At 72.9% G+C, this 115,343-nt stretch carries 94 protein-coding genes and 5 pseudogenes (2 of these 99 running past the window's edge); 65 read left to right on the top strand and 34 right to left on the bottom strand.

The window, feature by feature from the left end:
• From CXR04_RS07005 to CXR04_RS06995, 3 genes are all read left to right on the top strand, one after another.
• Positions 1–267: the 3' portion of a helix-turn-helix transcriptional regulator gene (locus tag CXR04_RS07005; RefSeq protein ID WP_442802358.1), read on the top strand. Its footprint begins 642 nt before the window's first position; the window shows 267 of its 909 coding nt (coding positions 643–909); its start codon lies beyond the left edge, outside the window; the stop codon is at positions 265–267.
• A gap of 343 nt (positions 268–610) precedes the next feature.
• Positions 611–1,450 (top strand): SDR family NAD(P)-dependent oxidoreductase, encoded by an 840-nt coding sequence (locus CXR04_RS07000; RefSeq protein ID WP_101421011.1) that lies wholly within the window; start codon positions 611–613, stop codon positions 1,448–1,450.
• A gap of 148 nt (positions 1,451–1,598) precedes the next feature.
• Entirely contained in the window at positions 1,599–2,381 is a 783-nt protein-coding gene (locus tag CXR04_RS06995; RefSeq protein ID WP_199850408.1) for an SDR family oxidoreductase, read from the top strand.
• Positions 2,382–3,277: 896 nt separating this feature from the next.
• Here CXR04_RS06995 and CXR04_RS06990 read toward each other — a convergent pair.
• The 4 genes from CXR04_RS06990 to CXR04_RS36385 all read right to left on the bottom strand — a co-directional run bounded on the left by CXR04_RS06990 (position 3,278) and on the right by CXR04_RS36385 (position 7,757).
• Positions 3,278–4,873: a Na+/H+ antiporter gene (locus CXR04_RS06990; protein WP_101421009.1), complete on the bottom strand. Its 1,596-nt coding sequence runs from the start codon at positions 4,871–4,873 to the stop codon at positions 3,278–3,280.
• 240 nt (positions 4,874–5,113) lie between these two features.
• Positions 5,114–6,505 carry an amidohydrolase family protein gene (locus CXR04_RS06985; RefSeq protein WP_101421008.1) on the bottom strand — a complete coding sequence of 464 codons (1,392 nt, stop codon included), beginning with the start codon at positions 6,503–6,505 and terminating at the stop codon, positions 5,114–5,116.
• Between the two features lie 126 nt (positions 6,506–6,631).
• A complete protein-coding gene (locus CXR04_RS06980) occupies positions 6,632–7,387 on the bottom strand; it encodes an Atu4866 domain-containing protein (RefSeq protein ID WP_101421007.1) in 756 nt (251 codons plus the stop codon).
• A gap of 244 nt (positions 7,388–7,631) precedes the next feature.
• Complete coding sequence (locus CXR04_RS36385; protein ID WP_267898222.1) at positions 7,632–7,757, bottom strand: hypothetical protein; 126 nt, start codon at positions 7,755–7,757, stop codon at positions 7,632–7,634.
• Between the two features lie 615 nt (positions 7,758–8,372).
• Between CXR04_RS36385 and CXR04_RS06975 the strand changes: the two genes are divergently transcribed.
• Both CXR04_RS06975 and CXR04_RS06970 read left to right on the top strand, forming a co-directional pair.
• Positions 8,373–8,666 carry a hypothetical protein gene (locus CXR04_RS06975; protein ID WP_199850407.1) on the top strand — a complete coding sequence of 98 codons (294 nt, stop codon included), beginning with the start codon at positions 8,373–8,375 and terminating at the stop codon, positions 8,664–8,666.
• 12 nt (positions 8,667–8,678) lie between these two features.
• On the top strand, positions 8,679–9,299 hold the full coding sequence (locus CXR04_RS06970) for a hypothetical protein (protein ID WP_101421006.1): 621 nt from the start codon (positions 8,679–8,681) through the stop codon (positions 9,297–9,299).
• Here CXR04_RS06970 and CXR04_RS06965 read toward each other — a convergent pair.
• Positions 9,260–10,066 carry a hypothetical protein gene (locus CXR04_RS06965; RefSeq protein WP_234380098.1) on the bottom strand — a complete coding sequence of 269 codons (807 nt, stop codon included), beginning with the start codon at positions 10,064–10,066 and terminating at the stop codon, positions 9,260–9,262. The genes CXR04_RS06970 and CXR04_RS06965 overlap by 40 nt on opposite strands.
• A gap of 5 nt (positions 10,067–10,071) precedes the next feature.
• The gene (locus CXR04_RS06960; protein WP_101421005.1) at positions 10,072–11,481 is read right to left on the bottom strand and encodes a putative T7SS-secreted protein; all 1,410 of its coding nucleotides are present in this window, start codon (positions 11,479–11,481) and stop codon (positions 10,072–10,074) included.
• Positions 11,482–11,909: 428 nt separating this feature from the next.
• On the opposite strand from CXR04_RS06960, the pseudogene CXR04_RS35645 reads away from it, so the two are divergent.
• Positions 11,910–12,300, top strand: a pseudogene (locus CXR04_RS35645) (ABC transporter ATP-binding protein); the annotation flags it as partial.
• Between the two features lie 36 nt (positions 12,301–12,336).
• On the opposite strand, the gene CXR04_RS06950 reads toward CXR04_RS35645, so the two are convergent.
• Positions 12,337–13,152, bottom strand: coding sequence for an endonuclease I family protein (locus CXR04_RS06950; protein WP_101421004.1), 816 nt, complete (start codon positions 13,150–13,152; stop codon positions 12,337–12,339).
• Positions 13,153–13,195: 43 nt separating this feature from the next.
• Between CXR04_RS06950 and CXR04_RS36380 the strand changes: the two genes are divergently transcribed.
• The 3 genes and pseudogenes from CXR04_RS36380 to CXR04_RS36625 all read left to right on the top strand — a co-directional run.
• Complete coding sequence (locus CXR04_RS36380) at positions 13,196–13,651, top strand: tetratricopeptide repeat protein (RefSeq protein WP_267898180.1); 456 nt, start codon at positions 13,196–13,198, stop codon at positions 13,649–13,651.
• Between the two features lie 480 nt (positions 13,652–14,131).
• Positions 14,132–15,820 carry a carbohydrate-binding module family 20 domain-containing protein gene (locus CXR04_RS06945; RefSeq protein ID WP_101421003.1) on the top strand — a complete coding sequence of 563 codons (1,689 nt, stop codon included), beginning with the start codon at positions 14,132–14,134 and terminating at the stop codon, positions 15,818–15,820.
• A gap of 184 nt (positions 15,821–16,004) precedes the next feature.
• Positions 16,005–16,599, top strand: a pseudogene (locus tag CXR04_RS36625) (amidohydrolase family protein); the annotation flags it as partial.
• Here the strand turns inward: CXR04_RS36625 and CXR04_RS06935 are convergent.
• Both CXR04_RS06935 and uppS read right to left on the bottom strand, forming a co-directional pair.
• Positions 16,544–18,007, bottom strand: a complete 1,464-nt coding sequence (locus tag CXR04_RS06935; RefSeq protein ID WP_101421002.1) for an oxygenase MpaB family protein — start codon at positions 18,005–18,007, stop codon at positions 16,544–16,546. The pseudogene CXR04_RS36625 and the gene CXR04_RS06935 overlap by 56 nt on opposite strands.
• Positions 18,004–18,690 carry a polyprenyl diphosphate synthase gene (gene uppS, locus CXR04_RS06930; protein ID WP_234380711.1) on the bottom strand — a complete coding sequence of 229 codons (687 nt, stop codon included), beginning with the start codon at positions 18,688–18,690 and terminating at the stop codon, positions 18,004–18,006. Before uppS ends, CXR04_RS06935 begins: the two co-directional genes overlap by 4 nt.
• Before the next feature lie 519 nt (positions 18,691–19,209).
• Here uppS and CXR04_RS06925 point away from each other — a divergent pair.
• The 6 genes and pseudogenes from CXR04_RS06925 to fxsT all read left to right on the top strand — a co-directional run bounded on the left by CXR04_RS06925 (position 19,210) and on the right by fxsT (position 28,377).
• Positions 19,210–19,647: a cupin domain-containing protein gene (locus CXR04_RS06925; RefSeq protein WP_101421000.1), complete on the top strand. Its 438-nt coding sequence runs from the start codon at positions 19,210–19,212 to the stop codon at positions 19,645–19,647.
• Between the two features lie 456 nt (positions 19,648–20,103).
• Positions 20,104–20,502 (top strand): annotated as a pseudogene (locus CXR04_RS36850) (trypsin-like peptidase domain-containing protein); the annotation flags it as partial.
• A gap of 14 nt (positions 20,503–20,516) precedes the next feature.
• Positions 20,517–21,095 (top strand): effector-associated domain 2-containing protein, encoded by a 579-nt coding sequence (locus CXR04_RS35635; protein WP_234380097.1) that lies wholly within the window; start codon positions 20,517–20,519, stop codon positions 21,093–21,095.
• A 63-nt stretch (positions 21,096–21,158) separates the two neighbouring features.
• Positions 21,159–22,637 (top strand): VMAP-C domain-containing protein, encoded by a 1,479-nt coding sequence (locus CXR04_RS06905; protein WP_267898179.1) that lies wholly within the window; start codon positions 21,159–21,161, stop codon positions 22,635–22,637.
• Positions 22,634–23,764, top strand: coding sequence for an AAA family ATPase (locus CXR04_RS06900; protein WP_101420995.1), 1,131 nt, complete (start codon positions 22,634–22,636; stop codon positions 23,762–23,764). Before CXR04_RS06905 ends, CXR04_RS06900 begins: the two co-directional genes overlap by 4 nt.
• Complete coding sequence (gene fxsT / locus CXR04_RS06895; protein ID WP_159072272.1) at positions 23,761–28,377, top strand: FxSxx-COOH system tetratricopeptide repeat protein; 4,617 nt, start codon at positions 23,761–23,763, stop codon at positions 28,375–28,377. The genes CXR04_RS06900 and fxsT overlap by 4 nt, the downstream gene beginning before the upstream one ends.
• A 98-nt stretch (positions 28,378–28,475) precedes the next feature.
• Here fxsT and CXR04_RS06890 read toward each other — a convergent pair whose 3' ends face one another.
• From CXR04_RS06890 to CXR04_RS06860, 8 genes are all read right to left on the bottom strand, one after another.
• The gene (locus tag CXR04_RS06890) at positions 28,476–30,305 is read right to left on the bottom strand and encodes an HEXXH motif domain-containing protein (protein ID WP_159072271.1); all 1,830 of its coding nucleotides are present in this window, start codon (positions 30,303–30,305) and stop codon (positions 28,476–28,478) included.
• A gap of 122 nt (positions 30,306–30,427) precedes the next feature.
• Entirely contained in the window at positions 30,428–30,601 is a 174-nt protein-coding gene (locus CXR04_RS34755) for a hypothetical protein (protein WP_159072270.1), read from the bottom strand.
• A 141-nt stretch (positions 30,602–30,742) separates the two neighbouring features.
• Positions 30,743–31,105: a CU044_2847 family protein gene (locus tag CXR04_RS06885; protein WP_234380096.1), complete on the bottom strand. Its 363-nt coding sequence runs from the start codon at positions 31,103–31,105 to the stop codon at positions 30,743–30,745.
• 666 nt (positions 31,106–31,771) lie between these two features.
• Complete coding sequence (locus CXR04_RS06880) at positions 31,772–32,737, bottom strand: SGNH/GDSL hydrolase family protein (RefSeq protein ID WP_101420992.1); 966 nt, start codon at positions 32,735–32,737, stop codon at positions 31,772–31,774.
• Between the two features lie 426 nt (positions 32,738–33,163).
• Complete coding sequence (locus CXR04_RS06875) at positions 33,164–34,396, bottom strand: ABC transporter permease (RefSeq protein WP_101420991.1); 1,233 nt, start codon at positions 34,394–34,396, stop codon at positions 33,164–33,166.
• On the bottom strand, positions 34,393–35,094 hold the full coding sequence (locus CXR04_RS06870; RefSeq protein ID WP_101420990.1) for an ABC transporter ATP-binding protein: 702 nt from the start codon (positions 35,092–35,094) through the stop codon (positions 34,393–34,395). The genes CXR04_RS06875 and CXR04_RS06870 overlap by 4 nt, the downstream gene beginning before the upstream one ends.
• A complete protein-coding gene (locus tag CXR04_RS06865) occupies positions 35,091–36,254 on the bottom strand; it encodes a peptidoglycan-binding protein (protein ID WP_101420989.1) in 1,164 nt (387 codons plus the stop codon). The genes CXR04_RS06870 and CXR04_RS06865 overlap by 4 nt, the downstream gene beginning before the upstream one ends.
• The gene (locus tag CXR04_RS06860; RefSeq protein ID WP_159072269.1) at positions 36,254–36,721 is read right to left on the bottom strand and encodes a hypothetical protein; all 468 of its coding nucleotides are present in this window, start codon (positions 36,719–36,721) and stop codon (positions 36,254–36,256) included. The genes CXR04_RS06865 and CXR04_RS06860 overlap by 1 nt, the downstream gene beginning before the upstream one ends.
• 330 nt (positions 36,722–37,051) lie before the next feature.
• On the opposite strand from CXR04_RS06860, the gene CXR04_RS06855 reads away from it, so the two are divergent.
• Both CXR04_RS06855 and CXR04_RS06850 read left to right on the top strand, forming a co-directional pair.
• A complete protein-coding gene (locus tag CXR04_RS06855; RefSeq protein ID WP_101420987.1) occupies positions 37,052–37,771 on the top strand; it encodes a response regulator transcription factor in 720 nt (239 codons plus the stop codon).
• Positions 37,772–38,151: 380 nt separating this feature from the next.
• Positions 38,152–39,327 carry a HAMP domain-containing sensor histidine kinase gene (locus CXR04_RS06850; RefSeq protein WP_442802446.1) on the top strand — a complete coding sequence of 392 codons (1,176 nt, stop codon included), beginning with the start codon at positions 38,152–38,154 and terminating at the stop codon, positions 39,325–39,327.
• A 67-nt stretch (positions 39,328–39,394) separates the two neighbouring features.
• Here the strand turns inward: CXR04_RS06850 and CXR04_RS34625 are convergent.
• Positions 39,395–39,769, bottom strand: a pseudogene (locus tag CXR04_RS34625) (CHAT domain-containing protein); the annotation flags it as partial.
• Between the two features lie 158 nt (positions 39,770–39,927).
• Between CXR04_RS34625 and CXR04_RS06845 the strand changes: the two are divergent.
• The 3 genes from CXR04_RS06845 (at position 39,928) to CXR04_RS06835 (ending at position 41,735) form a co-directional block, all read left to right on the top strand.
• Entirely contained in the window at positions 39,928–40,866 is a 939-nt protein-coding gene (locus tag CXR04_RS06845) for a trypsin-like peptidase domain-containing protein (RefSeq protein ID WP_159072268.1), read from the top strand.
• Positions 40,867–40,929: 63 nt separating this feature from the next.
• A complete protein-coding gene (locus CXR04_RS06840) occupies positions 40,930–41,382 on the top strand; it encodes a hypothetical protein (RefSeq protein WP_101420984.1) in 453 nt (150 codons plus the stop codon).
• Positions 41,383–41,390: 8 nt separating this feature from the next.
• A complete protein-coding gene (locus CXR04_RS06835; RefSeq protein ID WP_101420983.1) occupies positions 41,391–41,735 on the top strand; it encodes a CU044_2847 family protein in 345 nt (114 codons plus the stop codon).
• Positions 41,736–41,764: 29 nt separating this feature from the next.
• Here CXR04_RS06835 and CXR04_RS06830 read toward each other — a convergent pair whose 3' ends face one another.
• Entirely contained in the window at positions 41,765–43,018 is a 1,254-nt protein-coding gene (locus CXR04_RS06830) for an MFS transporter (protein ID WP_101420982.1), read from the bottom strand.
• Positions 43,015–43,677, bottom strand: a complete 663-nt coding sequence (locus tag CXR04_RS06825; RefSeq protein ID WP_159072267.1) for an HAD family hydrolase — start codon at positions 43,675–43,677, stop codon at positions 43,015–43,017. The genes CXR04_RS06830 and CXR04_RS06825 overlap by 4 nt, the downstream gene beginning before the upstream one ends.
• A gap of 245 nt (positions 43,678–43,922) precedes the next feature.
• Here CXR04_RS06825 and CXR04_RS06820 point away from each other — a divergent pair, with 245 nt between their 5' ends.
• The gene (locus tag CXR04_RS06820; protein ID WP_101420980.1) at positions 43,923–45,284 is read left to right on the top strand and encodes a helix-turn-helix domain-containing protein; all 1,362 of its coding nucleotides are present in this window, start codon (positions 43,923–43,925) and stop codon (positions 45,282–45,284) included.
• A 547-nt stretch (positions 45,285–45,831) separates the two neighbouring features.
• A complete protein-coding gene (locus tag CXR04_RS06815; RefSeq protein ID WP_107497102.1) occupies positions 45,832–46,986 on the top strand; it encodes a polyprenyl synthetase family protein in 1,155 nt (384 codons plus the stop codon).
• 120 nt (positions 46,987–47,106) lie between these two features.
• Here the strand turns inward: CXR04_RS06815 and CXR04_RS06810 are convergent, their stop codons facing one another.
• Positions 47,107–49,083: a hypothetical protein gene (locus CXR04_RS06810; protein WP_101420979.1), complete on the bottom strand. Its 1,977-nt coding sequence runs from the start codon at positions 49,081–49,083 to the stop codon at positions 47,107–47,109.
• A gap of 215 nt (positions 49,084–49,298) precedes the next feature.
• Between CXR04_RS06810 and CXR04_RS06805 the strand changes: the two genes are divergently transcribed.
• From CXR04_RS06805 to CXR04_RS06760, 10 genes are all read left to right on the top strand, one after another.
• A complete protein-coding gene (locus CXR04_RS06805) occupies positions 49,299–50,651 on the top strand; it encodes an ABC transporter substrate-binding protein (RefSeq protein ID WP_101420978.1) in 1,353 nt (450 codons plus the stop codon).
• A complete protein-coding gene (locus CXR04_RS06800; protein WP_101420977.1) occupies positions 50,648–51,580 on the top strand; it encodes a carbohydrate ABC transporter permease in 933 nt (310 codons plus the stop codon). The genes CXR04_RS06805 and CXR04_RS06800 overlap by 4 nt, the downstream gene beginning before the upstream one ends.
• A complete protein-coding gene (locus tag CXR04_RS06795) occupies positions 51,577–52,419 on the top strand; it encodes a carbohydrate ABC transporter permease (protein ID WP_101420976.1) in 843 nt (280 codons plus the stop codon). Before CXR04_RS06800 ends, CXR04_RS06795 begins: the two co-directional genes overlap by 4 nt.
• Before the next feature lie 2 nt (positions 52,420–52,421).
• The gene (locus CXR04_RS06790; RefSeq protein ID WP_234380095.1) at positions 52,422–54,188 is read left to right on the top strand and encodes a glycoside hydrolase family 36 protein; all 1,767 of its coding nucleotides are present in this window, start codon (positions 52,422–52,424) and stop codon (positions 54,186–54,188) included.
• A gap of 39 nt (positions 54,189–54,227) precedes the next feature.
• On the top strand, positions 54,228–55,229 hold the full coding sequence (locus tag CXR04_RS06785) for a LacI family DNA-binding transcriptional regulator (RefSeq protein ID WP_101420975.1): 1,002 nt from the start codon (positions 54,228–54,230) through the stop codon (positions 55,227–55,229).
• A 245-nt stretch (positions 55,230–55,474) separates the two neighbouring features.
• A complete protein-coding gene (locus tag CXR04_RS06780) occupies positions 55,475–58,438 on the top strand; it encodes an alpha-L-fucosidase (protein ID WP_101420974.1) in 2,964 nt (987 codons plus the stop codon).
• Positions 58,439–58,620: 182 nt separating this feature from the next.
• Positions 58,621–58,980: a UBP-type zinc finger domain-containing protein gene (locus CXR04_RS06775; protein ID WP_101420973.1), complete on the top strand. Its 360-nt coding sequence runs from the start codon at positions 58,621–58,623 to the stop codon at positions 58,978–58,980.
• An 18-nt stretch (positions 58,981–58,998) separates the two neighbouring features.
• The gene (locus CXR04_RS06770; RefSeq protein WP_101420972.1) at positions 58,999–59,931 is read left to right on the top strand and encodes a DUF5996 family protein; all 933 of its coding nucleotides are present in this window, start codon (positions 58,999–59,001) and stop codon (positions 59,929–59,931) included.
• A gap of 12 nt (positions 59,932–59,943) precedes the next feature.
• Entirely contained in the window at positions 59,944–60,423 is a 480-nt protein-coding gene (locus CXR04_RS06765) for a VOC family protein (protein ID WP_101420971.1), read from the top strand.
• A gap of 148 nt (positions 60,424–60,571) precedes the next feature.
• A complete protein-coding gene (locus tag CXR04_RS06760) occupies positions 60,572–61,927 on the top strand; it encodes a glutamine synthetase family protein (RefSeq protein ID WP_101420970.1) in 1,356 nt (451 codons plus the stop codon).
• 19 nt (positions 61,928–61,946) lie between these two features.
• Here the strand turns inward: CXR04_RS06760 and CXR04_RS06755 are convergent, their stop codons facing one another.
• Genes CXR04_RS06755 through CXR04_RS06735 form a run of 5 tightly spaced genes read right to left on the bottom strand, consistent with a single transcriptional unit; the run spans position 61,947 to position 67,037 of the window.
• Positions 61,947–62,819 (bottom strand): GntR family transcriptional regulator, encoded by an 873-nt coding sequence (locus tag CXR04_RS06755; RefSeq protein ID WP_101420969.1) that lies wholly within the window; start codon positions 62,817–62,819, stop codon positions 61,947–61,949.
• A gap of 12 nt (positions 62,820–62,831) precedes the next feature.
• A complete protein-coding gene (gene pdxA / locus CXR04_RS06750; protein ID WP_101420968.1) occupies positions 62,832–63,929 on the bottom strand; it encodes a 4-hydroxythreonine-4-phosphate dehydrogenase PdxA in 1,098 nt (365 codons plus the stop codon).
• Complete coding sequence (locus CXR04_RS06745) at positions 63,926–65,194, bottom strand: four-carbon acid sugar kinase family protein (RefSeq protein WP_101420967.1); 1,269 nt, start codon at positions 65,192–65,194, stop codon at positions 63,926–63,928. The genes pdxA and CXR04_RS06745 overlap by 4 nt, the downstream gene beginning before the upstream one ends.
• Positions 65,191–66,294 carry a 2-keto-3-deoxygluconate permease gene (locus tag CXR04_RS06740; RefSeq protein ID WP_234380094.1) on the bottom strand — a complete coding sequence of 368 codons (1,104 nt, stop codon included), beginning with the start codon at positions 66,292–66,294 and terminating at the stop codon, positions 65,191–65,193. Before CXR04_RS06740 ends, CXR04_RS06745 begins: the two co-directional genes overlap by 4 nt.
• Positions 66,291–67,037, bottom strand: coding sequence for a dihydrofolate reductase family protein (locus tag CXR04_RS06735; RefSeq protein ID WP_159072266.1), 747 nt, complete (start codon positions 67,035–67,037; stop codon positions 66,291–66,293). The genes CXR04_RS06740 and CXR04_RS06735 overlap by 4 nt, the downstream gene beginning before the upstream one ends.
• Before the next feature lie 132 nt (positions 67,038–67,169).
• Here CXR04_RS06735 and CXR04_RS36845 point away from each other — a divergent pair, with 132 nt between their 5' ends.
• The 4 genes from CXR04_RS36845 to CXR04_RS06715 all read left to right on the top strand — a co-directional run bounded on the left by CXR04_RS36845 (position 67,170) and on the right by CXR04_RS06715 (position 71,477).
• Positions 67,170–67,523, top strand: a complete 354-nt coding sequence (locus tag CXR04_RS36845; protein WP_442802357.1) for a GntR family transcriptional regulator — start codon at positions 67,170–67,172, stop codon at positions 67,521–67,523.
• Positions 67,524–67,801: 278 nt separating this feature from the next.
• Positions 67,802–69,280 carry a glycosyltransferase family 39 protein gene (locus CXR04_RS06725; RefSeq protein WP_101420965.1) on the top strand — a complete coding sequence of 493 codons (1,479 nt, stop codon included), beginning with the start codon at positions 67,802–67,804 and terminating at the stop codon, positions 69,278–69,280.
• Between the two features lie 68 nt (positions 69,281–69,348).
• Positions 69,349–70,818 (top strand): sensor histidine kinase, encoded by a 1,470-nt coding sequence (locus CXR04_RS06720; protein ID WP_101420964.1) that lies wholly within the window; start codon positions 69,349–69,351, stop codon positions 70,816–70,818.
• On the top strand, positions 70,815–71,477 hold the full coding sequence (locus CXR04_RS06715; protein WP_101420963.1) for a response regulator: 663 nt from the start codon (positions 70,815–70,817) through the stop codon (positions 71,475–71,477). The genes CXR04_RS06720 and CXR04_RS06715 overlap by 4 nt, the downstream gene beginning before the upstream one ends.
• 60 nt (positions 71,478–71,537) lie before the next feature.
• On the opposite strand, the pseudogene CXR04_RS06710 reads toward CXR04_RS06715, so the two are convergent.
• Positions 71,538–72,119, bottom strand: a pseudogene (locus CXR04_RS06710) (GTP-binding protein); the annotation flags it as partial.
• Positions 72,120–72,139: 20 nt separating this feature from the next.
• Between CXR04_RS06710 and CXR04_RS35095 the strand changes: the two are divergent.
• The 3 genes from CXR04_RS35095 to CXR04_RS06700 are packed head-to-tail and all read left to right on the top strand — an operon-like array spanning position 72,140 to position 73,410.
• Positions 72,140–72,637 carry a hypothetical protein gene (locus tag CXR04_RS35095; RefSeq protein ID WP_199850694.1) on the top strand — a complete coding sequence of 166 codons (498 nt, stop codon included), beginning with the start codon at positions 72,140–72,142 and terminating at the stop codon, positions 72,635–72,637.
• A 9-nt stretch (positions 72,638–72,646) separates the two neighbouring features.
• A complete protein-coding gene (locus CXR04_RS06705) occupies positions 72,647–73,162 on the top strand; it encodes a GNAT family N-acetyltransferase (protein WP_101420962.1) in 516 nt (171 codons plus the stop codon).
• 56 nt (positions 73,163–73,218) lie between these two features.
• The gene (locus CXR04_RS06700) at positions 73,219–73,410 is read left to right on the top strand and encodes a hypothetical protein (protein WP_101420961.1); all 192 of its coding nucleotides are present in this window, start codon (positions 73,219–73,221) and stop codon (positions 73,408–73,410) included.
• Positions 73,411–73,468: 58 nt separating this feature from the next.
• Here the strand turns inward: CXR04_RS06700 and CXR04_RS06695 are convergent, their stop codons facing one another.
• A complete protein-coding gene (locus CXR04_RS06695) occupies positions 73,469–74,131 on the bottom strand; it encodes an HNH endonuclease family protein (RefSeq protein ID WP_101426231.1) in 663 nt (220 codons plus the stop codon).
• 282 nt (positions 74,132–74,413) lie between these two features.
• On the opposite strand from CXR04_RS06695, the gene CXR04_RS34750 reads away from it, so the two are divergent.
• The 5 genes from CXR04_RS34750 to CXR04_RS06670 all read left to right on the top strand — a co-directional run bounded on the left by CXR04_RS34750 (position 74,414) and on the right by CXR04_RS06670 (position 81,690).
• The gene (locus CXR04_RS34750) at positions 74,414–74,851 is read left to right on the top strand and encodes a hypothetical protein (protein ID WP_159072265.1); all 438 of its coding nucleotides are present in this window, start codon (positions 74,414–74,416) and stop codon (positions 74,849–74,851) included.
• 78 nt (positions 74,852–74,929) lie between these two features.
• Positions 74,930–77,197, top strand: a complete 2,268-nt coding sequence (gene secD / locus CXR04_RS06685) for a protein translocase subunit SecD (RefSeq protein WP_101420959.1) — start codon at positions 74,930–74,932, stop codon at positions 77,195–77,197.
• Positions 77,198–77,320: 123 nt separating this feature from the next.
• Entirely contained in the window at positions 77,321–79,702 is a 2,382-nt protein-coding gene (locus CXR04_RS06680) for a M9 family metallopeptidase (protein ID WP_101420958.1), read from the top strand.
• Between the two features lie 280 nt (positions 79,703–79,982).
• Positions 79,983–80,846 (top strand): dihydrodipicolinate synthase family protein, encoded by an 864-nt coding sequence (locus CXR04_RS06675; RefSeq protein ID WP_101420957.1) that lies wholly within the window; start codon positions 79,983–79,985, stop codon positions 80,844–80,846.
• A 133-nt stretch (positions 80,847–80,979) separates the two neighbouring features.
• Entirely contained in the window at positions 80,980–81,690 is a 711-nt protein-coding gene (locus tag CXR04_RS06670; RefSeq protein WP_101420956.1) for a GntR family transcriptional regulator, read from the top strand.
• Positions 81,691–81,818: 128 nt separating this feature from the next.
• On the opposite strand, the gene CXR04_RS06665 is transcribed toward CXR04_RS06670, so the two are convergent.
• Positions 81,819–83,300 carry an aminopeptidase P family protein gene (locus tag CXR04_RS06665; RefSeq protein ID WP_101420955.1) on the bottom strand — a complete coding sequence of 494 codons (1,482 nt, stop codon included), beginning with the start codon at positions 83,298–83,300 and terminating at the stop codon, positions 81,819–81,821.
• 188 nt (positions 83,301–83,488) lie between these two features.
• On the opposite strand from CXR04_RS06665, the gene CXR04_RS06660 reads away from it, so the two are divergent.
• The 6 genes from CXR04_RS06660 (at position 83,489) to CXR04_RS06635 (ending at position 90,156) form a co-directional block, all read left to right on the top strand.
• Positions 83,489–85,222: an ABC transporter substrate-binding protein gene (locus tag CXR04_RS06660; RefSeq protein WP_101420954.1), complete on the top strand. Its 1,734-nt coding sequence runs from the start codon at positions 83,489–83,491 to the stop codon at positions 85,220–85,222.
• The gene (locus CXR04_RS06655) at positions 85,219–86,193 is read left to right on the top strand and encodes an ABC transporter permease (RefSeq protein WP_101420953.1); all 975 of its coding nucleotides are present in this window, start codon (positions 85,219–85,221) and stop codon (positions 86,191–86,193) included. Before CXR04_RS06660 ends, CXR04_RS06655 begins: the two co-directional genes overlap by 4 nt.
• On the top strand, positions 86,190–87,176 hold the full coding sequence (locus CXR04_RS06650; protein ID WP_101420952.1) for an ABC transporter permease: 987 nt from the start codon (positions 86,190–86,192) through the stop codon (positions 87,174–87,176). The genes CXR04_RS06655 and CXR04_RS06650 overlap by 4 nt, the downstream gene beginning before the upstream one ends.
• Positions 87,177–87,178: 2 nt before the next feature.
• A complete protein-coding gene (locus tag CXR04_RS06645; protein ID WP_101420951.1) occupies positions 87,179–88,282 on the top strand; it encodes an ABC transporter ATP-binding protein in 1,104 nt (367 codons plus the stop codon).
• Positions 88,279–89,319, top strand: coding sequence for an ABC transporter ATP-binding protein (locus CXR04_RS06640; RefSeq protein WP_101420950.1), 1,041 nt, complete (start codon positions 88,279–88,281; stop codon positions 89,317–89,319). Before CXR04_RS06645 ends, CXR04_RS06640 begins: the two co-directional genes overlap by 4 nt.
• 96 nt (positions 89,320–89,415) lie before the next feature.
• Complete coding sequence (locus CXR04_RS06635) at positions 89,416–90,156, top strand: DUF6081 family protein (RefSeq protein WP_101420949.1); 741 nt, start codon at positions 89,416–89,418, stop codon at positions 90,154–90,156.
• A gap of 93 nt (positions 90,157–90,249) precedes the next feature.
• On the opposite strand, the gene CXR04_RS06630 is transcribed toward CXR04_RS06635, so the two are convergent.
• On the bottom strand, positions 90,250–91,518 hold the full coding sequence (locus tag CXR04_RS06630; RefSeq protein WP_234380093.1) for an MFS transporter: 1,269 nt from the start codon (positions 91,516–91,518) through the stop codon (positions 90,250–90,252).
• Between the two features lie 247 nt (positions 91,519–91,765).
• Between CXR04_RS06630 and CXR04_RS06625 the strand changes: the two genes are divergently transcribed.
• From CXR04_RS06625 to CXR04_RS06615, 3 genes are all read left to right on the top strand, one after another.
• Complete coding sequence (locus tag CXR04_RS06625) at positions 91,766–92,164, top strand: DUF6223 family protein (RefSeq protein WP_101420947.1); 399 nt, start codon at positions 91,766–91,768, stop codon at positions 92,162–92,164.
• Between the two features lie 159 nt (positions 92,165–92,323).
• Entirely contained in the window at positions 92,324–94,525 is a 2,202-nt protein-coding gene (locus tag CXR04_RS06620; RefSeq protein ID WP_101420946.1) for an MMPL family transporter, read from the top strand.
• 293 nt (positions 94,526–94,818) lie between these two features.
• Positions 94,819–96,909, top strand: coding sequence for a LuxR C-terminal-related transcriptional regulator (locus CXR04_RS06615; RefSeq protein ID WP_101420945.1), 2,091 nt, complete (start codon positions 94,819–94,821; stop codon positions 96,907–96,909).
• On the opposite strand, the gene CXR04_RS06610 is transcribed toward CXR04_RS06615, so the two are convergent.
• Positions 96,858–99,494, bottom strand: a complete 2,637-nt coding sequence (locus tag CXR04_RS06610) for a helix-turn-helix transcriptional regulator (protein ID WP_101420944.1) — start codon at positions 99,492–99,494, stop codon at positions 96,858–96,860. The genes CXR04_RS06615 and CXR04_RS06610 overlap by 52 nt on opposite strands.
• Before the next feature lie 242 nt (positions 99,495–99,736).
• Between CXR04_RS06610 and CXR04_RS06605 the strand changes: the two genes are divergently transcribed.
• Entirely contained in the window at positions 99,737–100,627 is an 891-nt protein-coding gene (locus tag CXR04_RS06605) for an aromatic prenyltransferase (protein WP_101420943.1), read from the top strand.
• Positions 100,628–100,645: 18 nt separating this feature from the next.
• On the opposite strand, the gene CXR04_RS06600 is transcribed toward CXR04_RS06605, so the two are convergent.
• Complete coding sequence (locus CXR04_RS06600; protein ID WP_101420942.1) at positions 100,646–101,311, bottom strand: response regulator; 666 nt, start codon at positions 101,309–101,311, stop codon at positions 100,646–100,648.
• Positions 101,308–102,438 (bottom strand): sensor histidine kinase, encoded by a 1,131-nt coding sequence (locus CXR04_RS06595; RefSeq protein ID WP_101426230.1) that lies wholly within the window; start codon positions 102,436–102,438, stop codon positions 101,308–101,310. Before CXR04_RS06595 ends, CXR04_RS06600 begins: the two co-directional genes overlap by 4 nt.
• A gap of 292 nt (positions 102,439–102,730) precedes the next feature.
• Between CXR04_RS06595 and CXR04_RS06590 the strand changes: the two genes are divergently transcribed.
• The 11 genes from CXR04_RS06590 (at position 102,731) to CXR04_RS06540 (ending at position 114,842) form a co-directional block, all read left to right on the top strand.
• Positions 102,731–104,002 (top strand): aspartate kinase, encoded by a 1,272-nt coding sequence (locus CXR04_RS06590; RefSeq protein ID WP_234380092.1) that lies wholly within the window; start codon positions 102,731–102,733, stop codon positions 104,000–104,002.
• A 16-nt stretch (positions 104,003–104,018) separates the two neighbouring features.
• Entirely contained in the window at positions 104,019–104,882 is an 864-nt protein-coding gene (locus CXR04_RS06585) for a 2-amino-3,7-dideoxy-D-threo-hept-6-ulosonate synthase (RefSeq protein ID WP_234380091.1), read from the top strand.
• Positions 104,883–104,936: 54 nt separating this feature from the next.
• Positions 104,937–106,040, top strand: coding sequence for a 3-dehydroquinate synthase II (locus tag CXR04_RS06580; protein ID WP_101420940.1), 1,104 nt, complete (start codon positions 104,937–104,939; stop codon positions 106,038–106,040).
• Between the two features lie 11 nt (positions 106,041–106,051).
• A complete protein-coding gene (locus CXR04_RS06575; protein WP_101426229.1) occupies positions 106,052–106,813 on the top strand; it encodes an amidohydrolase family protein in 762 nt (253 codons plus the stop codon).
• Positions 106,810–108,129: a phenylacetate--CoA ligase family protein gene (locus CXR04_RS06570; RefSeq protein ID WP_101420939.1), complete on the top strand. Its 1,320-nt coding sequence runs from the start codon at positions 106,810–106,812 to the stop codon at positions 108,127–108,129. Before CXR04_RS06575 ends, CXR04_RS06570 begins: the two co-directional genes overlap by 4 nt.
• Before the next feature lie 10 nt (positions 108,130–108,139).
• Positions 108,140–109,342: an FAD-dependent monooxygenase gene (locus tag CXR04_RS06565; RefSeq protein WP_101420938.1), complete on the top strand. Its 1,203-nt coding sequence runs from the start codon at positions 108,140–108,142 to the stop codon at positions 109,340–109,342.
• A 2-nt stretch (positions 109,343–109,344) separates the two neighbouring features.
• Positions 109,345–110,130 (top strand): 2,3-dihydro-2,3-dihydroxybenzoate dehydrogenase, encoded by a 786-nt coding sequence (locus tag CXR04_RS06560; protein ID WP_101420937.1) that lies wholly within the window; start codon positions 109,345–109,347, stop codon positions 110,128–110,130.
• A 41-nt stretch (positions 110,131–110,171) separates the two neighbouring features.
• Entirely contained in the window at positions 110,172–110,873 is a 702-nt protein-coding gene (locus CXR04_RS06555; RefSeq protein ID WP_101420936.1) for an SDR family NAD(P)-dependent oxidoreductase, read from the top strand.
• Positions 110,874–111,061: 188 nt separating this feature from the next.
• The gene (locus tag CXR04_RS06550) at positions 111,062–111,397 is read left to right on the top strand and encodes a DUF485 domain-containing protein (RefSeq protein ID WP_101420935.1); all 336 of its coding nucleotides are present in this window, start codon (positions 111,062–111,064) and stop codon (positions 111,395–111,397) included.
• Positions 111,394–113,127, top strand: coding sequence for a solute symporter family protein (locus CXR04_RS06545; RefSeq protein WP_101420934.1), 1,734 nt, complete (start codon positions 111,394–111,396; stop codon positions 113,125–113,127). Before CXR04_RS06550 ends, CXR04_RS06545 begins: the two co-directional genes overlap by 4 nt.
• A 107-nt stretch (positions 113,128–113,234) precedes the next feature.
• A complete protein-coding gene (locus CXR04_RS06540; protein WP_234380090.1) occupies positions 113,235–114,842 on the top strand; it encodes an FAD-dependent monooxygenase in 1,608 nt (535 codons plus the stop codon).
• A gap of 120 nt (positions 114,843–114,962) precedes the next feature.
• On the opposite strand, the gene CXR04_RS06535 is transcribed toward CXR04_RS06540, so the two are convergent.
• Positions 114,963–115,343 carry the 3' end of a vanadium-dependent haloperoxidase gene (locus CXR04_RS06535; protein WP_234380089.1) on the bottom strand. It continues 1,107 nt past the right edge of the window, so 381 of the gene's 1,488 nt are visible here — the last part of the coding sequence; its start codon lies off the right edge, out of view; the stop codon is at positions 114,963–114,965.

The raw sequence follows: 115,343 nt of genomic DNA, 5'->3' as shown, positions 1-115,343 counted from the left end.
ATCCTGGAACTGGTCGGCGAACTGTCGGTGCACAGCAGCGAGTTCCGCTCCCTCTGGGCACGCGAGTACGCCCGGGTCCCGCCCTACGACGTCGAGCAGGTGCACCACTCGGTCGTCGGAGACCTGAAACTGCGGCACGAGGCCCTCGCCATCCGCAGCGCTCCGGGACAGCAGCTCATCATCCTCCAGGCCGAGCCGGGCTCTCCCTCCGCCGACGGGCTGGCCCTGCTGGGTTCCCTCAGCGCACCCGACGTGCCCCACGGGTAGAGTCCCGAACCCGGTTCCGACGGGACGTGCATGTGCCCGCGAGGGCCGGCGTGTTTCACGCTCATGGCCTGTTTGCGTATCTTCCCGATGGCATCGCGCATTCCCGCGTGCGCGGATGCGGCAAGCCTCGACCACTTCCCGGCCCTCGGCGGCAGCGCACCTGGCGTGCGATGGCCCCCCGGGTCGGTCGGGCTGCGGTGCCGCAACCGGCGATCCCCGGCCGTGCCTGGGTGTGTGACTCCCAGGAAAAGCACAGCCTTCATAGCTCCGTAGCCGACGGGCACACTCGAATACGGCAACAGGAAATCCCCGAAAAGGGTAAACGAAGAAAGAGGTTATCCCCATGGCTACGTGGTTTGTCACCGGTGCCTCCCGCGGCATAGGTGCGGAAATCGCCCGCGCCGCTCTGGCAGGCGGAAACGACGTCGTGGTCGCCGTACGGAACCCGGAGCGTGTGCCGGACGATCTGAAGAACTCGGACAAGGTCTTCGCGGTCGCCCTCGACGTGACGGACCAGGACAGCATCCCGAAGGCGGTCGAGGCCGCCGTGGAGCGGTTCGGCGGCATCGACGTGCTGGTGAACAACGCCGGCCGCGGACTGCTCGGCGCGCTGGAGGAGATCACCGACGCGGAGGCCCGGTCGCTGTTCGACCTGAACGTGTTCGGCCTGATCAACGTGACCCGCGCCGTGCTGCCCGTCATGCGCAATCAGGGCTCGGGCCGGCTGGTGCACATCGGTTCCCGCTCCGGTTTCGAGGGCGAGCCCGGTGTCAGCCTGTACTGCGCGTCGAAGTTCGCCGTCGCGGGCATCAGCGAGGCGCTCTCCGCCGAGATGGCCCCGTTCGGGATCCAGTCGATGGTGGTCGAGCCGGGTGTGTTCCGTACCGACTTCCTCGACGGCAGTTCCCTGTCGGTCGCCGCGGACCGCATCGCCGAATACGACGGCACGCCCGCGCACGTGACGCTGGACTGGATCGACCGGGCCAACCACGCCCAGCTCGGCGACCCCGTCAAGGGCGCCGCGCTCATCGTGGAGGCGGCCTCCGCCGAGAAGCCGCCCACCCACCTCTACGTCGGGCGCGACACCCTGGAGCGGCTGGACGTCAAGTACCGGCAGGTGCAGGACGACCTCGCCCCGTGGCGCGAGAAGTCCGCCGCCACCGCCCACGACGACGCCGCCTGAGACCTCCCGCCCGGGCCGTCGCCTTCGGTGCCCGCGGCCCTCTCCGACAGCACGGCCGACCGGGCAAACGCTCCGGCCGGCCGGGTGCCTCACCACCCTGGCCCCTCTCCCCACCTCCGGGCCTCCCGGTCAAACAGATTGAGGTTTTGTGATGTCTGCTGCTCTGCTCACCGGCACGCCTCTGGACGGCCGCGTCGCCGTCGTCTCCGGCGCCTCCAGCGGCATGGGCGCCGTCACCGCCCGGCGCCTCGCCGAACTCGGCGCCACCGTGGTCGTACTGGCCCGGCGCAAGGAGCGCCTCGACAGCCTGGTCAAGGACATCGAGGCCGCCGGCGGCACCGCGCTCGCCCTGGCCGTCGACGTCACCGACCGCGACGCCGTCCAGAGCGCCGCCGACCAGGTCGCCGCCCGCTTCGGCAAGGCCGACCTCGTGTTCAACAACGCGGGCGTCCAGCTCATCTCCGGCATCGAGGAACTCAAGGTCGACGAGTGGCAGCGCCAGATCGACCTCAACATCACCGGTCTGATGAACGTCATCGCCGCCTTCCTCCCGCACCTGACGGACTCCGCCGCCCGCGGCAAGCCCACCGACCTGATCAACACCTCGTCCATCGCGGCCACCCGCATCCTGGAGAAGTTCTCCATCTACTCCGGCACCAAGGCGTACATCAGCCACCTCACCCGGCTGCTCCGCGTCGAACTCGGCCCGAAGATGGTCCGCGTGGCCACCATCGAACCCGGCATGGTCGACACCGAACTCCCCGACCACGTCACCGACCCCGACGCCTCCAAGCTGATGGCCGACCTCATCCACGACATCGACGTCCTTGAGAGCGCCGACATCGCGGAAACCGTCGCCTTCATGGCCGCTGTCCCGCGCCACGTCAACCTCACCGAGATCACCATCATGCCCACCGCCCAGGCCATCTGAAATCCGTCCCGCCATGGCGGGGGAGGAGCAGCGTCACGCTGTTCCTCCCCCGCCATGGCGCGTTGGGACAGACGGGAGACCGGACGGTTGCCGGTACTCTCCGAGGCTTGGCGGCCCGGCGCACAGGTGTGATCACGGCTGTCTGCCAGATGCGCGCGACAGCCGGGCATGAACGGGGAAGCAGAAACTCGGCGTGCGCGGGTGCACCAGAGGCGACGCCGAGGGTGCGACCGTCCTTTTCCTCGGTGGGCGGACGATTGCCTCCGGGTGTTGGGGTACGTTCGTCGAGCCGTGAGAGACGGGCCGCGGCCTCGTGGGACGCTCTGGTACAAGCACCTGTTCAGCCCCGGCTCCCGGTCGTTGGGCACCCTGGTTCAGAACGTTCGCAGGCTAGAGGTCGGCAGGTTGCTCGGGGCCTCGTTGTCTTGTCGGACTTTTCCGGACGAGGATGTCGGGTTGCTCGGCGATGACGGGCCACGATGGCTGGCAACGACCCACTGCCGTCTACCGCCTCAGGGTTGGCCGAGGGGCTGGAACGCCACGGCGAAATGACGTGGCCAAGCCCGCCCCCCCGTCTGGCGGAATTGGTGCGGGAGGTGGGGGCCTGGGCCGCACGCAGCGGCGGGTACCTGCAGCGCAAGGGCATCCGGCACGCGATCCCGGCGAAGACCGGCAGCCAAACCGCCCGCCAGCGAACAGGCTCACGCGGTGGGCGGCCGCCCGGCTGTGACGAAGAGCGGTATGAGAAACGCGACACCGTCGAGCGAACCCTCAACCAGCTCAAGCAGCATCGGGCGTGGCGACCCGCTACGACAAGCGTGGCGACCTCTACCTGGGCGCCTCCACCGCGGCAGTCCCCACCATCTGGCACCTCACAAGATCGACCGGACAAAGTCCTATGAGTGCTCGGGGTCGTCCCGGAAAGTCTCTGCCATTGGGTGGTTCAGCTCCCTGGCCAGGCGAAGCTCCTCCGCATCGAGTCGTTCCTGAAGGGTGCGCAGGACGATGTCGTCGATGCGGTCGGCGTCACGCAGGCCGGTGAGCGTGGCGCGCTTGACCTGGAGCAGGGCGAGTTCGAGTCGTCGCACGCGCTCGCGCCGGCGCGCGGTGCCGGGTGCGGCGGCTGTGTGGTCTTCGATGTCCTGGACGATGCGGAGGGTGTCCGCTTCGGGGATCTCGAATCTCTGTGCCAGCTCCGGCAGGGCCCGCAGCGCGGCACTGCTCATGTGGCCGTGGGCGAGGGCGAGTTCAGCGGCCTTGTCCTCGTCCTCGGGGAAGCGCGCCCGGCGGACCACGGCAGGCAGCGAGGGACCGAGGAGCGTCAGCGTGACAACGATGACGACGGCCGTGATGAACACGACGGCGTCGCGTTGCCCGACCGTATGTCCCTCGGTGGTCGCGACGGGCACGGTCAGTGCGGCTGCCAGGGAGATGGCGCCACGCATCCCCGCCCACGCCAGAGGCAGGCGCTGTGAGGCGTTGATACGGCGCTCCCGCTGCTGAGGACGCCGGTCTAGCAACCTGACCAGATAGGGGATCGAGTAGAACCACGCCAGCCGGGTCCCGAACACCGCGACACTCACGGTGATGCCGGTGATCGTCGCCTGCGCCAGGGTGACTGAAGTCAAAGCCGTGACTGCGGCGGGCAGTTGGATGCCGACGAGGAGGAACAGCGAGCTGTTGAGCAGGTAGCTGGCCACTTCCCAGAAGGCGATGGCCTGGACGCGGGCGCCGGAACCGATGACGCGAGGGCCGAACCGCGAGGTGACAAGGCCGGCGGTGACGACGGCGAGGACCCCGGACACGTGCAGGAGCTCGGCCGGCAGGTAGGCCAGGAAAGGCGTGGCAACGCTCAGCACACTGTGCAGCAGCGGTTCGGGCAGCCTGAGCCGGATGGGGACCAGGAGCAGCGCGATGGCGGCACCGATCAAGATTCCGCCGGCGTAGGACTCGGCGAAGGCGATCGTCGTGCCGGACCACGAGAAGGGCCGCTCGTCGGTGGCAACCTCGATGGTCACCGCCAGCAGGACCAGTGCGGTCCCATCGTTGAGCAGGCTTTCGGTGCGCAGCACGGTCAGGATGCGGCGCGGCATCGCCTTGGCCACCGCGGAGACGGCCGCGGCGTCGGTGGGGGCCAGGACGGCGCCGAGGACGAAGGCGATGGGCCAGTCGTAGCCCAGCGCGTGGGCGACGGCGGCTACGGCGACAGCGGTGACCAGGACCAGCCCGGTGGACTGAAGGGCGATGCTGCGGAAGTTGGTGCGGATCTCGCGCGTAGAGGAGGTCAGTGCCTCCCAGTACAGCAGGGCGGGCAGAAAGAGGAACAGGACGACGTCGGGAGACAGCGCGAACGAGGCGAAGGACGGTGTCAGTCCCACGAGGCAGCCCGCGCCGAGCAGCAGCAGAGGCTCACTCACGCCCGTGCGGCGCGAGAGCCACCCCATCGACAGGACACCGATGGCGACGACAACGATCAATTCCAGGCTTTCCATATCGATACCTCTGCCGAGCACGCGTCCCTGCCGTCATCAGAGGTGAGGCCCTGCGGCCGCGGCCACCGGCGTTCTCAGGAGCTGCGTTCGTCGGATTCCGGTGACGAAGGTGGGATCGAGGGCTGCGTTGAAGCGGACGTCGAGCTTCGCCCTCCGCCGCCAGGCCCGTCAGACGGCCCGTGCGTTGACGGGCGGGTCCGTGGGTTCACTCGCGAGGGGCGCTGGTGGCGGGGGCGGTGGTCAGGCGACCGGGGTGTGCAGTACGTACGCGCGCGAGGCGTGCACCTCGTCGCGCAGGGCGGCCAGGTCGACGTCGAGAACCCGTCCGTCCCATTTGCGGGGTTCGCCGTTGACGAGGACGGCGCTGACGTTGCGGGCGTCGGAGCCCAGCACGATCGTCCCGATCGGGTCGTTGAGCGGCATGTTGTTGAGGTCCTCGGCCCGGATGACCAGCAGGTCGGCCTTCTTGCCCGGGGTGAGGGAGCCGGTGACGCCGGCGAGGCCGTTGGCGTGGGCGCCCTGGAGGGTGGCGAAGTCGAGGACGTCGTGGGTGGTGATGCGTGACGGCTGCCCGCCGGTTCCGTAGACGGCGTTGACGGCGCGCATGCGCTGGATGGCGTGCAGGGCCCGCATCTGCGTGAACATGTCGCTGGCCAGGGCGACTTCGACGTCGATGCTCAGTCCGGGGCGGATGCCGACGGCGAGCGCCTCGTCGACGGCGGGGACCGCGGTCTCCAGGCCGATCTGCGCGTCGGAGGTCGGGGCTAGGGCCACGGTCGTGCCGGTCTCGCCCATCGCCTTCCAGGCGTCGGAGGTCAGTCCGGTGGCGTGGATGAGGGTGACGTCGGGGCCGAGGATGCCGTCCTTGGCCCAGCGCAGGACCGCCTCGGAGCCGGACAAGCCGAACACGGCGTCCACGCTCACGCCTACGCCCAAGTCGGCGGCGACACGGGCGAGGTCGGGACCGTAGGCGAGCGCGGGTCCGGCGATCTCGTCGGTGGCCAGGGTCGCCAGGCGCAGCGTGAGCAACTGGTCGTCGCCGTTGAAGTACCGGCTCTTGATACGGGTCAGGTCGCCGGGCCACTGCCGGTCCCACTCGCCGAAGTGCGGCCCCATGGAGGCGTGCACGCCGCGGATACCGGCGTCGGCGAGGGCCTCGATCGCGGCATCGGAGTGCTCGCGGGTGCGAGAGTTGTGGGAGAAGTCGAGCATGGTCGTGATACCACTGTCGATCGCGGTCAGCGCGGCCAGTCTGGTGCCGATGTACATGTCCTCGGGCCGGTAGACCGTGGCGTAGCCGGCCAGGGTGGCCGTGACGTAGGCGCCGAGGTCGTCGACATCCGGCATGATCCGGCGCAACTGGGCCTCCCAGGCGTGCCGGTGCGTGTCGACGAAGCCGGGGGCGAGGATCGTACCGGTGGCATCGACGACCACGGCGTCCCTCGCGTCCAGCTCACGGCCGACCGTAGCGATCGTGTCGCCCTCGATGAGAACGTCGCCGCGCTCGATGATCCCGAGGCCGGGGTCCATGGTGACGACGGTCGCGCCGGTGAAGAGGATGCGCCGCCGGTCGGCGGGGAGACGCCGGAGCTGTTCGAGCACGGCTGGGCTGGTCGTGTCGTTGACGTTCATGAGAGGTCTTCCTTTCGTATGCCGGAGAGGGAGGTGATGGGCTGCCGGGCGGGCTGAGGCAGCTCGAACACCGCCCCCGCTGCGGCCGCTACGGCGATGACGTCGCCGTTTCATGTCGTGTGTGGGTCAGCCGAGTCTCATGACGTAGCCGGCGTGGTGGAGTTCGTCGTCGTCGAATGCGCCGTAGGCCCAGAAGCCGAGGTCGTCGAGGTAGTCGATGCGGTCGCCGTCGATCCAGTAGCGGCCCTGGTAGGCGTGGGGGCGTCCGCCGCGGGTCTCGTCGTAGCGGCCGTCGGCGGTGAGCCTCTGGTGGAGGAAGCCCTCGACGTCGATCCAGACGCCTACGCGGGGGCTGCCGGTGAGGTCGGGAGAGGCGGGGATGCCGGCCTGGGGAGCAGTGGCCCGGCCGGGGGCGTCGGCGCCGGCCCACAGCACGGGGCGGCCTGCCGCGATCAGGGCGCGGACCTGCTGGGGCCGGGAGAAGAGGGTGGCCAGGGCGGCGGGCACGTCCGTGCCGTCCTCGTCGGGGACGACGAGGAAGTCGGTGCTGTTGCCGGGAGTGAGGGTGGCGACGTACTCGGAGCGCTGTCCGCGGCCGCCGGTCAGTGCGGCGGTGTCGACGACGGCGGGGGCGATGGTCATGCCGGTGCAGTCGACGACGATGGCGTTGTCGTCGCCGGCCGCGCTGATGATGGCGGGGCCGACCCCTACGACCAGGGAGCCGACGAACAGGAGGTCGGCGCCGGACACGGTCCCGATCAGCGGGTCCATCGTCAGGATGCGGGCGTTGGTGAACATGACGGGACGTCCCTCGCCGTTCGCGAGGATCTCGTCGAGGGCCTCGGGGTTCCAGCCCACGGTGCCGGTGTCGGTGATGCTCATTGCGTGCTCCTCGGTGGAGTCGCCTCGTCGCGTCCCTACCGAGCGTCGTGAGTGCCGGTGGAGACCCGAGGCGAGAGTCCGGCAGCTACAGCGGCTGCCCGACCACCAGGTTCGTCGTACGGTGGCACCGGAACCAGGCCGCCGTTATCCCAGGTGTCCGGCACCCACGATCCGCCCCGCCGCTCATCCACACCCGGCACGGTCACCATCTCGTCGTTGAGGACGAGCGGCTGCTTCCAGGGCATCATCCGGCCGTCGAGTTGGTCGTGGCTGGCACCCGCAGCTCGGGAGGGAGGAAGCCGTCCACCGCGTGGGACGGGCGCTCGGCGTCGCTCGGCTGGACCACCCGGCGGCGTATTCGGTCAAGCACCCTGGCTTCTCCCTCGTCTCGCTCCGTATCAAGATCGTGTTCCGTGCTGTTGTGGACCTTCAACTGGCAAGGTCTACGGTCCCGCAGGGCGGGCCGGGAGCTGTCGAGGCGGTGGCCGTCGAGCCTTCGCGCCCGCGATTGCTCAGTAGGACCTGGTTGTTCCGCTGTCGGAGCGTCCCGTACAGCTGCGTGCAGGGGAGACCGTCGCGGTGTGGATAGGGAGTTCGGTGTTCTGCTCGTGGTGGGCTCCGGGGGAGCGTGGCAGTGCTGGTGAGGACCGAAAAGGCGGCCTGACACGACTCGGTCCCTACAGGGTGGGGGCCAGTGCACCGACGGGGGCGGTGGCCCCGAAGCCGAGCCGGATCGGCGGAGTGGTCAGCAACGGCCGAGTCAGAGCTGCGAGCTGGACGACGCCGTGTCCATCGGAAGGCAGGCAACCGAGACCTCCTGCCTCGTCATGAACGGCGGCGATGTCAGCAGGACACGCACGCGCCCCGGGGTCGCCCGCAACTGGCCAGACGCCCCGCTGCGGCGGCGGTTTCGGTCGTACACGGGCCGACAGGCCGCTGGTACGGTGGCGGGAGGGTCTTCGGTGAGGGCTGAGGGGAGCGTCTGTTGTCGTTTCTGAGGTTCGCCTACGACGAGGTCAGGGAGATGGCCCGCACTCTGGAGGAGAGCGGTAGCCGGATGAAGAGCGCCTCGAAGGAAATGACCCGGGCCGACGCCAGCAGGATTGGGCACGAGGAACTCCACGCCGCGTGCGACGACTTCGCCGGATCCTGGGACTACGGTTTCGGCCAGCTCTCGAAGATGACCAAGGGCGTGTCGTCGTTCACCAACACTGCGGCCGACGAGTTCGCAAAGCTGGACGAGAAGCTCTACAACGAGCTGATGGGCAAGGGCGGCTGAGCGGGAGCCGTCATGCGGATGCGACGATACCTGCGCAAGATGCTGGAGGAGGGCGACGCGCTCGGGGAGTTCAGCACGCCGATCCCGTGGCCGTCGGTCTGGCTCTTCGCCAAGTTCGCCTACTGCGCAGAGCAGTTCGGCTACCGCTATGCCGGGCTCGCCACCGGCGTCCCCGCCGATCTGCGGCCGCCGCTGCACACGTTCCGCCGTCTCCCCGACGCCCGCCGCCGCGCCGAGCGCACCGGCCGCGACTATCCCGGCGCACTCCGGGGCGGCCGGCTCCCGGGCATGTACCCGTGGCCCGTACCGCTGATCGCCCGCGGGCCTGCCCGGCGTGAGGTCCGGCTGCTGCACGCCCGGATCAAGGCCGACTACTTCGGTGTGGTGGGGCGGGAGCCGGTGCGGGGGCTGGCTTTCAAGGTCTTCGCGGTCGTGATGGTGGCCGTTCTGGTGAGCGGGGGTGTCGGTGAGCCGCTGGTGTTCGTCGCCGCGGGCGGTCTCGCCGCGGCGCTGATCCTGCTGATCGTGTTCTCGAAGGTGTTCATGCGCAGGCGCCGTGCGTCGTACCTGCGGCTGCTGGCCCGCGAGGGGATTCAGTGGCCTCCGCCGGCTACGGCACTGCCGGAGCGCTGAGCCGTCTCGCTTCCCCCGGCGTCCTGCTCTTCCGGGGTGTCGAAGGTGAAGGTCCGGCCGATGGCGGAGAGCCGTTCGGTGTACGCCGTCAGCAGGTCGACGCAGGGCGTGGAGATCGTGACGTACACGACGTAGTCGTCAGGTGCCGGGATGATCAGTTGGAGCGCGGCGAGGGAAACGGTTTCGGGTGCCATCGCCGGGCTGCCGGCCGGTGGTGCGTCCCCGTCCTGCAGTGACGCGGCGATGTCCGCCGATCGGACCGCGCGCACTGACGCCGACATCACCCCGGGGCCGCAGGGCAGGTGCACGGCGAGCAGTGTGTCCTTCGTGCCCTGCCGGCCTTTCGCCCGTGGGAGGTCGATCTCGGTCAGGTCCCGCTCCCCGGCGAAGAGGGCCTGCTCCTTTGCGCGGTAGATGCCCTCCGCGGCCAGCAGGCGGTCGCCGTGCCGGCTCGGGCGGGCGGAGACGGCCAGCAGGCCCTGGGAGAGCCGGTAGCCGTCGTCGGAATCCTCGATCCCCAGGCACACCGCCACGTCCACCAGGGTCTCCTCGGCCACGAGGAGCGTGGGCAGGCTCCGCAGCATCTGCCGGGCGTACGCGGTGCGTTCCGCCTCGTCCGCCGCGGGGAGCAGCTTCACGGCCGCCTCCTGCCAGCCGTCGAGCCGGATCGGATCCCGGATGTGCACGAAGGCGCCGGGCAGTTCGTAACGGAAGGCGTAGCGGACGTTCTCCGGTACGGGCCCCTGCGGGGCCGGCTTGCCGCTCATGCGGGTCACCCCCCTGCCCCGGGGGATATCCCGCTGTCGAAGGTAGTGCCGGCAGACGCGAGCGGCCGGTTGAGATCCCGGTCGGGCTCCACGAAATCCCACACTTTCGGCGCCGTACCGACCAGGGGGATGTCGCCCGTGTTCCAGTCTCCGTACCAGGGCGCTCCGTCCTCGAAGAAGTACCGGCCGTTGATGTTGGAACCACCGGACAGGCCGACACCGCCCTGCGTCCACCTCAGGTCCTTCAGCCGTCCCGACGAGATCATCGACTCACCCTGGCGGATCATGCTGTCCCCCTTGCCGATCCAGCGGTACGACTGCCGCATCTCCCGGAACGCCTGCAGGGAGTTCTGCGCGCCGGTACGCAGCCCCTGGAGCCCTTCCTTCACCTTCCACGGCTTGCGCATGAAGCTGGACGCCATGGCCTTGAAGCCGGCTGTGTTCTTGAGGGTCTTCGCCGCGTTGAGGCTGTCCGTTCCCAGGGTCCTGATGGTGGTGCCGGCACTCTTGAGGTCCTTGCCCGCCTTCGCCAGCCGCATCCCCTTCACCGCGCGGAACCCCGCGAAGACCCCGGCCGCGTCCCAGGCGAGGGTCTGCCACGTCACGCCCTCCGCGCCGCCGAGGAAGGCAGCCCCATGGAACAGCAGCGCGCCACCCGCCAGGGCGAGGCCGATCCAGCCGAGCCCGGGCACGCCGAGGAGGGCCAGGATTCCGACCACCATCGCGGCATCGGCCAGGAAGTCCCCGATGGCCTTCCAGAAGTCGGGATCCGTGATCGAGGCGAAGGCGTTCTCCAGCATGTTGCCGAGATCGTTGATCCTCCGCTCGAACCAGTTGGGCTTCGGCGGGGCGTCGTCCGCGGCTTCCCGGAGCCTTCCGGCGGCGGACCGGGCCTCAGTATTGAACTCACCGTTCAGCGTGCGCGCACGGGTACGAACGTCCTCCAGCTCACCCTGCGCATCGCTCAGCGTCCGCTTCTTGCCCTTCTGCTCCTTCTCGTGGTCTTCCTTCTCCCGGTCGGACATGCCCTCGGTGTCCGCCGGCAGACCGTCCACCGCCCCCTGGGCCGTACTCACCCGCCCGGCGGCATCCGCGGCTTCGCTCTCCAGGCGGCGGGCCGTTGCCTGGAAGCGGGCCAGGCTCGTGTGCCATGACGAGAGCGCCCGGTGTGCTTCGTCGAGGGAACCCAGTGCCTTCTTCAAATAGGGCGGTATCTCGGAGACGCTCTCACCGAACTTGTCGGCGGCCTTCCCGACCCAGATGCCGTCCGAGGCGCCGATCTTGTTGACCTCGGTGTGCGCGGAGTTACCCTCTCCGCTCACCCTCCCCACCAGCGACACCAGCGTCGACAGGTCGTCGAGATCACCCGGGGCCGGGTCGAAGCCCAGATGGGGAAAGTCCCTCTCGGTACTCACACGCCCTCCCAGCAGTCACCGCCTGAACAGACCTGATGCCTCGGTGAACAGCACGCCATTACCCGCTCGTTCGGTTCCGCGCCGGCGGTGCCCGTTGAGCATGGTGACTCCGGCCTGGTGGTGGGCGGAGTAGATGAGGTCGCGGTGGTTCTTGCGGGGCGGTGGTGCGATCAGAGCGAAGGCAGGTGGTCGCTCCGGGCATACGTGCCGCTGCGGCTCCGCGTTCTTGCTCAGCACACTTCACGCGGTAGATGTGCTCGGGAAGCCTGCCGGTGTTGACCTCGGCACCCGCGCGGCTATGGGCAATATCCTGACCCTGAAATGACGCTCTCCGAGGCATCCCGACGCTCATTCGACGCTCGTTGATCCCGGTCAAGGCAGTGGAGAACGTGAGTGTTGAGAACAGAAGCAGTTCCCTCGGGGTGCGGAAGAACATCCTGCTCCAGGCCGAGATGCGAGGCATGGACAAGCAGACCGCGGCGCGCCGGGCCGGCGGGCTGATCGAGCTGACGGGCCTGAAGGCATTCGAGGACGCCCTGCCGTACGAGCTGTCCGGCGGCATGCAGCAGCGCGTCGCCCTGTCGCGCGCTGCTGCACGAGCCGCCGGTGCTGCTGCTCGACGAGCCGTTCGGCGCGCTGGACGCGCTGACGCGGGAGCACCTGAACGTCGAGCTGAACCGCATCTGGCCGGAGACGGGCACGACCATCGTGCTGGTCACCCACTCCATCTCGGAGGCAGTCTGCCTCGGCACCCGGGTCGAGGCGACGAGCGCCCGCCCGGGCCGGATCATCGAGACGATGCCGGTGGACCTGCCCGCCGGGCCCGCTACCGCACGGTCACGGCTTGGGGGATCGTTACGGCCAGATCGAGTCGACCCACTCCGGGTGGTCGATGAACGGGTTCCGGTTGTGCTGGATCTGGTCGAAGATCACCTGGTTGCGGTTCTTTTCGAAGTCGCTCGGCGGGTCCTCGGCGTTCCACTCCTTGAGGACCGAGAGCTTGCCGATGGCAGGCGACGAGCCGTTGTTGACCTGTTCGTTGGGCTCCAGGTCGGCGAAGCCGTCGTCGCCGTCGTAGCGAACGGCCATGTAGAGGATCATGCGGGCGACGTCGCCCTTGACCTCGTCGCGGGGCTCGAAGGAGTCGTCGTCGCTGAAGCTCCCCGGGGCCTGGTCGACCGGGCTGCCGCCGTAGTCGAAGTCCTTGTTCCCGCGGGTGCTGTTGACCGTCACGTCTGTGGGGCGCAGGTGGTGCACATCGGTGCCCGGACCGGTCGAGGTACCGAAGTCGCCGTGGCTCTTGGCCCAGACGTGCTCGCGGTTCCAGTCGTCGGCGTTGCCGCCGTTGGAGTCCTTGCTCTGCGAGTAACCGCTGTAGAGGAGGATGACGTTGTCCGGGTTCGCCGGGTCCTCGTCAGTCTCCATGAGTGCGTCCCAGACCTGGCTGTATGAGATCTTGGTCTGGTCGCTGATGATCGTGTGCAGGGCGCTCTTGAGCTCGTCGCCCTCCTTGCCGAGCGCGTCCTTGTAGTACGTGTCGTCGTACGCGGCGACGGAGGACGTCGCGGGTTCGGCGGGCGTTGCCGCGACGGAGGGCAGCGTACCGGTGGCCGCCGCGGCCAGAGCCACGGCGGAGATCAGCGCGGCGCGCGATATTCGGGACGTGTCCACGGAAGGACCTCTCTCCGGGAGTTGACACCTGCCGCTGCCGGGTGTGGGGGGCACGGCACGTGGGCCGGCCGGGTGCCGGACCTCCAACGAGCGTGACAGCACGCGCAGTTGGCTTCAAGTACGTACCCGCAGGTGGCCGCGCGTAGCGTACGGGTCCTTTCGTGGGGGACGACCCGGAGAAGGACGTGCGGGGGCCCGCCGAGGCCGGAATGCAGGCCGCCTGGCTGCCGGCGACGGGCCGCGCCCCGGCGTCGGTGAGAAACACGCCGCCGTCTTCTTCAGGCCCGATGGACTGGGCAGACAGCGGCTACAGGTTTTCCTGGCCATGGCTCTGTACAACGAGGGCGAAGGCCGCGAGGCGGTTCGGCTGCTGCTGAAGACGCTGACCGCCATCAGCAGCGACCCCCGGGTGCAGGACTATCAGCGGGCGATCGAGCACTACGCCGATGATCTGGACGGCGTGCAGCAGACGAACGAGGAGCCGCAGGAGAAGAGCTGAGTCACCGGTCTGCCGTGGTGTCTGCAATCTCTTGCGGTGATCCCCGCGTTGGCCCGCGCCGTGCGGTCTCGACCCCGGCAGGATCTGCACGTTCAAGGGAGAAGTCGGCAGCGGGGCGGTGCCTCGATGCCTTCTCCCAGGTGGCGGCCGTTTACTGCTGGTCCGGGGCGGGAGGCGGTCGGTCCGGTGTCCAGGCCCGCGGCCAACTGCCGTCGGGATTCCGCCGCGTTCGCGGGCGCGGGCGCCGGCTCGGCGGCCCGTGTTCGGGGAACGCGTCAGAACCCTTGACCGGCTTCGGGGGCGGCTCTACGTTCTCTTGTGCAATCTCTTGCAGAAAGATTGCAAGATGTGCCCCCGGGCTGTCGGGCATGGCGCGTTGCCTTCGCGGCCTCAACCCGTCCACTCCCAGGAGGAGTCTTGTTCGCTCGTCGTCAACGCAGACACGGAACTCCAGGCTGGAAGAGGTCCATCGGCGCGTTCATGGCCGGCCTGATCGCCGTCTCCGGCAGCGTCCTCTCGATGACCGTCACGACCCCCACGGCCCAGGCGGCACCGCCCGGGTCCAAGGACGTCACCGCGGTGATGTTCAACTGGCGGTTCGACTCCATCGCCCGCGAATGTACCCAGCGCCTGGGTCCGGCCGGCTACGGCTACGTCCAGGTCTCCCCGCCCCAGGAGCAGATCCAGGGCGGCCAGTGGTGGACCGCCTACCAGCCCGTCAGCTACCGCATCGAAAGCCGCCTGGGCAATCGCGACCAGTTCCGCAACATGGTCGGCACCTGCCGCGACGCGGGGGTCGGCGTCGTGGTGGACGCGGTGATCAACCACATGTCCGCCGGCTCCGGCACCGGCACCGCGGGCTCGAACTACACCAAGTACGACTACCCCGACGCGCCCTACAGCGACTGGGACTTCAACGACTGCCGCCGGCCGATCGGCGACAACTACGGCGACCGCGGCAACGTGCAGAACTGCGAGCTGGTGGGCCTGGCCGACCTCAACACCGGCAAGGACTACGTCCGGGGCCGTATCGCCGGCTACCTCAACGACCTGCTCTCCCTGGGCGTGGCGGGCTTCCGCGTCGACGCGGTCAAGCACATCCCGGCCGGCGACCTCGCCAACATCAAATCCCGGCTCACCAACCCGAACGTCTACTGGAAGCAGGAGGCGATCTTCGGTGCCGGCGAGCCGATCCTGCCGGACGAGTACCGGGGCACCGGCGACGTCCAGGAGTTCCGCTACGGCCGTGACCTGAAGCGGGTCTTCGAGAACGAGAACCTCGCCTACCTGAAGAACTTCGGCGAGGGCTGGAACTACATGCCCTCGGGCAGCAGCGCCGTCTTCGTCGACAACCACGACACCGAGCGCAACGGCTCCACCCTCAGCTACAAGAGCGGCGCCAACTACACCCTGGCCAACGTCTTCATGCTGGCCTGGCCCTACGGGTCTCCCGACGTCCACTCCGGCTACGAGTTCGGCAACAACGACGCCGGTCCGCCCAACAACGGCGCGGTCAACGCGTGCTACCAGGACGGCTGGAAGTGCCAGCACGCCTGGCCCGAGATCGAGTCCATGGTCGGCTTCCGCAACGCCGCCCGCGGCCAGGGGGTCACCGACTGGTGGGACAACGGGGGCGACGCGATCGCCTTCGGCCGCGGCAGCCAGGGCTACGTGGCCATCAACCACGAGTCGGGTTCCCTCACCCGTACCTTCCGGACCTCCCTGGCCGCCGGCACCTACTGCGACGTCCAGAGCGACCGTGCCGTGACCGTCGACGGCTCCGGTCAGTTCACCGCCACCCTGGGCGCCAATACCGCGCTGGCTCTGCACACCGGTGCGCGAAACTGCGACGGCGGCGGCGACCCCGACCCGGTCGGCGGCGCATCCTTCAACGTCAGCGCCACCACCCAGCCCGGCGAGAACATCTACGTGGCCGGCAACATCCCGCAGCTCGGCAACTGGAACCCCGCGCAGGCGATCAAGCTCAGCAGTGACAGCTACCCCGTCTGGCAGCACCGGCTCTCCCTGCCGGCCGGAACCACGTTCCAGTACAAGTACCTCCGCCGCTGGGACGGCCAGACCGGCGTGACCTGGGAATCCGGCTCCAACCGCCAGGGCACCGTCCCCACCGGCGGCTCCCTCACACTCAACGACACCTGGCGCAACTGACAACCCCGGCCCCCGACCGGCCGGTGCCCTCCACCCGAGGGCACCGGCCCCAAGGCGCCGGTACGCAGCCCGCCGGACTCACCGGGGCGCCGGCCGCGACGAGCGTCCGCTCCCAGGCTTCGGCGCGCCGCCGGGCGGCGAAGGAGTCGGGCGGGCCGCCGGCGGCGCGACCTTCCTCGCCGCCCTGACCGCGCCCGACGTCGCGGAGCGGTTGGCCCGGCTGCGCGAGCTGCCCGGCGGCTCGTACCTCGCCGCCGTCCGTCAGCAGGTCCAGGGCGAGGACGACCCCGACTGGGTCACCCGTCGCAGGTGCAGCGCGGCCTGCGCGCGGTGGCCGCGGCGGGACCGGCCTACGACCTCCTGATCCTGCCGCACCAGATGCGCTCCGCCGTGCGTGCCGCAGGCGAGGTGCCGGAGCTGGTCTTCCTCCTCGATCACCTGGGCAAGCCTCCCGTCGCCGCCGGTGCCACGGAGCCCTGGGCGGACACCGTGTGCAGACTGGCGCCACGGCCCAACGGGATGTGCAAGCTCTCCGGCCTGGTCACCGCGTCCGCCCGGGCACTCACCGCGGCACTGAGCCGGTCGAACGGACCGCCTTCCGGTCCCGCACGGCAACCCGCGTGTACGGACTGCCCGGCCGACCCGCACTCGGTGACGCGTCCGCTGCCGTTGAGGCTGCACCGCAGACACGCCGCGACGGCCGCGTCCACGCCCAGGTGTTCGTCAGGCGTCGGCGAGGAGGGGGTCGTACGGGGTGCTCGTGCGGCGGCCCGCCATGAACGAGAGGAAGTCGCCCACGAAGGCGCTCCGGCCGCAGGTGCCGTCGGTGGTGGTGAGGTCGCGGTGAAAGGCGGTGCGGAAGAGGGTTCGGTATTCGTCCGCGTCGATGCTCCCGTTGCCGTCCTTGTCGGTGACGTCGAAGAGGACCTCGGCAACGCGGATCAGCGCGGGTCCGGCGAGGGAGGGGACGGCGGTGGCGTACTCCTCGGCGCTGACGCGGCCGTCGCCGTCCGCGTCGAGGGCGGCCTGGAGCTCGCGCCACCAGGCGGCGAAGGCGTCGTAGAGCCGGGCCTCCTCGGGTTCGTCCAGGTCGAGGCGGGTGGCGAGTTCGCGTGCCATGGCGGCGAGGTCGGGCCAGTCGAGGTGGCCGTCTCCGGTCTGGTCCAGCACCCGGCGGAAGAACTCCTCCGCCGAGCGCCGGTTCCCTTCTCTGGCCGCCGAAGGTGCCGGGCCGGGGTCGGTGTCGCCGCCCAGTGGGGTGAGGAGGCGGAGCAGGGCCGATGCCCGCTTCATGCGGGCGCGCAGGGCGGTAACGGTGCGGGCGCGCGGGTCGTCGCTGTCGGGCCGGAGTGAGAGGGCTTCGATGATGATTTCGGGATCGATCCAGCCCTGGGGCAGGAATCGGGTGAGCCCGGCGGCGAGGTAGGCGCCCTGCATGAGGGTCGGGGCGCCGGGCATCTCGGGCAGGCCGGCCCGGCGCCGGTAGGGCTCGGGGAGCGAGGCGACGGTGATCGCGCCGATGAGCGGACCGGCGACGGCGCGGCCGGCCGCCCACAGTGTGGGCGCGCCGTCGAGCAGCGCGGGGGCGGGCAGGTGGTCGAAGAGCCGGTAGAGGATGACGCGGGCCGCCTCGGTGTTCTCCAGCTCGTTCTCGACGACCCGGTCGAAGTACGGCCAGAAGTCGTTCAGGTCCCCGGGGAGTTCCGAGGCGTCGCCGTCGAGCGCGGCGAGGTACCCGCGGTACTCGGCGTACATCTGCTCCATCGTGTCCTGGCTGAGCGGCTGGCCGCTCAGCCGGCACATGGTGACGGCGCTCTCGAAGAGGGTGGCGACCACCCAGGCGCGGGTCGCGCGGTCCATCGCGTCGTAGGCGCGGCCGCGGTAGTCGGAGCCGCTCATGCGGGCGTGCAGCCGGTTGAGCCGGGCGGCCTCCCGTTCGCGTACCGCCGGGTCGGGGCCGAACATGCGCCGCATGCTGAGGAAGGTGTTGCGCAGCCGGCGCCAGGGATGGGCGACGAAGACGGAGTTGTCGACGAGGGCGGCGCCGACCTGCGGGTGCGCGGCCTCCAGTACGGTGGCGCGGATGATGGCCAGGGCCCAGCGCGGGTCGTCGAAGAAGGCGCTGAACTGCGATTCCGGGCCGAACAGGGATGCTCCGTCGGCCGTTGCCGTGGTTTCGGTGGTCATGATGCGTCTCCGTTCGTCCGGGCGGGCACGTCGCCGAAGCGGCGGTCGCGGCGCCGGTAGGCGTGCAGGGAGGCGAGGAAGTCGGGGGCCCGGAAGTCCGGCCAGAGGACCTCGGGGAAGACCCACTCGGCGTAGGCGACCTGCCAGAGCATGAAGTTGGAGATGCGCTGCTCACCCGAGGTGCGGATGACCAGATCCACATCGGGGGTGTCGGGGAAGGGCAGGTGGTCCGCGAAGAGCCGCTCGGTCACCTCGCCGGCGGGCGTCCCGCTGCGGATCAGCGACCTTGCGGCCTCGACGATGTCCCGGCGCCCGCCGTGGTCGAAGGCGACGGTCAGCGTCATCCCGCGGTTGTCGGCGGTGAGCGCCGCCAAGTCGTAGAAGTCCTGGGCCAGTTCACGGGGGATACGGGGGTCGGCGACCCCGAGGAAACGGCAGCGGATGCCGCGCGCGAGCAGCAGCGGCGCATGCTTGCGCACAACCCGGCGCACCAGACACATCAGGAACTCGACCTCGGTGCCGGGGCGGCTCCAGTTCTCGGTGGAGAAGGCGTACATGCTGAGCCACTCCACGCCGGCGGTCCTGGCCGCCTCGATGACGTCGATGACGGCTGTCACCGCGGCCCGGTGCCCCGCCGTACGGGGAAGCGAACGCCGCTGCGCCCAACGGCCGTTGCCGTCCATCACGCAGGCCACGTGCCGTGGCCCCGCCCGCGCTGCCCCCTCGTCCCGCCGCTGCCCGCCGGGTCCGCCGCACCGTCGCCCGCTTGGCCGGTCCTCCGTCACCGCGCGTGCGCGCGGGACGCCGTAGTCCGTCATGCCCGGTCCCGCCCGTCCGGAGCGCCAGGACCTCGCCGCTCCCGCCTCGCCACGCCCCAACAGCGCGTTCCCTCCTGGGAGTTTGGCAGCGCGGACGGGCCCTCCAGGGCCGAACGAGTGGCCGTCACCCTCGACTCGTACGTTCGAATCCGTCCGCGCGCGAGAGCGGCGAACTCGCTCACAGACTGCGCCCGTCTGTTCCGCACCTCCTGGCCACACGCACCGGGCCGATGGGCAGGCACCGTGTTTCGGGACCGTGAGGTCGGGTGATGACGTGATCCGATGGGTGGCTCAGGGCCGGCCTGGGGCTGCGTCGTACAGACGGTTCGCCGGCGCCACGTCTTCCGCGGGCGGCGAGGGCCGTTGGGAAAGAAGGACATCGATATGGGCAAGCGGATGCGAGTGGGAATGATCGCGGCTGCCGCCGCGACGGCAACGCTGGCGGGTGTCGCCACGGCCGGGGCGACACCGAGTGGTCCTGGCGTGACGGGAAAGACCATGTCGCAGACGACGGTGGGCGGCAAGGACTACATCTTGCGCCGGATCACCATCCCCGCCGGTCAGGGCACCGGCTGGCACTTCCATGACGGCACTCTGTACGGCTTCGTCGAGAAGGGAACGCTCAGCCACTTCGACTCCACGTGCAAGTCCGACGGCGTCTACGAGGCGGGAAGTGCCTTGACTGAACCTTCCGGTGCGCAGAACGTCCACATCGGGCGCAATCTCGGTACGACACCCGTCGTTCTGGACGTGCTCTATGTCCTCCCTCACGGTGCACCGCTGTCGGAGGATGCCCCCGACCCCGGCTGCGACTTCCAGTAGCCGAACGGTCTCACCGGCGCCCGGAGGGCCGGGGCGGCCGGGCCGACCCGGTCGTGGAGCGGTGTGAGTTCGTGGTTCACGGGTCCTCCGGCGGTGGCCGGTAGATCCACACCGCTTCCTGGCCGCCGCAGCCCCGGCACTCGGTGATGTCCTGAGCATTCGACCGCCCGCCCCCGTTCAGGCGATCGCGGAGGAAGACGACTGCCGACGAGTAGCCCTGGAAGCACGTCAGGCAGTAGAAGTCCGCGGCGGACACGGCTTTCGGTGGCGCTGTCGTCGCGGGAGTACCACCGCCGGAGAGCGCGGCGAGACGCCCCCCGGAAGTCGCAGGTTTTTGCTGTCCAGGTGCCGGTCGAATCAGTTGGTCAGGATCTCGCCTAACCGCCCTGGTGTGCGTAGCCTCTTCACTACGCTCTCAGGTCTGGCGTACGGGCGTTCGCAGGCATTGGCGGAGCCGTGCACGTGGCGCAGAGGGGGCGAAAGGTGTCGGGCGAGTGGCGGGTCAGGTTATGCATCCCTGGTCGCGACGTCGTGTGCGGCGCCGGGGTGCTGCTTCCCGGTGGGCTGATCCTGACCTGTGCCCACGTCGTCGACAGCGCCCTCGGGCGGTCCGAGGCTGACCCCTCCGTGCCCGACCGTCCCGTCGACGTCGACTTCTCCGCCGTCGGTGACCTCAAGCCGCGGCCCGCCCGGGTGGTGCCCGGCGGCTGGTTCCCTCCCGCGCCGCGCTCCGGCGACATCGCCGTGCTCACGCTGGAGTCCGGCGAGCCGCCGCCCGCGGCCCGGCCGGCGGCGCTGGCGGCGGGGAGGGGGCGGAGCCGGGGGTCGTCAGCGTCTACGGGTATCCCAACCCGGGTCTGGCGGACGGGGTGTGGCGCGACGTCCGGGTCTCCGGCGCCGGTGGGCCGAACCACGCCTGGCGGCAGCTCGACGGCGCGGGCGGGGGCGGTGTCCCCGTACAGCAGGGCTTCAGCGGCGCGGGGGTGTGGGACCCGCGGCTGCGCAGCGTCGTGGGGCTGCTCGTCGCGGTGTACGGGCCCGGGCGTGAGCAGCTCTCCTGGATGTTCCCCCTGGGCGCCGTCGCCCGCGAGTGGCGCCCGCTCGCGGGGATGCTCGGAAGGCCGGTCGAGGGGCGCTCGAACGGCACGAATGAGCTGTCGCCGCGCCAGTGCACCCAGTTGGCGCAACTCATCCTGGCGATTCCGCTCTTCGCGTCCCTCTCCGGCCGGCTGGACCTGGTGTCGCTGCTGCGTCCGGAGATCCGCCTGCTGATCGCCGAGCGTTCGGAGCCGATGCCGCACGTGTATCAGATCGTGCGGACCAGCACCGACTACGACGGGGGAGTCGACGAACTCGTACGGGCCATCGAAGACCTGGTCGGGAGATCGGCGGCCGCGCGGTCCGTGGCGGATGCCGTCCGGCGCTTCACAGACGAGGCGCCGGCATGAGCGGGCGGCGGGAATCAGACGCGATCGGTTTCGTCTCGGGCCGCAGGGCCAAAGGGGGTTCGCATGACACACGCTCTCAGTGGGCAGTCGGACTGGCAGCGTGTGAGCAGACTCGTCGAGGCCCTGGAACGGACCAGACCGATGAGCGACATTGAACTGCGCCGGCAGTGCCTGGAGATCACGGGGGACAGGCTGAGCGTCAACCTTGTCGCCGTGCTGCGGACGGTCTCGGCACCGCGCGGGCAGTTATACGAGGTCGTCCGGTATCTGCAGGACCGCAGGGGCGGGCTCAGGGCGCTCGCCGACTCGATCGAGTTCCTGGCACCCGAGGCCCGGTCCACCGAGGCGTTCCGGCAACTGGTCTTCGAGGTCCCCGCACAGCCGGTGCTGACGACGGAGGAACTGGCGGAGATCCGCGGGCTGCTGACCGGGCTTGCCGGGCTGCCGGGGCTGCCCGTCGCGGAGCTGCACCGCGCGGCGCGCGGCGTCTACGAGCGGCTGCCACCCGGTCCCCCCGACGTGCTGCGCGCCTTCGAGCATCTCCTGGAGGCGAACGCGCGGTCCGACGGCCTGCTGCCCTGCATGGTCTACGTCGACCACGTCGCCGCGTTCGCGCCCGCCGGGCCCGCCGGCCTGCTGCGCGACTGGAACGCCGCGGTGGCGACGGCGCTCGGCCTGCTTCCCGCGTGGGAGGAGCTGCGCCGCACCCTGGCGCCCGTGCCGGCGTCCGCCGGCGAGCCGACCGCCTATCTCGCCATACAGGTCGAGTGGTTCGACGTGGAGACGGACGAGTACGTGCTGTCGTCCTGGACGAAGGAGGACGCCTCGTCGTCCGCCGTCCCCGGTTTCGCGCATTACCGGTGCACGGGCGAGGAGCTGGAGAGCGCCGTCGCGGAGGTCATAGCCGCCGGCGAGGACACGCTCGCGAGCCTCGACATCCAGGTCCAGGTGGAGTTCCTGCTCGGCCGGGAGCTGATCTGGCTGCCCGTGGACGAATGGGCCACCCACCGCGAGTCGGGGCTGCCGCGGCCCATAGTCCAGCACTACCCCGTCGTGCTGCGGTGTCTGGAACGGCAGCGGGACCGGACGCTGCAGCGGGTGTGGAACCGGCGCTGGCGGACGATGAGTGAGAACCCCGGCGACTGCGGATGGCAACTCTGCGGCGGCCCGGAGGGAATCGGCGCCGCCGGTCTCCAGGACATCCTGAACAAGGACACGGACACGCGGGTCGTCGCGGTCGCCCTGGCCGATGCGCCGCGGCGGCCCCGCACCGCGGCGCCGCACGCCTATGACGTGGCGTTACGTGAGGGAATCCCCGCGATGCTGTGGCACAACGACGGTGCCGGAGGGGACGCCGTGCACGCGCTCGCGGAGCACCTGTTCGACGGCGGGGTGATCGCCGGCCTGCCGGCGCGCGTCCACGAATGGCGGGGAACGCAGATCCGGGGCGGGGTGATTTTGCTCCACGACGACCCGGGCAACATCTATACGCAGCCGACGCGTCGGCAGTCGCCGAGGGTCATGGGGAGGACAGAGCGATGAATGACGATCGGCCTACCCGCGAAGGGCCGGATCCGGTAACCGGCGGCGGGACCGGCACTGCCGGCAACCCCCCTGCGTGGTGGGTGTATCGCGGCGACGGCGGGAAGCTCGCCGCGCGCGACCTCGACGAGGTGCTGATGGGCCCGCCGCCGTGGCGCAGATTCGACGGCGAGCCGCTGCAGCCGCGTCCGCCCGAGGACGAGGCCGAGGTGACCCGCCGTATCGGCCCCGCCGGCCAGGGGTCCGGCACCGGGCGTCCGGTCAACGTCGACGAGGCGGACATGGTGAATGCCGCCCTGTACCTGAGGCGCCCCCTCCTGATCACCGGCCGGCCCGGCTCCGGCAAGTCCGCTCTCGCCTACCGGATCACCCGGGAACTGCGGCTGGGCCGGGTGCTGCGCTGGCCCGTGACGACGAGAACGACCCTCCGGTCGGGTTTGTACGACTACGACGCCATCGCCCGCGCACAGGACGCCGCGACCTACCGCGCCGCCGCCGAGGCGGGCGCCGAGAGCGCCGACGACCGGATCGTGGACAAGGCCCGGGTCGGCGACTACGTACAACTGGGCCCGCTCGGTACGGCTCTCCTGCCGCACCGGCTGCCGCGGGTGCTTCTCATCGATGAGCTGGATAAATCGGATATCGATCTGCCGAACGACCTGCTGAACGTCTTCGAGGAAGGCGAATACACCATTCCGGAACTCGTCCGGAGCGCTCCCCGCGAGCCCGAGGCGACCGTTCTCACCGACGACCCGGGGGTGACGGCGCGTATCCGCGACGGCCGGGTGCGCTGCCGTGCCTTTCCGCTGATCATCATCACCTCGAACGGCGAGAGGGAATTCCCGCCCGCATTGCTCCGGCGGTGTCTGCGCCTGGAGATGCCCGTGCCCGACGAGGAGGAGCTGGCCGCCATGGTGGCCGCCAGGTTCGGCCTTGAGGCCGGGGGCCGCGGCGACGAACTGGTACGTCTCTTCGTGGCCCGCAGCGCCCGCGAGGGGGGCCTGCCCGCGGACCAACTGCTCAACAGCGTTTATCTGGCGACCTCCGACCGCTTCACCCCGGACGGTGACTGGGAGCGGCTGCTGGCCTCGCTCTGGCGCAATTTCGATGCTGCGAGGCCAGGATGACCACCGGGCGGACGGCACCCGACCCTCCGCCGGAGCCACTCCACAGCGAGGATCTCTCCCCGAACGAGGTGGCGGACGCGCTGTGGCTCGCCATGTGCCTTGCCGGGCGCACCCGTCCGCCGGACAGGCTGCCGCCGGGCCCCTGGCCCGGCGGTTCGGCATACCAGCGCCGGGCCGCGCCGCCGCCCGGCCGGTCCGGCCGGCCGGAGCCCCGCCACGACCAGCCCGGCCCCGGCGACCCCCGCCACGACGGCCGCCCCTACGACGAACACCCCCGCGGCGAACACGGCCGCGCGCAGGACCGCCGCCCGGTCGAGGGCCGTCTGCCCGGGCACGACGCCGGCGGGCTGGTGCCCGACGCCGGGCTGAGCCTCCCGCTTCAGCGCACCTCGCCGCCCGGCGAGCGCTTCGGCGGCGGGCACGGCGGCCCCGGTGAGGCGGGCGCGTGGCACGCCGGCTTCACGGGCCCCGGCGGCCCCGGCTCCGGCGGCCCGTCCGCGGACCACGTCCCGGCGGAGGAGGCGCCGGTCGCCTGGCCGGCCGTACCGGGGCTGACCGACCACCGGCTCCTGGAGCGGTCGTTACGCCCTTTACGCCGGACGGTCCCCTCGGTGCACGCGACGGAGCTGGACGAGGAGGCCACCGCGGACGCCCTCGTCGAGCCCGAGCCGCGGCTGCCCCGGTTCCGCCCGGCCCGGGAGCGGTGGCTCGACCTCGTCCTGGTCGTCGACGCGGGGGCGTCGATGGCCGTGTGGCGGCACACCGTGGCCGAGTTCTCCGACCTGCTGCGCAGCATCGGAGCGTTCCGTACGGTCACCGTCCGGCTGCTGGACACCGACGCGGAGCAGGACTCGCGGCTCGCCCTGCGCGGCCCGGGCAGCGGCGGGCCGGCGTACGGCCTTCTCGATCCGGCGGCGGCCCGCCGCCGGATCGTCATGGTGCTCACCGACGGCATAGGGCCCGCCTGGCGCTCGGGTGCGGGCCAGCGGCTCGTCACCCGTTGGGGGGAAAGCGTCCCCGTCGTCATCACTCATTTGCTGTCACATCTCTCGTGGCACAGAACCTGGCTCGGTACGCGCCCCGCACGGCTGCGGGCGTCCGGGCTGCGGATCGTGGCGGAGCCGGCCGAGCCCTGGCTCGCGGCCGGCGCAGAGGCCGGCGCCGGCGCCGGCGCAGGCCCGGAGGAGCCGGTCGTTCCCGTGGTCGGCCTGGAGCCGCGCTGGCTCGGCCGCTGGGCGCAGTTGCTGACGGGCGAGCGCGGCGAGTGGGCGGGCGCCCGGGTGCTGTCGGCGGTCCCCGAGGCGGACGACGACGAGGTGGAGAGCTCGCTGCCCACCCCGGCCGAGCGGGTCGTCGGCTTCCGCGCCGCCGCCTCCCCGGTGGCGTTCCGTCTTGCCCGGCACCTGGCGGTCGCACCGCTGTCCCTTCCGGTGATGGAGATGGTCCAGTTCTTCGCCGAACCGGGCTCCCGTCCCGCCGATCTCGCCGAGGTCATCACGTCGGGCCTGCTGGTCGCCACGGAGGCGGCCGCCGCCGGGGACGCCGCCCTCGACACCGTGCGTTACACGTTCCTGCCGGGGGTCGCCGAGGAACTGCTGGCCTCGGGGCGGCGGACGGAGACCGCCGAGGTGATGCGCCGGGTCATCGACCACCTCACGCCCTCGCTGCCCGAGCTGCGGAAGCTGGGCGAAGTGCTGGCGGAACCCTCGCGGGTGGCCGGAGAGGTGCGCATGCCGGCGGGGGACGAGCACTGGGACTACTACGCTCCGGTCGTCCGGGCGCTGCACGCGCTGTCCGGGCCCTACCGCCCGTGGGCGGGCCGGTTGAGCAGTCTGCGGCCTTCCGGGGACGCGCCGGTGGCGCGCTCCGGCGGCGACTCGCGCTCGCGCACTGCTCCAGTTGATAAGTCCGTTACGCTACGATATGAGGCGGTTGCTGTGCCCGAGAATCCCTTAATTGATCCCGGCACCCCGGCTGAAGCAGCGGAGAGTCCACTGTCCAGGAACGATAGCGGGGCATCCGATCTCGAATCGGGTGCGACGGTGGGAAGGCACTTGCCGCGGCCGGGAGTGGTGGAGCGGGCCATCGCCGACCGGCGCAAGTCCGGCAGTCCACCGCCTGTCTGGGGTAACGTGCCGCCCCGCAATGTCAACTTCATCGGCCGGGTCGACGCGCTCCGCGATTTGCATAACAGGCTGACGCAGGGGACGACCGCAGTGCTGCCGGAGACGCTGCACGGGATGGGCGGTGTCGGAAAAACCCAGATTGCGATCGAGTATGCCTACCGGCACAGTTCGGAGTACGACATCGTCTGGTGGATTCCGGCCGGGCAGCCTGCTCAGATCCGCGCGGGATACGTGGACCTGGCGCAGCGGCTGCGGCTTCCGACCGGTGCGGAGGCCAACACCGCGATTCCCGCGGTGCTGGAAGCGCTCCGGCTGGGCGAGCCGTACCGCAATTGGCTACTCGTATTCGACAACGCCGAAAATCCCGAGTCCGTGCTCCCCTTCTTCCCCCAGGGCGGCACGGGCCGGATTCTCGTCACTTCCCGGAACGGACAATGGGTCAACATGGCGCGGACTATCGAGGTGGACGTTTTCGCCCGTGATGAGAGCGTCGCGCTGCTGCGGCGCCGCGGTCCCGAGCTGACCGACCGGCAGGCCGACCACCTGTCAGAGGAACTCGGCGACCTGCCGCTGGCGATCGAGCAGGCCGCGGTCTGGCTTGCCGAGACCGGCATGCCGGCCGAGGAATATCTCGAACTCTTCCAGGGCAAGCGGGCGGAGTTCGTGAACCGCCGCAGCGAACTCCTCGAACTCGCCCCGCCGATGGACTACCAGCTCCCGGTGGCGGCCGCGTGGAACGTATCGCTCGACCGGCTGCGCGACACCAACCCCGCCGCCCTGCAGCTTCTCCAGGTGTGCGCCTACTTCGCACCGGAGCCCGTCTCCAGGACCCTGTTCATGGCGGGGCGCAACGCCTCCCTGCCGGGGCTCCTCGGCGACGTGCTCAGCGACCCGATCCGGCTCGGCCACGCGCTCCGCGAGGTCAACCGGTACGCCCTCGCCCGTATCGACCACCGCACCAACAGCATCCAGCTCCACCGGCTGGTCCAGGCGGTGCTCATCGACCAGATGACCGAGGACGAGCGCGTCTCGATGCGCGACGCCGCGCACCTGCTGATGGCCGGCGGCGACCCGAGGGAGCCCGGCGTCACCGCGAACTGGGCCAGGTACGCGGAGCTGCTGCCGCACATCCGGGCGTCCGACGCGGTCAAGAGCGAGGACCGCTGGGTCCGCGGCCTCGTGGCCAACACCGTCGTGTACCTCTACACCTGGGGCGACCACGAGGCATGCCGCGAACTCGGCACCGAGGCGCTGACGACCTGGCGGCAGACGCACGGTCCCGACGACTCGCAGGCGCTGTCCGTGGCCCGCCATGTCGGCCATGCGCTCCGCTCCCTGGGCCGGTACGACGACGCCGCCGAACTGAACAAGGACAGCCTGGACCGGCTCCGCCGGATCGCCGGCGAGTCGCACGAGGACACCCTGCTCGCCGCCCGCGCGGTGGCCGTCGACCTGCGTGCCGCCGGTGACTTCGAGTCGTCGGTGAAGCTCAACAAGGACACCTACGACCGCGCCATGCGCTCCTTCGGCGAGCGCGACCCGTACACCCTGGGCAGCGCCGTCGACTACGGCACGGCGCTGCGCACCGTCGGCGACTTCCAGACGGCCCGCGACCTCGACGCCGTGACCCTCCAGCTCGCCGTCGAGGTGCTGGGGGAGAACGCGCTCCTCACCCTGCTCCTCGGCAGCCTGCTCGCGGTCGACCTGCGGGAGTGCGGTGACTACGTCGGGGCCAGCGAGGTGCAGGAGATCAACTCGACGCGGTTCGCGCAACTGGCGGGCATCGAGACGCCCGCCACCCTGCTCGCGATGCGGCACCTCGGGGTCGCGCGGCGCAAGGCCGGCGACCACGAAGGCGCGCTCGAAGCCTGCCACGAGGCGTGGCAGCGCTACCGGCGCCGCTACGGTGACGACCACTTCGACACCCAGTGCGCGTCGTCCAGCCTCGCCATCGCCCAGCGGCAGGCGGGCCAGGTCGACGAGGCGCGCAGGACCGGGCAGGATCTGCTGGAGCGGCTGCGCCGGAACCTCGGCGATACACACCCGTACACGTACGCGGTCGGCACCAACCTCGCGGTCGCGCTGCGCCACCTCGGGGAGACCGACCAGGCGCTCGCGCTGGACCAGGAGGCGGTCGACGGGCTGACCTCCACCCTGGGCCCCGAGCACCCCTACACGCTGGCCGCGGCCATCAACCTCGCCAGCGACCTGTCCCGGCAGGGGCGGGACCAGGCGGCGGCCGAGCTGGACGAGGACACGTACCGGCGGACGCACCAGGCGCTCGGCGCGAGTCACCCGACGACGCTCGCCTGCGCCCTCAACCTCGCCGCCGACCTGCGTACGCTCGGCAAGAGCAAGCGGGCCGAGACGCTCTACGCCGCCGCGCTCTCCAGCATGCGGCAGAGCCTGGGGCAGGCGCACCCCGCGACGACCGCGGCCACGCGCGGCGACCGGGCCGACTGCGACGCGGAGGTCATGGTGATCTGAGGGCGGGCCGGGGCGCGCTCCTCCGCTACGGAGGCGGATGTTCCGGCTACGCCGGCGCAGTGTGGCGGAGGGAGAAGGCTCCCTCCGCCGCTTCGCGTTCAGCCGGCGGCGCCGAGCCATTCCGCCAGGGACACCGGGGATGCTCCTGCCCCGGACCCGGTTCGGGAGTCGTCGTGCAGCCAGACGGCCCGTACGAGTTCGGGGCGGGCGAGCAGCGCGGCGGCGGCCCGTTCCTCGCCGAGTCCGGCCAGGGCCAGGCCGAGGCCGACCCACGGGCTCGACGCCTCGGGCCGCTGCCGCACTTCTTCCGGGTAGCCGAGTGCGGCCGCGGCGTACTCGCCCTCCACCAGGGCGACGTCCGCGGCCGGCGCCCCGGACCGCTCGGGCCGTCCGCTCCACCACGCGAACTCGTCCGGATCACGCCAGCGCGACTTCACCAGCCGCGCCCGATGGGACTGCTCGCCCGGCAGCACCTCGGCACGGATCGCGGAGGCGGCCAGTTCGGGGGCCCCGGCTCGCGGCCCCTCCCGGCCCGCCGCCCAGGCACGCGCCAGCTTCTCGACGGCATCGGCCGGCGGTTCCGTGTTGCGCAGCCGCCACATCGCCCGGTGGTCCTGCGCGAGCAGCCGTGCGTCCGCCGCCTCGCGCTCCGGTACGGACTCCTCGCACCAGGGCGCCACGACCGCGCGCATCTGTGCCACGAAGTCCCGCCCGAGATCCGTCAGTTCGTCTCCGGAGTCCAGGTCGTCGATGGCCCGCAGGGTGCCCTCGCGCCACAGCGCGAACTCGAAGTGCGCGAGGCTCGCCGCCCCCTCCGGTGCCGTCAGCCGGCGGCCGCGCCAGAAGGCGGTGATGCCCACGTGCGCGTACACGCCCTGCAGCATGCCGGCCGCGGGCCGGGGGTCCGTGCGCCACGGCGCGTACAGCACCTCTTCGCCGTGGCGACGGCACAGGCTCGCCAGGTCGAGCAGGGCCCCCAGCTTGACGTGCTGGAACTCGTGGACGAGGGCGACGGCCAGGCTCGTCGGCGTACGCGGCAGGCCGACCATGGCGCTGCCGTACGACTCGGGCGAGGTCGCGCTGTACGGCTCACCGCGTACCGCGGGCGCCAGCGGTACGAGGGAGCGCATCGTCTCGGCGAGGCTGCCGGCCAGCTCTGGCTGGTCCCGCGAGAGCATCTCCCAGGCCCCGGCCAGCAACGACCGCCAGCTACGCAGCCGCTGCGGACTCAGCCGCGGCACTTCCCGGCCGCGGATGAACGGGCCGTACGGGTCCGTGTCGTCCAGTCCGACCGACCACTCCCGTGTCCCGGCGGTCGCCCGGACGGCCGGTGTGGGCCGCCAGCCGCGGGCCTCGGCGCCTACGTCGTCCGGGAGCAGGACGCACGACAGCCGGGGGGTGATCACCGCGACACTGCCACCGGCGCGCCGCACGCCGGCGAGTCCCGGGCCCTGCTCCTGCCGGCCGTCCTGGGGGAGGTCGCCGGGGAAGGACACGGTGCCCAGCGAGGGCAGATGGACGCAACGGCCGTCCCGTACCGGCACCTTGATCTCGAAATCCGTCCCGGCCCTGATCGCCGCCGCGGCGGCGAGCGTGTGCAGGTGCCCGGCCTCGACCCACAGGGGTACGTCGCCAGCCGAGACGCCCCGCAGCCGGCGCAGCAGCCCGGACGCCCACACGCCGGTGGACGGATGCATCAGGACGGCGTCGAAGGCGGCGGCGTCGGCACGCTGGGCTCTGGTCAGCAACTCCCATGCCACCGCGGGCGCCGGTAATCGTCCCAGGACCGCGGGGTCTTCTCCGATCGCATCGTGCACCATGCGCAGCAGGAGCAGCCTCTTGCTCCGCTGGGCGCGGCCGAGGAGCCGTGCGGTCTCGCGGTCGCCGCCTCCGGCGGCGAGCTGGGTGTACGCGCGTGCAGGCAGCACGTGCGCGCCGAACCCCTCGCCGGCCGGGGCCGCGGGCCGGGGCGGCGGCGCGTTCGCGGACGACGGCGGCGCGCCGCGCGGCACCGCGGGGGCTCCCGGGGCTGCCGGCGGTCGGCCGGGGCTCAGCAACCTGCACCGTCCCTGCTGGCCACGAGCGGTTTCGGCAGGTCGATTTGGAGCAGGACGTGGCGGGCGGAACGTTCCAGCGCAGCCATGTCGCACAGGAGGATCTCATCCAGCGACAGCCCGGCCACGTCCACCAGTTCCGTCTCGATGAACTCTTCGTACCGCTCCACTCCGCGGTACCCCCTGTCCTCAAGCCGACACGTGCCCTGAGGCTATGATGCGCCGTCAGCGACGGGCGCAACAGAGGGCGTCGCGCGCCCGGGGCGCCACCGTATGGTTTTGCGCCAGCGCGCGGCGGGACGTACGGGTAGTCACGCGCCGGGATCGTCGTCCTGGTCCCGGTCCCGGTCCCGCGGGCCCTGCCCGGATTCCCACTCCAGCGTCACGGTGAAGTTCGCCTCCGCCGTGCCCCGGGCCACGATCACCCCGGCCTCCGCGGACAGCTTGACGCCGAACTCGACGGTCACCCGGTCCGGCGCCGCCGGCAGCGCGCGCAACCGCTCGTGCACGGCCGCCGCCACGGGGCGGATGCCGTCGAGGGCGTCCTGCAGCGTCCGCCCCGCGCTCGCCGCGACCTCCCCGGGCCGGGCGGCACGGACGATGCCGTCCGCCTCCTCGTCCGCCTCGACCCGGACACTGCCGGCCCCCTCGCCGGCCAGTGGAAACTCGATCACCTGCACAACGCCGCCCCTCCCCAAGTCCCCCACGGCAAAACCGAACCCCAGAGTAGGACCCCCGCCCCGCACCCGGACACGTCTCCACGGATTCCCCGCCGGCCAGGGGCCACCGAGCCGAGTTCGAGCGTGGGGGATGACGGCCGTGTCCCAGGTCCCGTGGAGCGGGTAACGGCACGCCGGTTTCTCCGTACGGCCGGGAGGGCCCCGCCGTCATGGGGCGTACTCGGGCTCCGGTACCCGCGCCGGGGTTGCTCTCGTAGAACGTCCAGCTCCGCACTCGCGCGTCGCGGCTTCGTCACCCGTCAGTCGATGAACCTCGTCCTGCGCAGGCTGCAGGAGCGCGAGTTGCTCACCAGACCCGACCACGCCCCCCCACGGCCGCGCGCTACGCGCAGAACTCACCCCGGACGGCCGGAAAACGCTGCGCAGGGCCAGCGTCGCGGTGCGCGCGGTGGAGAAGCAGCTCTTCTCGCCCTTGCCCCAGGAGCGGCAGCGCCGGGTGCGAGAACTCGCCGCCTGCCTCACGCCGCCCGCCACCGGCCAGGAGTCCGGGCAGGAGCGTCGCTGACGGCGGCCTCGGACGTGCCCGGACGTGCCCGGGCGGGGCCCCGGCACCGGCCTCCGGCCGGTGCCGGAGGCCGGTGGGGCGCTGGGCCGCCGGAGTCAGCCGAGGGTGTTCAGCATTGCTTCCTCGACGTGGTCCGCGGCGTTGCGGTGGCCGCGGGCGTTGGGGTGGACGAAGGAGAGCTGGTCGGGGGCGGTGAGGAAGCCTTCCACCCACTTGCCGCTGTCGCAGACGCTGTGGTTGCGGGAGGAGTCGTAGAGGTCGACGAACGTGGCCGCGTCCTGGGTGCCGGTCGACTTCTCGATGGTCCTGTTGAGCGGTTCGAGGATGTCCTGGCGCAGCCACTCCAGGTCGCCCTGGGTGATCGACCCGAACTGCGTGAGGTCGTTGTAGCGGCACTTGGAGGTGTCCTGGGGGACGATCGTCGGGTAGCCGACGGTCAGGATCCTGGCGTGCGGCGCGCGCTCGTGGAGCACGGTCAGCATCCGGTCGTACTCGCGGCTCACCTTGTTCAGCCTGGCCGGGACGCCGGCGGCCAGGGCGTCCTTGCACGGGGTGCCCACGCCGCCGCTCTCCTGGCCCAGTTCCGGGCACTTGAGGAGGATGTCGGCGAAGCCGAGGGTGTTGCCGCCCACGCCGACGGTGATCACGTCGGTGCCGGGGGCCACCGCCTCGGACTGCGGCGGCACCGCCGGGAACGGGTAGTCGGGGTCCTCGATGAGCGGCGGCAGGTTGCGGCCGATCGGTTCCTGGGCTGTGTCGGTGACGTTCTCGATGGTGGCGGCGCCGCAACTGACGTTGGTCAGGTCGAAGAGTGATCCGAGGTCGCGGTCGACGACCTGGGGGTAGGACTGGTCGGTGCGTTCGCAGCCGTCGCGGGGGTATTCGAAGACGTCGCCCGCCGCCGGGATGACCCCGGCGGTGTAGGAGTCGCCCAGGGCCACCCACTGGAGGTCTGCCGCGGCGGCGGGTTGAGCCCCGGCGAACTGTGCCGGGACGACGGCGCCTGCGGCGAGGGCCGCTGCCGAGCCGAGCAGGGCCAGACGAGTGCGAAAACGGGCCACGAATCCTCCAGGGATACGGCGTTGGTGTCGCTCCGACCTTAAGGAGTCCGCTACTGCACGCACTAGATCCAATGCGGACAGTGACAATGGATCGGCTGGGCGTGCGTCTTTGTGGGTGACGCGGCTCGGTGTGTCGACCGGAACTCGTCGTTAAATGACCGCTGGTGGGTCACGTTTGCGCTGAGTGGGGCAGGTTCCTGACTGGCTGGAGGTCCGCGGGTCGATGCGCGTCCTCGCGGCGGCTGTCTTGTTTCTCACCATCGGAACGCGGGGGCCGCTGTGATCCACTGTGCCCATGAGCTTGTCGGTGGACGTCTTCGTGGTCGGTGCGGACGGTGAGAGGCAGGTGCAGGACGTGCCGGACGGATGCTCCGACGTCGCGGGACCCGAGAGCTGGCGTACGCGCGTGTGGTCGGTCGGTGTCGGTCACGGTGTCGCCAGAGCCTCTGTGGGGGAGAGGCGGGAGGCGCGGACCGCGGGGTAGAGGCCGGCGAGTGCGCCGATGGCCAGGGTGGCGGTGACACCGCCGACCAGGGCCCAGGGCGGCACGACGGCGGGCCAGCTCTGCGAGAGGGCGAACGCCGCGGTCGCTCCGCTGCCGAGGAGGGCGCCGCCGAGGCCGCCGAGGGCGGACAGCAGGAGTGACTCGCTGAGGAACTGGGTGCGGATGTGGCCGCGGGTCGCGCCCAGCGAGCGGCGCAGGCCGATCTCGGCGCGGCGTTCCAGGACGGAGATGACCATGGTGTTCGCGACGCCGACGCCGCCGACGAGCAGGGCGACACCCCCTACGCCCAGCAGCAGGCCGGTGAAGGCCCGGCTCGCCGCCTGCTTGGCGGCCAGCGCGTCGGAGGGGCGGGAGACCTGCACCTCGCCGGGTGCTTCGGGGTTGGCGGTGGCGCCCAGCATCTCGCCGACCTGCTCGACGTACGCCTCCTGGGTACGGGCGAAGACGGTGGTCGGGCGGCCGTCGAACCCCAGCTCCTGCCGGGCCGCCGGCCAGCCGATCAGGGCGGCGGCGTCGAGTTCGGGGGCGAGCGGGGCCTTGTCGAGAATGCCGACGACCGTGAACCAGCGCTCCCCGATGAGCACTTGGGTACCGGGTTTGGCGTGTCCGACGCCGAGGCGTTCCGCCGCGGTCGCGCCCAGCACCGTGGCCGGGTACCTGCTCATCGCACCGTTGAGCCAGGTGCCGCCGCGGAGTTCCGCGCCGATGGTGGCGCGCAGGCCGGTGCGGACGGCGTAGACGGACAGGCCGTTCGTCTCGATCCTGGGGGTCTTGCCGTTGCGGTAGACGTCGGCGTCCTTGATCTGGCCGACCGCGGACACCGATTCCACCTGGCGGATCCGGGCGATCATCCGCTCCGCCGTGGCGGGGAGCGGGGCGTCTCCTCCCGAGAGGGTCTGGCCGGGGGAGACGGTGAGCAGGTTGGTGCCCAACGAGGCGAGGGTGCGGTCGAGTCCGGCCCGGGAGGACGAGGAGATCCCGACCACCGCGACCATGGCGGCGATGCCGATGGCGATGCCCAGCGCGGAGAGGAAGGCGCGCATCGGACGGGTGCGCAGGCCGACCGCTCCGACCCGCACCACGTCGCCCGGGTACAAACGGGTGGGCTGGAGTTCTTCGGCGGCCGCGCGCGGGTTGCGGATCCGGACGGTCATCGGTGCGCCTCCGCCCAGTCGGCGGCGGGTGCCGGACTCGCGGCGTCCGCGACGATACGGCCGTCGCGCATGCGTACCTGGCGCGGCAGGCCGGCGGCGAGTTCCCGGTCGTGCGTGATGATCACGACGGTGGTGCCGGCGGCGTGCAGGTCGCGCAGCAGCCGCAGCACCTCCGATCCGGCGGCGGTGTCCAGTGCGCCGGTCGGTTCGTCGGCCAGCAGCAGGGACGGCTCGCCCGCCACGGCGCGGGCGATGGCGACGCGCTGGCGCTCGCCCCCGGACAGTTGGTGCGGCTCGTGGTCCAGACGGTGGCCCAGGCCGACCCGGTGCAGCACCGCCGCCGCACGGCGGCGGCGCTCGGGGCGCCGGCGGCCCGTGTACAGCAGGCCGTCGGCCACGTTGTCCAGCGCCGGCGTGCCGGCGGCGAGGTGGAACTGCTGGAAGACGAAGCCGATCCGGCGGGCACGCAGCGCGGAGAGCTTCGCGTCGGAGAGCGCGCCGACATCGTGGCCGTCGATGCGCACGGTGCCGGAGGTCGGTTTGTCGAGGGTGCCCAGGATGTGCAGCATGGTGGACTTTCCCGACCCGGACGGGCCGACGATGCCGAGGAGTTCGCCACGGCCGATGTCCAGGCGGACGCGGTCGAGTGCGGTGACCCCGCCGGGATAGGTCTTGGAGACGTCGGTCAGGCTGATCATTTGGGCATCCCCACCGTGACGCCCTCGGTGATGCCGTCGCCGGAGACCTCCACCTTGCCGCCCGCGAACAGGCCGGTGGTGACGGGGACGTAGCGGGTCGTGGAGGTCGTCTCGTCGACGACCTCCACGCCGAAGCCGCCCTGCGGCAGCACCAGCAGCGCCGCCACCGGCACGGTGAGCACGTCCCGGCGGGTGCCGGTGGTGAAGTCCACCTGCACCGCCGCCTGTTCGTAGGCGGCGGCGGACTTCTGCGCCTTCGCACCCTCCAGCCCGACGACCAGGTTGACCTTTGTTTCCGCGTCTGCCTTGTCGGTGGCCGGCTGCACCTCGGTGGAGACGTCTGTGACGGTGCCTGCCGCAGTGCTGTCGTCGGGGAGGCGGACGGTGACCTTCGTGCCCTTCCCGGCCAGTTGCCGGTCCGCGGAGTCGAGTTCCACGGTGACGGCCTTGGCGGTGCCCGTGTACGTGAGCACCTCGCCGCCCGGCCCGCTCTGCCGGCCCTCCGCGGCCGTGCGGCTTTCGACGCGTACCTCCCCGGGGGCGAACACCACCCGGCCCAGCTCGACCTTGCCCGTCCCGGGCAGCTCCTCGTCCTCCTGCCACTGCCTGACGGCCTCGGCGGTCAGCTCGCTGAACTCCTCGTCGACGGTGAACCCGGTGTAGCCGAGCGCGAGCAGATTGGCCTCCAACTGCTCGACGTCCGGCCCCTCGACCCCCGTCGCCAGCTCGCGGAAGGCGGGCTTCGCGCCGTACATCAGCACCACCGGCCGGTTGTCCAGCTCGTACAGCATCCCGCCCCGCCCGATCCGCTTGCCCTCCGCGGGCAGCGCGGTGAAGGTGCCGCTCAGCCGCCCCGTCACGGGGGTGGACGGGCCGTAGCCGAGTTCGCCGTCCTCGGTGCGGGTGGCCCGCAGCGTCTGCTTCGTGACCGCGGCGGTCCCGGGCGGCAGTCCGTCGGCCTGCGAGCCCTGCGAGTCGTCGCCGCCCACCGCGAACCAGGCGAAGACCAGGGTGCCACCGGTGGCCAGGGCCAGGGCGGCCCCGGCGGCCTTCCCGCCGCGGCGGGTACGGCGCCTTGCCGGCGACCCGGACGGTCCGGAGGGCTCGGAGGGCTCGGAGGGCGACTGCCCTGGCGGCCGTACGGCGTCCGGCCCGCTCATCACTGCCCCTCCGGGTCGGGCAGCCCGGCCGTGCACTTCTTCTCCGCGGCCTCGAGGTCCGGGTCGTCCATCGCTTCCGGTACGGGCGAGAAGCCGCCGTCCGCCTTGGGGTCGGGCCAGTCCTCCACCTCGTTCTCCCGCATGCACTCGGCCATCTTCAGCCCACGCTCCACGTCGTCCTTGTGGTCATCGCCGTCGCCGGTGTCCTGCGGCTGGTACTTGCGGCACGCCTGCATGGCCTTGTCCAGCTTCCGCGGATCCACGTCCCTGACCGGCGCCGGAGCGCCGTTCACGGGGTCCTCCACGTCCAGGCCCTGCTCGCGCAGGCACTTCGCGAGCTTCAACGCCTGCTCGTCGAACCCGGCGTCGTCCGACCCCCCGGCGCCGATCGCCCCGCAACCGGCCAGCAGCACGGCCAGCGCGGACGCCGCGACCGCCGTCACCGCCCGGCTCAGAGTTGTTCCCATCCTCGGCACTCCCTCTTCCGCCACGCCGTCGGCCCCGGTCGGGCCGACCCGTCGTACGAGCAGGGAGCGTGGCGGAGCGCCATCAGCGCACCTTGAGCCGAATCTCAGAGTTCCCTGAGCGCGGGGGCTCCATCTCACCGATGGGCAAAGCAGGCATGCCGGGAGGAAAAGCTACGCCGGGCCGCTTCCCCTTCACGCCGCGGGATGATCCGCCCCGTGCGGGGCGGACCGGCGCCCGCCGTCTCTGAGCGAACTCTCAGCCAACGCTCAGCTTCGCGCGCCAAGATGCCCACCGGCCGGATCGCGGGCGGGCGGGCACGGGAGGCATCGATGAGCGACGCGGGTACGGCGCCCCGGCGAGGGCAGAAGCCGCGGCTGCTGGTGGTCGAGGACGAGCCCAACCTCCTTGAGGTGCTGGCGGGCAGCCTGCGGTACGCCGGGTTCGACACGGCCACCGCGGCCACCGGGCGGGCGGCGCTGGCCGAGGCCCGGCGGCAGCGCCCCGATGCGGTCGTCCTCGACGTGATGCTGCCCGACATGGACGGCTTCGAGGTCCTGCGCCGGCTGCGTACGGAGACGCCGGTGCCCGTGCTGTTCCTCACCGCCAGGGACGCCGTCGAGGACAAAGTCCGCGGGCTGACGAGCGGCGGCGACGACTACATCACCAAGCCGTTCAGCCTGGACGAGGTCATCGCCCGGATCCACGCCGTGCTGCGCCGCCTCCCGCACGCCGCCGGCGAACTCCCGGCCGCCAGGCTGGCCTTCGCCGACCTGGAACTGGACCAGGAGTCCTACGAGGTGTGGTGCGGCGGTGCGCGGATCTCCCTGTCCCCGACCGAGTTCAAGCTGCTGCGCTACTTCATGGCCAACCCCGGCCGGGTGCTGTCCAAGGCGCAGATCCTCGACCAGGTGTGGAGCTACGACTTCCGCGGGGACGGCGGCATCGTCGAGACGTACGTCCACGCCGTACGCCGCAAGATCGGCGAGCCGCGCGCCCGGCTGATCCACACCGTGCGCGGGGTCGGCTACGTACTGCGGCCGCCGTCGTGATCCGCCGCGGGCTCGGGCGGCTGTCGCTGCGGTTCCGGCTGGTGGCCGCGATCCTCCTGCTCGTCGCCGTGGCGCTCGCCGCCATCGGCACCGCCGGAGTGGTCGTCCTGCGCGGGCAGTTGCTGGACCGGACAGACGCCCAGCTCGGCCTGGTGGCGCTCGGGTACCTCGACGCACCGGCCGGCGGCGGCGCGGCGGACGGCGACGCCGCGGCCAGACCCCGCCCGGGTGGTGTGGGGCTCTACCGGGTCCAGCGCTACGACGCCGACGGGAAGCTGGTGCGGAATCCCCGTGAACCGGAGCCCGAGGCCGGGCAGGAGGCGGCGGCGCTCGACGTCCCCGAAGACGCGGCCTGGCTGAGGAAACACGAGGGCGACCCGATGACCGTGCCGTCGGCGACGAGCGACGGCGACTGGCGCATCCTGGTCCACCCGCTGCCGGACGCCGCCGGGTGGATCGTGGCCGCGGCGGCACTCGGCGACCACCGGGCCGTCGTCTCCGAACTCGTCACCGTGGACGTGACCGTGGGCGCAGTCGGACTGCTCGCCGTCGCCGTCGTCGGCGTGGCGCTCGTACGGGCGGCGCTGCGGCCGCTCCTCAAGGTGGAGAAGACGGCCGCCGCCATCGCCGCGGGCGACCTCACCCGGCGGGTCCCCGAACATCCGCCGGGGACCGAACTCGGCCGCCTCGGCCGCGCGTTGAACGGGATGCTCGGCCAGATCGAGGATGCGTTCCGGGCGCGGGCCGAGTCGGAGGCGGCGGCCCGGCGCTCGGAGGAGCGCATGCGCAGGTTCGTGGCGGACGCCGGCCACGACCTGCGTACGCCGCTGGCGGTGATCCGCGCCTGGGCCGACCACGCCCGCCGCGGGCCCCGCCGCGACCGCGCAGAACTGGAGCGGATCCTGGCCACCGTGGGCACCGAGGCCACCCGGATGGGCACCCTCATCGAGGATCTCCTGCTCCTGGCCCGCCTGGACCGGCAGCGTCCGCTGCGGTGCGGCCCCGTCGATCTGCTGGCACTCGCCGCGGACGCGGCCCGCGACGCCGCCCTGCTCGCCCCGGACCGGGACATCCGGCTCGCGGCGGACGGCGGCACGGCGTACGTGGTCAGCGGCGACGCGGACCGCCTCCGTCAGGTCCTGGCGAATCTGACCGGCAACGCGCTCACGCACACGCCCCCCGGCACACCGCTCGCGCTCGGCCTCCGCCCCGGCCGCCTCGGCACCGCGCCCGCCGCGGTCCTCGACGTGACGGACCAGGGCCCCGGCCTCACCGCGGAGCAGGCGGAGCGTGTCTTCGAACGCTTCTACCGCGTCGACACCTCGCGCACCCGCAGCACCGGCGGCTCCGGCCTGGGCCTTGCCATCGTGGCCTCCCTGACCGAGGCCCACGGGGGCACGGTGAGCGTGGACACCGCGCCCGGTGCGGGGGCGGCGTTCCGCCTGACGCTGCCACTCGCCGACGCGGACGGGCCCGCGGAGCTGGGCGACGGTCGCAGCACGGCTCTCGGCGATTCCCGTACGGCGGGGTCAGGCGCCGGTGTGGAGGTGGGCTGACCAGAGGAGCGGGGTGTGCGGGCGGCGGGTGCGCTCCCGGTGGACGGTCGACGGGTGACAACGAGGCGACGGTGAGCGGGCCGGTGTCCGCGTCGTGCAGCAGCAGGCGGCTGCGCGACGGGTCGCCGGGGTCGGTCTCGGCGTGGCAGGCGAAGTGGACGATGCGGTGGTGCGGCAGCGCTGCCAGCACCGCGGCCTTGGTGGGCGGCGGAGTGGCGGCTACGGGCCGGTCGTTGCCGGCCGTCGCGGCGGTCCGCGGGCCGTTCGCGGCACCGGCCGGGTGCGTACCGTACGGGCGGAGCGTCCCCGCGCTGTCCGCGTCATCCCGGTCCGGCTCGGTGAGCAGCAGGGCGTCCGGCCAGTGCCGCAGCAGGACCGCGGTCTCGGCCGGTACGGCGTGGAGCCGGCCGGCACCGCTGAGGTCCGTACGGTCCCCGTACATCGCGACATGAACGGACAAGGTCGCACAACTTAGCTCAGTCGCATACGAGTTGCCCCGCACAGGCTCACCATGGACACGCGACCGGACGGCGCTCCGCCCACCCCCCTCCACCGGTTGCGTGCCGACGCACGCCCATGGCCCGACCGCTAGGTGGAGGCGTGAAGAACACCCATCCCGTACCGGACTACGTGGGCCGGATCCTCTCTTCCTCCGGGGTGCCCCAGGGCACCTGCTTCCAACTGGCGCCGGGATATCTGGTGACCGCCTGGCACGTCGTCCAGGGCACGCTGGCGCTCGGCGACGACGAGGTGCTGACGGTCGACCGATTACGCGACCCCGGCGCCGACCGGATCACGGCGCGGGTCCTGGCCGAAGACCGGAAGGCCGATCTGGCGCTGCTCGCGGCGGACGCCGCCTTCCCCGGGAGCGCGCGGCTGCTGCGCGGCTCCCGGTCGGTCGCGTACTCCGAGCCCGTGACGGTGGTGGGTCACGCCCTGATGTACGAGGCGGCCGGCACGCCCCCGGTCGTGTGGGTGGAGGCACTCGGCGAGTGGCAGGGCGAGGTGCGCCGCACCGACGACGTCACCCTCGGGCGCTTCCACTCGCGGGACGTGCTGCCCGGCATGAGCGGCGCGCCCGTACGGCAGCGGAGCGACGACAGCGTGGTCGGCGTCGTCTCCGCCCGCTACAACACCGCCGACGGCTGGCTCGCCAACAGCGTGTGGGCGGGGCGCGCCGACGACTTGCGGACCCTCTGCGCGGGCCGCGTCGACCTCGACGCGAGCCGGTGGGCCGGCTTCCCGGCCACCGCCGCCGCGGCCGGCGGCGGTGCCGCGGCGGCGGTGGCCGAGGACATGCTGCGCAAGCGCCGCGACGACCCGGTCATCGAGGTCCGTACGGAGTCCGCGCCCGTGCCCGCGCCCGGCCGGGAGCCCGGCGAGCCGGTGGCGCCCGCCGCACCCGCCGGAACCGGTACGGGGGCCGCGGACATGCCCGTGACCGGCGGGTCCGGCGAGTCCGTGTCGGACGCCGTCGTCGAGGAGGTGACCCAGGGCGCGCTGGAGCGTGTCACCCGCTGGATCCTGGACTACCTGTAGGGCCGCCGCTCACCCGGGCCGCGAGCGGCGCGGGGACCGGCGGCGCGTCACCGGAAGGCACCCGTGGTGGACAAGAGCCCGCACGACAGCGACTACGGCCGCTGGCTGATGAACGTCTCCCGACTCAACGGCGTCCCCCTGCCCCTGCCCGCCGTCCTCGACGACGGCACGCCGGACTCGATCAGGATCGAGTCCGGCGATGCCTACATACACCGCGAGACCGGGGTGATCCTGGCGTTCGTCCTCACCGACGACCACGGCGTTCGCCACATGTTCGCGCTGGACCACGCCGACCGGAGCTTCGAGCCGCTACGGGACGCCATCCACGCCTTCCTCGACTCGCGGTTCCTGCGGAACCTCCGGAACGCGACCCCGCTCGGCAGGCTGATCAACATCGCCGGAGCCGTGGTGCGGCACTACTGGCGGTGGGACAAGGAACCGGCCGGCACCGGCTATTACCTGTATCCGGAAGGGAAACTCCTGTTCCGCGGCACCTACACGCTGGAAGAAGGCTGAGGCGGCCCGTGAACCCCCAGAAGGAAGCGCTGCCCACCGTCATCGACGGCCGGGACGTCTACATCGCCGTTCAGCGGCTCCCCGGCTCCGAGCCCACCTCGTCGAACCTGCGCAGGGTCGCCGGACAGAAGGCGACCGAGGTGCTGGACCACGTCCAGAACACGATCCACGTCGTCGCCGAGCGTTTCAGCCGCACCGTCGGCGAACTGGCGGCGCAGGCCACCGCGCCCGAGTCGGTCTCGATCGAGTTCGGCATCACGATCGCCAGCGAGGGAAACGTCGTCCTCTTCAGCGGGTCGGCCGAGGCGTCGGTCGCGGTCACGCTGACGTATCCGGTACCGAACGGGCGCTGACGCGCGCACAGTCCGCCAGGGCGCCTCGGTTACGGCGACGGGTGTGCGGCGGCGCCGGGGGCGGAGACCGTGAGGGCGAAGCAGACGGCGATCGCCGCGCACAGCGCGGTGGCGAGGAACGCGGTGGCCGCGGACGCGAGGTCGACCAGGGTTCCGGCGAGGGCCGAGCCGGCGGCGTTGCCCGCGCCGAACGAGGTGATCATCCAGGCGTGTGCCTCGGTGAGCGTGCCCCGCGGTGCCAGCCGGGCGACCAGGGCGAAGGCGGAGGCCAGCACCGCGGGCAGGGCCACTCCCGCGGCCAGGGCGAGCGGGGCCATCCACGGGAGGGAGGGAGTGAGCGCCAGGGGCAGGTAGCCGGCGGTCAGGAGGACCAGCAGGAGCAGCACTCTGCGGTCCTCCCGCCGCGCCACGGGAGCGGCGGTGTAGAGGATGCCGCCGAGCAGCGCACCGGCCGCGTTGAGGGCGATCAGCCAGCTCGCCGCGCCCAGGCTGCCCTCCGCGTCCGCGTAGCCGGTGAGGGCCACCGTGAACGCGCCGATCGCCGCGCCGAGGCAGACGAGCGCCCCGAGCAGCCGCACCAGGGGCCCGCTGCGCAGCGGGCCCGCCCAGTGCCGGCCGCCGGTGCGCGCGGGGCGCCAGCGCCGGGCCGGGGCGGCGGTGGCGAACACGACGGTGCCCGCCACGCCGACCACGGCGGCGGCCGGCAGACCGCCCGCCGGGCCGAGGACCGCCGTCGCGCCGAGGACCAGCAAGGGCCCGCAGACGAAGACGAGTTCCTGGGTGGCGGCGTCCAGCGCGAACGCGGCCCGTACCGCGCGCTCGCCGTGCAGGACGTGCTCCCACAGCACCCGGAGGCACGGTTCGAGCTGGGGCGTGGCCGCCCCCGCCCCGACGGCGGCGGCACCGGCGGCGGCCGGTGAGCCCACCGGGTCGAGGACCGTGAGTGCCGCGAGCGCGGCACCCGAGACCAGAGCGCCGGCCAGGAGGACGGGAGGCTGCCGGGTGCGGTCGATGACCCGGCCCAGAACCGGGCCGCCGACGGCGGCCCCGGCGGCGTAGAGGGCGGTCAGCAGCCCGGCCAGCCGGTAGTCGCCGCCGTGGTGGCGGACGGCGAGGACGATCGCGAGGGGCACCATCCCGGTCGGCAGCCGGCCGACGAGGGAGGCGGACAGCAGCCGGGGCACGTACGGCGCGCGCAGCACCGCCCACGCCGCGCCGGCCTCGGTGCCGGGTACGGCCTCCCGTGGCCGGCCGTCGGCCTCCGCGGTCTCCGGCTCCGTCATCGGGCGGGTCCGAGAGCGGTGGCCAAGGCGTCCTCCAGGGTCCGGGTGACGGGGAAACCCTCCGCGCGGAGGGCGGTGCCGGAGTGCAGCCCGCTGGCGTAGAGCACGCAGCGGGTGCCGACGGCCGCCGCCGCCCGGGCGTCGTCGACGCTGTCGCCAACGAGCACTACGGCGCCGGGCGGACGGTCCAGGGCGCGCAGGTGGGCCGCGAGGTGGTCGCGTTTGTAGCCCGCGTCCGCGCCCCGCTGGCCGTCCACGCGCACCAGGTGCGGGCCCAGCGCGAAGCGTTCGACCAACTCCGTGAGCACGTCGTGCGGATGCATGGACAGGACGGACTGCGTCAGCCCCGCCTCCGCCGCCGCGCGCAGCGTGGCGAGCGCGTCGGGGGCGAGGCCGATGCCGGGCCTGCGGCGCAGGTAGGCGTCGTGGAAAGCGGCGTGCAACTCGGCGCGCAGCGCCGCCGGGACGGTGCGGCCGAGCAGCCGGTCGTAGAACGTGTCGATGGGCTGGGTGTGCAGCGCCCGGTAGCGCTCGGGCGTGACCGGTGGCAGCCCCTGGCGCGCGAACGCCTCGATGGTGGAGGCGATCAGGGCGTCCGCGTCGTCGAAGAGCGTGCCGTTCCAGTCCCACACGACATGGGTGATCCCGCCGTCCGTCATGTGCCGGTCCGCTTGGTCAGGGCGTCGTTGGTGGGCAGGACGGGATAGCGCAGCGCGCCTGCGCAGCAGCGGCATGGGGTTCCTTCCCTGGACGTACGGGCGGGGGGTGAGCGGCATCGAGTCCACCCGCTCCGGCCGCCGCCGACCAGGGCGGGAACCCGGCACTTGGCCGTCATCCGGCACCCGCCCGGCGGACCGCGGGCGCCCACCGGGCCGGCGGCGGGCGGCTCGTTACCCTTCGGGGTATGCCTCCTCTCTCCGCCCTCGCGCGCCGGCGCCGCAGCCGCGGGCACACGCAGGAGTCGCTGGCGCAGCGCCTCGGAGTGGACGTCTCCAGCGTCGCCCGCTGGGAGCGCGGGATCTCCACGCCCTCACCCGGTGTCCGGCAGGCGCTCGCGGGGGAACTGGCCGTCACCCTGGACGGCCTCGCCGTCCTGCTCGGCCCGTCGCCCGCCACCGGGCTGCCCGCCGGGCGGCGCGGCGTTGCCGAGGAGCCCCCGGTGCTGATCAAGGACATCTGGGGCGCGGCGGAGCGCGACGACCTCGCCGTGCGGCTCGGCGCGGGGGCGCCGCGGCCGGGCGCGGTGCCGGAGCCCGGGGGAGGGGAGGGCGGGCACGGCCACGCCGTACGGGTCGTACATCAGTGGCTCATCACCCCGCCGCCGCCGGCCCACGCCCACCGCTCCCACGGACACCCCCGCCGCATCGGCGCGACGGATCTGGAGGACGTATGCGCACGGCTGCGGTATCTGCACCGGGCCGACGACACCGTGGCGGGCGGCGACCTGTACCCGGCCGTCCGCGACGAACTCGCCCGCACGGCCGCCCTGTTGCGTACCACGTCGTACAACGCGACGGTCGGCCGCGGCCTGCTGCGGCTCCTCGCCGAGCTGTGCCAGCTCGCGGGCTGGTCGGCCGCGGACGCGGGGGACGAGGGGGCCGGCACGCGCCATCACGTCCACGGCATCAAGGCCGCGCACGCGGCGGACGCGCCCGTACTGGCCGCGCAGTTGGTCTCCAGCCTCGGCTACCACCTGGCCGAGCACGGCCACGGCCGCGACGCCGTCACGGTCACCCGCTCCGCGCTCGCCCGCCTGGAGGCCGTGGGCCACGGCACTCCGGGGGCGGCGGAAGCGACGCCGGCCGTCCGCGCGCTTCTCCACGCCCGCACCGCCTGGGCCCACGCCGTCACGGGCGAGCATGTACACGCCGACGAGGCGCTCCGCCGCGCCGAGGACGCCTACGGCGCACGCCGCGCGGGCACCGACCCGGACCCGGCCTGGACGTACTGGCTCACCCCCGACGAGATGCAGATCATCGCCGGCCGCCTGGACATCGCCCTCGGCCGCCCGCGGCGCGGCGGCGCACGCATCGGCGCGGCCCTGGCCGCCTGCGATCCGCGGCGCGTACGCGAGACCGTGCTCTACACCGCATGGCTCGCCCACAGCCACCTGCGCCGGCACGAACACGGCCCGGCGAAGGAACTGGCCCGCCAAGCACGCCGCCTGAACGGCACGATCCGCTCGCTCTACGCCGACCGGGCCCTGACCCACCTCACCCGCCAACTGACCACCCCACGGCCCCGCACCGACGCCGCGCCCTTCTGAGGGCGGTGGTGGCCGTCGGATGCCGGTGAGAGCGCGGCGCATTGCCGGGCGGTCTTCTCCGGGGCGGGCTGCTTCCGTGAAGCCGGCCGCCGGAACACCGACGCGATGCCGGTCAGCGCGCTGTCCGCGGCGTGAGCGGTGCGGTCGTGAAATCCGTCATGCGGGTGTCCTTCCTTGCTGCCGCGACGTCCGAACCCGCGGCAGACCCGCAACGGGCGAGCAGCCGCGTCGCCAGGCCGTCCGGGACGGCGGCGCTCGCCGCCCCGGGTGAGCGCGGGCCGGGTGCCGCGCTCCGGCCGGGCAACGACGAGGTGGCCCTTGCCCCGGCCGTGTGCGTACGGAGGGGTGGCACCGTTAGCCCTGTTGGGCCAACCGCCGCCGGGATCGGGGGCAGGCGCGGCCGGGCGATAGTTCCCTTGCGGTGCGCGCTCTCCGCGCAGGGGCCGATACGGCTCGCCGGCTCCCGCCGGCCCGTGCCGTCAGCGTGAGTGACGCCGGCTGCCGACGCGTGCGATGCCCTCCGCAGCCCTCGATCCTGGAGCCCCGGTTGTCCCACCCGCCCTCTGGCCACCTCCACCGCGACGGCCCGGCAGTCCGGGCCCGGCCGAGCCCGGAGAGTCACCTCCGGGAAGCCTTCCCGCGCGTACAGCGGTACCTCGACGAGCTGATCGACCGCTGCTACGCGGTCCCGCACCCGATGCTCCACGCCTCGCTGAAGACGCTCGTCGCCCGCGGCCGGCGCGACCCCCAGGAGTTCTCCCTGCCCCTCCTCGTGCACGCGGCGATCCGCGGCGGCACCGGGCCCGCCGAGCCGGTCGCGGCGGTGCACGCGCTGTGGTGGCGGGCGGCCAACGCGTTCGACGACGTGGTCGACGGAGACGCGGGCCCGCGGACGTACGGGATGGACGGGAGCGCCGCGCTGACCGCCGCCCTGGAGTGCGGCTACGGACTGCCGCTGCGCGTGCTCGCCACCCTGCCCGCGTCCGAGCCGCTGCGCCGCGCCCTGACCGCCGACTACCTCGAAAGCTGGACCGCCGCCACCGACGGGCAGCTCGGCGACCTTCTCAACGAGCCGGGCGAGGTGGGCCCCGACGAGGTGCGCGAGGTCTACCGGAAGAAGAGCGGCGCGGTCTACGCCATGGCCTGCCTCCTGGCCGCCCGGGTGGCGCACGGCGCCGGGTCCGCCGTGGCGGGGCCCGAAGCGGACGAGGTCGCGGCGTGGGGTGAGTTCGGCGAGGTCCTGGGGATCCTGGCGCAGCTCCGCAACGACCACGACGACCTGCGCGACGGCACCGGCGCGGACCTGCGGAACGGGACCGCCACGTACCGCCTCGCGCAGTTGCTGCACCGGCAGGACCGGGCGGAGAGGGAGCGGGCCCGGCTGCTGTTCAGCCGGGCCGCCGCCTCGGAACCCCACCACCGCGAGCTGACGGAACTCCTCGGGTCCCCGGACGTGCTGCGCCCGTGCAACCGGCTCCTGGCCGAGCTGCGCCACCGCGCACACGCCCTGCTGGACCTACTCGCTCCCGCTTCCCCCTTCACCACCCTGCTGCGCGCCCGGGTCGACGCGGAAGCCCGTCCGCTCGACGTACGTGAGCAGGACGAACGCCCCGCCGCCGCACCGTCGTCGGCGGACCCCGGCGGCACCCCGGTCGCCCCCCGCCCCCGCACCGCACCAGGCGGGGAGGCGGGGGCGGACTGACGACCGGGGCCGCCGCACGCCCGTCTGACGCTCCGACCGCGCCTCCCGCCGTTCCTCAGGCGGGTGCCGGCATCGGTCAGGAGCCGTCCGGCGGCCGGTGTCCGGGCCGCCCGCCGCGCGCTAGCCGGCGTCGACGGTGACGGTCCGGCCCGGGGCGACGGAGACCTCGACGTAGCTGTACGTCTCCCCGCCCGCCGTGCCGGTCTTCGCCGGGCGCTTCTTCCCGTCCACCTCGACCGTGGAGTGCTTGCCGGGGAAGCGGGCCTCCCAGGTGTAGGTGGCGGAGCCGGTGTCGTTGGTGAGGGTGGACCTGCTCGCCGCGTCGTGGCGCAGCGTGAACGTGTTGCCGCCGACCGAGACCTCCTCGATCTGCAGCCAGTCCATGCCGGAGGGCAGGCCGGACAGCGTGCTCAGCGAGGTGGCCGGGGCGTCGGGCTCGACGCCCATGAGGCCCTCGACGGTCTGGGAGAGCAGGGTGAAGGAGACCTCGGGGTAGTCGCCGTTGGGGCCCTGCTTCCCCACCGGGTGCTGGTCGCCGCGCCGGTCGTAGACGTACTCCATCCACTTCCACGCCGTGTCGTTCTGCCGGTACGCGAAGAAGGTGTCGGGCAGGTAGGAGATCGCCTCGATGTTCACCGGCTTCCCGTCCCCGCTCGCCCGCTCGTCGATGTAGTCCAGGTACGCGTCGGCGCGCGGTCCCGGGTCGATGAGCTGCTTCATGGCCATGAACCAACTGTTCTCCTTGCCCCAGCCGGTCAGCGGCTCGCCGTCGGTGGTGTAGCCGCGCACCATGTCGGCTCCCGTACCGGCTCCGCTCCACTCGGAGTTGAAGTACCTCTTGAGCTTGCGGGCCTTCTTCTCGTACTCCTTGGCCAGGCGCTTGTCCCCCTTGTCGAGGGCCAGGTCGGACATCGCCAGGAACGCCCGGTACTGGGAGCCGATGGCGTCGCCCGCCTCGGCGAGGGGTTCGTCGCTCGCCTCGTTGTAGCTGGCCGCTCCGGCGAAGATGCCCTTGCCCGTGCCCTCCGCCACGCCGTTGGGCTTGGCGTTGTCGTGGCGCTCGATGAACTCGTTCGTCGTGTGGCGGTAGAAGTCCCAGAACGCGGGGTCGTCGACGTATGCCGGGTCGCCGCTCCAGCGGTACGCCTCGTTCGCCTTCTCGACGAGTTCGAAGGGGGCCGGCACCTCGCGGACGAAGGAGTCGGGGGAGCGGTAGTCGATGGCCAGCTTGGTCCTGTTGTCGAAGTTGAAGGCCCACGCGGGGTAGTAGCCGTGCTCCTCGTCGGCGGAGGCGGCGAACGTACGGAGCATCGCCTTGTTGGCGTCCCGCAGGCCGAGGACTTCGGCGCCGCCGGCCTGGTGCGCCAGATCGCGGGCGTAGTAGCCGCTGCGGTGGGCGTAACCGGCCCAGTAGGACGGGCCGTAGACGCCGGTGCCGGTGCCGGACGGGTTGCGCTCGTCGACGTTGAGGGGTCCCTCGGTGCCGGACTGGTGCACCCAGCCGCCCGCCTTGTGCTTGGCCCAGTCGAACATCTCGACGATCTCCGGGTCGGAGGAGGAGACCACCGGGTCCGCGGGTGCGGAGGGCGAGACCATGAGGTCGTCGGCGTTCACCCAGCCGCGGCCCGACTCGAAGGCGAGTTCCAGCTCGTCGCCTTCGCGCAGCTCGATCCGGCTGAGGGTGTACCGGGCGTACGTGGACCGCGCGGGCAGCTCGGCCGAGCCGGCCTCGGTGCCGTTGACCCGGGCGACGAAGCGCCCGCCGGTGCCGCCGGTGGCGATCCAGGCGGAGAAGTCGTAGGCGGCGTCGGAGGGCGCGGTGATCTGCTGCGAGACCTTCCTGCCCGCGCCCGCGTCGAGGTAGGCCAGGTTCGTGCCGCCGTGCGGCCGGTTGGTCGCCACCCCCGTTCCCGCGGTGAAGGTCCAGCCGGCCGCTCCGTTCTCGAACCCGGGGTTCTGGACGTCGAGCGGTGCCGGGGTCGCGGCCGTGGCGGGGGTGCCGGCTCCGGCCGGATGGCTCAGCAGCAGCGGCGCCAGCGGTACGAGCGTGGCGAGCGCCGTGACGGTGGCGAGGCGGGCGGGGCGGTGTCTCTTCATGGGCGGCTCACTCCGGAGGTCGCGGGGAGAGGGGGTGTCCGGAAGCTAACGGCCCTGCTCGTACGCTTTCAAGAGTTCTGCCGAAACTTCTTGGAAGATCAGGCAGAAAATTTTCAACAAAGTCTTGCAAGTCGATGTGACCGGTTGTTAGCTTCCCGGCGTCGCCCTCCCTCCGCAGAGGCCGGCATCCGAGCCGCAGGCAGAGGTGGTCGCGTATGAACCCGAGTCGTCCGTATCCGAGTCGGCGCAGAGTGCTGGGCCTTGGCGGGGCCCTCGCGGCGAGCGCGGGGCTGGGCGGACTCGCCGCCTGCTCGTCAGGCCCGCGGGCCGGTGCGCACGGCGACCCGGCGAAGGGTGACATCACCGTGTGGAGCTGGGCGGGCCCCGCCGCGGAGATGCGCGCTCTGGTACCGGAGTTCACCAAGGCGCACCCGGGCATCAAGGTCACCGTCGAGGACATCGGCAACCCGGCCATCTGGGACAAGATCACGACCTCGATGGCGGCGGACGGCGCCGGGCTCGCGGACGTCCTGCACATCGGCGTCGACTACCTGCCCGCGTACACGGACCGCTTCCCGGGGCAGCTCGCCGACCTCGGCCCGCTCGGCGCCGGCAAGTACCGGACGGCCTTCGCCGACGGCCTCTGGCAGACGGTCTCCCTGGACGGCTCCCGCGTCGACGCCCTGCCCTGGGAGGCCAACTCCGGCGGCTTCTACTACCGCGCGGACGTCTTCGAGCAGGCCGGTGTGGACGTGACGGCCCTCGGCACCTGGGACGACACCATCGAGGCCGGCCGGGAGATCAAGGCGAAGACCGGCACGTACCTGCTGGGCATCGACAAGCCCGCCTCGCAGCAGGACTCGGCCAACCTCTTCCAGTTGCTGCTCCAGCTCCAGGGCGCCATGTACTTCGATCTCGACGGCGCCATCACGGTCAGCTCACCCGAAGCGGTCCTGGCCATGACGCTCATCAAGCGGATGAACGACGCCGGCCTGGTCAACGACATCTCCGGCGGCTGGAACTCCCTGATCAGCTCGGTCAAGAGCGGCACCGCGGCGGTGCTGCCCTGGCCCACCTGGTTCGGCGGGGTCATCGAGGACTCCGTCCCGGACCAGGCCGGGCTCTGGGGCGTACGCCTGCCGCCCGCCGTCCAGCCCGGCGGCACCAACGCCGCCACCGTCAACTCCACCCACCTGGCTGTCTCCGGCACCAGCCGGCACCAGGCCGCCGCCTTCCGGTTCGTCGAGTTCGTCCTCACCCGCCCCCGGTCCCAGGTGCGCATCTACCGGAACCAGGGCATCGCGCCGGCCCTGATGGCGGCGTACGAGGACCCCGTCTTCCACCAGCCGTCGGAGTTCTTCGGCGGCCAGAAGAAGGGCGAGATCTTCCTCGACGCGCTACGGGCCGACTCCCCGGCCTTCAACTACACCTCCGACTACGCCCGCGCGCTCAAGGCGGTCACCGACGCCCAGACCCGTGTCCTGCTCCGAGGGGCCGATCCGGCCACCGAGCTGCGCCGGGCCGCCGACCAGCTCGCCGCGCAGACCGCACGCAAGGTGGCCCGATGACCACGTCCGCCCCCCAGGCCCGCACCGCGCCGCCGCCCGCGAGAAGGAAGGCGGGGCGGCAGCGGCCGCGCCGCAGCGGGCGCCGGCTCGCGCCGTACCTCTTCCTCCTGCCCGCCGCGGTCCTGTTCGCCGTCTTCAAGCTCTATCCCATCGGCCGGTCCTTCTTCCTCAGCCTCTACAAGTCGGTGGACGGCGTCGACCGGTACGTCGGCCTCGACAACTACGAGCGGCTCATGGACGACCCGCTCTTCTGGACCGCCCTGCGCAACACCGGCGTCATCCTGGTCATCCAGGTCCCGCTGATGCTCGCCCTCGCCACCGGCCTGGCGGTCGCCCTCAACTCCGCGCTGCTGCGCGCCCGGGCGGTCTTCCGGCTCGGCTTCTTCCTGCCGATGATCACCGGCCTCGTCGCGTACGGGATCATCTTCTCCGTACTCCTCAACCAGCAGTACGGGCTGGCCAACTGGCTGCTCTCGCTCGTCGGCGCCGGCGAGGTGCCCTGGCTCACCGACCCGCTGTGGGCGCAGATATCCCTGGGCCTCGCCCTGACCTGGCACTACACCGGCTACAACGCCGTCATCCTGCTCGCCAGGCTGCAGACCATCCCGTCCGAGCTGTACAACGCCGCCGCCGTGGACGGCGCCGGCGCCTGGCAGTCCTTCCGCCACGTGACCCTGCCGGGGCTGCGGCCGGCGCTCCTGCTCACCACGGTGCTCTCCACGATCGGCACCCTGCAGATCTTCGACGAGCCGTACATCCTCACCCGCGGCGGACCGGACAACGCCACGCTCACCATCGGCGTGTACCTGTACCAGAACGCCTTCCAATACTTCGACTTCGGATACGCCTCGGCCATCGCCTACGTGCTCGCCGTGCTCATCGGAGTCCTCGGCCTGATCCAGTTCCGGGTCCTGGGAGACAAGTCATGAGACAAGCCACCGGGCAGTCCCGTTCGCCGGGGAAGAGCATCATGCTCACGTCCGGGTTCGCCGTCGCGCTCGCCGCCGTGCTGATCCCGTTCTACTGGCTCGTCGTCGCCGGCACCCACAGCACCGCCGACATCTTCGGCTCACCGCCGCCGCTGCTGCCCGGCGACCACCTGGGGGAGAACCTCGCCAGCCTCCAGGAGACGGCGTCCTTCGGGCAGGTCGTGCTCAACTCCCTGCTGATCGCAGCGGTCTACACCGTCTGCGCCGGGCTGGTGTGCACCCTCGCCGGGTACGCGTTCGCCAAGTACCGCTTCAAGGGCCGGAACGTGCTGTTCGGCGTGCTGATGCTGGGCCTGGTCATCCCCAACCAGGTGACCCTGGTCCCGCTGTTCCAGATGATGGCGGACTGGCAGTGGCTCAACACGTACCAGGCCGTGATCATGCCGAACCTGGCCCTCCCCTTCGGCATCTTCCTCATGCGCCAGTCCATGGCCGCCCTGCCCGACGAACTGCTGGACTCGGGCCGGATGGACGGCTGCGGGGAGTTCAGGGTCTTCCTGCGCGTCGTGCTGCCCCCGATGAAGCCCGCCCTCGCCGCCCTGGCGATCTTCCTCTTCCTCTTCCAGTGGAACGACTTCATCTGGCCGCTGATCGTCCTGCGCGACAGCGGCTCCTACACCATCCCCGTCGCCCTCGCCTCCCTCCAGGGCGTCGACGACACCGACTACGGCGCCATCCTCGCCGGCACCGCCATCGCCGCCGTCCCCATGGCGCTCGTCTTCCTGGCCCTCCAACGCCACTTCGTCTCCGGCCTGCTCGCCGGGGCCGTCAAGGAGTGAATGTGAGCACCCTGCCGTCCGAGGCCGTCACCACCGCCGAGCTGGCCCCGGCCCCCTACGAGCCGCTGCTCGACACCGTGGAGATGGCCGTCCTCGCCGACGGGGCGCACCCCGCCTGGACCCTGTCCGAACTCCCCGGCGGGCTGCGCATGCTGCACGTCGAGGCCCCCGGCGCCGCCGTCGAGATCCGGCTCTCCGTCCCGCTCGGCGACGCGGCCGGCTACTGGCACCCCAAGGCCGGCTGGCACCGTACCCTCCTCGCGGACTGGGAGGGCCGCGCCACCGTCAGCCTCATCGACGGGCTGGCCGCCGGCTGCCTCTACGACCACACCGGTGCCACGCTGCTCACCTTCGCGGCCGCCGACCCGGCCCCCGAGGTCGCGCTGCGCTACGGGGTGTCCGAGGAGAACGACACCCACGTGGTCCACCTCCACCTCGCCCCCTCCGCCACGCCGCACCGGTTCCTCTTCGCGCCGCGCAGCCCGTCGGTCGCGTCCGCGCTGAGACCGCTGCGCGCCTGGTACGAGGCCCGGATGCCGACGCCGCTGCCGGTCCCCGAGGCGGCCCGGCTGCCGCTGTACTGCACCTGGTACGCCTTCAACCAGGCGATCGACGAGGCCGCCGTCGAACGGCAGGCCGCGCTCGCCGCCGACATGGGCTTCGGGGCGCTGATCCTGGACGACGGCTGGCAGCGCCTCGGCAGCGGTCGCGGCTACGCCGGGGTGGGCGACTGGATCCCCGATCCGGGCAAGTTCCCCGGCTTCACCGCCCACGTCGAGCGCGTACGCGGCACCGGCCTGCGCTACCTGGTGTGGGTCGCGCCCCTGCTCCTCGGTCCCCGGGCGGACTGCCACCCCGTCTGGGCCCCCTTCGCCCCGGCCCGCGCCACGGTCCCCGGCGCGCACGTCCTCGACCCCCGCCATCCGGAGGTACGCGCCCACGTCGTCCGCACCTGCCTGCGCCTGGTCCGCGACCACGGCCTCGACGGCCTCAAGGTCGACTTCCTCAACGAGGCGATGGCCTACGCGGGCGACGGGCGCGGCGACGTCGGCCACGCGCTGACCCTCCTCCTCGCCGAACTGCGGGAGGCGCTGCTCGGCGTACGGCCCGAGCTGCTGCTGGAGCTGCGCCAGCCGTACGTCGGCCCCGGCATGGCCCCCTTCGGCAACATGCTGCGGTCCTTCGACTGCCCGGCCGACTCCGCCGCCAACCGGGTCCGTACCGTCGACACCTCCTTCCTGGCCATCGGCGGCGCCGTCCACTCCGACCCGCTGCTGTGGGACACGAGCGGGCCGGTCGAGGCGGCGGCCCGGCAGTTCATCGGCGCCCTGCACGCGGTGCCGCAGGTCTCCGTACGCCTGGACGCCCTCACCGCGGAGCAGGCCGACGCGGTCCGCTTCTGGCTGGCCCAGTGGCGCCGGCTGCGCCCCCAACTGCTCGACGGCACGACCGAACCAGGGCGTCCCGACGGGCTCTACACCCTGGTCAGCGCGGAGTCCGAGGGTGTACGGGTGCTCACGGTGCACGACGACCGCATCGTTCCGGTACGGCCCGCCACCCACCGCGAGACGGTCCTCGTCAACGCGACGGCCGGGGACCGCCTGGCCGTCGACGTCGAGGACGGCGGCGGGACCGTGGAAATCGAAGTCCACGGTCCTGACGGACGTATCATCGAGCGGACCCGCAGCCCACTCGGACCCGGTCTGCACAGCCTCCCGGTCCCGAGGACCGGCCTGGTACTGCTGACGAAGCCCAGTGACGCGACGTGACCACGTGGGCCCCGGCATGGGGCGTGGGAGAGGAAGAGCATGAAGGTCGGCATCGTTGAGATCGCTGCCCGTGCGGGTGTGAGCGAGGCGACGGTCAGCCGGGTCATCAACCGCCGCCAGGGCGTGGCGAAGAAGACCAGGGACGCGGTCGAGACGGCCATGACGGAACTCGGCTACGAGCGGACCGTGGAGGGGCAGCTCGTCGCGGTGATCACCGAGCACGTCTCCAACCCCTTCTTCGCCGACGTCGCGGAGCGCATCGAGGCGGCCCTGGCCCCGCACGGACTCAAGACCGTGCTCTGCCCGGCGTTCCCCGGCGGGGTGCAGGAGCGGGAATTCATCCTCTCCCTCGTCGACAAGGGCATCGCGGCGGTGGTCTTCCTCTCCTCCTCCAACACGGTGGAGGGCGCCGACACCGAGACGTACGCGCTGCTGCGCGCGCGCCGCATCCCGTATCTCGGGGTCAACGGCGAGTTCGCCGACGAGGTGCCGGCGCCCGTCTACTCCACCGACGACGCCCTGGCGGCGGAGCTGGCCGTCGACCACCTCCACCGCCTCGGCCACCGCGCCATCGGCATGGCCTCGGGCCCGGTCGGCAACCGGCCGGCCGACCGGCGGGTGCGGGGCTTCCTCGACGCCATGCGGCAGCGCGGCACCACGGACGCCGAGCGGTGGGTCATGCGGCACTCGTACTCGGTCGAGGGCGGCCAGGCGGCCGCCCAGACCCTGCTGCGGCTGGGCGCCACGGCGATCGTCGCGGCCAGCGACTACATGGCGCTCGGCGCGATCCGCGGCATCCGCCGCCAGGCGTACGCGGTGCCGGGCGACGTCTCCGTGGTCGGCTACGACGGCTCCGCCATCACCGAGTTCACGGACCCCCCGCTGACGACCGTGCGCCAGCCGGGCGACCGGCTCGCCCTGGAGGTGGGCCGCAGCGTCCTGTCCCTGGTCAGCGGCCGCGACGTACCCACCGGCGAACTCCTCTTCGACCCAGAACTGGTCATCCGCTCCACGACGGGCCCTCCGCCGGTACGGGACTGACCGCGCCGGGGCCGGTGTGCGCGGGCGCCGGTCCCGCGGTCGCTGTTGTTTTCTGATTGCTTCTGTGGGATGTCTGGGTGACCGCCGCGTGTGTACCGCAAAGGTCAGACCTCCGATTACTGCGCCCCAAGTCAGGCTGTTTGCCCCGTACTTGACGAGGGCGCGGTCCATTGACATCCGATGAACCCGCCTTTACGTTCCTCCGCGATCCCCTGACAGGGGAGTCGGGTGGAGGAGTGACACACATGGCAGCACGGCTTTCGCACCGCGGCCGGCGAAGAGCACCGCTCTCCCGTTGGCGCGCCCTGTTCGCGGCGCTCGTCCTGGCGCTGGCCGCCGGCCTCCTCGCCGCCCCGGCCACCCGGGCGGAGGTTCAGCATCCGCGGCAGGAGTGGCTGCGCGACTCCACCGCCGGCCTCTTCCTGCACTGGGGCATGTTCACCGCGCCCCGGCACCTCGACTGCGAGGAGTGGGAGCGCGACGTCACCGGGGGCGGCTGGTCCGCGGACTACTGGGTGGACGAGGCGAAGAAGCTCGGCGCCTCGTACATCGTGCTGGCGACCTTCCACAGCCGGCTCGGCTACGCCCGCCCGTGGCCGTCGGAGATCCCCGGCAGTTGCGCCACGGAGCGCGACCTGCTCGGCGAACTCGTCGCGGCCGGGCAGGAGAAGGACGTCAAGATCATCATGTATATGACCGACGACCCGCAGTGGCACAACGAGCAGGGCGTCGAGACGCTCGACTCGGCCGCGTACTCCGCCCACAAGGGCCGGGACGTGGACCTGACCACCCGCGCCGGGTTCGGCATGTACAGCTACGACCTGTTCTTCGAGCTGATGGAGAACTATCCCGGCCTGGCCGGCTTCTGGATCGACAACGACAACGAGTACTGGGAGGAGAACGACCTCTACGAGCAGATCCGCGAGCGGCGTCCCGACTGGCTGCTGAGCAACAACAACGAAGACACGCCGATCATGGACACCGTCAGCAACGAGCAGAAGACCGGCATGACCCCCTCGTACGACTACCCGTCCGCCGTGACCGTGCCCATGCCGCGGCTGACGGAGGCGGACTACAAGCTGCCCACCACCGGTAGCTGGTGGTACGACGGCGGCGACCACGAGGTCGACGCGCGGCTGAGCACCGGCCGCTACATCACCAACGCCGGCGCCTCGATGAAGTCGCTCATGGCCGAGACCCCGATGGTGAACGGCAAGATGCCGCCGCAGCAGGAGGCGTTCAACGACTTCATGGGCCGGTGGGTCGAGCCCGTCAGGGAGTCGGTCTACGGCGTCGAGGGCGGCGGCTACATGTACGGCGGCATGCAGCCCGGCTTCTGGAACGACGGCGCCCACGGCGTGGTCACCGTCGGCCGGGGCGACGGCGGCACCCGCACCCAGTACGTCCACGTGCTCACCCGGCCCCGTACCGACTCCGTCCGGCTGCGCGACAACGGCTATCGCGCGACCGCGGTGACCGACCTGCGCACCGGCGAGGAGATGCGCTTCAGCCAGTCCGGCGGCTACCTCTCGATCCTGGACATCCGCGACTGGGACCCGTACGACACCGTCTTCAAGGTCACCACCGACGGCGGGCAGCCCTCCTACGACGCCGCAGGAGTGACCGCCACCGCCTCCTCCGCACGCGCCGGCCACCCGGCCGCCGACCTCACCGACGGCGACTACGAGACCTACTGGGACAGCGACGGCCGACTGCCCGCGTCCGTCACCCTGGACCTGGGCGCGCGCAAGCCCGCCACGGCGCTGGCGGTCAACCAGCGCGAGTGGTCCCCGACGCACGCCCGTACGACCTTCGGCCGCCCCGAGGACTCCGCGCGCATCAGGGACTACCGCGTCTACGTGAGCGACGACGGCAAGCACTTCAGGCAGGTGCGCGCCGGGGCGATGCGCAGCGCCCGCGGGGTGCAGGTCGTCGACATCGGCGACCAGCAGGCCCGTTACCTCAAGCTGGAGGTACGCAGCCTCTGGGGCGGCCCGCAGGCCCCGGAGTTCTTCGGGCAACTGCGCGTCGACGAGATCCAGGTGGCCCACGGCCGCCCCGCGGCCACCCGCGCCGCACTGCCGCTGGAGGCCGAGGCGCGGGACAACCGGCTGCAGGGCGGGGCGCGCCCGACCGGGTGCGACGCCTGCTCCGGCTCGCGGCACGTCGCCGGGCTCGGCGGCGGGGAGCGCAGCTCCGTCACGTACCGCGATGTCCGCGCGCCCGCGGACGGCGACTACCGCCTCCAGCTCGACCACACCGCGCGCGGCGACTCGTCGCTGTCGGTGAGCGTCAACGGCGCGGCGCCCGTCGGCGTCTCCGTCGCCGGCAGCAACGCGGAGGTGCCGGAGAGCACGGCGGTCTCCGTACCGCTGAAGGCCGGAGCGAACACGGTGAAGGTCTTCAGCTCCGACAGCCGGGGCCCCGGCCTGGACCGGATCTCGGTCGGCCCGCTGCCCCCGGCCTCGTACCGGCCGAAGACGACGCTCACCGTCCGCCCGCACGGCCTGCAGTGGGCCGGCCCGGGCCGGCGCTCGACCACGGTCACCGCGCAGCTCCGGCTGGACGACGACGAGCAGCTCACCGACGTCCGCCTCGCCCCGCGGCTGCCGGCCGGCTGGGCGGCGGAGGGCGGGCCGGCCACGGCCTCGTCGCTGCGGCTGGGCCAGACGCTTGAGGCGAGCTGGACGGTCACCTCACCGCCCGGCCAGGACATCGGCTCGGCGGACATCCCGGTGGCGGCGGACTTCGAGGTGCTGGGGCGCGGCAAGAGCGTGTCGGACGAGGTGTCGCTACGGACGCTGCCCGGCGACCGGGCGTGGATGCGCGAGGCGGAGGACTCGGCGAACGACCTCGGCACGACGGGGATCACCGGGTGCGGCCCCTGCTCGGGCGACGAGAAGATCCGCAACATCGGCGGCGGCGCGGAGGCGTCGGTGGTCTTCCCGGACGTGCGGGTGGACGAGGGCGGCGAGCGGACGCTGTACATCGACTACACGGTGAACGGCACGCGCACGTTCCAGGTGAGCGTCAACGGCGGCCCGCCGGCGGAGGCGACGGTGACGGACATCGGCAACAACACCCCACGCACGACCTCGCTCCCGATCACCCTCCAACCAGGCACCAACACGATCAGAATCGGCAACGCCACCGACTCCGCCCCAGACCTCGACCGCCTCTCCCTGGGCACCCGGGAAGCCACGCCGTAGGCCCGCGGGCCGGGAGCGGCACGACGCGTGGCCGCGTGGGGGTACGGACTCCGGTCCGTACCCCCACACCGGCCGGCTGAACTGCGACTTCGCGACGGGCGTGCGGCCCGCCGGGCGGGCCTGCGGCACCCGAATGGGTTCCTCGGGAGGCTGTGGTGGGCTCTCGTGCGCAGCATGGGGGTATGGATGCCGAGCGGATGTCTGGGATCGATCCTGCCTCCAGCCCCAGTGGGGACGGGTGTGCCGGGTGTTTGGCCGGGGAGGGGCCCGGGTGGTGGTTTCACTTGCGGCGGTGTGCCGCCTGTGGGCGCATCGGGTGTTGTGACTCCTCGCCCTCGCAGCACGCCAGCCGGCATGCGCGGGAGACCGGGCATCCGGTGCTGACCAGTTTCGAGCCCGGTGAGGACTGGTTCTGGAACGCCGACACCGGGCAGTTCGTCGACGGGCCCGCGATGAGCCCGCCGCACGCGCACCCCGACGGGCAGCCCGTGCCGGGGCCCGCGGGGAAGGTTCCGCCGGACTGGCAGCAGCACCTCAACTGACGCGTCCTGGAGCTGTCGATGACGAATGTGCTTCCCACCGCCGACCCGTGGCCGGCGCTGCGCGTCGCGGACTGGGCGGACACCCGCCAGTCCCTGCACATGTGGACCCAGATCGTCGGGAAGGTCCGGCTGGCGCTGGCGCCGATGGTCAACCACTGGTGGCAGGTGGCGTTCTACGTCTCCGCCCGCGGTCTGACGACGTCCGCGATCCCCGGCCGCCGCACGTTCGACATGGAGTTCGACTTCGTCGACCACCAGTTGCGGCTGCGCACCACGGCCGGCGCCGTGGAGACCGTCGCGCTGGAGGCGAAGCCGGTCGCCGACTTCTACCGGGAGACGATGGCGGCCCTGGAGCGGGCCGGGGTCGACGTCTCCATCCTGGCCCGCCCGGTCGAGGTGGAGGTGGCGATCCCGTTCGCCGAGGACCGCACCCACACCGCGTACGACCCCGAGCACGCGCGCGCCTTCTGGGGCCAGTTGGTGCAGGCGTCGCGGGTGCTGAGCGAGTTCCGGTCGCGCTTCATCGGCAAGGTCAGCCCCGTGCACTTCTTCTGGGGCGGCATGGACATGGCCGTCACCCGGTTCTCGGGACGCACCGCACCCGTCCACGCCGGCGGCACCCCCAACTGCCCGGACTGGGTGATGACCGAGGGCTACTCGCACGAGCTGAGCAGCGCCGGCTTCTGGCCGGGCGGCGACGGCGAGGGCATGTTCTACGCGTACGCCTATCCGGAGCCGCCGGGCTTCAGCGACCATCCGGTCCCGGCCGGGGCCTATGCGCAGGAGTGGAAGCAGTTCCTCCTGCCGTACGAGACCGTACGCACCGCCCCTGACCCCGACGCCCTGCTGCTGGGCTTCCTGCAGTCCACGTACGAGGCGGCCGCCCTCCACGGCGACTGGGACCGCGCCGCCCTGGAGGACGACCCCGCCCGCCGGGCGGGCCCGCGCTGACAGAGGAGAGCCATGACCGACCAGAAGCCGGCCATCGACCTGGAGAACCTGCCCGCTCCCGAGACCGGGATGGTCGTGACGCTCTTCCTGACCGTCCGGCGCATCGCCCGCTCCCGGGCCTTCTACAGCGAGGTCCTGGGCGGGCAGGTCGTCCTGGAGGAGAACCCCTGCATCGTCAAGCTCGCCAACTCGTGGGTGATCATGAACCCGGGCGGCGGTCCGACCCCCGACAAACCGGATATCACCGTGGTGGACTACGAGCCCGGCGACACGGTCTCCAGCTTCATGAACCTCCGCGTCGCCGACATCGACGCGGTCTACCGGGAGTGGAGCGCCAAGGGAGCCACCTTCGTCACCCCGCCCATCGACCGCGGGCCGGAGAAGCGCTGCTACCTGCGCGACCCCGACGGCTACCTGATCGAGGTGGGCCAGGCCACCGGCATGCTCGAAGGCGTCTTCGCGAAGAAGCGCCCCGAGGACCTGCCCGGCTGAACGAGCCCGCCGCGGCCCCGGGTTGAGCCGCCGGTGCGGACCGCGACGGACAGCAGCCCGACCGTCGCTGCCGCCGATCGGGTGAACGCCGTGTCCGCTGTCGGAGTGGCGGGATGAGCGGTGACCCGTCCGGCCCAATCATGAGGGCATGACTGTGCGTACCGCTGACGGAGCGGCATCGGTGGACCGGGCGATGGCCGCGATGTCCGAGGCCGGCGTCAGACTCATCGCGTTGAGCTGGGTCGACAACGCGGGCATCGGCCGGGTCAAGACCGTGCCGCTCGCCCGGCTTCCCCGGCTCGCGGTCCACGGCGTGGGGATGTCCCCGGTGTTCGACACCTTCCTCGTGGACGACTCGATGGCCCGTACCGACGGCTACGGCGGCCCCGTCGGCGACCTGCTCCTGCTGCCGGACCTGAACCGGCTCACCCGGCTCGCCGCACAGCCCGGCTGGGCGTGGGCGCCCGCGGACCGGTACAGCCAGGACGGCGAGCCGTACCCGGGGTGCCACCGGTCCTTCGTCAACCGCATGGTGCGGGCCGCGGCCGGCCAGGGGCTGAGCCTGCGGATGGGGTTCGAGACGGAGTGGAGCGTCGGCCCCGGCGCCCTCGGCGACGGGCCTGCGTACGGGCTGGCCCGGCTGGCGGACTCCGGCGCGTACCTCCTCGACATCGTCGACGCGCTCACCGCGCAGGGCGTGGAGGTCCTCCAGATCCATCCGGAGTACGAGCCGGGGCAGTTCGAGATCTCCACCGTCCCGGAAGCCCCGCTGGACGCCGCCGACACCGCCGTCCTCGTCCGGCACACGGTACGGACCGTCTCCCACGCCCACGGGCTGCGCGCCTCCTTCGCGCCCCTCCCCGGGCACTCCGGCATCGGCAACGGCGGGCACGTGCACCTGAGCCTGTGGCGCGGCGAGAAGAACCTGATGCACGGCGGTACGGGCCCGCGCGGCACGGCGCCGGACGGGGAGGCGTTCCTCGCCGGGCTGCTGCGGTCGCTGCCCGCCCTGACCTGCGTAGGCTGCCCGTCCCCGGCCAGCTATCTGCGGCTGGCACCGTCCTCGTGGTCCGGCGCCTACCGCTGCTGGGGCTGGGAGAACCGGGAGGCGGCGCTGCGCTTCATCACCGGGCCCGCGGGCGAGGCGGCCCAGCGCGCGAATGCCGAGCTCAAGTGCTTCGACCAGGCGGCCAATCCGTACCTGGTGGTGGGCTCGGTCATCGCCGCGGGTCTCGCGGGCCGCGAGGACGCGCTGCGCCTGCCGGCGGAGTTCACCGACGACCCGGCCCACGCCGACCCCGGTGAACTCGCGCAGCGCGGCATCGAGCGGCTGCCGGCCGGTCTGGCGGACGCGGTACGGCACCTCAGGAGCTCGGTGGTGCTGCGCAAGGCGATGGGGGACCACCTCTTCGACGCGCTGCTCGCGGTACGCGAGGCGGAGGACGGTCTCTTCGCCGGCCGCTCCCGGGCCGAGACCGTCGACGCCACCCGCCGGCGGTACTGACCCCGGGCGTACGGTCCGGTCAGCCGAGCAGTCGCCGCAGTTCCTCGGCGAGTTCGCGCGCCCGCTCCAGGTCGGCGGGCGCCGGTGCCCCCGTGCCGCCGGTGACCGGGCCGGCCTCGGGAGCCTCGGCGCCTTCGGCGTCGAGCGCGCTCAGCCGTACGGTCTCGGTGGTCTCGGAGACGTCGATGTCGAAGACCACGCGGTCGGCGCGGTGCCAGGTGGTGAACCACTCCAGCGCGTGCCCGTGCTGGTCGGTGGTCTCCCCTTCGAGCATCAGCAGCGGGCCGCCCGGTTCGGTGCGCAGCGCCTCCGCGAGCATGTCGTCGGCCGCGACCGCGCGGACCTGCCGCCGCCCGCTGACCGGCCGCAGCCCGTAGTTCCGGGTGAGCAGCCGGTGCAGCGAGGCGTCGGTCAGGTCCGCGGCGCGCAGTCCGGGGACCTTCGCGGCGGGCAGCCAGGTGCGTACGTACGCCAGCGGATCGCCGCCGACGAGGCGGAGGCGCTCCAGGCGCAGCGCGTCCGCCGTGTGCAGGAACGCCTGCGCGCGCGGCGGCGGGGTGCCGGGGCCCAGCGTGCGGACGACGGTGTGCAACTCCTGCCCGGCGACGGCGAACTGGTCGGAGAGCCCGGTCGCCCGCTGCACCAGCCGCCGGTACTCGGCAGGCGACGCCACCAGCGTGGGCCGGCCCTGGCGGCGGATGACCAGGCCGTCGGCGGCCAGTCCCGCCACCGACTGGCGCACGACGCTGCGCCCGACGCCGAACGTGGCGCACAGCTCGGCCTCGCTCGGCAGGGGCGCCCCCGGCGGCAGGTCGTGGCCCAGGATCTGCTGGCGCAGGGACTGGGCGACCTGCTGGTGCAGGGGCCGCGGGTCACTTCTGTCGACTGCCATATCGCCCGGAGTCTACGAGGCCGTCCCGGGCCGCTCCACGGCGGCCGCCGCGCCCGCAGCCGTCGCCGCGGCCGCCTCGCCCGCCTGCGCCGTCCGCCACACCTGGCCCCAGCCCGGCGCCAGTTCCGCGGCGCGCCGGGTGGCCAGCACCAGGCTCGCCTCCCGGGCGACGCCCTTGCCCGCGATGTCGAAGGCGGTGCCGTGGTCGACGGAGACCCGGACGACGGGCAGGCCGACGGTGATGTTCACGCCGTCGTCGCCGTAGACCGCCTTGAAGGGGGCGTGGCCCTGGTCGTGGTAACAGACGACGACGAACTTCCACGCGCCCCTGACCGCGGCGGGGATGAGCGCGTCGGCGGGCAGCGGCCCGACCGCGCGGATACCGGCGGCGTCCGCCCGCTCCACCGCGGGCGCCAGCACGTCGGCGTCCTCGTCGCCGAAGAGGCGGTTCTCGCCCGCGTGCGGGTTGAGTCCGGCGACGCCGATCGGCTCCTCGGGCAGGCCGAGGGCGCGGGCGAACGAGCCGACGAGGCGCAGGACGTTGTCCGTACGCGCGGGGGAGACCCCGGCGATGGCCTCGGTGAGGGACACGTGGGTGGTGAGGTGGAAGAAGTACAGCTCGCCCGCGGAGAGCACGAGGCTGAAGTTCTCCACGCCGAACTCGTGCGCCAGCAGCTCGGTGTGCCCGGGCCAGAGGTGGCCCCCGGCGTGCATGGCGGCCTTGTTCAGCGGCGCGGTGACGATGCCGTCGACCAGCCCGTCGCGGGCCAGCGCGCAGGCGCGCTTGACGAAGCGGGCGGAGCCGTCGCCGGCCGCCGCGCTGAGTTCGCCGTACGGGACCGCCCTCAGGGAAGGACCGTCCTGCACCAGGTCGATGGTCCCCGGCTCGTTCCCGGCGTCGCGGGGCGAGTCGACGACGCGCACCGCGGCCGGGTCCTCGCCGATCAGCTCGACGGCTCTGCGGACGGCGTCGGCGTCGCCGACCACGACCGGCCGGCTGACGCCGCGCAGCTCGTCGTGGTGCAGCAGGGTACGGGCCGTGATCTCCGGTCCGATTCCGGCCACGTCGCCCAGGGTGAGGGCAAGCGTGGGCACCTGCGGGTCGTTCACCGGTGACTCCTCTCCGTTCGCACCGCTTGCGCGGCCTTGATCAGTACATCGGGGCTGCCGAAGCCCCCGGCCTTGGTGGCCACGGGCAGCCCGGCGGCCGGGCCGCCGACGACGACGCCGAGCGGCACGCCCGGCTCGACGGTGTCGTACAGCCTGATACCGGTCCCGCCGAGCCGCTCCAGGACCGCGCGGGCGCCGTCGCCTCCGGTGGCGACCAGGCCGGCGACCGTGCCCGCGGCCACCGCGTGCGCGGCGGCGTCCGAGAGCCGGCGGGCGACCAGCTCCGGGTCCACGGCCGTGGCGCCCCGGTCGGGGGTGCTCAGCAGCAGCGTGGCCGGGCGGCCGGCCGCCGCCGTCCGCACCCGGGTGAGGAACCCCGCCCACGCGTCGTCCTCGGTGAGGTCCCGCGCGGTGGGCCGCAGGTGTTCCGCGGAGTGCGCGGCGAGGGCTTCGGCCTGGGCGCGCGAGGCGTCGTGCAGGCTCGTCACCACCACGAGGGCGGTGCCGGCAGGGTCCCCGGCGGGTACGGCGTCCGGGCGGGTCTCCGGCGCGCTGCCGGGCGCCTGCGCCTCCCGCGGCCGCCACCGGGCGGCCAGCGGGCCCGCGAGACCCGCGGAGCCCACGGCGAGCGCCTGCTCGCCGAGGTCCGCGACGGTACGCGCGATCCGGTCCAGGTCCTCGTCGCTCGCGGCGTCGAGGACGACGATCCGGCTGCCCGCCGCGCGGACCTCCGCGGCCCAGGCCGCGGGCGTCCACCGCGGATCGAGGCGTACGAGCGGCGCGTCGAGCAGCGTCGGCAGATGGCTGACCGTCACGGGCGTCACCGGGTCGCGGCCCACCGCGGTCTCACTGACCGGGCGGCCGTCGACCAGCAGGACGCCGTCCACGACGGTGCGGCCCACGGCAGGGAAGGCGGGGCACACCAGCGCGACGGTGCCCGGGGCGAGCACGTCGAGCATGGCGTCGACCTCGGCGCGGACCGGCCCGCGCAGCGTCGAGTCCACCTTCTTGAAGAGGTGGGTCACGCCGCCGCGCAGCAGCCCGGTGGTCGCGGCGCGTACGAGGTCCGCCGCCCCGGCGTCCGGCCGGGCCCGGGAGTCCGTGGTGATCGCCACGACGGAGACGTCACCGCCGCTGCCGTCGGCGCCTCCGGGCCGGTCGCCGCCCAGCCGCAGCAGGGTGGGCCAGCCCGCCGCGGCGAACTGCACGGCGGTGTCGCCGGCGCCCGTGAGGTCGTCGGCGACGATCGCCACCTCGTACGTCATGCGCGCTGCTCCTGCTCCGGGCGGTCCGCGAGGCCGCCCGCGGAGCCGTGCACGGCGTCGTCCGCGGACGCGGGGGCGTCGGCCGCCCCGGCTGCCCCGGCCGGGTCTTCTGGCTCTTCCGTGACGCCCCCCTGCCGCAGGGCACCCTTCCGCTTCAGCGCGTACGCCGCGATCAGCGGCGCGACGATCGCCGTGACCAGGGCCGACGCCGCGACCTGCGCCGTGGCGGTGCCGACGTACTCCTCGAAACGGGGGTCCGCGGCGGCGACGACGGCGGGGGTGGCGATGGCGTTGCCCGCGGTGGTGCCGGCGGCGAAGCCGAGGCCGGACATGGTGCCGCGGCGCAGGATGTACCGGTAGCCGAGGTAGACCAGGCCGCCGGTGAACGGCGCGATGACCAGGCCCAGGGCCAGGCCGGTCACGCCGCCGGTGACGATGTCGCCGAGGTCGATGCCGGTGCCGAGGGAGAACGCGAAGAACGGGATGACGATGTTCGGCACCGGCTGGACGACCCGGCGCCACTCGGCGTCGATGTTGCCCACCAGCACGCCCAGCAGGAACGGGACGATCGCGCCGAGCAGGGCGAGGAACGGGATGTCGCCGAGGCCCGAGGCGCCGAGGAAGAGCAGCGTCAGGAAGGGCCCGTCGTTGATGGCGCTGGCCACGTACGCCCCGCGGTCCCGCTCGTCGCCGTACTGACCGGAGAAGGCGAGCCAGAGGCCGCCGTTGCTGTTGTCCATCGAGGCGAGCAGGGCGAGCAGCGAGATGCCGAGCAGCCCGTCGAGGCCGACGCCGAGCCCGAGCAGCACGACCAGCGTGGCCGGGATCAGGCTCTTCATCACCAGCAGCGTGCCCGCGTGGGCCAGGATCGGGCCGCCGGTGCGGAGGGAGACCTGGGTACCCGTCGCGAAGATCAGCAGGGCGATGAGGGGCAGCGCGCTGTCCTGGAAGAGCGCGGTGGTGAAGCTGCCGATCCCGAGGGCCCCGGGGGCGAAGGTGCCGAAGATCGCGCCGAGGATCAGCGGGATCAGCATCAGTCCGCCGGGTATGCGCTGCATGGTGGCGAACAGGGGGACCCTGGACTTCTCTGGACCGCTCACGCCAACCTCCTCGTCGGCATCAGGAACGGCGCGGGCGCCGAACTTGTACGTATCTGTTGTACGTACAAGATGCCACACCGGACCGGGAAGGGGAAGCCTCGGCTTTCCGGGCCAGGTGGCGGCAGCGGAAACCGGCCCTCGCCGAGGCGGGGGCCGGTGCGGAAACTGCAGGCTGGGGGCGGTACGGGCCAGGGGGTGAGGACTCCGTGGCGGAGGACGACCACGCCGTTCCTGAGCGTCCGGGAACCCGGCAGGTCGAAGTCCGCCCGGCTCTCCCGATCGAAGACCAGGTCGCCGGCGCCCGCCCGGACGAACTGCGGGTACAGCCACAGATGCAGCTCGTCCAGCAGGCCCTCGCGCACCATCAGGTGGGTGACCGGGCCGATGCCGTACTGCACGATGTGCCCGCCGCTCTCCGCCTTGAGCGCGCTGATCCGCTCGGCCAGCCCGTCGGCGACCACCTCGGTGTTCGCCCAGGCCGCGTCCTGGAGCGTGGTGGAAGCCACCGGCTCCCGCATGGAGTTGGGGCGGTCGGCGACAGGGTCGCCGCTGCGCTCCGGCCACGCGCCGGCGAACACGTCGTACGTCCTGCGGCCCATCAGCAGGGTGTCGCACTGCTCCAGGAGGGCGAGTTGGACCTCCTCGTGCTCCTTCGCGGCGCCGCCCGGCAGCGCCGGCCAGGTGTGCGGGCCGTCGACGACGCCGTCGAGGGTCACGTAACTGGAGTTGATGATCTTGCGCATGCCCGGATCCTTGGCCGGAGGAACGGTTGGGCTCCCAGCCTCGGGCAGCCGCGGGCCCGGCTGAAGGTCCACTCGGCGCGCTGATCCGTGGACCATCCGGCGGCGGACCGGACGTTTTCGTACGGTGGCTCCGTGACGGTGCGGTGGGGGCGCGACGGGCCCGACTTCCTGATGGCCCTGGACCGGGCGGCGCCGGAGACGCTCGGCCGGCAGTTGCAGGAGCAGCTCCGGGCGGCGGTGCGCTCCGGCAGGCCGCAGCCGGGCGAGCGGCTGCCGTCCTCGCGTCGGCTGGCGCAGCAACTCGGCATCTCCCGGGGCCTGGTGGTGGGTGCCTACGAGCAACTGGGCGCCGAGGGCTACCTCGCCGCGGAGAAGGGGGCGGGGACCCGCGTCACGGCGGCCCGGCGGCGCCCCCTCCCGCGGCCGGGCAGGGCGCGGCCGGGCGGCGGCGCGCCGGACCCGGTCGTGTTCACGTCCGGTACCTGAGGTGGAACTTCGGGGTTCCGTATCGAGGGGGAGGTGCCCGGGCCCGCCGCCGTCCTAGGTTGTGGCGGGACCGAAACCCGAGCGTTCGTACCGAAGAGACGTGCGGCGACCCCCACTTCCCGAGGGGCGCACGCCGTCCTCCGCCACCGCCTCACCCGCACCCCTGCTCCGCCGCCGCCTTACCACCCCCTGCCCTGAAACCGCCGGGCCGCGCGGGTCAGTAGCCGGCAACGGCGGGCGGGCGGCGCGCGTGTGGCCCCGCGTACAGGAGACCGACCATGGCCCTCACCCGGCCCACCCCTGCCCTCCTCCGGCCTGAGATCGCCGATCCACCCGTCCCATCCGCCCGGCGGCCATGGGCGTTCGCCCTGATCCCCGCCGTCGTCACCCTCGTCCTCGGGCTGTGGGGGCTCACCCGCCGGGGGGCGATGTGGCGTGACGAGGCCGTCACGTACGACATGGCGCAGCGCGACATCTCCGGACTCCTGGACACGCTCGCCGGCGTGGACGCGGTCCACGGCCTGTACTACCTGCTGCTGCACGGGGTGTTCGGCGTGTTCGGCGACAGCCTGGTCGCGCTGCGCCTGCCCTCGCTGCTCGCCATGTCCGCCGCGGCCTCGGGCGTCGCGCTCCTCGGCCGCCGGCTGGCGGGACCCCGTGCCGGGCTGCTCGCGGGCCTGGCCTTCGCGCTGTTGCCCGCCGTGCAGCGCTACGCGCAGGAAGGCCGCTCGTACGCACTCGTCTGCGCCGCCGTCATCTGGGCGACCTGGCTCTTCGTACGCGCCCTGGAAGAGCGCAGGACCCGGCTGTGGGCGGCCTACGGGGTGGTGGCCCTCACGGGTTGCCTGCTGCACGAGTTCGCGGTGCTCGCCGTCGCCGCGCACGGTGCCGCACTGTGGGTCTCGCCCGACTTCCGCAGGGACCGGTGGACCTGGGCGTGGACCGCGGGCGCGGTGGCGGCCGCGCTGGCCCCGCTCGCCGTGGTCAGCTCCCGGCAGTCGGAGCAGGTGGCCTGGATCGGCCCGCCCAGCCCCGGCGCGCTCCTCGGCTACGTCGTCCCCGCCCTCGCCGGCCTGCTGGGCGCCGCCCTCCTCCCGGCGGGTGCGCGGCTGCTGCGGTCCCTCGCGCTGGCGCTGCTGATCCTGCCCGGCGGACTCCTGCTGCTGTCCTCCGCGATCGTTCCGCTCTACGTCTCCCGCTACGTCCTCTACGAGGAGGCCGGTCTCGCGCTGCTCCTCGGCGCCACACTGGACCACCTGTGGCGCCGCCGGTACCACCGGCACCTGCTCGCCGCCCTCGCCGCCGCGGCCGTGCTGGTGGCGCTTGTTCCGGTCGGGCTCCATCTGCGCACCCCGGAGAGCCGCAAGGACGACCTGGGCGCCATCGCCCGCGCCGTCCAGGCGCAGGGGCGGCCCGGTGACGGGCTGCTCTTCATGCCTGGCAGGCGCCGTGTCTGGCAGGCGGCAGAACCCGCGGCGTACGCCAGCCTGGTCGACCTCGCGGTGCGGGCGGATCCGCGTGCGTCGGACACCCTCTACGGCGTGGAGCTGCCGGCCGCCGCCATCCACGCCCGGATGCTCACGGCCGACCGGATCGTCGTGCTGCACGACCCTGCCGGCGAGCCGGTCGAAGCCGGCGCTCAGGAGCAGGTGAAACGGGACGTCCTGCGGGCGCACTTCCGCCCCTGCGAGAGCACGGAGGTCCGTGGCGCGCGCGTCACCCTCTACGCCCGGCCGGGCCGGTGCGACCCGGCGTAGTACCTGAGGAGGACCCGCCCGGATCCGTATCCGGAGGGACGCGGCCGCGCCCCGCACGCCCGTACGGTGTGCGGGTGACCGAGTCCACCCCCCAAGCCCCCCGCGTCCGCGGCGAGTTCGAGGTGATCCGGGACGGCTGGCGGCTGCTGGGCGTCCGGACGCGTACGACGCGCCGCGAAGTCTTCAAGGAAGCGCTCGCGCTGACGCCCCTCCCCGCGCTGCCCCCGGAGGCGCCGGTGGTGAGGGGACTGCCCCCCGCCGCCAGACGCGTCGCCGTCTGGCTGCCGCACATGGCGATCGTCGCGCTCGCCCTGTACCTGTTCGGCTGGGGCAGCGGCTGGTACGGGATCAGCGACAGCGAGTACTACGACGAGTTCGGGAGCTACGAGCCGCACGTGGGCGCCCTCGAAGGCCGCCACATCGGTCTGCCCGTCAGCCTGGCCGCGGCGGTCCCCCTGCTGCTGGTCCTCTTCCGGCCGGTCGGCGCCTGGTGGCTGTCCCTGGTGGTGTGCTTCGCCATCGCAGCGACCGTCAGTTCGGCGGACGACTGGCCCTGGGCGGATGCGACGTTCGTCTCGCATCTCGTGGTCCTCACGATCGCCGCGCTGCGCCGAAGCGTCGGCACCGGCGTCGCGATGTGGCTCCTCACGACCCTGAGCGGTCTCGTCGCGTCCTGGCTGAGCCTGCGGCCCCGTGAGGAAGTGAACGCCCTCCAGATGACCGTCGCCTCGGCCGTCGTGATCGCCGTCGCCGTCTCCGTACGCGGCTGGACCGCCGCCAGCCGCCGCGCCGAGGCCAGCGGGGCGCTCACCGCCCAGGAGCGCTCCCGCCGTACGCGGCTGGAGAAGCGCACGTCCATCGCGCACGAGCTGCACGACGTCGTGGCGCACCACATGTCCGTCATCGCGATCCAGGCGGAGGCCGCCCCCTACCGGGTGGAGAACCCGCCGCCGGAACTGACCGCGTCCTTCGCGACGATCCGGGAGAACGCCATCGCCGCGCTCGCCGAACTCCGGCGCGTCCTGGGCGTCGTACGCACCGAGGACTACGAGGCGCCGTCCGCGCCCCAGCCCACCCTCGCCGACCTGGACCGGCTGCTCGGCAACGTCCGCGACACGGGCCTGACGGTCGAGAAGACCGTCACGGGCGCGCGGCGCGAACTCCCGCAGGGCGTCGAGCTGTCGGCCTACCGCATCGTCCAGGAGGCCCTGAGCAACGTCCTGCGGCACGCCCCGGGCGCCGCCGCGAAGGTCGAGCTGTCGTACGTCCTGGGCGGTCTCGCCCTGCGGATCGTCAACGAGGCGCCGGCCGGCGAGCCGCCGCCGTCGCCCGGCGCCGGGCAGGGCGTCACGGGGATGCGCGAGCGCGTGGCGATGCTGGGCGGCCGGATGACCGCGGGCGAGACGCCGGACGGCGGCTACGAGGTGGCGGTGCTGCTCCTCGCCGACGACTCCGCCGACGATCCCCTCGAAGGCCCCGCCGACGCTCCCGTGGCCGGACCCGCCGACGGCATCCGCGAGAAGGCGGTCGGCACGTGACCATCCGGGTGCTCATCACCGACGACCAGTCGATGGTGCGCGAGGGGTTCACCGTGCTGCTCAACGCCCAGCCCGGCATCGAGGTCGTCGGCGAGGCCGCCGACGGCGGCGCGGCGGTGGACCAGGTGCGCCTGCTCGCACCCGACGTCGTGCTCATGGACATCCGGATGCCGGAGGTCAACGGGCTGGAGGCCACCCGCCTGATCGCCGGCACCGGGCTCGGCACCAAGATCCTGATCCTCACCACGTACCACCTCGACGAGTACGTCTACGAGGCACTGCGCGCCGGCGCCAGCGGCTTCCTCCTCAAGGACGCCTCCGCCCGCCAGCTCGCCGAGGGCGTCCGCGTCGTCGCCGCCGGCGAGGCCCTGCTCGCGCCCACCGTCACCAAGCGCCTGATCACCGTCTTCGCCGAGCGCAAGCCGGTGCAGAACCTCCCGGCGGAAGCCCGCGTCGACGGCCTCACCGGCCGCGAGACCGAGGTCCTCGCCCTCATCGCGCAGGGGCTGTCCAACGCCGAGATCGCGGCCCGCCTCGTCGTCGCCGAGTCCACGGTCAAGACCCATGTGGGCCGCGTCCTGGAGAAGCTGGGACTGCGGGACCGCACCCAGGCCGCGATCTTCGCCTACGAGACCCGCCTCGTACAGCCCGCCGGCTGACGGGCGTTGGCGCCCCCGGTGACCGGCCGACAGCACGGCGGCCGGTCGCCGGGGGCCGGGTCAGGCGGGGATGCCCAGCAGGGCGTCGAACGCGGTCGACAGCGTGCGCCAGCCGTCCGGGCCCGCGGCGTATTCGGCGTCGGTGAGCAGGCAGGAGTCCAGGATCCTGCGCAGCGCGTCGCGGTCCAGTCCAGGACCGGTGAAGGTGAGGTGCTGGCCGCGGTCGCCGTGCCTGGGATGCCAGTCGAGGGCGGCGGCCCCCCGGCGCGCGGCGGGCTCCAGCTCCCAGGCGGCCTCGGGCAGCGCGGCCAGCCACGGTCCCGCGTGCTCGATGCCGAGCGCGCCGCCGGTGGTGTCCCAGGTCAGCAGGGCGTCCGGGCGGTCGGCGAGCCACAGGCGCCCCCGGCTGCGTACGGCGGCGCAGGTGACGTCCTCCAGGGCGGCGTACAGCCGGCCGGGGTGCAGGGGGCGGGCGCGCCGCCAGACGAGGGTGGCCACGCCGTGCCCGTCGGCCTCCTGCGGCAGCAGGGTGCACGCGGGGTGGTGGCGGGTCGCGGCGGCGTCCACGTCGAAGCCTTCGAGGGCCGCGTGGGCCAGCTCGGGCGGGCTGAGGGGCACCCGGCGGGCGGTGGCGCGGAGTTGGTCGGATCGCCGCGATCCCCATGCTGCTGCCCGTCTACCTGGTGCCGACGACCGTGCTGCGCGGCCCGGAGGCGGCCGGCGAGTCGGCGCTGCGACCGCCCGGGGACCCCACGCTGGGCAACGTCGAGCGGGCCGGGCCGGAGGAGCTGCGAGAGCCGCGGGCCGCGGGCCCGGGCGCGTGCGCGCTGCGGGTGACGTGCGTGGTGCGGCAGAACCTCGGGGTGGACCGGCCGCTGTTCTTCGCCGCCCCCGCGGCGCCCGGCGAGGCCGCGGTGATCGCGCGGGCCACGTTCGCGGAGGACCGCGAGGCGGGCCCGGCCGGCGCCGGGGCGAGCGGCTGCTGTGCGCTCGTGTCCCGGCGGACGTGCCGGTCGAGCCCGGGGACACGGTGGACCTCGCCGTACGTCCCGGGGCGCTGCACTACTTCGACCCCGAGGGCGGCGCGCGCCTGCCGGACGGCGCCCGCTGACGCCCGCCCGCCGAAAAACCGGGGGCCTTCCGGCCGGGCGCGTGGATAGAGTCGGACGATGCCCGAGCTGGAGCGGCTGCGTGCCGGACACGCGCCGGCGGTGCTGGCCTTCGAGCTGGCGAACCGCGCCTACTTCGCGGCCGCGGTCCCCGACCGCGGCGACGCCTTCTTCGACCGTTTCCCGGACCGGTTCGGCGCGCTGCTGGCGGAGCAGGAGGCCGGCGTCTGCGCCTTCCACGTGCTCGTCGGCGAGGACGGCGCGGTGCTCGGCAGGTTCAACCTGATGGACATCGGGGACGGGACCGCGGAACTCGGCTACCGGGTCGCCGAGCGCGCCGCCGGCCGCGGGGTGGCGACCGCGTCCGTCCTGGAGCTGTGCCGCCGGGCGCCGGCCGCGTACGGCCTGCACACCCTGCGGGCGGCCATCGTGCACGGGAACGAGGCGTCCCGGCGGGTGCTGGTCAAGGCGGGCTTCACGGCCGCGGGCCCGGCGGATCCCGCCCACCTCGGCGGCAAGCCGGGCACGTGGTACCGGCGCGACCTGACCCGCGAGGATCAGGACCCCGCTGGGTAATCTGATTCGGACGCCGTAGGGGGCCTCGGGCCGGGAACAGCGGGGGGATCGAGTTCGTGGCGACTTGCAGGAAGTGCGGTGCGGGGAAGCGCCGCTGGCCCCGCTCCTGCCCGGCGTGCCAGGCCGGGTCGAGCCGGGCGGACGTGGCCGTGGAGGGCGCGGACGTGGCCGTGTCGCTGGGAGTGCTCGGGTGGATCGGCCGGGGGATCTCGGCAGCCTTCCGGGCCGTGCTGCGCGCCCTCGGCTGACCGGACCCGGCGGCACCGGGCACCCCGGCCGTCGGCGGGGGCGCCCGGTCGTCTGCTTCTAGTACGAACAGCCGTTGAGCATGCTCTGCACCGCGGACTTCTCCGCGGAGTCGATCTTCAGGTTCCAGCGGTACTTGGTGTGGATCCAGAACTTGGCGTATCCGCACCAGGACGCGGTGCGCGGGGGCTTCCAGTCGGCCGGATCGCGGTCGCCCTTGGAGCTGTTGACCTCGGTGGTCACCGCGATGAGCTGCGGGCCGGTGATGTCGTTGGCGAACTGCTGGCGGCGGGCGGTGGTCCAGGAACTGGCGCCGGAGCGCCAAGCCTCGGCCAGGGCCACGATGTGGTCGATGGAGATCTGCGCGGGCGAGCTGCGGGTGACGCCGTCGAAGTAGCTGTACCAGGAGCCGCCGGTGGGGTAGCAGTCGGCGCCGGTGGTGACGTTGGTGCCGTCGCGCTTGAGGACCGTCTCGCGGGTGTTGCAGGAGCCGGAGACGGTGGTCCAGTGGGGGAACAGATCACGGGAGTAGCCGCTCATCGAGCCTTCCGCGGCCACGGTCAGGCTGTTGAGCTCGGATTGCACTTGCGCCTTGGGCGGCACATCGGGCGGGAACGCCGCCGCAGGCGGCGCCGCACCGAGCGCGACGCCGAGGGCGAGGGCCAGAAGGGCGAGCGCGGCGATCCAGCCGCGCGGGGATATCGCCGGGGTTCCGGGCAACAGGGCCTCCAGGGGGGTGAGGAGGAACGTCTGCGACGGAGCGGAGAGCCGGCGAAGTCCGCCGGTGCCGAACTGCTCTACGGTTGACGCAGGTTCGAACGGCCCGCCGCGTCTACGCGTATAGACATGCCCATGACATCTCACACCCATGCGCCGCCGCATCCGCCGGGCCGGTCCCCGCTCCCGGGTCCGGAGGGGGCGGGTGTCTTTGTGGGGTGGGGGTGGGTATGGTGGCCTGTTCGTGCTCGCGCTGCGGGCCCCGGCCGGCCACCTAGGAGACCGCGTATGAGCAGGTACGCGCGCGCGGTCCATCCCGGCTCCCCCGGTGGGGGCCGGTGGCGGGGTGTCGTCGTCGCCGTCGTGCTCGCCGTCGCCGGCGTGCTCGGGGCCGGCGCCGGGCAGGGCGGGGCGGCGGTATACGGCGGGCCGTCGTCGTACGGGGCCGCCTTCGACGTCGTCGGCGAGCCCGCCCCGAGCGCCGATCAGCACCTCGCCGGCGCCCCAGGGGCCGGGCCCGAGGACCACGCCGCGCCCCAGCAGGGCCAGCGCGGCGCCCCCGCGGAGCGGCCCTCCGCGCCGTTCGTCGCCGCACCCCGGCCCCCGTACGACCTCCCCCGTACCCCCTCCGTCCCCGCTCCGGCCCCGCCGGACGGCGGCACCCACCCCGGCTTCAGCCCCGCCCCCGGCGGGGAACGCGCGCCTCCGCCCGCTCCAGGCATCTGACACCACCCCCTTGACATCCACCCCGGCGCGCCCCCGCGCACGCGGGCCGCCGCGCCATGCCTGGCTGGAGCAAACCCCATGACACGCGCTACCCGCGTGCGGGCCGTGCTGGCCCTCGCCGTGCTCGCCCTGTCCGTCACCGTCGCCGCCCTCGTCCCCGTACACCTGGGGCTCGACCTGCGCGGCGGCACCCAGATCGTCCTGGAGGCCCGCGACTCCGACGCCGCGAAAGCCGACGCCGACACCACCGACCACACCCTCGAAGTACTGCGCAACCGTGTCGACGCCCTCGGCGTCACCGAGCCCACCCTGACCCGCTCCGGCGACGACCGCATCATCGTCGACCTGCCCGGCGTCCAGGACCCCCGCGAGGCCGCCGACCTCCTCGGCCGTACCGCCCAGCTCACCTTCCACCCCGTCCTCGGCACCGCGGACGGCACCGCGGCGGACGGCAAGGCAGCGGACGGCAAGGAAGCGGACGGCAAGGAAGCAGACGGCAAGGCAGCGGACGGCAAGGTGCTGCGTGACGAGGCCGGGCAGCCGCTGCGCCTCGGGCCCGCCGCGCTCACCGGCGCCGACGTCGCCGACGCCGAGGCGCTCTTCGACACCCAGCAGGCCCGCGGCTGGTTCGTCACCGTCGGCTTCGACGGCGACGGCGACTCCGGGTGGGCCGCGCTGACCGGCGCCGCCGCCTGCGCGCCCCCCGGCGATCCGGCGCGGCGCATCGCCATCGTCCTCGACGGCAAGGTCATCTCCTCGCCCCAGGTCGACCCCGGCGTCGGCTGCCGCACCGGCATCACCGGTGGCTCCACCCAGATCACCGGCGACTTCGGCCGCGACGAGGCCCGCGAACTCGCCCTGCTCGTCAACGGCGGCGCCCTTCCCATGCCGCTGGAGACCGTCGAGCAGCGCACCGTCGGCCCGACCCTCGGCGCCGAGGCCATCTCCGCCAGCGCCTGGGCCGCGCTCATCGGCGCCGCCCTCACCTCGGTGTTCATCATCGTCGTCTACCGGCTGCTGGGCTTCCTGGCCATCGTCGCCCTCGCCTGCTACGCGCTGATCTCGTACGCCGCCCTGGCCGCCCTCGGGGCCACCCTCACGCTGCCCGGGCTCGCCGGCTTCGTGCTGGCCATCGGCATGGCCGTGGACGCGAACGTGCTGGTCTTCGAGCGGGCCAGGGAGGAGTACGCCGCCGGCCGGCGGCCCACCGTGCGTACCGCCCTGGCCGGCGGGTTCCGCAAGGCGTTCAGCGCCATCGCCGACTCCAACGTCACCACGCTCATCGCCGCCGGGCTGCTCTTCTTCCTGGCCTCGGGACCCGTGCGCGGCTTCGGCGTCACGCTCGCGATCGGCGTGCTGGCCTCGATGTTCAGCGCGCTGGTCGTCACCCGGGTCCTCGCCGAGTACGCCGCGGGCCGCCGCGCCCTGCGGGTACGCCCCGGCCGCTCCGGGATCGCGGGCCACGGCCGGGTGCGGTCCTGGCTGGTCCGGCGCGACCCGAAGCTCCTGCGCCACTCGCGCCGCTGGCTCGCGCTCTCCGGCATCGCCCTGCTGCTGGCCGGCAGCGGCATCGTGGTCCGCGGGCTGGACTTCGGCGTGGAGTTCACCGGCGGCCGGCTCATCGAGTACGCCACCACGCAGCCGGTCGACGCCGACGACGCCCGCGCCGCGCTCGCCGACGCCGGGCACCCGCGCGCCGTCGTCAACACCTCGGGCGACGGCGAGCTGAGCGTCCGTACGGAAGAACTCTCCGACGACGAGGCGGCCGAGGTCACCGCCGCGGTGGACGAGCTGGGCGGCGGCGCGGAGATGGTCCGCGACGAGATGATCGGGCCCAGCCTCGGCGAGGAGCTGCGCACCGGCGCGCTCATCGCGCTCGGCGTCGCCCTGGCCGCCCAACTGGTCTATCTCGCCGTCCGCTTCCGCTGGACGTACGCCACCTCCGCGGTCGCGGCGCTCGTCCACGACGCGGTGATCCTCGTCGGCGTCTTCGCCTGGCTCGGCAAGCCCATCGACGGCATCTTCCTCGCCGCCCTGCTCACCGTCATCGGCTACTCCGTCAACGACTCCGTCGTCCTGTACGACCGCGTCCGCGAACTCGTCGCCGCCGACCGCCGCAAGCCGTTCCGCACCGCCGCGAACACGGCGATCCTGCAGACCCTGCCGCGCACGGTGAACACCGGTATGGGCGCCGTCTTCATCCTCGCCGCGCTGGCGCTGCTCGGCGGCGGCGCCCTCACCGACTTCGCGCTCGCGCTCCTCGTCGGCATCGCCGCGGGCACGTACTCCTCGGTCTTCACCGCCACCCCGCTCGCCATCGAACTCGACGCCCGGAAGAAGAGGTGAGCCACGACTTCCTGCGCGACGTCTTCCTCGGACATGTGATGTGTGACATATTACTGCACCGTCATGCACGTGTTCATGCCAAGAATCTCGTAACCCGGGAGGCGGCAAGTGAGACCGAGACCGATGGGACGGCGGGGATCAGGACTCCTCGTCCTGGCTGTGACCCTCAGCCTGGGCACGGGGCTGCTCGCCACACAGGCGCAGGCCCGTACGGCACCCGAACGCCCCGCGGCACAGGCGCAGTCGCAGGAGCGGCCGCAGGCGCAGGAGCGGAACGGAACGGCGCAGCCACCCCCGCAGTCCTCGGCCGTCGCGCAGGACGGCGACGAGCCCGAGCACGTCGGGAAGGACCCGCTCAAGCCGCGGCAGCGCGCGCCGCTGTCCGCGTCGAAGGACGAACTGAAGCGCGACTACGACGGCCCAGCGACCTCGGCCGAGCGCGCCCGGCCGTCGATGAAGGCGGCCGGGAGGAACGCGCCCGGCAAGAGCGCCGCAGGGAAGGGCGGGGCCGGCGCCGACGCGGCCGCCGCCGCGTGCAGCACCGGCGACTTCACCAGCCGCACCGGCAGCGCCCTGGTCGCCCAGATCAGGGCGTCGACCACCGACTGCATCAACACGCTGTTCAGCCTGACCGGCGGCGACGCCTACTACGCCTTCCGCGAGGCGCAGATGACGAGCGTCGCGTACGCGCTGCGCGACGGCTCGTCGGCCTACCCCGGCAACAGCAGCACGGGCATGCCGCAGTTGGTGCTCTACCTGCGCGCGGGCTATTACGTGCACTGGTACAACGAGTCCACCGTCGGCCCGTACGGCCAGGGCCTGAAGACCGCGATCCGGTCGGGCCTGGACGCGTTCTTCGCGAGCAGCCACGCCTTCGACGTCAGCGACGCCAACGGCGAGACCCTCGCCGAGGCGGTGATCCTCATCGACAGCGCCGAGGAGAACGCCCGCTATCTGCACGTGGTCAAGCGGCTGCTGACCGGCTACAACAGCTCGTACGACGGCTCCTGGTGGATGCTCAACGCCGTCAACAGCGTCTACACGGTGCTCTTCCGCGGCCACCAGGTGCCGGAGTTCGTCAGCGCGGTCACCTCCGACCGCAGCGTGCTCACCACGCTGTACGACTTCGCCTCCGGCCACGTCGGCCTGCTCGGCACCGACCGCGGCTATCTGACCTCCAACGCCGGCCGCGAACTGGGCCGGTTCCTCCAGCACTCCGCGCTCCAGCCCGACGTGCGCCCGAAGGGCGCGGGGCTGCTCGGCCAGAGCTCCATGACCGGCAGGACCGCGCCGCTGTGGGTCGGCTTCGCCGAGATGGCCGACTTCTACGACAAGGCCAACTGCGGGTACTACGGCACCTGCAACCTCCAGGAGCGGCTGGCCGCGGCCGTGCTGCCGATCAACCACACGTGCAGCGGCAGCCTGCGCATCCGCGCCCAGGACATGACCGCGGCGCAGCTCGGCGAGTCGTGCGCCAGCCTGGCCAACCAGGACGCCTACTTCCACGGCATCGCGCGCGACAGCGGGCCGGTCGCGGGGGACCGCAACACCACCCTGGAGGTGGTCGCGTTCGACTCCAGCACCGACTACCAGACCTATGCGGGCGCGATGTTCGGCATCGACACCAACAACGGCGGCATGTATCTGGAAGGGGACCCCGCGGCCGCCGGCAACCAGCCCCGGTTCATCGCCTACGAGGCCGAGTGGGTGCGGCCCGCGTTCGAGATCTGGAACCTCAACCACGAGTACACGCACTACCTCGACGGCCGCTTCAACATGTACGGCGACTTCACCGCCAACGTCTCCACCCCGACGATCTGGTGGATCGAGGGCTTCGCGGAGTACGTGTCCTACTCGTACCGCAATCTGCGCTACGACGCCGCCATCACGGAGGCGGGCCGGCGCACCTACGCGCTCAGCACGCTGTTCGACACCACGTACAGCCATGACCAGACGCGCGTCTACCGGTGGGGCTACCTGGCCGTCCGGTACATGCTCCAGTCCCACAGGTCGGAGATGGACACCGTCCTCGGCTACTACCGCGGCGGCAACTGGAGCGCCGCCCGCAGCTATCTGACCGGCAGCATCGGCTCGCGCTACGACGGCGACTGGTACACGTGGCTCACCGCGTGCGCCGCCGGCGAGTGCGGCGGAGGCGGCGGGGGCGGCGGCATCACCGAGTGCACCGGCGCCGACACCCGTCAGATGGACCGCAACTGCCGGCGCAGCGGCGTCACCGCGCGGGCCGGGGACTACGCGTACTTCTACCTCTACGTCCCCGCCGGCACCCGGCAACTGAAGATCACCAGTGAAGGGGGCACCGGCAACGCGGACCTCTACTACAACAGCAGCACCTGGGCCACGACCGGCAGCTACACCAGCAGGTCGATGGGACCCGGCAACAGCGAGACGCTGACGGTGAGCAACCCGCAGGCGGGCTACCACTACCTCACCCTCGTCGCCGCAACGGACTTCGGCGGAGCGACGGTCACCACCGAGTACTGACCGGGTAGGGACACAAGGACACGACGGTACGGGAGGGAGGAACCCGGGGGAGCCCGGGTGGCGAGCGGAGCGCACCACCGCCGCCACCCGGGCCGTCCGCGCGCCCGACGCGCGGGCGCAGGGGCATCGGCCGCCGGGGCCGGTATCCAGAGAACCATGTGACATTGTACTGTTGTCCACGGGCCCGCGACCGCGCGGCCCGCGCCTGCCTGCCGCGACTCACCCGGAGTACTCCATGACCTCTGCCCCACAGGAACGGTCCCGCCCCTGGCACGGCCTCATGGTCGCCACCGCGCTCCCGCTGCGCGCCGACCTGACCGTGGACTTCGACGCCTACGCCGAGCACGTGCGCCGGCTCCTCGACGCCGGCTGCGACGGGGTCGTGACCAACGGCTCCCTGGGCGAGTACCAGACCCTCACCGACGACGAGCGCATCCGCCTGGTGCACACCGCCGTGGCCGCGGCCGGCGACGGCGACCGGGTCATGGTGGGCGCCGCGGCGTACGGCAGCGCGGAGGCCCGCGGCTGGACCGAGCGGGCGGCGGAGGCCGGCGTCGGCTCGGTGCTGCTGCTCCCGCCCACCGCGTACCGGGCGGACGAGGCGGCGGTGCGCGCGCACTACGCGGAGGTGGCGCAGGTCGGCCTGCCGGTGGTCGCGTACAACAACCCGTACGACACCCGCACCGACCTCACCCCCGCGCTGCTCGCGGCCATGCACGGCGAGGAGAGCATCGTCGCCGTCAAGGAGTTCACCGGCGACGTCCGCCGCGCCTACGAACTCGCCGAGCTGGCGCCCGGACTCGACCTGCTCGTCGGCGCGGACGACGTGCTGCTGGAGCTGGCCATCGCGGGTGCCGTCGGTTGGATCGCCGGCTTCCCCAACGCGCTGCCCGACGCCTGCGCCACCCTCTACCGCGCCGCCACCGGCGGTGACCTGGCGCTGGCCAAGCCGCTCTACCGGGCCCTGCACCCGCTGCTCCGCTGGGACTCCAAGCCGGAGTTCGTCCAGGCGATCAAGCTGTCCATGGACGTCGCCGGGCTGCACGGCGGCCCCTGCCGCCCGCCGCGCTCGCCGCTGGCGGACGAACAGGCCGCGGTGGTCAGGGGGGTCACGGAGAAGCTGCTCGCCGAGGGCCTGGGCTGACCTGCCGCACCACCGCGTACGGACCCGCAGCCGCCTTCCGTCCCGGTCCCCGGCCGCCGGGGCGGAAGGGCGGGGTACGATACAACAATGTCACATCGCGCATCGGGCCCCTGCCGCTCCCGGAGGGAACACCATGGCTGAGGCGAAGCGGGGCAAGCTCATCTCGGTGCAGAAGCACCTGCGCGACCAGGTCGCCAACGCCCTGCGGGCGGCGCTGATAGCGGGCGAGCTGCGGCCCGGCGTCATCTACTCCGCGCCCGCGCTGGCCACGGAGTTCGGCGTCTCGGCCACGCCCGTGCGCGAGGCCATGCTCGACCTCGCCCGCGAGGGTCTGGTCGAGGCCGTGCGCAACAAGGGTTTCCGCGTCACCGAGATGACCGAGGGCGACCTCGACAACTACACGGAGATCCGCGAGCTGATCGAGATCCCCACCGTGGGCCGGGTGACGGAGGTGGCCACCGAGGAGCAGTTGGAGGCGCTGCGCCCGCTCGCGGAGGACATCGTCAAGGCCACCCGCGACCACGATCTCATCGGCTATCTGGAGGCCGACCGCCGCTTCCACCTCGACCTGCTCGCGCTCGCCGGCAACGACCACCTGGTCACCGTCGTCGCCGAACTGCGCAACCGCTCCCGGCTGTACGGCCTGACGGACCTCGACCGCGCCGGCGTGCTCGTCGACTCCGCGCAGGAGCACCTCACCCTGCTCGACCTGATGATCGCCGGCAACGCCACCGCGGCCCAGGAGCTGATGGCGGGACACCTCGGCCACATCCGCACCCTGTGGGCGGCCGGCCGGCGCAGCGCCGCGAAGCGCGCGAGCGCACTGCGCCTCGGCGAGGGCTGACCCGCGGGGGGCACCCGCGGCCGGCGCGCGGAGCCGCCCGCGGCGCCGTGCGGCGCCGCGGGCGGTGGGACGGCCGAGCGGGGCGGGGCCGGACGCGGGCGAGGACGGCGCACCGCCCGGCCCCCCGCTCAGACCGCCCGGCGGCCGCCGTCGAGCAGAGTCCCCATCCACTCCTCGACGGCGTCCGGGTCCCGCGGCAGCCCGTCCGACATCAGCCGGGCGCCGTCCTCGGTGATCACGAGGTCGTCCTCGATCCGCACGCCGATGCCGCGCAGTTCGAGCGGCAGCGTCTCGTCGTCGGGCTGGAGGTAGAGCCCGGGCTCCACGGTGAGGACCTGCCCCGCCGCCAGCACCCCGTCGAGATACGCGCTCGCCCGCGCCTTGGCGCAGTCGTGCACGTCCAGGCCGAGCATGTGCCCGCTGCTGCACAACGTGTAGCGGCGGTACAGGCCGCTGTCGGGGGCCAGCGCCTCCTCGGGGGTGACGCGCAGCACGCCCCAGTCGTAGAGCCCCTCGGCGATCACCGTCATCGCCGCCCGGTGGAAGTCGCGGAAGCGGGCGCCCGGCCGGAGGGCCGCGATGCCGGCGTCCTGGGCGTCGAGGACGAGTCGGTACACCTGCCGCTGCACCGGTGAGAAGCGCCCGGAGAGCGGGAGGGTGCGGGTGACGTCGGCGGTGTAGAGGGTGTCGGTCTCCACCCCGGCGTCGAGGAGCAGCAGCCGTTCCGGGTCGAGCCGGCCGTCGTTGCGGATCCAGTGCAGGACGCAGGCGTGTTCGCCGGAGGCGGCGATGGTCTCGTATCCGGTGCCGTTGCCCTCGGCGCGGGCGCGGGTCTGGAAGACGCCCTCCAGCCAGCGTTCGCCGCGCGGGTGGCGCAGGGCGGTGGGCAGGGCGCGTACGACGTCCTCGAAGCCGGCCGCGGTGTGGTCGACGGCGAGTTGGAGCTGCCCGACCTCCCAGTCGTCCTTGACCAGCCGCAACTCCGCGAGGTACGTGCCCAGTTCGGCGTCCCGGTCCGGCTCGGCGGCGCTGCGCGGGCCGCGGTCGAAGAGGCCGTCGACGCGGGCGTCGAGCCCGGAGAGCACCCGGGCCTGCGGCCGGGGCCCGGCGGCGAGTTTGGCGAGGTCGTCGAGGTCGCGGGCGGCGACACCGGTCAGTTCCGCGGCCTCGCCGAGGTCGGGGCGGCGGCCGACCCAGAACTCGCCGTAGCGGCGGTCCCGGTAGAACTCGTCGGTGTCCCGGGCCGAGCGCGGCCGCACGTACAGCACGGCCTCGTGTCCCTCGGCCCCGGCGGGCTCCAGGACGAGGACGTGTCCCGCCTGGTCCTCGCCGGTCAGACCGGTCAGCCAGGCGTACGCGCTGTGCGGTCGGAAGCGGTAATCGCAGTCGTTGGAACGGACCTTGAGCACCCCGGCGGGCAGCACCAGCCGCTCGCCGGGGAAGCGCGCGGACAGCCGGGCGCGGCGGCCGGCGAGCGCGTCGTACCCGGGCACGCGGCGGCCGGACGGCAGCGGGCTGGGCGCCCACGCGCTGCTCATGAAGGTCTGCAGGGCGGCCGGGACGTCGAGGTCGTGGCTGCCGGTGTGCGGGCGGGCGAGGGGCTTGTCCATCGGGGCGGCTCCTGGTGAGCGGGGGGTGCCGGACACGGGTGCGTAACGAGTCCGCCGATCCCTTGCCAATAAAATTGCACATTATTATGTTACACAGCGCGCCAGGGGAGGGAAGCGGCCCGTACGGCCCAACTGCCCTCGGTGATCTCGGATCCAGCCCCCCGGACCCACCCACGACGGAGTGGAACATGATCAGCAGAAGTGTGCGCGCCGCCCTCGCGGCGTCTCTCGCGGCAGCCCTCACCGCAGGTGCGGCCGCCTGCTCGGCCGACCCGGGCGACTCCGGCGGCGGCAAGGGCCGCAACCCCGGCGCCACCGGCGTGATCGGCGGTACCCCCCAGCGCGGCGGCACCCTGACCGTGCTGTCCAACCAGGACTTCGCCCACCTCGACCCGACCCGCAACTGGACCATGCCCGACATGGACTTCGGCATCCGGCTGCTCTACCGGACCCTCACCACCTTCCGCGCCGAGCCCGGCGAGAAGGGCACCGAGATCGTCCCCGACCTGGCCACCGACCTCGGCACGCCCTCCGAGGGCGGCAAGGTGTGGACGTTCACGCTGAAGAAGGGGCTGACGTACGAGGACGGCAGCCCGATCACCGCCGCGGACGTGAAGTACAACGTCGAGCGGTCCTTCGCCGCCGACCTCACCGGCGGCCCGGACTACGCGCAGCAGTACCTCGCCGGCACCGACGGCTACGCGGGCCCGCTGGACGGCGAGCACCTGGACTCCATCGAGGTGCCGGACGAACGGACCATCGTCTTCCGGCTCAAGCGGCCCATCGCCGAGTTCTCCTACACCGCCACCCTGCCGACGTTCGCGCCGGTGCCCGCGGCCCAGGACAAGGGCGTCCAGTACGACCAGCGGCCGTTCTCCTCCGGCCCGTACAAGATCGACCGCTACGACCGCGGCAAGGAGCTGGTGCTCGTACGCAACGAGCACTGGCGCGCCGCCACCGACCCCGTGCGCAAGGCGTACCCCGACCGGATCGTGGTCAGGATGGGCCTGGGCGGCGACCAGATCGACGACCGGCTCATCGCGAGCGGCGGCGGCGACGCCTCCGCCGTGGAGTGGGCCGACATGCGCCCCGAGAGCGTGGCCAAGGTGCTCTCCAAGGAGGACGTACGGGCCCGGCTCGCCGCCGAGATCACCGGCTGCACCGACATGCTGCACCTCAACACCTCGCGCGCGCCCTTCGACGACCCCGTGGTGCGGCGGGCGATGATGGCCGCCGTCGACCGCGAGGCCCAGGTCACCGCCAACGGCGGCCCCGCGCTCAACGAGGTCGCCACCGCCTACCTGCCGCCCGCGCTGGCCGGCGGCAAGAAGAGCGACGTGCTCGGCATCCCGCCCGAGGGCGACGTGGAGAAGGCGAAGCAACTGCTCGCGAAGGCCGGTGAATCCGACGGCTTCACCGCCACCCTCACCGTCTCCACCGGCGACAAGACCAGGGCCGAGGCGCTGCAGCAGAGCCTGGACCGGGCCGGCGTCACCGTGAAGATCCAGACCGTCGACCCGTCCGTCTTCTACGACACCATCGGCGACACGAAGAACGCGCCCGACATGGCGATCAGCGGCTGGTGCCCCGACTACCCCTCCGGCGCCACCTTCCTGCCGTTCGTCTTCGACGGCCGCACCATCCAGGAGACCGGCAACAAGGGCAACTACGCCCAGTTCCGCGACGAGGAGGTGATGCGGGAGATGGACCGCATCGCCACTCTGACCGACGTCGGCGAGGCGAACAAGGCGTGGACCGCACTGGACGCCGAGATCATGAAGAAGGCGCCGTCCGTCCCGCTGCTGTGGGAGCGCAAGCCGCTGCTCGCCGGCGACAACATCGCCGGCGCCTTCGGACACCCGGTCTGGACCGGGCAGTTCGACTACGCGGTCATCGGGCTGAAGGACCCGGGGAAGTCATGACGGTACTCCGCAAGGGCTCCGGGCGGCCGCGGTCCGGGAGCGCCGGGGCCGAGGCCGGCCCGGAGGACGAGGCCGGCCGGGGCCCCTGGCGGCTGGCGTGGCACGCGGTACGCGGCGACCGCGGCGCCTTCGCGGCCCTCGTCGTCGTCGCCCTGCTCGTCGTCATGGCCGCCGCCGCGCCGCTGCTCAGCGCGCTCGGCGGCTGGTCCCCGACCGAGTTCGACAAGACCGCCGTCGACCCGTACCTCGGCGGCCTGCCCAAGGGCGCGCTCGGCGGGATCAGCGCGGAGCACTGGCTGGGCGTGGAACCGGTCACCGGCCGGGACCTGTTCGCCCGGGTCGTCCACGGCGGCCAGGTCTCCCTGTTCATCTCCTTCGCGGCCACCGCCATCGTGGTCGTCGTCGGCACCGCCGCGGGCATCGCGGCCGGCTACTTCGGCGGCCGGACCGACACCGTGCTCAGCCGGCTGATGGACCTCACGATGTCCTTCCCCTCGCTCATCTTCATGATCGCGATGATGTCGGTGGCCCAGGACGTCGACCGGGTGCTGCTGATGACCGGTGTCATCGGCATCTTCGGCTGGCCCGGCATCGCCCGCGTGGTGCGCGGTGAGACGCTGTCCGTCAAGCACCGCGAGTACGTCGACGCCGCCCGCGCCGGCGGGTTCGGGGCCTGGCGGATCGTCACCCGGGAGATCCTGCCGAACGTCTCGGGGCCCGTCATCGCGTACACCACCCTGCTGATCCCCGGGATGATCAGCACCGAGGCCGCGCTCAGCTTCCTCGGCGTGGGCGTGCAGCCGCCGACCTCCTCCTGGGGGCAGATGATCTCCGAGGCCGTCTCCTTCTACGAGACCGACCCCATGTACTTCGTCATCCCCAGCGCCTTCCTCTTCCTGGCCGTGCTGGCGTTCACCGTCCTCGCCGACACGCTCCGGGAGACCCTCGACCCCCGGGGAGACCGCGCGTGATCCTCTACCTCGCCCGCCGGCTCGTGGGCGTCGCCGGCGTCCTGCTGGCCATCTGCCTCGTCACCTTCACCATCTTCTACCTGCTGCCCGCCGACCCCGCCGCGGCCGCCTGCGGCAAGACCTGCACGCCGGAGCGGCTCGCCGAGGTGCGCCACTCCATGGGGCTCGACCAGCCGCTGTGGCGCCAGTTCACCGACTACCTCACCGGGATCTTCGCGGGCCGCGAGCTGGGCGGGGGACCGCACGCGCTCCAGTGCGGCTTCCCCTGCTTCGGCTACTCCTACGAGTACTCGCTGCCGGTGTGGGACCTGCTCACCGACCGGCTGCCGGTCTCGGCGTCGCTGGCCTTCGGCGCCGCGCTCATGTGGCTGGTCCTCGGCCTCGGCACGGGCATCGCCGCCGCCCTGCGCAAGGGCACGCGCACCGACCGCACCCTGATGGTCGGCGCCGTGGCCGCCGCCTCGCTGCCGGTGTACTTCACCGCCGTCATGCTCATCCACGGCGTCGTCCGCGTCGCCGGCGTGCTGCCGTATCCCGAGTACGCCGCCCTGACCGACGATCCGCTCGACTGGGCCGCGAACCTGCTGCTGCCGTGGACCGCGCTGGCGCTGCTGTACGCCGCGATGTACGCCCGGCAGAGCCGCAGTTCGATGATCGAGGCCATGGCCCAGCCCTACATCCGCACCGCGCGCGCCAAGGGCATGCCCGAGTCCGTCGTCGTGGTCAAGCACGGGCTGCGCTCCGGCATGACCCCGGTGCTGACCATCTTCGGCATGGACCTCGGCGGGCTGCTCGCCGGCGCCGTGATCACCGAGAGCATCTTCGGCATCCCGGGCGTCGGCAGGCTCTTCTTCGACGCCCTCCAGCGCTCCGACCAGCCGGTGATCCTCGGGGTCACGCTGCTGGCGGCCTTCTTCATCGTGGCGGCGAACCTCGTCGTGGACATCCTCTACGCGGTCGTCGACCCGAGGGTGAGGTACTGAACATGACCGCTGACGACACCACCCCCGCCACCCCCGGCGGCCCCGCCGGCGAGCCGCAGCTGCTGCGCGTGCGCGACCTGAAGGTCACCTTCCCGACCGCCGCCGGGCCCGTACGGGCCGTCGACGGCATCGACTTCACCGTACGGGCCGGCCGCACCCTCGGCATCGTCGGCGAGTCCGGCTCCGGGAAGTCCGTGACCTCCCTGGCCGTGATGGGGCTGCACCGCGGCGCCGAGGTCAGCGGGTCGGTCGCGCTCGCGGGCCGTGAGCTGAGCGGCCTCGCCGACCGGGAACTGGCGCGGCTGCGCGGCCGCCGGATGGCGATGATCTTCCAGGACCCGATGTCCAGCCTGCACCCCTACTACACGGTCGGCGAGCAGATCGCCGAGGCGTACCGCGTGCACTTCGGCGCGGGCCGCCGCGCCGCCCGCAGCCGGGCGGTGGAGATGCTCGGCGAGGTCGGCATCCCCGAGCCCGCGCGCCGGGCCGCGGATCACCCGCACCGGTTCTCCGGCGGCATGCGCCAGCGGGTCATGATCGCCATGGCGCTGGCGTGCGAGCCCGACCTGCTCATCGCCGACGAGCCGACCACCGCGCTCGACGTCACCGTGCAGGCGCAGATCCTGGAGCTGATCGCCCGGATCCAGGCCGAGCGCGGCCTCGGCGTCGTGATGATCACCCACGACCTGGGGGTGGTCGCGCGCGTGGCGCACGAGGTCCTGGTGATGTACGCGGGCCGGCCTGCCGAACAGGCGCCGGTGGAGGAGCTGTTCGCCGCCCCCGCGCACCCGTACACGCGCGGGCTGCTCGACTCGCTGCCGCGGCTCGACGACGACCCGGGCGTGCCGCTGCACACCATCCCCGGCAGCCCGCCCTCGCTGCTCGCCCCGGGACCCGGCTGCGCGTTCGCGCCGCGCTGCTTCCGCGCCGCCGAGGCGGCGGACGACGTACGCGCACGCTGCGAGGGGACGCGGCCAGAGCTCGTACCGCTGCGGCCGGGGCGGCTGGCGTCCTGCCATCTGCCGCTGGCCGCGGCCCCGTCCGGGCGCCGGGACGGCCCCGCCGCCGTGCCCGCCCCGACCCCCGCACCGGAAGGAACCCGATGACGTCCACCCCCGAGGCCGGGCCCGCGGCGCTCACCAAGGCGGGCCCGCGCCCGGCCGCGGGCGAGCCGCTGCTGTCGGCCCGCAACCTCGTCAAGACCTTCCCCGGCCGGCGCACCCGCACCGGCCGTGCCGCCCCCGCCGTACGGGCGGTGGACGGCGTCGGCTTCGACCTGCGGGCGGGCGAGACCCTGGGCCTGGTGGGGGAGTCGGGCTGCGGCAAGTCCACCACCGGCCGGATGCTCGTCCGGCTGCTGGAGCCGACCGGGGGCTCCGTGACGTTCGACGGTACGGACATCACCCACCTCGGGCAGCGCGCGCTGCGCCCGGTGCGCCGCCACGTCCAGATGGTCTTCCAGGACCCCCTCTCCTCGCTCAACCCCCGCCACCGGGTGCTCCGCACGCTCACCGACCCGATGGTCGTCCAGGGCACGGAACCGCGCGCGGCGCGCTTGCGGGCCGCGGAACTGCTGGCGCAGGTCGGGCTCGGCGCCGAGCATCTGGAGCGCTACCCGCACCAGTTCTCCGGCGGCCAGGCGCAGCGCATCGCCATCGCCCGGGCGCTGGCGACCAGGCCGCGGCTGATCGTCGCCGACGAGCCGGTGTCCGCGCTCGACGTCTCCATCCAGGCCCAGATCGTCAACCTGATGGAACGCCTCCGCCGCGAACTGGGCCTCGCCTACCTCTTCATCGCCCACGACCTGTCGGTGGTCAAGCGGGTCTGCGACCGCGTCGCGGTGATGTACCTGGGCCGGATCGTGGAGCTGGGCGACCGCGACGAGGTCTACGCCCGCCCCGCCCACCCGTACACCCGCGCGCTGCTCTCCGCGGTACCGGTGCCGGACCCGGCGGTGGAGCGCACCCGCGAACGCATCGTCCTCAAGGGCGACCTGCCCAGCCCCGCCGCGCCGCCGGGCGGCTGCGCGTTCCACCCGCGCTGCCCGAAGGCGCAGGACGTGTGCCGGACGGAGCGCCCGGTGCTGGAGCGCGCCGGCGGCGGCACCAGGGAGGCCGCCTGCCACTTCCCGGAGACCGGCTGACCGCCGCCCCGCCGGCGGGAATTGGCGTCGGAGGGCGGGCGGACCGCGTGAATCCGGGATGTTCCGGGCCGCGCGGGCGCGCCGATGGTGGGTCGTATGACTTCCGCATCCGTGGCGAGCACGTGGACCTACGACGACTTCACCCGCGGCGCCCTCGACCCGGCCCGCTGGCGGGTCATGGAGATGACGGGGGCCGGGGGCGTACGGCACGAGTACCGGGACGACAACGCCCGGGTCCGCACCGGGGACGGGCGGCTGACGCTGACCGTCAACCCGTTCACCCGCTTCCACGACACCGACCCGCGGCGCAACAACGCCAAGCAGATGTACCGGTCGGTGCGGCGGTTCGACGTGCCGGCCGGGGGGCGGCTGGCGTTCGAGGTGGAGATGGCGGTGCGGACCTACGGGCAGGTGCCGTACGACCTGCTCGACGCCTTCGGCACCGTCAACCTCTTCGATCTGGGGACGGGCGTCGTCATCAACGCCGCCGCCACCAACGACACGGTGTACGCGGTCGTCGAGCGGCTGGTGATCCCCGGGGTGAGCCGCCCCGAGGACCACTACATCCACCGCGTCGTCATGGACGTGCCCACGGAACCCGGGCAGGCGCACCGCTACGGGGTCGGCTACCGGGCCGGGACGTCCGAGGTGGAGTGGTACGTCGACGGGCGGCTGGCCTACTGGGCGCGGGTGCCGGTGCCGGTGACCGGCTTCCACGCGGGGATGGCCCTCTTCTCGGCCCGCGACCTCGCCCGCTACTCCCGCGCGGAGCGGGAGCGCGGACAGGGCGCGACCGGGTGGTGGGGCCCGTGGCGGATCACGGCGAGCGACCGCTGAACGCGGGCGCGGGGATGCCGTCGACCCCCGGGGGCCGGGGACAGCCGGTGCCCCGACCGTACCCCGGTCCCGGGCTGCGGGCTCATCCCGCGTTCACGGTATTTCCCCGGCCTGCGGGCGCGGGGGTACGGGCACGGGGGCGGGCGGCCGCGCCGCCGGGTCCGGCACGCCCGCCGGGTGGCGGCGGATCGCCAGCGCCGTCACCGCGTACGCGACCAGCCCCACCGCCGTCGCCGTGACCGCCACCCCGGTGCCGTCGGAGACGGCCAGCGCCGCGCCGCCGCCCGCGCCGGCCAGCGCGACGCCCACGTACAGCCCGCTGGTATTGAGCGCCACCGCCTCCGTGCCCGCCTCGCCCGCGAGTTGCAGGATCCGGGTGTTCGTCGGCGGGGTGAAGCTCCACGCCGCGCAGCCCCACACCGCCAGGTTGAGCGCCACCAGCCACACCGGCGCCGTCCGGCCGGTCGCCCCGATGACGGCCAGCAGCGCGGTCGCGGCCACGACGCCGGCGACCGACGCGCGCAGCGTACGGTCCGGGCCCCAGCGGTCCGTCAGCAGCGCGCCCGCGCCGGTGCCGACCGCCCCGGCGACGCCGACCACGGCGATGAACAGGGCCAGCACGCCGCCGCCGCGGCCGGTGAGGTCCCGGGTCAGGGGCGCGACGTAGGTGTAGACCATCAGACCGCTGCCGGCGCAGACCACGGTGCCGGCGGCGCAGAGCAGGACCGCCGGGCGGCCCAGGATCCGCAACTGCCCCCGTACGCCGAGCTGCAGCGCCCCGGACAGCCGGGGCAGCGCCGCGGCGGACGCCGCCGCCACCAGCGCGGTGGCCACCGCGACCGCCACGAACGTCGACCGCCAGCCGAATGCCTCGCCGAGCAGCGTGCCCGCGGGCACGGCGGTGAAGAGCGAGAGCGTCAGCCCCGCCGCGACCGTGCCGATGGCCCGGCCCATCCGCTCGGGCGCCGCCAGCCGCGCCGCCGCGGCGAAGGCGGCGGGGGAGACGGTGGCGGCGATCAGCGCGGTCAGCACGCGGGCGCCCATGAGGGTCGCGTAGTTCGGGGCCAGCGCGGTGGCGGTGTTGGCCACGGCGAAGGCCGAAAGGCCGCCGACGATCAGGGTCTTGCGGGGCAGCCGCGCGGTGGCCACGGCCAGCACGGGCGCGGTCACCGCGAAGGTGACCGAGAAGACCGTCACCAACTGCCCGGCGGCGGCCTCGCTCACGTCGAGGTCGGCGGCGATGTCCGGGAGCACGCCCGCGATGACGAAGTCGTCCGTGCCGATGACGAAGGTGGCGAACATCAGGCACAGCAGCCATCCCGCGCCCCGCGCCTGCGGAGAGGAACTCACCTTGGAAGCCATGGCCGCAGCTAACGCCGGGGTGGCGGGGCAGTTCCAGGGCGTTTCGACGCCATTCGGAGAAACCCCGCGGTGTGCGGGGGCGCGCGGTGCTGCGGCCGCGGTAGCCGGGTGCTGTGGCCGCAGACGTCACCGGCCGCCGCTACCGCCGCGGCGGTAGCCGAAACCGGCCGCGTCTGGAGGACGCCAGGGGGCCCGGCCGGTTCGTACGCTGACGCCGCCAACCGCCGTGCGACCGAAGGGGTCCCCGATGTCCGTCCGTCACCTGTCCACTGCCGCCGCGACCGCCGTACTCGCCGTCCTCGTGTCCGCGGCGCCGGCGGCCGCGCGGGTCGCGGTCGCGGCCGAGAGCGACGACGGCCAGGGCCGCGGCCCGGCCACGGCCGCGGCGGTCCTGGGGCTGATCGGCGTGGTCCTCGGCGGGCTCGCGCTGGCGCGCAAGCTGGGCGCGGGACCGCGGTGGCCGCTGGTGTCCGTGGTGGCGTCGGTGGCCGGCGTCGTCATCGGCGCGGTGGCGCTCGCCGGCTCCGACGGCGTCGGCTCGGGCTCCGGCCGGGGCGGCGCGATCGTGGCCCTGGTCCTCGGCGTCGCCGGACTGGCCCTCGGCGGCCTGGCGCTGGCCCGCGCCCGCCGCGCGGTGTCCGCGTAGCCCGGTCGGCAGGATCTCCCGGACCGGTCCGCGGCCGGGACGACTGCTCCCTTCGATTGACATGTACTGCAAGAGGAGTACCGCGGCTGCGGTAGTGCGGCCCGCGGAGTGCCTGCGTCTGTACGTCGACTCCGGTGATCCCCGTCCCGAGGATGAGGGGTGCACCGCACCAGACCCGAGGAGACGATGATGCCCACCGAGACCGCCCGCCCGGACGGCGCCCTGGCGAGGCTGGCCCGGTTCTGTCACCGGCGCCGCCGCCTGGTCCTGCTGACCTGGATCGTCGGCGTGATCGCCGTGGCAGCCGCCGGCTTCGGCCTCGCGGCCGACCCCGACAACGACTTCTCCGGCGGGGACTCGGGGTCGGCCAGGGCGCAGGCCCTGATGGAGAAGCACTTCCCCGAGGAGCAGGGCGACACCCTGACCCTCGCGATCAAGGCGGGCGCGGGCGTCGACGACCCGGCCGTGCGGCAGAAGGTGGAGAAGGTCGTCGCCGACCTCGCCGACTCGCCGGTCACCGGGCCCGTGACGTCGCCGTACGACGACGACCAACTGGTCACCGAGGACCGCCGCATCGCCCGTACGACCATCCCGCTCACCGACAAGGAGGCGACGAAGGACGACGTCAAGCCGCTGGTGACGACCGTCAAGGACGCCTCCGGCGAGGGCGTGACGCTGGGGCTCGGCGGCGACAAGGCGGAGAAGGCCGAGACGCCCAAGCAGGGCCCCGCCGAGAGCGTCGGCGTGCTGGCCGCCGCGGTCATCCTCTTCATCTCCTTCGGCTCGCTGGTGGCGATGGGGCTGCCGATCGTCACCGCGCTGATGGCGATCCTCGGCGGCATCGCCCTCATGAAGATCGTCGGGCACATCGTCCCCTCGCCGGACTTCACCGTCCTGGTCTCCGCGCTCATCGGGCTCGGCGTGGGCATCGACTACGCGCTGTTCATCGTGACCCGCTACAAGGAGAAGCTGCAGAACGGCGAGAGCCCCGAGGACGCCACCGTCGGCGCCATCACCACCGCGGGCCGCGCCGTGCTCTTCGCCGGCACCACCGTGGTGATCGCGCTGCTCGGCCTGGTCACCATGGGGCAGCGGCTGATGACCGGCGTGGCCGTCGCGGCGTCCCTGACGGTGCTGGTGACGATGGTCGCCGCGGTGACCCTGCTGCCGGCGTTCCTCGGCTTCACCGGGCACCGGATCAACTCCCTGCGGCTGCCCCGCCGTACGGCCCGGGGCGCCGGCTCCGACGCGGACACCGAGCGCCGCACCCCCGCGGAGCGCTGGGCCGGGGTGGTGCAGCGCCGGCCGCTGGCCGCCGCGGTGCTGGCCGTCGCCGGGCTGCTCGTGCTCGCCGCGCCGGCGCTGTCGATGCGGCTCAGCCTGCCGGACGCCAGCGTCCAGCCGCGCGACCGGAGCAGCTACACCTCGTACGAGATCGTCTCCGAGGGCTTCGGCCCCGGCTACGGCGCACCGCTGATCTTCGCCGCGGAGGTCGACGCCGCGGGCGGCGACCTGACCCCCGCCGTCGCGGCGGTCGACGGCACGCCGGGCATCGCGCAGGTGACGCAGCCGCGGGTGAGCGAGGACGGCGAGGCCGCCACCTTCATGGCCTTCCCGGAGACCGGCTACCAGGACGAGAAGACCGCGGACCTGGTGCACGAACTCCGCGACGACGTGCTGCCCAAGGCGCCCGGCGGCGAGGCCGTCCAGGTCGGCGGGCCGAACGCCGGGGCGATCGACTTCGCGGAGGAGACGAGTTCGCGGCTGCCGTTCATGATCGCGGTCGTGATCGTGCTGTCGCTGGTGCTGCTGGTCGCGCTGGTGCGGTCGGTGACGATCGCCCTCCAGGCCGCCGTGATGAACCTGCTGTCGATCGGCGCCGCGTACGGCGTGCTGGTCGCGGTGGTGCAGTGGGGGTGGCTGGGCTCCGCCCTCGGGTTCCCGACGGACATGCCCATCACCACCTGGGTGCCGATGATGATGTTCCCGGTGCTCTTCGGCCTGTCGATGGACTACGAGGTCTTCCTGATCTCGCGGGTCCGCGAGGAGTACGAGCGCACCGGCGACACCAGGACGGCCGTCACCCGCGGGCTGGCGCGGACCGCCAAGGTCATCACCGCCGCCGCGGCCATCATGATCGCCGTCTTCACCACCTCACTCCTCGGCCACGACGTGTCCGTCAAGCAGATCGGCCTGGGCATGGCCGTCGCCGTGTTCATCGACGCCACCATCGTGCGGATGATCCTCGTGCCCGCGGTGATGGAGCTGTGCGGCAAGACCAACTGGTGGATGCCCGGCCGCAAGGCACCCGAGACGACCTCGCCACCGCCGGCCGAGGTCGGGGAAGAGGCCAGGGTCTGACCTTTTCCCGGTACGTCGGGCGGGGAATCCCACAACCGGGGTTCCCCGCTTCGTCATGGCGTATTTCCGGTAATTCTGTACGCCATTTTGCCGTTAAATTGGCGCGCGGTCAAAGGCAAGTAAAGGGTGCGCCATATTATGGAAAAGAAAGCAACTCCCTTGATTTTGCCGCCAAGTCGGCACCAAGCGCAGACCAAGCCAACAGGTTGAAAATCAAGTGGAACACGAGTCGAGAGGAGGGCACTGTAACGGCTGAGCAAGTCCCGGGATATACCTGGATAGTCGGGGGCAATATGACTACGTGGTCGAAGAAGGTGACGAAGAAGCCGGAGACGATACCCGGTGACGCCGGAGCGCACGGGCGTCCGCAGCCGGGGCCGGTGCACGCCGAGGCGAACGAACAGTTTCTGAGCGAGCTGCTCGGCGCCGATCTGGACGACGAGTTGCGCGGTCTGGCGGCAGCGGCGGGTGAGAACGGCAGGTTACTGGCCGAGCTGGCGTACGGGCTGGTGGACGAGGGTCTGGTGACCCTGGACGAAGGAACGGTCCGGCTCCTGGAGTCGCGGACCCCGCGCTGTGTGCCGGCCTTCGTGAAGCTGGCGCTCGGCGAGCTGAGCCCCGGTTGCCAGGAGTTGCTGAAGATCGCCGCGCTGCAGGGCCGGTCCTTCCTCCTGGAGGATGTCTCCCGGATGCTGAACCGTCCGCTCGCCACCCTGCTCGCACCGCTGGACGAGGCGATGTCCGCGGGCTTCGTGGCGGCTACGGAGCGTCAATTCGTATTCCGTAGCGACTTCTTGAGGCGCGGCGCAGTCGCCGCCATTCCCGCCCCCGCACGCGGTGCGTTGCAGCGCGAGGCGATGCACCATTCCGGCAGGAGTGCGGAGGAAACAGACCGAAGAACCTGGGTGCCCGAGTACCCGGCTCAGCGGTTCGCCGTGGTAGCGGAGGGCGACGGCGGCCCCTATTCACGGGCACACGGGCTGATCATGAAAGGAAAGGTGGCCGTCGGCACGGATCTCGCACAACGCACCCTGACCGTCCCCGGAATTCCCGCCGCGGACCGCCTCGACGCCGAGGCGTCGGCCCTCCTGGGCGGCCTGCTGCTGGGCCGCGAGGAGGAGGCCGGGACCCGCGCCCGGGAGATCCTCGGGGAGCGGACGGACGAGCCGGACGACGTCGCCGCGCTGATGGCGCTGACGGCGCTGTCCCATCTGAGCTGGCGGGCCGGCGACCTGGCCGAGGGCATCAGGCTGGGCCGGGCCGCGGTCCGGTACTGCGGTGCCGCCGACCCCCTGTGGCGGCTGCACATCCGCCTCGAACTGGCCGCCAAGCTCATCGACCTGCGCGAGTACGACGAGGCCGAGGCGCTGGTCGACGAGGCCGAGGCGGGCCTGTACGCGCTGCCCTCGGACGTCTGGCACGCGGCGCCGGCCGCGCTGCGGGCCCGGCTGTTCCTGGCCTCCGGGCGGTTCCGGGACGCCCGCAGGCACGCGGAGCTGGTCACCGCGGCGACGGACCGGAACGCCGTCCCCGCGCTCCTGCCCTTCGCGTACGCGGTCCTGGCCGCCGTGTCGCTCTACACCGGCGACCTGCCCACGGCGACCGACCACCTGGAGCGGGCCCGCGCGGATCCCGCGTACGACCGGGACGTACGGCGCTCGCCGCGGTACGCCTGGACGGACGTGCGGGTCGCCGTGAGAAGGGAGGGGCCCCGCGCGGGCGTCGCCCTGCTCTCCGGCGCGTACGACCGCCTTCCGGCGGAGCGCCGGCTGTACGTCGAGGACCCGGCCGCCGCCGCGTTCCTCGTCCGGCTCGCGCTCGACACCGACGACGACGGCCTCAGGCGCACGGTGCTCGACACCGTCAACGGCCTCGCCGGGGACAACCCCGGCATCTCCGTCGTCAGCCTCAGCGCGCTGCACGCCAACGCGGTCGCCGAGCGCGACGCCTCGGGGCTCGCGCACATCGTCGCGCAGTCCCCCGACCCCATCTCCATCGCCCTGGCCACCGAGGAACTCGCCAGGCTGCACGCCGGGCAGGCCCCGGCGCGCCGGCCGCGGGCCGTACCGGCCGCGCTCGACGCCACGGCGGTGGTCGCCGACGGCACCGCCGGGCACCAGCACGGCTCCTGCTGGGTCGTGCTGTCCGACATGGAACGGCGCATCGCCTACCTGGTCAGCGTCGGGATGACGAACCGGCAGATCGCCCGGCGCGTCCATCTCTCGGCGCACACGGTCAACTACCACCTGCGGAAGATCTACAAGAAGCTGGGCATCGGCACGCGTGTCGAACTCGCCCGCGAGGCCGCGACCTACTCGGGTGCCGCGGCGATCTACTCCCTCACCGACGACAGGCGCGGCTCCGGGCCCGCGGCGGCGAGCTGACGGGAGGCGGCCGGGCCCCCGGGCGCGGCCGCCTCGTGCGCCAGGAACTGCTTGGTCAGCTCGACCCGGCTGTTGATGTCGAGCTTGGCGAAGACCCGCCGCAGATGGCTGTCGACGGTGTGCGGCGAGAGGAACAGCTCGCCCGCCGCCTCCCTGTTGGTCCTGCCGTCGACGACGGCCCGCACCACGCGCAGCTCCGCGCCCGTCAGGCTCTCCCACCCCGACTTGGGCTTCTGCGTGCCCAGCGCGGCGCGCGCGTGCGGCACGCCGAGGCGGCGTAGCTTGCGCTGCACCCGGGCCGTGTCGCGCTGTGCGCCGCACTCCAGATACAGGTCCGCCGCCGCCGCGAGGAGCCGCGCGGCGCCGTCCCCGGCCCCGTTCCCGCGGGCCGCGTCCTCCAGCGCACCGGCGGCCGCCAGCGGCCGGCCGGCGAGCCGGTACAGCTCGGCGGCGCGCCGGAGGGCGTCCAGGTCGTCGTGCAGCACGCCGTCCGCGTGCGCGGCACCGGCGGCCAGGGAGGTCACCTCCGGGTTGGCCGCGGCCAGCCGCCGGGCGAACCCGGCCGCCTGCGCGGCCTCTTCGCCGAGCCCCGTCTGCCCGGCCAGCCGTACGAGCGTCGCCGCGGCCGTCGGCGCCTCCGCGAACAGCAGCGGCTCCGGCGCGGCGCCCTGCTCGGCGTCGAGCAGCGAGCGGACCGTCATCGCCGCCCGCCCGCTGGCCGCGTGGAACTGCGCCAGCGCCCAGTCCAGCCGCGGCTGCGCGGCCGCCGCGGCGGCGCCCGCGGGCCGCTCCGCCATCCGCAACTGCTGGCTGGCGGTGGCGAGATCGCCGCAGTGCATGCTGATGCGGGCCAGTACGAGCCGCGCGGGCAGCAGGTCCTCCGGCGGTGTCCGGTCGGCCAGGCCCAGTGCCGTCCCGGCCTCGGCGCGCGCCTCCTCCAGCCGCCCCGCGGCGGCCATCAGTTCGGCGCGATGGCCGTGCCACAGGCCGGCGGCCCACGGCCCGCCGCGCCGCCCGGCCTCCTGCCGTACGGCGTCACAGACGGCGGTCGCCTCCTCGAAGGCGTCGGCGGCGACGAGGGCGCGGACCAGCCAGGTCCACAGTGGGCGCGCGCACACCTCGCAGTGCGCCGCGACCGTCCCGTCCGGCCGCCCGGCGGCGGGACTCGGGAGTCGGGTCACCGGGCGCGCCGGGTCCGCGGTCGCGTCGGGCACGTCGGGCACGTCGACACCGGCGCGTACGGCGACCTCCGCGAGCCGCGCGGCCTCCGCGGTGCGGCCCGCGCCGGCCAGTAGCCGCAGGGCGCGCGCGAGGGTGCGCGGCGCCGCGTCCGAGCGCTCCGCCAGCGCCGCCACCGATGCGGCCACCAGGCCCGTACAGCCGCACCCGGGGCGCTGCGGCGCGGCGGGGGAGTCCTCCGGCGGTACGGGGTACGGCTGTTCGCGGTGCCCGTCCCGTACGGCCTCCGCCGTGCCGGCCGGCGCCGGGGCGGCCGCCGGGAGCGCCGCCGCGGCCGGCTCCGGCCGCCGGAAATCCGGGTGCCGCAGCGCCTCCGCGATCACCCCGTGCGCGAACGCCAGCTCCTCCCCGTGCCGTTGCAGCAGCCCGGTCCGTACGGCCTCGTCCACGCCCGCCACCGGAGCACCCGCCGCGTCCCCGTGCCCGCCCAGCGCCGCCGCGGCCTGCGCGGCGGTGAACTCCGCGCCGACGCCCGCGCCGGCCACCAGCAGCCGCCCCACCGCCGCCGGCAGCTCGTCGAGCAGCCCCCGGACGACGCCGAGCACGTCGTCGGGGAGCCGCTCGCCCAGCGCCGCCGCCGTGCCGTCCACGAACACCACCCGGCCCGCGGTGACCAGCGCGTCGAAGACGCTCGCCAGCAGCCACGGGTTGCCCCCGCAGCGGGCCGCCCAGTCGAGCACGGAGGAGTCCGGCTTGGCGCCCAGCAGCCCCGTGCACAGCTCCGCCACCGCCTCGTTGTCCAGCGCCCCGAGGTGCAGCCGGACCGCGGCTCCGTCGATCAGCCGGTCGACGGCGTGCTGCGCGAGCGACCGCGCCGCCACCGACCGCCGCGTCAGCAGCCACAGCACCGGCGACTCCGCGAGCGACTGCACCAGCCCGCGCAGCGCGAGCCCGCCCAGGTCGTCCACCAGGTGCACGTCGTCCAGCAGGACGACGACCGGATGCCGGCGCGCCGCGATCTCCACCAGCTCGCCGACCTGGTCCATCAGCCGGAACGGGTTGCCGTCGGGTCGTACCAGGTCGTCCACGTCCACGTCGGCGGACAGCACCCGCCGCAGGTAGTTCAGTAACAGGTGCACGGGCAGCGGCTGCCCTCCCCCACCGGCTACGCCCCTATGGGCGGGGGTACCCCCACCGGCGGGAGTGCCCCCATTCGCCCCGGCCCGCCCGGACACCACCGTCAGCCCGCGCTCCGCGCCCTCCCGCGCGGTCGCCTGGAGCAGCCGGCTCCGGCCGATGCCCAGCGGCCCTTCGACGACGACGCAGCCGCCGGCGCCCCGCGCCGCGGCGTCCAGATGGCCGCCCAGCACGGACAGCGTGCCCTCACGCCCTACGAGTGGTGCCATGATCGCTCCCGCGGTGCCGTGGAGAATCCTCGAACACGAGCCATGAGCCTTGCTTTTATGGTCATCGAGCGGCAATGGCGGGTCAATGAAATCCGCCCCGACAACTCGGGTAGCCCCCACTACCCGTACGGGTAGTGGGCCGGGCCGCGTGACGGGATTACTTTTTGGTTATCCCATTAAGGTGCATTCGCAGCACCCCCGATACGTACAGCAATACATTCCTCGCCGACCAAGGGGTTCGTATGTCCGCAACCGCCGAGATGGACGAGCTGTACTCGGTCATCGAGCACTCCGCCCGGACGCTCGGCGTACCGTGCGCGCCCGCGACGGTACGCCCGGTCCTCGCCGCGTACGCGGACGCCTTCGGGCACGACGCGACCGTCGTCGCCTTCCGCGTCGCGACCAGCCTGCGGCACGCCGGCGAACTCGACTGCCGCTTCACGACCCACCCCGGGCAGCGCGACCCGTACGCCGCCGCGCTCGCCGCCGGCCTCACCGCGCCCACGGACCACCCCGTGGGCGCCGTGCTCGCCCAACTGCACGGGCGCTGCCGGGTCGACAGCCACGGCGTCGACTTCGGCGTCGTCGGCGGCTTCAAGAAGGTCTACGCGTTCTTCACCCCCGACGATCTCCAGGACGTCGCGAAGTTCGCCGACCTGCCCGCCATGCCGCCCGCCCTGGCCGCGCACGCCGGCTTCCTCGCCCGCCACGGCCTCGCCGACCGCGTGGGCGTCGTCGGCGTCGACTACCGCCACCGCACCCTGAACGTGTACTTCAACGACGTGCCCCCGCGTCTCTTCGAGCCGGAGGCCATCACCGCGGTGCTCCGCGAGCTGGGCATGGCGACGCCGAGCGCGCACATGCTCAAGCTCGGCCGGGAGGCGTTCGGCCTGTACGTCACCCTCGGCTGGGACTCGCCGCGCGTCGAGCGGATCTGCTACGCCGTGACCACCCCGGACCTGGCCGCGCTGCCGGTCCGGGTGGACCCGGAGACCGAGCGGTTCGTGCGCGGCGTCCCGGCCGGCGACGGCGATCGCAAGTTCGTCTACGGCGTCGCCGTGGCGCCCGGGGGCGAGTACTACAAGCTGGAGTCGCACTACCGCTGGAAGGCCGGGACGATGGACTTCATCTGACCGCACCCGCGCGGCCCGTCACCGGCCGCGCGGGGTCACCAGGCCCGACTCGTAGGCGATGACGACCAGTTGGGCGCGGTCGCGCGCGTGCAGCTTGAACATCGCCCGGTTGATATGGGTCTTCGCGGTCAGCGGGCTGATCACCATGCGGTCGGCGATCTGGTCGTTGGAGAGACCCTGCGCGGCCAGAGCGACGGACTCCCGCTCCCGGTTGGTCAGCTCCTCCAGGCCGCGGACGGCGGAGGGGTCCAGCGGGGGCTGGGACACGTACTTGTTGATCAGCCTGCGGGTGATCGACGGCGCCAGCAGTGCGTCGCCGCGGGCGGCCACGCGGACGGCGTGCAGCAGGTCCTCGGGCAGGATGTCCTTGACCAGGAACCCGGCCGCGCCCGCCCGCAGCGCGTTGAACACGTTCTCGTCCAGGCCGTAGTTGGTCAGGATCACCACGTGGATGTGGGCGAGCGCCGGGTCCGCGGCGATCCGCCTGGTCGTCTCGATGCCGTCCATCACCGGCATCGACAGGTCCACCAGCGCGAGGTCCGGCAGGTGCTCCCGCGCCAGCGCCAGCCCTTCCTTGCCGTCGCCCGCCTCCGCCACCACCTCGATGTCGTCCTCGGCGTCGAGCAGCGCGCGGAACCCGCTGCGCAGCAGCGGCTGGTCGTCGAGCATCAGCACACGGATCACGGGATTCTCGCCACGGGTAGTTCGGCCTGGACGGTGAAGCCGCCCTCGGTGCGCGGCTCTGCGCGCAGGCTGCCGCCGAGGGCGGCGACGCGCTCGCGCATCCCCAGCAGGCCGACGCCGGGCTTGGGCGCGGTGCCCGGCCGGGCGGTCCCGTCGTCGTCGATGCGGATGGCGAGGGCGTCGGGGCGGTAGGAGATACGGATCGAGGCGGTGGAGGCCGCGGCGTGCCGGGCGGTGTTGGTCAGCGACTCCTGCACGATGCGGTAGGCGGTACGGCCCACCGCCTCGGGCACCTCGTGCCGCTGCCCCTCGATGGTGAGCGTCGTGTGCAGCCCTATCCCGTGGGTGCGCTCCACCAGCTCCGGCACCCGGTCGAGCCCGTGCGCCGGGGCCTGTTCCTCGTCGTCGCGCAGCGTCTCCAGCGTCGCGCGCAGCTCCCGGGTCGCCTCCCGGCCCGCCTCCTGGATGGCGAGCAGCGACTCGGGGACGTCCTCGCCGCGCTTGCGCGCCAGATGGACGGCGACCTCGGACTGCACCTTGATGATGGAGATCTGGTGGGTGAGCGAGTCGTGCAACTCCCGCGCTATGTGCAGCCGTTCCTCGCTCGCGCGCAGCCGGGCGGTCTCCTCCCGGGTGCGCTCGGCCTCGTCCGCCCGCTGCGTGGCCTGCCGCAGCGCCTCGCCCGCGGCGCCCGCGGCGACCAGCCAGGCGAGTTCGAGCACGCCGCGGGCCTGCGCGTAGGCGTCGCCCGCGCCGTCGCCCGGGTAGGCCATCACGGCGTACGGGAGGCTGAGCACCAGCCCGACGCTCACCCCGACCGTGACGATCCGGTGCCCGGAGCGCACGGCGGCGTAGACGGCGAACAGGTAGGCCACGGCGGGCACGTCGAAACCTGCCGCGTTGTAGCCCACCACGCACAGCGCGGTCACGGCGAGGATCGGCACGGGGGCGCGTGCGCTGCCGGCCAGCGCGAGGCCGCTGGTCACCAGCAGCCCGTAGCCGAGCAGGTCGAGTTTCGTGGCGGCATGGTCCCCGGAGAGCGCGGTGATCAGGAGCACGGCCGCCACACAGACCGCGATCACCAGGCTTCTCGCCCGGGCCCAGACCTTGGACAGCCGGGCGCTCATACCGAGCACCATAACCGCAGTTCCCGGCATCCGAGTACTGCTTGCGGAGGACAATCCGACTACCGCGGACACAGTAGTTTGACGGGCGGTACGGCGGCCGCGGCACCCGGCGAATTCCCGCGGGCCGCAATACGGTGCAGCGCGGTGCCGCCATCGCGTGTTCGCGGTAACGCCCGTTCGCCATGGCGTGACCCACTGAATTCGACGCCACTACCCGGGCGAGTAGTGGGCCGGGAAGAAAGCCGCGCTTACTGTCGTGCCATACCGGGTCGACGAAGGCGGTGAAACGGCGGTGGCTGTGCTCGTCCAGAAATACGGCGGTACCTCGTTGCAGACGCTCGACCGCGTCCGCCGCGCCGCCCTGCGCATCGAGGAGGCGTGGCGGCGCGGCCCGTCGGTGGCCGTGGTCGTCTCCGCCCGCGGCGGCCGTACCGACGAACTGCTGCGGCTGGCCGCCGACGTCGGCGCCCCGGCCGCCTCCCGCGAGCTGGACCAACTGCTGGCCGTGGGCGAGGCGGAGTCGGCGGCGCTGATGGCCCTGACACTCGGCGCCATGGGCGTTCCCGCGGTCTCGCTGACCGGCGCGCAGGCGGGGATCCGCACCACCGACCGGCACGGCGACGCGCTCGTCTCCGGCATCGGTGCCGAGCGGGTACGGGCCGCGCTGGCCGGCGGGCGGGTGGCCGTGGTCACCGGGTTCCAGGGCGTCGACGGCGCGGGCGACGTCGCGACCCTGGGGCGCGGCGGCTCCGACACCACCGCCGTGGCGCTCGCGGCGCGGCTGCGCGCGGCCACGTGCGAGATCTACACCGACGTGGACGGCGTGTTCACCGCCGACCCCCGCGTGCTGCCCGCCGCCCGCTGCCTGCCGTGGGTCGACCCCGGCGTGATGGCGGAGATGGCGTTCGCGGGCGCCCGGGTCCTGCACACCCGCTGCATCGAGCTGGCCGCCATGGAAGGGGTCGAAGTGCGCGTGAGGAACGTGTCGTCGCAGGCACCGGGGACGACGGTCGCCGAGCGGCAGGACGACCGCCCGCTGGAGACCCGGCGGGCGGTCGTCGCGGTCACCCACGACACCGACGTCGCGCGGGTGCTCGTGCACTGCCGGGACAGCCGCCGCGACCTCGCGCCCGACGTCTTCGACGTGCTGGCCGCCCGCGGGACCGTGGTGGACCTGGTGGCCAGGTCGGGCCCGTACGAGAACGAGTTCCGGATGGGCTTCACGATCCGCCGCAGCGAGGCCGGCCGGGTGCGCGAGGCGCTCCACGAGGTCGCCGCCTCCTTCGGCGGCGGGGTGCACTTCGACATGGACGTCGGCAAGGTCTCCGTGGTCGGCATGGGTCTGCTCAGCCGGCCGGAGTACGCGGCCCGGCTGATGGCGGCGCTGGCCGCCGCCGGGATCCCGACGAGCTGGATCTCCACCTCGCAGACGCGGCTGTCCGTGATCGTGCCGCGGGAGCGCACCGCCGACGCCGTGGAGACCCTGCACCGCGCGTTCGACCTCGGCGGGCCGCCGCCGGACGGCGCCGCACCCGCGGCCTCCGGCCGCTCCGCCACCGTTTGAGAGAGGCAGGACACAAGTGGCTCTACTCCACGCTTCTTTCGGCCGCGGGCTGCGCCTGCGACGCCTCTTCCGGCACGGCGACGGGCGGCTGCTCGTCGTCCCCCTCGACCACTCCGTCACCGACGGGCCGCTGCGCCCGGGCGAGCTGGACCCGCTGCTGGGCGAGCTGGCCGGCACCGGCGTCGACGCCGTCGTGCTGCACAAGGGCACGCTGCGCCACCTCGACCACGGCTGGTTCGGCGGCATGTCGCTGATCCTGCATCTGAACGCGAGCACCAGGCACGCCCCGGATCCGGACGCCAAGTACCTGGTCGCGCACGTCGAGGAGGCGCTGCGGGCGGGCGCGGACGCCGTCAGCGTGCACGTCAACCTCGGCTCCCGCCAGGAGGCCCGGCAGGTCGCCGACCTGGCCGCGGTGGCGGGGGAGTGCGACCGCTGGAACGTACCGCTGCTGGCCATGGTCTACGCCCGCGGGCCGGAGATCGGTGACGCGCACGCGCCGGACCTGGTGGCGCACGCCGCGCTGCTCGCCGCCGACCTCGGCGCCGACGTCGTCAAGACCGACTACGCGGGCACGCCAGAGGAGATGGCCGACGTCGTACGGGCCTGCCCGATCCCGGTGATCGTGGCCGGCGGCCCGCGCGCGGCCGACCCGGACGCCGTGCTGTCGTTCGTCTCCGACGCGCTGCGCGGCGGCGCGGCCGGGGTGGCGATGGGGCGCAACGTCTTCCAGGCCGAGAAGCCCGGCCGGATGGCCGCGTCGATCGCCCGGCTGGTGCACACGGCCGTGCCGCCTCCGGGGCGTACCGGCATCAGTGGGGGTACCCCCGCCAATGAGGGCGTGGCCGGCGGGGGAGACCGGCTCGCGCTCACCCCGTGACGCCCCGCCCGTTCCGCCCGATCCCCGCCGACCGACCGCTCTGAGGAGAGATCCGTGAAGCTGTGCTGGCTGGACATCCGTGCCGCCGACGGGGCCAAGGAGGCCATCGTCGAAGAAGCCATCCACCAGCGGGTCGACGCCATCGTGGCCGCCGACCCCGCCGACCTGGAGCCGCTGCCCCCGACGGTGAAGAAAGTGCTCTTCCCGCTCGGCAGGCCGCTGCCGGAGAAGCTGGAGCCCGCCGACCTCGTCATCGTCGATCCCGCCCGCCACGGCGACCCCGCCGCACTCGCCCACGCCCACGCCGGCGTGGAGTTCGGCCGCTACGTCGAGATCACCGACGCCGCCAGCCTGGACGACGCCTGCCGGGCCGCGCGCCACGACCGGTGGAGCCTGCTGGACTTCCGCGACCCCACGAAGATCCCGCTGGAGATCGTGCTCGCCGCCGCGGCCGGGGCCGAGGGCAGCATCGTCACCCGGGTCGCCGACGTGGAGGAGGCGGAGATCGTCTTCGGCGTCCTCGAACACGGCTCCGACGGCGTGATGCTCGCCCCGCGCGCGCCCGGCGAGGCCACCGAGCTGAAGGCCGCCGCGGTCACGCAGGCGGCGGACCTGTCGCTGGTGGAGCTGGAGATCACCGGCATCCGCCGGGTCGGCATGGGTGAGCGGGCGTGCGTGGACACCTGCACCAACTTCCGGCTGGACGAGGGCATCCTCGTCGGCTCGCACTCCACCGGCATGATTCTGTGCTGCAGCGAGACCCATCCGCTGCCGTACATGCCGACCCGCCCGTTCCGCGTCAACGCCGGCGCGCTGCACTCGTACACGCTCTCGGCCGAGGGCCGCACCAACTACCTCAGCGAGCTGTCCTCCGGCGGCAAGGTGCTCGCCGTGGACTCCGCGGGCAAGACCCGCGTGGTCACCGTGGGCCGGGTCAAGATCGAGACGCGGCCGCTGCTCGCCATCGACGCGGTCGCGCCGTCCGGGGTGACGGTCAACCTCATCGTGCAGGACGACTGGCACGTACGGGTCCTCGGGCCCGGCGGCGAGGTGCTCAATGTCACCGACCTGACCCCCGGCACGAAGGTGCTCGGGTACCTGCCCGTCGAGCAGCGGCACGTCGGCTACCCCATCGACGAGTTCTGCATCGAGAAGTGAGCGGGGCCGCGATGACCGCACAGCCCGTGCTGGACTTCCACGTACGCCTCGCGCCCCGGCCGGGCGCCGCCGCGCGGCTGCTGGCGGCGCTGGACGACTGCGGCCTGGCGCGCGCGGTGGTCTGCGCCGGCGGCACGATCGACCTCGACACGCTCGCCCGGCAGTTGACCGACGGCGGGCACGTCGAGACCGACGCCGACAACGACGCCGTGCTGGCGGCCTGCGCGGGTACTGACAGGCGGCTGGTGCCGTTCTGGTTCGCCAACCCGCACCGCCCGCCCGGCGCGTACCGGGAGCGGGCGGCGGAGTTCCGCGGCCTGGAGGTCTCGCCCGCGGTGCACGGCGTGGCGCTCACCGACCCGCGCGTGACCGCCCTGGTGGAGGTGGCCGCCGACAACGGCCACCCCGTCTACACCGTGTGCCTCGCCCGCCCCGGCGCGGGCGTCGCCGACCTCGTCTCCCTGGCCCGCCGGTTCCCGCAAACCGACTTCGTGCTCGGGCACAGCGGCATCGGCAACATCGACTTCCACGCCCTCGCCCTGATCCGCGACGAGCCCAACATCCTGCTGGAGACCTCCGGCGGCTACACCTGCGTGGCCGAGGCGGCGATCGACCGGCTGGGTGCCGCGCGCGTGGTGTTCGGCTCCGAGTACCCGCTCCAGCACCCGGCCGTGGAACTCGCCAAGTTCACGGCGATCGCCACCACGCCCGCGGACTGGCGGCAGATCGCCTGGGAGAACGCACACCGACTACTGGGGGAGGAGAAACCGTGACCGACGCACCGGCGAACCTGCCGCACATCGGCCAGTGGAACGGCCCCGGGGAACTGCGCGGACTGCAGGAGAAGCAGCTTCCGCAGACCGTCGCCTGGGCCGCCCGCTCGGCCTTCTACGGGCCCCGCCTGGCCGGCGCCGCCACCCTGCCCGCGACCGCCGCCGACCTCGCGGACCTGCCGCTGACGACCAAGCAGGACCTGCGGGACAACTACCCGTACGGCATGCTCGGCGTCCCGAAGGAACGCCTGGCGACGTACCACGAGTCGAGCGGCACCGCCGGCCGGCCCACGCCCTCGTACTACACCCAGGAGGACTGGCTCGACCTCGCCGAGCGCTTCGCCCGCAAGTGGATCGGCATCTCCGCCGCGGACGTCTTCCTGGTACGCACCCCGTACGCGCTGCTGCTCACCGGCCACCTCGCGCACGCCGCCGCCCGGCTGCACGGCGCCACCGTCGTGCCCGGCGACAACCGGTCACTGGCCATGCCGTACGCCCGCGTGGTGCGTACCCTGCACGACCTGGACGTCACCCTCACCTGGTCGGTGCCGACCGAATGCCTCATCTGGGCCGCCGCCGCCACCGCCGCGGGCCACCGCCCGGGCGCCGACTTCCCCGCGCTGCGCGCGCTGTTCGTCGGCGGCGAGCCGCTGACGACCCCCCGCCGCCGGCGGATCAGCCGGCTGTGGGGGGTGCCGGTGATCGAGGAGTACGGCTCCACCGAGACCGGCAGCCTCGCCGGCGAGTGCGAGTACGGGCGCATGCATCTCTGGGCCGACCGGGCGCTGTTCGAGGTGTACGACCCGGAGACCGGGCGCGTCGCCGCCGAGGGCGCCGGGCAGCTCGTCGTCACCCCGCTGTACCGCGAGGCGATGCCGCTGCTGCGCTACAACCTGGAGGACGACGTCGAGGTCTCGTACGACGACTGCGACTGCGGCTGGCACCTGCCCACCGTCCGCGTCCTCGGCCGGGCCGCCTTCGGCCACCGCGTCGGCGACGCGCGGATCACCCAGCACCGGCTGGAGGAGGTCGTCTTCTCCCTCCCCGACACCTACGGGGTGTGCTTCTGGCGCGCCCGCGCGGAACCGGTCTCGCTGCGCGTCGAGATCGAGGTGCCGCCCGAGCACCGCGTGCACGCCGAGGCTGCGCTCACCGCCGCCGTACGCGCCGAGTTCGGCGTCGACGCCGACGTCACCGGGCTGCCCCCGGGATCGCTGATCCCGCGCGAGGCGCTCACGAACATGCCCGACGTGGTCAAGCCGCGCAGCCTGTTCGGCCCCGACGAGGACTGGAGCAAAGCGCTCCTCTACTACTGAGGAGGAAGGCATGTCGCAGATGAGGGTGGCCGTCGTCGGCGCCGGGATCGCCGGCCTCGCCTTCGCCGCCGCCCTGCGCCGCGGCGGGGCGGAGTGCCACGTCTACGAGCAGGCGGAGCAACTGGCCGAGGTCGGCGCGGGCGTGCAGGTCGCGCCCAACGCGACCAGGCTGCTGCACCGCCTGGGCCTGGGCGACCGGCTGCGGGCCGCCGCGGTCGCCCCCGAGGCGATCGAGATGCGGCGCTGGGACGACGGTCTGATGCTCCAGCGCACCCCGCTGGGCGACAGGTGCCTGCGCCGCTTCGGGGCGCCGTACTACACCGTGCACCGCGCGGACCTGCACGCCGCGCTGCTGTCCGGGCTGCCACCGGACCGGCTGCACCTGGGTGCCCGGCTGGTCGCCGTCACGCAGGACGAGGCGGAGGCGCGGCTGCACCTGGCCGACGGGCGGACGGTCGCGGCGGACGCGGTGGTCGGCGCCGACGGCATCCACTCGGCGGTGCGCGAGTGGTTCGTCGCCGACTGGCCGCGCTACTCGGGGCAGACGATCTACCGCGGCCTCGTGCCCGCCGAGCGGGTGCCCCATCTGCTCGGCGAGCCGCGGGTGCGGCTGTGGTTCGGCCCCGACCAGCACTGCGTGTGCTACCCCGTCTCGGGCGGCCGGCAGATCAGCTTCGGCGCCACCGTGCCCGCCGCCGCCTGGGAGGTCGAGTCGTGGTCGGCGCGGGGCGACGCCGAGGGGCTGCGGGAGGCGTACAAGGGCTGGCACGAGGACGTCGCCCGGCTGCTCGACGCGGCCGGGGCGGTGAGCAGATGGGCGCTGCATGACCGCGACGGCATCGACCGGCTCGGCTGGGGCCGGGTGGCCGTCGTCGGCGACGCCGCCCACCCGATGCTGCCGTTCCAGGCCCAGGGAGCGAACCAGGCGATCGAGGACGCCGTCGTCCTCGCCCGCTGCCTCACCGCCGCGGGACCCGCCGCGGGCCGGGACGAGCTGCGCGCCGCCGTACGCCGCTACGAGCAGCTCCGACTGCCCCGTACGACCCGGATCCAGCGTCAGTCCCGCGCCAACGCCGAGACCTTCCACCTGGCCGACGGCGCCGCGCAGCGGCGCCGCGACACCGGCTCCCTGGCGGAACCGGGTCTGGACCGGCACCAGTGGCTGTTCGGCTACGACGCCGAGCAGGCAGTCGCCACGACCGGCAGGAGCTGATGATGGAACTGACCGGAATCGAGTCGACCGTCGCCCTGGTCACCGGCGCGGCCCAGGGCATCGGCGCGGCCGTGGCCACGACCCTGGCCGCCGCCGGCGCGCACGTCGCCGCGGCCGACCGCAACGCGGAGAAGCTCGCCACGGTCGTCGCCAAGCTGGCCGCCGAGGGCGTGCCGGCGCGCGGCTACGACCTCGACGTACGCGACAGCGCCGCGGTGGACGCGGCCGTCGCGCGCGTCGAGGAGGAGCTGGGGCCCGTCGGCATCCTCGTCAACGCCGCCGGCGTCATGCACACCGGCCGCGTCGTCGAGCTGCGGGACCGGCAGTGGGCGGAGACCCTCGCGGTCAACGCGGGCGGCGTGTTCCACGTCTCCCGCGCGGTGGCGCGGCGGATGATCCGCCGCGGGCGCGGCGCGATCGTCACGGTGGCGTCCAACGCCGCGGGCGTGCCGCGCACCGAAATGGCCGCGTACGCCGCCTCCAAGGCCGCGTCCGCCCAGTTCACCCGCTGCCTCGGCCTGGAGCTCGCGGGCCACGGCATCCGGTGCAACGTCGTCTCGCCCGGCTCGACGGACACGCCCATGCTGCGCGCGATGCACGACGGCGACCCGGAGCTGCGGGAGGTCGTCGAGGGCATGCCCGCCGAGTACCGCGTGGGCATCCCGCTGCACAAGCTCGCCCAGCCGCGGGACGTGGCCGAGGCCGTCGCGTATCTGGTCTCCGACCAGGCGGGCCATGTCACGATGCACGACTTGTACGTGGACGGCGGCGCCTCCCTGCACGTCTGACGCCGCCGGCACCACCGGCCCCCGAGGAAGGGAACACCACCGTGTCGGACCGCACTCACGTCGTCGTCGTCGGCGGAACGTCGGGCATCGGGCGGCACTTCGCCCAGACCTGCGCCGACCGCGGCAGCGACGTCGTCATCACCGGCCGCGGCGAGGACCGCACCAAGGCCGCCGCCGACGAGATCGGCGGCCGCACCCGCGGGCTCGCGCTCGACCTGGCGGACCCCGAGGCCGCCATCGCCGCGCTGGCCGGCGTCGAGCACGCCGACCACCTGGTGCTCACCGCGCTCGACCGGGACCGCAACACCGTGCGCGACTACCGCCCCGCGGACGCCACCCGGCTGCTCACGGTGAAGCTCACCGGCTACACCGCCGTCCTGCACGCCCTCGCCCCCCGGATGCCGGACCACGGCGCGGCCGTCCTGCTCGGCGGCCTGGCCAGCCACCGCCCGTACCCGGGCTCCACCACCGTGACCACCGCCAACGGCGGCATCGCCGCGCTGGTGCGGACCCTGGCGTTCGAGCTGTCGCCGATCCGCGTCAACGCCCTGCACCCGAGCATCGTCGCCGACACCCCGTTCTGGAGCGACAAGCCGGCCGCGCGCGCCGCCGCGGAGGAAAAGGCCCTCACCAAGCGGCCGGTGACGATGCGCGACTGCACCCACGCGATCACGTTCCTGCTGGAGAACCGCGCGATCAACGGCGTCAACCTGAACATCGACGGCGGCGACGTCCTCCTCTGACGCCGCCTCTCCCGTATTTCGGAGAAGCCCCCCGAACACGTGAATCCGCCGCGCGGTCACGCCAATTCGCGTACCGCGCCGGAAGACCGCGTGAATGGGTCATGCCCGCCGGTGCACGACGCCCGAGAATGCAGTGTGACCGCCACGTCAGGACGTCCGCGTCCCGGCGTCCCTGTCAAGGAGGTGTCATGAGTTCGACGGACTCGCCGGCGGGCGGCGACCGCTATGTCGCCGTACACGGCAGCGCCGGGTTCAAAACCCTGCAGCGTAAGACGAATTCCTTTCTCATCCGGGCGAGCGTCCTCTTCTTCGGATGGTGGTTCACCGGGACGTCGCTGGCCGCATTCGCCCCCGGATTCTTCCGGCAGGAGATAGGCGGCCCCGTGAACGTCGGGCTGCTTTTCATGTTCCTGACGTTCGTGGTCGTCGTGACGGTCTGCGCCAGTTATCTGCGCTACGCCGCCAATCGGCTCGACCCCTTGACCGACCAGGTCCGGGCGGAACTGGAAGGAGAGCCGCGATGAGCACGATCCTGGCCGACCCGCCGCCGCCCATCGACAACACCTGGGCGGCGAACGAGATCGCGATACCCGCGACGATAGCCGCCGCGGTCGCCGTGTACTTCGTCGTCAAGGCGGTACGCGACAGCGTGCGCACCTCCGACGACTTCCTCATCGCCGGCCGGCGGATCGGGCCCGTACAGAACGCCATCGCGCTGGCGTCCGCGCCGCTCATGTACTCCACCCTGTTCATCATCACCGGGCATATCGCGCTCAACGGCTACGACGCCGCGATGCTGCTGACCGCGTTCACCACCTCGATGGTGCTCGGGGTGCTGCTCTTCGCCTCGCCCATACGCAACCTCGGCGGACACACCCTCGGCGACATCTTCGCGATGCGCGCGGAGGAACGCCAGGCGCGCAAGGCGGCGGCGGTCGTCACCCTGCTGATCTACGGGATGTTCACGATCATCAGCCTCGCGGCGATCGCCTTCATCTTCAACCGCTGGTTCGCCCTGGACAACGTCGTGGGGCTGGGCCTCTCGGTCCTGGTCGTGGGGCTCGTCACCGTGCTGTACGCGGCCATGGCCGGCATGCCGGGCGTCACCCGGCTGCTGGTGTTCAAGGCGATCCTCACGCTCACCGTCGTGCTGGTGCTGACCTGCCTGGTGCTCGCGAAGTTCAACCTCAACGTCCTCGACATCCTCGACAAGGCCGAGGCCAACCGCAAGGACGTCCCCACCGGCTACGACCTGCTCGGTCCAGGACGCGAGTTCGGCGAGGGCCAGCACCGGCTGGTCCACCTCTCCAAGCTCTTCTGCGTCGCCGTCGGCGTCGCCGCCATCCCGTTCCTGTTCATGCGCAACTTCGCCACCACCAGCGGCAGGGACGCCCGCCGCTCCGCCGGCTGGGCGTCGATGATCGTCGTCGGCACCTACCTGTGCATGGCGGTCGTCGGCTTCGCCTCCGTCGCGGTCCTCGGCTCCGAGCGGATCGGCGTGATCAAGGCCCACCGCGACATCAGCCTGCCCAAGCTCGTGGACGAGCTGGGCGGATCGGTGATGGTCGGGGTGCTCGCGCCGATCGCGCTGCTGACGATCGTCGGCGTCTACGCGGCCCTGCTCATCAACGCGGTCACCTGCGTCACCAAGGACCTCAACGTCGTACGCGGCCGCAAGCCGTCCCCGGCCGACGAGCTGAAGGACATCCGCCGCAACACCGTGCGGATCGGCGTCGTCTCCGTGCTCATCGGCGTCGCGATGCTCCCGGTGCGTACCCACATCTTCATCCCGACCTCCATCGACCTGGCCGGCACCGCGATCCTCCCGGCCGTCGTCTACGCCCTGTTCTGGCGCCGGTTCAACACCTCCGGGCTGAAGTGGATCGTCTACGGCGGCACGGCCCTGCTGTTCTTCCTGGTGATCTTCTCCAACGGCGTCACCGGCCCGGACGACGCCATCTTCCCCGGCCACGACTTCAAGTTCGTCGACATCGAACCCGGCCTGATCACCGTGCCGGCCGGCTTCCTGCTCGGCTACCTCGGCTCGATCGCCAGCAAGGAGCGCGACGACGCGGCCTTCGCCGAGATGCAGGTACGCGCCCTGACCGGCGGCCTCGCACCCGGCGCCCGCAAGGACGCCGCCCGCGGCGCGGCGACCGCCGGCTCCCCCAACGGGCAGCACCCCAACGGCCGGGGCCCCGACGGCCCCGACGACCGCGGCAACCAGCCCCGTACGCACAGCGAGGCCCGCTGAGCCCGCCGGGCGGCACCGCCGCCCGAGCGCGCTGAGCCACGACCGAACGACAACCGCGACTGTGTGGGGCGGCCCGGGTGCCGCCCCACACGCCTGGGGAGGCAACCGTGGATCCGGCACCGGTACTCGTCGTGGGCGCAGGCCCGGTCGGCATGGCAACCGCGCTGGCGCTCGCCCGCCGGGGCGTCCGGTGCGTACTCGCCGACCAGGACTTCGAGACCTCCGTCCACCCCAAGCTCGACTACGTGAACGCCCGCAGCATGGAGTTCTTCCGCCAGCTCGGCCTCGCCGGCGCCGTCCGCGCCGCCGGCGTCGCGCCCCGGCACCCGGCCGACGTCATCTGGTCCACCGGGCTGGCCGGCCGGCCGCTCACCACCTGGGCGCTGCCCTCCGTCGACGAGGAGCGGCGGCGCATCGCCGCGTACGACGACGGCACCCGGCCGGCCGAACCCGGCCAGCGGATCTCCCAGACCGACCTGGAGCCCGTGCTGCGCGCGCACTGCCGCCGCAGCCACCTCGTCGACCTGCGCCCGGGACTGCGGTTCGACACCCTCACCCAGGACGACCAGGGCGTGACCAGCAGTCTGCGCGACGTCATGACCGACGAGCGGATCCGGATCAGGTCCCGGTACGTGATCGGCTGCGACGGCGCGTCGAGCCGCGTCCGCGCCGTCCTCGGCATCGGCGAGGACAGCTTCGGCGTCCCCGGGCTGCCCGGCGCGTTCATGGTGCACTTCAAGAGCCGCGACCTGGCGTCCCTGCACCGGCACGGCCCGTTCTGGCACTACTTCGCCTTCCGCTACGTCGTCATCGCCCAGGACGAGAAGGACACCTGGACCGCGCACGTCAACGGCGCGCACCCGGACGAGTTCGCCACCCCGCCCGCCGACCCGGCGGCCTTCCTGCTGGCGACCCTGGGCACCGAGCTGAAGATCGACAAGGTGCTGCTGACCTCCCGCTGGCGCCCCGGCTTCATGCTCGCCGACCGCTACCGCGCCGGGCGCGTGCTGCTCGCAGGGGACGCCGCGCACCGCATGTTCCCCACGGGCGCGTACGGGATGAACACCGGCATCGGCGACGCGATGGACGCCGCCTGGAAGGTCGCCGCCCTGGTCCGGCACACCGGAGGACCCGCGCTGCTCGACAGCTACGAGACCGACCGCCGCCCGGTCGGGCTGCGCAACATGCGCACCTCGCACCGGCACATCGGCGTGCACGTGCAGGCCGGCGGCCTGCTGCGGGACGGGGCTCCGCCCGCCGCGGTGGCGGGGTTCCTGGACTGCGAGCGCGGCGAGAACGAGTACCGCGGGGTCGAACTCGGCTACCGCTACGACGACTCGCCCGTCGTCTGCCACGAGGACGGCCCTGCGCCCCGCTGGACGCCGGAGGTCTACACGCCGACGACCTGGCCCGGCAGCCGCCCGCCCAGCGTGCTGCTGGCGGACGGGACGCCGCTGTTCGACCTGTTCGCCACGGACTTCACCCTCGTCGACTTCGCGGGCGACGGCCGCGCCGGGCCGCTGCTGCGTGCCGCCGCCACGCAGGGCGTGCCCGTCCGGCACACGGTGGTGCGGGACGCGCGGGCGCGCGAGCTGTGGGAGCGGGACCTCGTGCTGCTCCGCCCCGACCACCACGTGGCGTGGCGCGGCAACAAGGCGCCCGCGAATGCGGCGGCCGTGGTGCGGCGCGTACGGGGCGCGGGCCGGGCCCGCTGACGCCGCCGCCGGGAGGGTCCGTACGGCCTTCCCGGCGGCGGCCCGCACCGAACGGCGCCGGCCGCCGGCGGGGTGGAGGTCACCCGCCGGCGGCCGGCGCCGTTTCCGTGTCGTGCTCGCTCAGCCGCCGTTCACCTTCCGCTGCACGAACTTGTAGCTCAGATCGCCGATCTCGGGTGCGTACTGCTCCGCGGCCTCGACCGAGGACCGGAAGTTCTCTCCGGCCCAGATCCGGCTCTCACCGCAGTCGTCGGCGAACTCCGTCCAACTGTTCCACTGCAGCGAGACGTCGGCGGCCGGGGTGACGCCCGGCTCGACCAGCGAGGAACCCTTCGGGAAGTTCGCCGTCACCTTGATCTGGTCGCTGCCGGTGAACTGCCGCACCTGCGCGGCGAAGGCGAGGCAGAGCGCGGAGCTGGCGGACGGGTACTCGGGGTGGTCGGCAGAGACGGAGTCCAGATAGCCCTGCCACTCGCGGCCGGTGATGTCGTCGACGGTGCC

Origin of the sequence: Streptomyces sp. CMB-StM0423 (genome assembly GCF_002847285.1) — a bacterium.
In the GTDB taxonomy this organism is placed as follows: Bacteria; Actinomycetota; Actinomycetes; order Streptomycetales; family Streptomycetaceae; genus Streptomyces.
The sequence above is the reverse complement of the archived record's forward strand: the minus strand, read 5'-3'. Positions and strand labels throughout refer to the sequence as shown.

Coding starts and splice junctions, on each gene's coding strand:
- CXR04_RS07000 (WP_101421011.1), top strand. CDS start 611: ATGGCTACGTGGTTTGTCACCGGTGCCTCCCGCGGCATAGGTGCGGAA.
- CXR04_RS06990 (WP_101421009.1), bottom strand. CDS start 4,873: ATGGAAAGCCTGGAATTGATCGTTGTCGTCGCCATCGGTGTCCTGTCG.
- CXR04_RS06985 (WP_101421008.1), bottom strand. CDS start 6,505: ATGAACGTCAACGACACGACCAGCCCAGCCGTGCTCGAACAGCTCCGG.
- CXR04_RS06980 (WP_101421007.1), bottom strand. CDS start 7,387: ATGAGCATCACCGACACCGGCACCGTGGGCTGGAACCCCGAGGCCCTC.
- CXR04_RS06970 (WP_101421006.1), top strand. CDS start 8,679: ATGCGGATGCGACGATACCTGCGCAAGATGCTGGAGGAGGGCGACGCG.
- CXR04_RS06965 (WP_234380098.1), bottom strand. CDS start 10,066: ATGAGCGGCAAGCCGGCCCCGCAGGGGCCCGTACCGGAGAACGTCCGC.
- CXR04_RS06945 (WP_101421003.1), top strand. CDS start 14,132: ATGGCCGGCCTGATCGCCGTCTCCGGCAGCGTCCTCTCGATGACCGTC.
- CXR04_RS06935 (WP_101421002.1), bottom strand. CDS start 18,007: ATGACCACCGAAACCACGGCAACGGCCGACGGAGCATCCCTGTTCGGC.
- uppS (WP_234380711.1), bottom strand. CDS start 18,690: ATGGACGGCAACGGCCGTTGGGCGCAGCGGCGTTCGCTTCCCCGTACG.
- CXR04_RS06925 (WP_101421000.1), top strand. CDS start 19,210: ATGGGCAAGCGGATGCGAGTGGGAATGATCGCGGCTGCCGCCGCGACG.
- CXR04_RS06905 (WP_267898179.1), top strand. CDS start 21,159: ATGACACACGCTCTCAGTGGGCAGTCGGACTGGCAGCGTGTGAGCAGA.
- CXR04_RS06900 (WP_101420995.1), top strand. CDS start 22,634: ATGAATGACGATCGGCCTACCCGCGAAGGGCCGGATCCGGTAACCGGC.
- fxsT (WP_159072272.1), top strand. CDS start 23,761: ATGACCACCGGGCGGACGGCACCCGACCCTCCGCCGGAGCCACTCCAC.
- CXR04_RS06875 (WP_101420991.1), bottom strand. CDS start 34,396: ATGACCGTCCGGATCCGCAACCCGCGCGCGGCCGCCGAAGAACTCCAG.
- CXR04_RS06870 (WP_101420990.1), bottom strand. CDS start 35,094: ATGATCAGCCTGACCGACGTCTCCAAGACCTATCCCGGCGGGGTCACC.
- CXR04_RS06865 (WP_101420989.1), bottom strand. CDS start 36,254: ATGAGCGGGCCGGACGCCGTACGGCCGCCAGGGCAGTCGCCCTCCGAG.
- CXR04_RS06860 (WP_159072269.1), bottom strand. CDS start 36,721: ATGGGAACAACTCTGAGCCGGGCGGTGACGGCGGTCGCGGCGTCCGCG.
- CXR04_RS06855 (WP_101420987.1), top strand. CDS start 37,052: ATGAGCGACGCGGGTACGGCGCCCCGGCGAGGGCAGAAGCCGCGGCTG.
- CXR04_RS06850 (WP_442802446.1), top strand. CDS start 38,152: ATGACCGTGCCGTCGGCGACGAGCGACGGCGACTGGCGCATCCTGGTC.
- CXR04_RS06830 (WP_101420982.1), bottom strand. CDS start 43,018: ATGACGGAGCCGGAGACCGCGGAGGCCGACGGCCGGCCACGGGAGGCC.
- CXR04_RS06825 (WP_159072267.1), bottom strand. CDS start 43,677: ATGACGGACGGCGGGATCACCCATGTCGTGTGGGACTGGAACGGCACG.
- CXR04_RS06820 (WP_101420980.1), top strand. CDS start 43,923: ATGCCTCCTCTCTCCGCCCTCGCGCGCCGGCGCCGCAGCCGCGGGCAC.
- CXR04_RS06810 (WP_101420979.1), bottom strand. CDS start 49,083: ATGAAGAGACACCGCCCCGCCCGCCTCGCCACCGTCACGGCGCTCGCC.
- CXR04_RS06805 (WP_101420978.1), top strand. CDS start 49,299: ATGAACCCGAGTCGTCCGTATCCGAGTCGGCGCAGAGTGCTGGGCCTT.
- CXR04_RS06800 (WP_101420977.1), top strand. CDS start 50,648: ATGACCACGTCCGCCCCCCAGGCCCGCACCGCGCCGCCGCCCGCGAGA.
- CXR04_RS06795 (WP_101420976.1), top strand. CDS start 51,577: ATGAGACAAGCCACCGGGCAGTCCCGTTCGCCGGGGAAGAGCATCATG.
- CXR04_RS06785 (WP_101420975.1), top strand. CDS start 54,228: ATGAAGGTCGGCATCGTTGAGATCGCTGCCCGTGCGGGTGTGAGCGAG.
- CXR04_RS06780 (WP_101420974.1), top strand. CDS start 55,475: ATGGCAGCACGGCTTTCGCACCGCGGCCGGCGAAGAGCACCGCTCTCC.
- CXR04_RS06775 (WP_101420973.1), top strand. CDS start 58,621: ATGGATGCCGAGCGGATGTCTGGGATCGATCCTGCCTCCAGCCCCAGT.
- CXR04_RS06770 (WP_101420972.1), top strand. CDS start 58,999: ATGACGAATGTGCTTCCCACCGCCGACCCGTGGCCGGCGCTGCGCGTC.
- CXR04_RS06765 (WP_101420971.1), top strand. CDS start 59,944: ATGACCGACCAGAAGCCGGCCATCGACCTGGAGAACCTGCCCGCTCCC.
- CXR04_RS06760 (WP_101420970.1), top strand. CDS start 60,572: ATGACTGTGCGTACCGCTGACGGAGCGGCATCGGTGGACCGGGCGATG.
- CXR04_RS06755 (WP_101420969.1), bottom strand. CDS start 62,819: ATGGCAGTCGACAGAAGTGACCCGCGGCCCCTGCACCAGCAGGTCGCC.
- CXR04_RS06745 (WP_101420967.1), bottom strand. CDS start 65,194: ATGACGTACGAGGTGGCGATCGTCGCCGACGACCTCACGGGCGCCGGC.
- CXR04_RS06735 (WP_159072266.1), bottom strand. CDS start 67,037: ATGCGCAAGATCATCAACTCCAGTTACGTGACCCTCGACGGCGTCGTC.
- CXR04_RS06725 (WP_101420965.1), top strand. CDS start 67,802: ATGGCCCTCACCCGGCCCACCCCTGCCCTCCTCCGGCCTGAGATCGCC.
- CXR04_RS35095 (WP_199850694.1), top strand. CDS start 72,140: ATGCTGCTGCCCGTCTACCTGGTGCCGACGACCGTGCTGCGCGGCCCG.
- CXR04_RS06705 (WP_101420962.1), top strand. CDS start 72,647: ATGCCCGAGCTGGAGCGGCTGCGTGCCGGACACGCGCCGGCGGTGCTG.
- CXR04_RS34750 (WP_159072265.1), top strand. CDS start 74,414: ATGAGCAGGTACGCGCGCGCGGTCCATCCCGGCTCCCCCGGTGGGGGC.
- secD (WP_101420959.1), top strand. CDS start 74,930: ATGACACGCGCTACCCGCGTGCGGGCCGTGCTGGCCCTCGCCGTGCTC.
- CXR04_RS06680 (WP_101420958.1), top strand. CDS start 77,321: ATGGGACGGCGGGGATCAGGACTCCTCGTCCTGGCTGTGACCCTCAGC.
- CXR04_RS06675 (WP_101420957.1), top strand. CDS start 79,983: ATGGTCGCCACCGCGCTCCCGCTGCGCGCCGACCTGACCGTGGACTTC.
- CXR04_RS06670 (WP_101420956.1), top strand. CDS start 80,980: ATGGCTGAGGCGAAGCGGGGCAAGCTCATCTCGGTGCAGAAGCACCTG.
- CXR04_RS06665 (WP_101420955.1), bottom strand. CDS start 83,300: ATGGACAAGCCCCTCGCCCGCCCGCACACCGGCAGCCACGACCTCGAC.
- CXR04_RS06660 (WP_101420954.1), top strand. CDS start 83,489: ATGATCAGCAGAAGTGTGCGCGCCGCCCTCGCGGCGTCTCTCGCGGCA.
- CXR04_RS06655 (WP_101420953.1), top strand. CDS start 85,219: ATGACGGTACTCCGCAAGGGCTCCGGGCGGCCGCGGTCCGGGAGCGCC.
- CXR04_RS06645 (WP_101420951.1), top strand. CDS start 87,179: ATGACCGCTGACGACACCACCCCCGCCACCCCCGGCGGCCCCGCCGGC.
- CXR04_RS06640 (WP_101420950.1), top strand. CDS start 88,279: ATGACGTCCACCCCCGAGGCCGGGCCCGCGGCGCTCACCAAGGCGGGC.
- CXR04_RS06635 (WP_101420949.1), top strand. CDS start 89,416: ATGACTTCCGCATCCGTGGCGAGCACGTGGACCTACGACGACTTCACC.
- CXR04_RS06630 (WP_234380093.1), bottom strand. CDS start 91,518: ATGGCTTCCAAGGTGAGTTCCTCTCCGCAGGCGCGGGGCGCGGGATGG.
- CXR04_RS06625 (WP_101420947.1), top strand. CDS start 91,766: ATGTCCGTCCGTCACCTGTCCACTGCCGCCGCGACCGCCGTACTCGCC.
- CXR04_RS06615 (WP_101420945.1), top strand. CDS start 94,819: ATGACTACGTGGTCGAAGAAGGTGACGAAGAAGCCGGAGACGATACCC.
- CXR04_RS06610 (WP_101420944.1), bottom strand. CDS start 99,494: ATGGCACCACTCGTAGGGCGTGAGGGCACGCTGTCCGTGCTGGGCGGC.
- CXR04_RS06605 (WP_101420943.1), top strand. CDS start 99,737: ATGTCCGCAACCGCCGAGATGGACGAGCTGTACTCGGTCATCGAGCAC.
- CXR04_RS06595 (WP_101426230.1), bottom strand. CDS start 102,438: ATGAGCGCCCGGCTGTCCAAGGTCTGGGCCCGGGCGAGAAGCCTGGTG.
- CXR04_RS06575 (WP_101426229.1), top strand. CDS start 106,052: ATGACCGCACAGCCCGTGCTGGACTTCCACGTACGCCTCGCGCCCCGG.
- CXR04_RS06565 (WP_101420938.1), top strand. CDS start 108,140: ATGTCGCAGATGAGGGTGGCCGTCGTCGGCGCCGGGATCGCCGGCCTC.
- CXR04_RS06560 (WP_101420937.1), top strand. CDS start 109,345: ATGGAACTGACCGGAATCGAGTCGACCGTCGCCCTGGTCACCGGCGCG.
- CXR04_RS06550 (WP_101420935.1), top strand. CDS start 111,062: ATGAGTTCGACGGACTCGCCGGCGGGCGGCGACCGCTATGTCGCCGTA.
- CXR04_RS06545 (WP_101420934.1), top strand. CDS start 111,394: ATGAGCACGATCCTGGCCGACCCGCCGCCGCCCATCGACAACACCTGG.